The sequence below is a fragment of the Citrobacter sp. Cf088 genome (assembly GCF_030334295.1).
In the GTDB taxonomy this organism is placed as follows: domain Bacteria; phylum Pseudomonadota; class Gammaproteobacteria; order Enterobacterales; family Enterobacteriaceae; genus Citrobacter; species Citrobacter freundii.
Genome location: NZ_JAOWEE010000033.1, coordinates 57167 through 151695 on the forward strand (window position 1 = coordinate 57167; position 94529 = coordinate 151695).

Sequence of the window (94529 nt, forward strand, 5' to 3'; positions counted from 1 at the left end):
AAAGCGTCATGGGCGTATTATCACTATCGGTTCTGTGGTTGGTACCATGGGAAATGCGGGTCAGGCTAACTACGCTGCGGCGAAAGCGGGTCTGATCGGCTTCAGTAAATCACTGGCGCGCGAAGTTGCGTCTCGTGGCATTACTGTAAACGTTGTTGCTCCGGGCTTTATTGAAACGGACATGACGCGTGCGCTGTCTGATGATCAGCGTGCGGGTATTCTGGCGCAGGTTCCTGCGGGTCGCCTTGGCGGCGCTCAGGAAATCGCCAGTGCGGTTGCATTTTTAGCTTCTGACGAAGCAAGTTACATCACAGGTGAGACTTTGCACGTCAACGGCGGGATGTACATGGTTTAACCACGATTGAAAAATATTTGCGTTATTAGGGTGAATGGCCTCAAAATAGCGCAAAATCGTGGTAAGACCTGCCGGGATTTAGTTGCAAATTTTTCAACATTTTATACACTACGAAAACCATCGCGAAAGCGAGTTTTGATAGGAAATTTAAGAGTATGAGCACTATCGAAGAACGCGTTAAGAAAATTATCGGCGAACAGCTGGGCGTTAAGCAGGAAGAAGTAACCAACAATGCTTCCTTCGTTGAAGACCTGGGCGCAGATTCTCTTGACACCGTTGAGCTGGTAATGGCTCTGGAAGAAGAGTTTGATACTGAGATTCCGGACGAAGAAGCTGAGAAAATCACTACCGTTCAGGCTGCCATTGATTACATCAACGGCCACCAGGCGTAAGTGAACATCTCCAGGCGGTCATTCGACCGCCTGAGTTTTATCTTTTTATCCCACTTGAATTATTTTCCCTCCCTGGAGGACAACCGTGTCTAAGCGTCGTGTAGTTGTGACCGGACTGGGCATGTTGTCTCCTGTCGGCAATACCGTAGAGTCTACCTGGAAAGCTCTCCTTGCCGGTCAGAGTGGCATCAGCCTGATCGACCATTTCGATACTAGCGCCTATGCAACGAAATTTGCTGGCTTAGTAAAGGATTTTAACTGTGAAGACATTATCTCGCGCAAAGAACAGCGCAAGATGGATGCTTTCATTCAATATGGAATTGTCGCTGGCGTTCAGGCCATGCAGGATTCTGGCCTCGAAATAACGGAAGAGAACGCCCACCGTATTGGCGCCGCTATCGGCTCTGGTATTGGCGGTCTCGGTCTTATCGAAGAAAACCATACCTCTCTGGTCAATGGTGGACCGCGTAAGATCAGCCCGTTCTTCGTTCCGTCGACGATTGTTAACATGGTGGCAGGTCACCTGACCATCATGTACGGCCTGCAAGGGCCAAGCATCTCCATCGCGACCGCCTGTACTTCAGGCGTGCATAACATCGGTCATGCCGCACGTATCATTGCATACGGGGATGCGGACGCGATGGTTGCGGGTGGTGCAGAAAAAGCCAGTACGCCGCTGGGCGTGGGTGGTTTTGGCGCGGCACGTGCGCTGTCTACACGTAATGATAACCCGCAAGCGGCAAGCCGTCCGTGGGACAAAGAACGTGATGGCTTTGTGCTGGGCGACGGCGCAGGCATGGTTGTACTGGAAGAGTACGAACATGCGAAAGCGCGCGGTGCAAAAATCTATGCTGAAGTCGTTGGCTTCGGTATGAGCAGTGATGCTTACCACATGACGTCACCACCGGAAAACGGTGCAGGCGCTGCGCTGGCAATGGTCAACGCGCTGCGTGATGCGGCTATCGAAGCGGGTCAGATTGGCTATGTCAACGCGCATGGTACGTCTACGCCTGCAGGCGATAAAGCTGAAACCCAGGCAGTGAAATCTGTCTTTGGTGATGCGGCAAGCCGTGTAATGGTAAGCTCCACCAAATCTATGACCGGACACCTGTTGGGTGCGGCGGGCGCGGTAGAGTCTATTTTCTCTATCCTGGCGCTGCGCGATCAGGCTATTCCGCCAACCATCAACCTGGATAACCCGGATGAAGGTTGTGATCTGGACTTCGTACCTCACGAAGCGCGTCAGGTTAGTGGTCTGGAGTATGCGCTGTGTAACTCCTTTGGCTTCGGTGGTACCAACGGCTCTTTGATCTTTAAAAAGATTTAAGCCCGTTAGGTGATGCGCTAGCATCGATAGCAAATTGAAAAGGTCCGCTTGTCGGGCCTTTTTTTATTCGGTTTTCCGCCCTTGTCCTGTGTTACTCATCCTGCCAAACTAGCGGACCAGAAATAAGGAGCCACCATGTTCTTAATTAATGGCTGCGAGCAGAATATGCTGGCAGCAAGCGATCGAGCGACCCAATTTGGTGATGGCTGTTTTACCACTGCCTGTATTATCGACGGCGAAATCCCTCTCTTTGCAGCGCATCTTGAGCGTTTACAAGACGCTTGCCAAAAACTGCTGATCTCTTTTGAAAATTGGTCCGAGCTGCAAAATGAAATGAAAATGCTGGCGAAAGGGCACGTACGCGGGGTGTTGAAAGTGATTATCAGCCGTGGCAGTGGAGGCCGGGGCTACAGTGGCAAAAATTGTCACAGCGCCACACGCATCCTCTCCGTTTCAGCCAGGCCCGATCATTACGATCGTTGGCGGCAAGATGGCATTATGCTGGCGCTAAGCCCTGTGCGACTGGGGCGTAATCCACTGCTTGCCGGACTTAAGCATCTGAATCGACTGGAGCAGGTGTTGATTCGCTCTCATCTTGAACAGATGGACGCAGATGAAGCACTGGTTCTTGACAGCGAGGGATGGGTTACGGAATGCTGTGCGGCTAATTTGTTCTGGCGTAAAGGTGATGTGGTTTACACGCCTCGCCTGGATCAGGCCGGAGTTAACGGCATTATGCGACAATTCTGTATCCGGATGCTGGCACAATCACCGTTCAGTATTGTCGAAGTGTATGCCGGGTTGGAGGAGGTTATGCAGGCTGATGAAATCGTCGTCTGTAACGCGTTAATGCCCATTATTCCCGTGCGTACCTGTGGCGACACATTGCTGTCTTCACGTTTGTTATTCGATTTTTTAGCCCCACTTTGTGAGCACCCGAATTAGTCATGAAAAAACTGTTACTCGTTGTCCTGTTATTGCTGGTTGTGCTGGGCATTGCCGCGGGAGTGGGAATGTGGAAAGTTCGCCATCTGGCGGACAGTAAATTATTGATTAAAGAAGAGACGATTTTTACGCTGAAAGCGGGGACGGGCCGCCTGGCCCTGGGCGAACAGCTGTATGCGGACAAGGTTATTAACCGTCCGCGCGTGTTCCAATGGCTGCTGCGTGTGGAACCCGAACTGTCGCATTTTAAGGCCGGAACCTACCGTTTTACACCCGACATGACGGTTCGGGATATGCTGCAACTGCTGGAAAGCGGCAAAGAGGCGCAGTTCCCGTTACGTCTGGTTGAAGGGATGCGCCTAAGCGATTACCTGAAACAGCTGCGCGATGCCCCGTATATCAAACATACGTTAAGCGACGATAGCTATGAGACTGTGGCCCAGGCGCTGAAACTGGAAAACCCGCAATGGGTGGAAGGTTGGTTCTGGCCAGATACCTGGATGTATACCGCCAATACGACTGACGTAGCGTTGCTAAAACGCGCGCATCAGAAAATGGTTAAAGCGGTGGATACTGTCTGGGAAGGGCGCGCTGATGGCCTGCCTTATCAGGACAAAAATCAGCTGGTAACCATGGCTTCTATTATTGAAAAAGAGACTGCGGTTGCCAGCGAGCGTGACCAGGTGGCTTCGGTGTTTATTAACCGTTTACGTATCGGTATGCGTTTACAAACCGATCCGACGGTGATTTACGGTATGGGGTCACGGTATAATGGCAAATTGTCGCGCGTGGATTTAGACACCCCGACCGCTTATAACACCTATACCATTACAGGACTGCCACCTGGCCCGATTGCCATGCCGGGAGAGGCATCGTTGCAGGCCGCGGCACATCCGGCAAAAACGCCGTATCTTTATTTTGTGGCTGACGGTAAAGGTGGCCACACGTTTAACACCAATCTTGCCAGCCACAACCGGTCCGTGCAGGATTACCTGAAAGTGCTTAAGGAAAAAAATGGGCAGTAACTATATCGTCATCGAGGGCCTGGAAGGCGCCGGAAAGACCACCGCGCGTAACGTAGTGGTAGAGACACTTGAGCAACTCGGTATTCGTGACATGGTTTTCACCCGCGAACCTGGCGGCACGCAGCTGGCTGAGAAACTAAGAAGCCTGGTGCTGGACATTAAGTCGGTGGGTGACGAGGTTATCACTGACAAAGCCGAAGTTCTGATGTTTTACGCTGCGCGCGTACAGCTGGTCGAAACCGTTATTAAACCTGCGCTGGCGAAAGGCGCGTGGGTAATTGGCGATCGTCACGATCTGTCTACTCAGGCGTATCAGGGCGGTGGACGTGGTATCGATCAAAACATGCTGGCAACCCTGCGCGATGCAGTACTCGGCGATTTTCGCCCGGATCTGACTATCTATCTGGATGTGACGCCAGAAGTCGGGTTGAAGCGTGCCCGTGCACGCGGCGAGCTGGATCGTATTGAGCAGGAATCTTTCGATTTCTTTAATCGTACCCGCGCGCGCTATCTTGAGCTGGCTGCCAAAGACGCTAGCATTCGCACTATAGACGCTACGCAGCCGCTGGAGGCTGTGATGGCTGATATTCGCAATACCATCACCCAATGGGTGAAGGAGCAGGGTGCATGAAATGGTACCCATGGTTACGACCGGATTTTGAAAAACTGGTGGCCAGCTACCAGGCGGGTCGTGGTCACCATGCGTTACTGATTCAGGCGTTACCTGGAATGGGCGACGACGCGCTGATTTACGCCCTCAGCCGCTATTTAATGTGCCAGCAGCCGGAAGGACATAAAAGCTGCGGACAGTGCCGTGGCTGTCAGCTGATGCAGGCGGGGACACACCCTGACTACTATTCGCTGCTGCCAGAAAAAGGCAAAAGCACGCTGGGGGTTGATGCTGTACGCGAAGTCAGTGAAAAGCTGTACGAGCATTCGCGTCTCGGCGGTGCGAAGGTCGTATGGATCCCCGATGCCGCCCAGTTAACCGATGCCGCCGCCAATGCCCTGTTGAAAACGCTGGAAGAACCCCCGGCGCAGACCTGGTTTTTCCTCGCCAGCACAGAGCCAGCTCGTTTGCTGGCGACATTACGCAGCCGTTGTCGGTTACATCATCTTGCGCCACCTCCTGAGTCGTATGCTATCTCCTGGCTTGCTCGTGAAGTGACTGCGTCGTCAGAAGCGCTGCTTAGCGCGTTACGTCTAAGTGCCGGTTCGCCAGGCGCGGCACTCACGCTGTTACAGGCTGAAAGCTGGGCGCACCGTACAGATTTTTGTGCGGCACTGGTGAATACATTAAACGCCGGTGATTGGTATATCTTGCTCGCGGCGTTAAACCACGATCAGGCTGCCGCCCGTTTACACTGGCTGGCAACGTTGTTTACGGATGCGTTGAAACGCCCGTATGGGATTGCCCATTTAACCAATCCCGATGCCCTGGACCTGATATCTTCCATCGCAGAACGGTTATCCGTTGCCCAGATACAGGCGATACTCGGTGACGTTTGTCATTGCCGTCAGCAGTTGCTGAACGTGACGGGCGTAAACCGCGAGCTGGTATTAACCGATCTTATTCTTCGTATTGAGCATTACCTGCAACCAGGCACCATACTGCCTGTTCCCCATCTTTGAGAGAGACATTATGTTTTTAGTCGACTCACACTGCCATCTTGATGGCCTGGATTATCAATCTCTGCATAAGGACGTTGACGACGTGCTGGCGAAAGCGGCCGCACGCGATGTGAAATTCTGTCTTGCCGTTGCAACCACCTTGCCAGGATACTGCAGTATGCGTGAACTGGTTGGTGAGCGTGACAATGTGGTTTTTTCCTGCGGCGTGCATCCGTTAAATCAGGATGAAACCTATGATGTTGAGGAGCTGCGTCGTTTTGCCGCCGAAGAGGGGGTTGTGGCGATGGGAGAAACCGGGCTGGACTATTTTTACACGCCGGAAACAAAGGTGCGCCAGCAGGAATCTTTTATCCACCATATTCAGATTGGCCGTGAGTTACAGAAGCCAGTTATCGTGCATACCCGCGATGCGCGAGCCGACACGCTGTCTATTCTGCGCGAAGAAAAAGTGACGGATTGTGGCGGCGTACTACACTGTTTTACAGAGGACAGAGAAACGGCGGGCAAATTACTGGACCTTGGATTCTATATCTCGTTTTCCGGCATCGTCACGTTCCGAAATGCAGAGCAGCTCCGTGATGCCGCCCGCTATGTTCCTCTGGACCGGTTATTGGTCGAGACGGATTCTCCCTACCTTGCGCCTGTACCGCATCGTGGAAAAGAGAACCAGCCCGCCATGACTCGTGACGTTGCAGAGTACATGGCCGTAGTGAAAGGTGTTGCCGTTGAAGAACTGGCGCAGGCAACCACTGATAACTTTGCCCGCCTGTTTCACATCGACGCTTCTCGCCTGCAATCTGTTCGTTAACTGACTTTTTTTAAAGCTCGTAATTAATCACTAATGCGAGTAAAGTTCACCGCCACAAAATGGGCGGTGAATAACCAGCTTGACACATTCAGAAACGCATTTTATCGGAATGTGCGGATTTTGCGGCCATTCACGACTGAACTGTGATAGCCGTCAAACAAAAACAAACTGAATTATTTTACTCTGTGTAATAAATAAAGGGTACTTAGATGCCCTGTACACGGCGAGGTTCTCCCCCCTCGCTAATGCGTGAGAACGTAGAAAAGCACAAATACTCAGGAGCACTCCTAATTATGTTTAAGAATGCATTTGCTAACCTGCAAAAGGTCGGTAAATCGCTGATGCTGCCGGTATCCGTACTCCCAATTGCAGGTATCCTGCTGGGCGTCGGTTCCGCTAACTTCAGCTGGCTGCCAGCCGTTGTATCGCATGTAATGGCAGAAGCGGGCGGTTCTGTTTTTGCGAACATGCCGCTGATTTTTGCTATCGGTGTTGCGTTAGGCTTCACTAATAATGACGGTGTATCTGCACTGGCATCCGTTGTTGCTTACGGCATCATGGTTAAGACCATGGCTGTAGTTGCGCCGCTGGTTCTGCATTTACCTGCTGAAGAGATCGCAGCTAAACACCTTGCTGATACGGGTGTTCTCGGGGGGATTATCTCCGGTGCGATTGCAGCGTATATGTTCAACCGCTTCTACCGTATTAAATTGCCTGAGTATCTTGGCTTCTTTGCGGGTAAGCGCTTCGTTCCTATCATTTCTGGTCTGGCTGCTATCTTCACAGGTGTGGTTCTGTCCTTCATTTGGCCGCCAATCGGTACTGCTATTCAGACGTTCTCCCAGTGGGCTGCATACCAGAATCCGGTCGTGGCGTTCGGTATCTATGGCTTCATTGAACGCTGCCTGGTGCCGTTTGGTCTGCACCATATCTGGAACGTTCCATTCCAGATGCAGATCGGTGAATACACCAACGCTGCAGGTCAGGTGTTCCACGGCGACATCCCTCGCTATATGGCGGGTGACCCGACTGCGGGCAAACTGTCCGGTGGCTTCCTGTTCAAAATGTACGGTCTGCCGGCTGCTGCTATCGCTATCTGGCACTCTGCTAAACCAGAAAACCGCGCGAAAGTGGGCGGTATCATGATCTCCGCGGCGCTGACCTCGTTCCTGACCGGTATTACCGAGCCGATCGAGTTCTCCTTCATGTTCGTGGCGCCGATCCTGTACATCATCCACGCGATTCTGGCTGGTCTGGCATTCCCGATCTGTATCCTGCTGGGTATGCGTGACGGTACGTCGTTCTCCCACGGTCTGATCGACTTTATCGTTCTTTCCGGTAACAGCAGCAAACTGTGGCTGTTCCCGATTGTCGGTATCGGTTATGCGATTGTTTACTACACCATCTTCCGTGTGCTGATCAAAGCGCTGGACCTGAAAACTCCGGGTCGTGAAGATGCCACCGAAGACAGCAAAGCAGGTGCGTCAGGCGAAATGGCTCCGGCTCTGGTTGCGGCGTTCGGCGGTAAAGAAAACATCACTAACCTTGATGCGTGTATCACCCGTCTGCGTGTCAGCGTGGCTGACGTTGCCAAAGTGGATCAGGCTGGCCTGAAGAAACTTGGTGCGGCGGGCGTTGTGGTAGCTGGTTCCGGTGTTCAGGCGATTTTCGGTACTAAGTCCGATAACCTGAAAACTGAAATGGATGAGTACATCCGTAACAGCTAAGCAGTAAGACATTGGGGAGAACTAAGGCAGCCTACGGGCTGCCTTTTTTATTGCATTAATTAGCCTGAACGCGAATCGGCGCGGTGACGGCGAACAGCCACGGACGAGCCTCTGCATTCACGCGAGGGGATAACGTCTCTCTGACCTGCTGGTGGTAATTATCAATCCATTGCTTTTCAGCTTCACTCAACAGATGCAGTTCAACCAGATTCAAATCAATCGGCACCAGCGTCAGCGTTGAGAAACGACAGAAGCCAGGGCGGCTATTGATTATTTCCACTTGGTTCTCAATACGGATCCCATATTGCCCGGCCAGATAGTAACCCGGTTCGATAGTGATGATATTGCCCGCGACCAGAGGCCAGGGGTTTACTTTCTTGGCAATGCGATGGGGTTGTTCATGGATAAGCAACTGGTGGCCTACGCCGTGTCCTGTTCCATGATCAAAATCCAGGCCTAAATCCCACAACGCCCGACGGCTAAAGGCATCCAGTTGATGGCCCTGAGTGCCGCTGGGAAACTGCAGTGAAATAAGCGACAAAAAGCCTTTCAGCACGGCGGTGTAATGCAGACGACGTTGCGGATCCTGTGGACCAAACGCGAAGGTACGCGTCGTATCCGTCGTACCATTGTGGTACTGGCCGCCGGAATCATTCAGATACATGGCCTGCGAGGTAATTGGCGTATTGGTTTTTTCACTGGAGTGGTAATGACACATCGCCGCATTGCTGGCAGAGGCCGATATCGTGCTGAAGCTTTGCTCAATAAATCCCGGCTGCTGCTGGCGAAATTCCAGTTGCTTCGCCTGGGCTTCCAGTTCGGTGACCGGATTGCCAGCCGCTTCGCGCAAAGGGACTTCATGGGCCAGCCAGGCAAGGAAATTAACCCAGGCTGCGCCATCTTGTTCATGGCATTCCCGATAGCCCGCCAGTTCAACGTCATTTTTGTGGGCTTTCATCAAGGTGATGGGATCAGGGGCCCATAAGACGTTGCCACCGTGTTCTTCAATGGCAAAACGCAACGCAACCGGGGCGTAGTCTTTATCGACCAGGAAGCGTTTCCCACTGGCCAGTTGCTGGCAACGTACCAAGAAACTCTCTTGCGGGGCCAGCGTGAGCGTGTTCAGCAGTGATACGGGGAGTTGCTGCGTTTTGTTGCTATCCACAAACCATTCCAGCTCACCGCTGCGATGGAGCAGGGCAAACGAAAACGGTACTGGCACCATAGCCAGATCTGAACCGCGTACATTCAACAGCCAGGCAATGTTATCCGGCAGGGTAATTGCCAGTACGTCAGCCTCATGTTGAGCGAGTTGTTCCACGACGCGGGCACGCTTTTGCGTGCTGCTTTCCCCGCTGATTTCAATCGGCATTTCACGAATGATGCCGCAGGGGGCTGCCGGTCGGTCAAGCCACACCTGGTCAAAAGGATCTTGCTCAAGAGGTACCAGCTCGCAATGAGTTGCCGACAAGGCTTCAAACTGGCTGTTGACCATCAGCAGCGGTTCAAAGCCGATACGTGTACCCGCTGCAACGTGAGACTGCAAATAGTCGGCCAGCGGTTCATCGTGTAAATGATGAATTTCAAAATCATCCAGCGAGACTTCATTGCGTACCTGGACCTGATAGCGTCCATCGACAAACATTAACGCACGGTCCTGAAGGACCAACGCGAGGCCGGCAGAGCCGCTAAATCCGGTCAGCCAGGCCAGTTTATTGTCATGCGGCGTACAATCTTCGCTTTGATGAGCGTCGGCGCGCGGAACAATCATGCCATCCAGCCCCTGCGCTATCAGCAGGTTGCGCAGGGCGGAAAGAGGAGTTGAGTTGTGCATAGTTAACCTTCAGGTCTTAACGGAACGGCGGTTCGTTGAATGTACGTAATTTACGGGAGTGCAGTCGGTCGCCTTCAGCACGCAGACGATCGATAGCCCGGATACCTATTTGCAGATGCTCAGAAATAGCACCTTCATAAAAACGGTTGGCCTGACCAGGTAGTTTGATCTCACCGTGCAGCGGCTTGTCGGAAACGCACAGCAGCGTGCCGTACGGAACGCGGAAACGGTATCCCTGAGCGGCGATGGTGGCGCTTTCCATATCGATAGCCACCGCGCGACTGAGGTTGAAACGCAGCGCAGAAGCGGAATAGCGTAGCTCCCAGTTACGATCGTCGGTGGTGACGACAGTACCGGTACGCAAGCGCTGTTTAACTTCTTCACCGGGCATACCGCTGACTTCTTTGGTGGCGTCATACAGGGCGCGTTGTACTTCCGCAATGCTCGGAATCGGAATATCCGGCGGTAGTACGGCATCCAGAACGTGATCGTCACGCAGATAAGCGTGGGCCAGAACATAGTCGCCAATTGCCTGGCTTTCACGCAGACCACCGCAGTGACCAATCATCAGCCAGACGTCAGGACGCAGTACGGCCAGATGATCGCAAATGGTTTTGGCGTTAGACGGGCCAACGCCGATATTGACCAGCGTGATCCCCTGACCGTCAGCCGTGATTAAATGCCAGGCGGGCATCTGGTGTTTCTTCCAGGCGAGATCGGAGATGGCTTCTTCTGGCGCTTCGGTTTCGGCGGTGATCCAGATCCCGCCCGCACAAGAAAGCGCGATATATGGGCTGTCCGGGTCGAGGATCTGGCTGCAACCCCAACGCACAAACTCATCGACGTAGCGGGTGTAGTTGGTGAACAGCACAAAAGGTTGAAAATGTTCAACCGGCGTTCCCGTGTAATGACGTAGTCGCGCCAGCGAAAAATCCACGCGTCGGGCATCGAAGTGAGACAGCGGAGAAAATTCCGCCGGATGAAAAATCCCGTCTGCCGTTTCGTCACCAATCTGCGACAATTCAGTGGTGGGGAAATGGCGCGTTAATCCGGCGCTCATCGAGCGATCCAGCGTCAGTTCTGAACCGTCAATCACATAGGGATAGGGGATTTCATGCTGCGACGGCTCGACGGAGATATGCGCATCATAATCCTGATACAGCAGCGTGAGCTGTTCTTCAAGATACGGACGAAAAAGCGACGGGCGGGTAATCGTAGTGGTGTAGCTGCCCGCATGGGTAAAACGACCATAGGCTCGGGTTTTCGGGGGATTGGTGGCGATGCCATCCCAGGTGACACACAGTGATGGGTAAACAAAAAGACCGTTATGGCGGGCGATTACATCAGGGAGCGTCCCTGTTTCAATATACTTACCAATGGCGCTACGCAGTGCTTTAACCGACTGCTCGTACAGCGCGTCCAGTTTATCCAGTGCCTGAGCCGGGGTCAGGCTGGAGCCCTTATTGTTCATGTCTGTCTCCTTGTTCCACAGATGTACTGCTCTCCCGATAGTATGTCACAGGAATGTGAAACAAAAGTCAGACGTTGAGGAAGATTGCGCGAAGACCGGACGGCCTCCGCACCCTGGCTTAACCGTGCTGCTTATCCCGCATCAGCAATGCTGTAGTCGCGGAAATAAGACAACCCGCCATCAGATAAATGGCTACACTGTGCCAGTCTCCGCCGGAGAATGTTACCAGTGCAGCAGCAATGAAGGGGGTAAAACCGCCGCCAACTACGCTTGCTACCTGATAACCAACGCCTGCGCCGCTGTAGCGATAGCTTGCGCCAAACAAACCGGTAAACATAGGCTGCTGTACGCAGACCACCATATCGTGTGCAATGTTGGCCAACATAATCGCGAAGAACACGATCCAGAAAATGGATTGTGCTTCTAACGCCATAAAGAACGGGAATGCGCTAAGCGTCCCGACCAGTGCGCCAGTAATGTAAACGCGCCGGCTACCAAAGCGGTCGGCGAGCCAGGCAAAGCAGGGGATGGTCAGACAGCTCAGTCCACCAACTAACAAGCCGATATTCAGAAACAGTTCGCGAGGTAAGCCCAGATTCTGCGTGGAGTAATTAAGGGCAAACGCGGTGACGATATACATCGTCAGCAGTTCACACAGGCGCAGAGCGATAATTTTCAAAAACGCACCTGGATGACGGATTAATGCCTCGACTACCGGTAGTCTCTTTTTCTCTGTTTGCGGTGCCTGCTGCTGCTGTTCGAATTCGGCCGATTCATCCATTCGGTTACGCATCCACAATGCGCCCAATACCAGCACGATGCTGAACAGGAATGGAATACGCCAGCCCCAACTCAGGAACTGCTCATCGGAGGTTTGCGAGCTAATCAGCGAGACCAGACCGGTAGAAAGTAACAGTCCGACGCCGTAACCAACCTGGACGCCGCTGCTGTAGAAGGCTTTTTTATTTTTCGGCGCGCTTTCGACCGAGAGCAACGCTGCGCCACCCCATTCACCGCCAACGGCGAACCCCTGAACGGCGCGCAGCGTCACCAGCAGCACAGGAGCCCACCAGCCAATGGTGTCAAAAGAGGGAATAATCCCGATCAGCGCAGTGGCAATACCCATCATCCAGACGGTAAGCATCAGCATACGTTTACGGCCCAGACGATCGCCGAAGTGACCGAAGATCACCCCGCCTAACGGACGGAACAAAAATCCGACGCCAAAGGTAGCAAATGCGGCAAGTGTCCCCATCGCTGGGCTGACCTGCGGGAAGAACTCGCGGTTAAAGACCAGTGCGGCAGTAATGCCATAAAGCAGAAAATCATACCAGTCGACCACGGCACCCGCGAAGCTGCCAAGCGCAGCGCGTCGGGCGCGGTTAAGCGAAGAGGCGTCCTGTTGGGGACCCGTGGAGGTGAGGGTGGAATCCATAGTTATCCTGTCTGTACTGTTTTTTAGTTATTAGTATTTGAGTTGGGTTACACACATTGCAGTCGCAATATTAACGACCGTTATGAGATTACCGCGACAGACGGGAAGTGAAAACGATTATCTCCCTCATCTGATGGCAACATGAAAAATAAGATGAATGAAAAATCTGAATCTGGTGGAATCGTGGCCTGTCAGGAGTGTTCTGATTTCAGGCGGAGCATTAGGAATACTGTATTTGGGGAAGCTATAAACCCACTTTCATAATGGTATACGGAGATTCAGTGAAACCACATCGCTCATAAGCACGAATCGCACGCCCGTTATCTCCGTAGACATATAAGCGAAGCTCCAGTGCCTTTTGTTCAAAGTGCGTGCGGTAGCCCAGCGCATTAAGCAACATCGCGTCGGCCGGTGTGGCCACGGATTTGTAATGTCATGAATGATTCCCATCCTGGTAATAAATTGACGATTACTGAATTATATCAAAACTGTCAGTGATACAGTGGGATGCGAATATTTCAGAGGCTTTTCAGTATGAAGATTGTTTTTATCCCTGCGTTGATCGTGGTCCTGATTGATAAAGAACAGGACATAGGACGGGAATTGACCCGCGATGAGGTTGAGTCCATTCGCGATGGCGCTACAGCCATCCGCCTGCCGGCCGAAGCAGCCGAGGATATAATCAGAGAGCGTGGCTACCGCGATATTGATCCTGAGAATGTCTGGCGCGAGTGGCAGGCGTATAAAGCTGACTGAATGTCGATGGGAACACACTGCTTTAGTGCCATATGAAAATTGTGCACTTACACGGATGCTTTTGTTCAGCAGTTGGCGTGGAGCTGAGGGGCAACTTTGAGCGAATAGTAGACTTTTGTAATAAGAACTGTATGGATGTTGCTAGCAATGCCGTATGTTAATACGCTGGTAGTAGGTAAAATTATTTATCTTCGTCATAGTAAAACCCACTAAAAATGGAGATGAAATAGTCGTATAACTAAGTATAATAATTTTCATCTATTGAGATAAAAACTCAATAAATTTAACTTAGTTCAACTCGAGGTATTCATGGGGTTTTGGGATGCAGTTGGTAAATGTGCGAAGGTAGCAGGAAAAGGAGCTATGGCTGTAGGGAATAGCTTGTTAGAGACAACTCGCGAGGCCTCTGAATTAGCTGACGCCTGGGAGGGTAAAGACAAAGCATTTATTCATAATAAATATAAAAATGGTAATGTGGTAGAAAAAATGGCAGCCACTAAAGTTGCAAAACAAAATGGCTGGAAAAAATAGAATGTAATAATACTTGATGTGAGCTGTACCCTATAAAGTTAGTGACCAAATTTTATGATACAGCTCATTCTAGAGTGGGAAGGAAGACTGTTATTGGATACGTGCTTTAAGGCATATACTTTTTTAATGATTCTACCGCAACAATTATGAAATCTGTCGATATTGAGGGTCAGCTTTTGGCACTTAGCTACCATAAGACGGTCAAGCAACTCACCGGACATTTCTGTTTCGCAATGAAGGCACCTTTCTGCATTGCGTCGACAGATACGCCATTGCCTAGCTTCTTACAGCCAGTCCCCTAGGAGTAGTGTTATTCAACAAGGCCGTACGCTACCCCACTTTTAGCATTCGCTGAAGTTCATGATCCATATATTCATCTACAGCATTGACATTAATTCCGCCTGCTTTATACCAGACATGGAGTTCTTTAATCGCCAGAGTTCCAAACCTCGCCCAGCCGATGAGGTTCGTTCTCAGGAGGAACTGAATCATTTCGCCTCCTGAACGAAGTGCTGCATCTCCTGCATCCATCAGACACAAGGTTCCATGCGCCACAAGCAACATTCGCCTGAGTTCAGGGTTGTTTGCAGAAGGAATACATTCACCCCAAGCCTTCTTATGGTAGCAACGTTGTTTAACCGTCCAGGAGATCCGCACAAGCAACTCAGTAATCATGACGGGGATCGCCATCGCTAATCCATGCCGTAAGTCGTATCCTTTCTCAAAAACTTGGACGGCGACGGTAGCGAAAGACTGGCGATGCTGACCAAATTCACCCACGTTAATAAACTGAAGTAATGAAAAGAAAGGAATAGGGATACCAGAGCCTCTCCCTGCTGCACCGGAAGAGCCCGCCATATCAGAAAAAAGGTGACCAAGCCAGTTTACGAAACCACTGAATACCTTAGAGACAACGTTATTCCCTTTAAGCTCAAAAGTCTCGGTATCTACGGAAACCAGTTTTCCATCTGCAACAAAATGTGCTGTGCTGGTAAATTGGTCAAGGATCGAGAAAAATAAACCGACTAAATCCGGGGAGTGGGCGAGACTCTTAATATGGTGATTCTTCGTGTTCATCCTGAACAGACCGTCGACATCTCCTCCGTGCCGATGGTCATAGTTGACCTTGAATTTCCCCTCAAGAAAACCGATAGCGCTTTTTGTCGGATTTTGTGCGTTTTTACCTCCCTCCCACCCTAATGCTGAGGCGAATTTCTCGACGGCATTGTCCACTGCATTATCCGCAAGCCGGGTCAATTTCCCTTCACCTGGCGCACCTACGAGAAAAATATCGATGAGTCCGCCAATAACGCCACAGGTGCCAGCGATCATGTAATCATATTTGTCGCAGCGGGCAGTCTTTAAGGTGAAGTCTTCCTGAATGCGTTTTTCCAAGGCAATTCTCTGGGTTGGAGACATCAGTGCACTAAACGGATCGACCGTTAAATCGATTTTGTGCTTATGGGCATAGTGCGAGACAGACTGAGAATAGGTTTCCCAGTCCATATTACTGGTGAACGCTATTGTTTCTATCATCGACAGTTTACTTACGCTGGACGATGAAGGGTGCAAACCGGATTCAAGGTAATCGCTGAATTCGCTGGAAACCGTTGTGTGGATATTCTCATTAAACGTGATACCTGAGTGTTCCAGAACACCGTCCATAGCCAGAATCATTTCATCTAAAGCGGCATCAGTATCAGTTTGCAAAGCGTTAAGCGCTTCCAGAGCGGCATCAAGGTCAGCCAATTGATGCTCGCTTTGTTCAAGCTGGTGTTTTTGCACCAGCAAGGCCGATACCTGAGTATCCGGTTTTTTCATTATGAGAACAGCCCAGTCAGTTTGCCTTTGATAACATCCCCCGCTCTGAAATAGCCGATGCCTTCAAAGATGGTGACAAGTTTTTCTAATTGCTGAGTGGATGCGTCTTCTTTTATCTGAAGTTTTTTTACTTCAACGCTCTTACCATCGTGTTGCTCCTCAACAATACATTCTTCATAGAATGAAAGAACAATATCATGGAATTGTTTTTTGGTGGGTTCCCGTGTCAGTGAACTGAGTTTGGCCTCATCAAGATAGACAGGACACTTAAGTTTGAGAGCACTGTTTTGCATTTTATTAGATTTCTTGTTCAATTCATCCGCCGCGCCGGTCAATGCATTCATCATCTTCTGGAGCTTTTGAATTTTTTCTCCTTGCCGATTGTGCGCATCCAGGGCGTCGTTAAATTTTCGAGAAATATAATTGAGGTCATTGATCAGGGCAGACAATGTAGATTGTGTCTGCTTGATGACTTCATTAAGCATGAGTTCCCGGCGCTTGGTTTTATCCAGCTCATTGGCACCCGTAAGATGGCGGATCCCTTTATAGGCTCCCACCCCTATTAACACCGCGACGCCGATACCCGTTGCCATACTTGAAAAACCCAACACGCCGCCAAGTCCAAGTGTTGCAAGGCCAGAAGTGATCCCTGCCGCGGACATACCGATGACAGAGCCAGACAGATAGACAGCAGCGAGGGGCACACCTACCGCACCTGCTTTTGCCGTAAGTTCTTTCATACTGCGTTTCAGCGCATCGTCGGAAAAATCTTCCCGTAATAGCTTGAAGTCTTGCTGAATAGCCATCACTGCGAGCTCTATTTCTTCGTCAGTTACGTCCAGCAGGGGCTGTACTTGTTGAAGAAAGGGAAATTTTTTATATTCGCCGTCATTAACACTCATGTAGATGCTAATCAGGTCTTTAACAAGAGAGATTTTTATTGATTTGTTATGACTTGGGATGCATTCACGGTCAATGCTCGCAATTAATTCTACAACTGGTATCTGACTGGATTCTGCACCGATATAGCTACGTAGCGTAAATCGGGATTCGGTCATTAACTCAAGTCGGGTCATCAGCGAGAGAATTTCGGCAAACTCTTTTTTATCAACCAGATCATCATCGAAGAACGCCATGTTCACAATGATTTTGACATACGCCACTTTGAGCGCTTCTGACATTTCGGCAAGTGTGATGAGCTGATCTTCTTCTTTGAACTCGTCAAAGTGACTAATGATATGCTCCAGAACGTCGCTCAGCTTTTTATAGTCGCACTCCATCAAGCCTTTGAGTTGTTTTACCTCGCCACTTTTTAGTCTGAGGGAAACAGACTCAGTTCGCTTCTCCTTGCCTTTATCATTTACCGTGACATCTTCTATATATTCTACTGCTTCAATATTGTTGTAGAACACGTCATAAGGACTTTCAAACGTTTCTTTTACGACCAGCTTTTCACCAGTAAAAACGATGCCATCTTTTGCGCTGCCAAATACAGTGTTGTCATAAATGGCTAGCACAGCATTCAAGTTATCGGCAACATTGAATGCCTTAGCAACGTTATTCAGTTTTTTTTCAGGGATGCCAGGCGCAACAAAAATATTCTTACTCACCGAAGGTAAATTTTCCTTAAGGAAGGTATTAACGTTACTCACAAATTTCTCCTTATTCGTTGCAGTGGGTCGACGAATAATTGCCCCGATTTTTCAAAGCGTGATTATCTCCACCAGGAGTGTCACATCTTGTCATTAGCACATAGGTATATGATTGAATATAAAAAGGAGTATGCCATTTAGGCAAGTAAATCATTCACGAAATACTAAAAGGATACATGAGGCTGTTCTATCTCTTGAGCGAAATAAAATATAACCATCTATTAAATAAAGAACTTAAGTAAAACACCATCAAATCATAACGAGATGTCGCGTGCTGGAAGCTGTGAATTATGTGACGATTAACGCTTAAAAAGGAACTCAACGCATCGTCCGCTGTTGGCACGAAGCTGACGTTTACTATGCTCTGCAGGATGGCTCGACACCTGGATTATTATTTCAGAGATCAGCGCTGACTTTTTTCTCGCATCCAGGCAGCAGAATGAGGCAAATTTTTAACACCCGGCCATGGCTTGCACGGCCGGGTAATGGCTAAGAATGCGCGTAAATAAAAGGTTATGCCACTTATGTGCCTAAATGTTTATTAAAGAATGGAATAATCTCCGACAGCGCTTGTGCCGTCGCTTCCGGACGATCATACAGATCATAGTGAGATACCCCTTTCACAACCTGCAGTGTCTTCTCAACGGAGCGCGCACGCTGATAAAGTTCATAACCGTCGCGATAAGAACCGAAACCGCCAGGAACATCGCCGATAACAATATGTAATGGCTGTATCAGTAGCTTTTCCGTAAAGGCAAAAGCATCCCAGTTTAAGGCCGGTGCGGTGCTGGTAAGTCGCAATTTGTTAGGCGAGCCTGGCTTTTGCCCACGCGGGGTCGTGTAGTAATCAACTGCCTCAATGATGTCGATATCGTTGATGTGCGCATTCGCCAGTGCTTCTGCATTGTCAGGAATATAACCGACAACAAGAGCAGCGGCCCCCCGAGCTTCAGCAGTGCGCTGTTTACCCAGCGCGTCAATCGTTCTGAGCGCGGCATCCGGACTGGAATCCCCCTCACGCATAATGCGCCCATAATTGGCGGCAACCACGGTGGCAACGGCTTTGAAACGGTGATCAATGGTAGCGGCGCTGACGGCATATCCACCACCACCACACACGCCTAAAACCCCAATACGATCTTCATCCACGTAGGCTAAAGTCACCAGATAGTCTATCGCGCAGCGAAAGTCTTCCACGCGGGTGGATGGGTTTTCGCTAAAACGTGGTTCACCCCCGCTTTCACCCTGGGTAGATGCATCGAAAGCAAGAGTAATAAACCCCGCTTCAGTCAGTTTCTGGCCGTAGACTACGCCGGATGTCTGTTCTTTACAACTGCTAATAGGATGGGCACAAACAATCGCCGGGTATTTCTGGCTGGCATCAAATCCCTCAGGTAAGCGGAGAGTGGCGGCAACTTGCCAGCTGTTGTGCCGGAATGAAACGACTTGTTCATGAGACATAGCAGGAGTTCCTCAAGTTAATGGCGACGTTCTGAGCATTAATGCGGGACGTTAATGTAAGGATAAACGGGTGACTTAAGCATCAACTGGCGGTCGGCATTGACGATGCCTACCGTACTGTCGCTGTCAAACAGTTGCCATGTGTATTCCGCCAGCTTTTCCGCGGTAATAAATGAGTCCTCGGCAAACAATCCATCGCCACTGATGCCACCATGGTCTGAAGAATGAGCAACGAATTCACTCTGTGTTGGACCTGGCGCGATCACTTTTGCCCGCATTATTTTGCCCTGGTCACGCAGATTCTGCGCCAACCCCTCGGTAAATGCGGCGACAAAGAACTTAGTCGCGCAGTAGGTAACGGCGATATCAAAGAGTGAATAACCGCCGACGGATGACACATTAATCAACGTCGCCTCCCGATCGGCATAATCCCGGGTATACAGAAGGGAGAGCATGGTCAGGGCCTTAACATTTAAATCCAGCATCCGGGTCGCTTTCGCTAAATCGATATCCCAGGGCATGGAGAAATCGCCAAACCCTGCATTATTGATAAGCATGACAAGCTCGAAATCAGCCAACTGGCGATACAGGTGTTCCGCCTGGCCTTCCTGCGCCAGATCGCACGGTTTTGCGATGACCTGCACCGCATACCGGCTTTCAATATCCTGTTTAAGTTTCTGCAATTCGTCCTCGCGTCGGGCGGTGATAATCAGGTTGTAGCCGCGGGAAGCGAACTGATAGCTAAGGGCTTTGCCGATGCCTGAACTGGCGCCGGTGATAAGGGTATATTTCATGATGTCGTTCTCTGGTCAGTGGTAGCCCGGTGGGCAAGGCGTAGGTCTACAGGTTTTCTGCGAAGAAAGAGACAAATTTGCCTGTCGCTTCCGACACATATTCAGGCTGGTCATACATGGCGATATGGGTAGCACCATTAACGATATGCAGGTTTTTATTCTGGCTTGCGGCTCGCTGATAAATCTCTTCCGTCATCCAGCGCGTTCCCGCCTCGCTGCCCGCAATTACCAGCATGGGCTGAGTCAGAAAAATATCGGCGAGGTTGAAGGCATCGTAGGTAACCAGCTGCGCAAGGCTGCGGGTGGTGAGCCGACTCGGCGCATTGCGATGCATTGCCCGTGGCGTTCGGTAGTACTCATAAGCTTCTGCAAAATCTCTGTTTGGCGCCTCCGCCATGGAGTTTGGGGTGGTGGGCAGATAGCCAGTGGCTGCGCCTTTTGCCTCCGCAGTACGTTGTTCCGCAGCCATTTGCAGAAGTTCAAGGGATGATGCAGGCTGTTGATTGCCTTCCCATCCCTGGCGATACATGTCGCCATAGTTAACGGCGCTGACGGTACCAAGTGCTTTAATTCGGCGATCCAGCATAGTGGCGTGAATGGCATAGCCGCCGCCAGCGCAGATGCCAACGACACCGATTCGCTGCTCATCGACGCAGTGCTGAGCCACCAGATAGTCTATTGTTGCACTGATATCTTCCACCCGGTGATATGGGTTTTCAAGCTGACGAGGTTCCCCGCTGCTTTCACCCTGATAAGCGGCATCAAACGCCAGGGTAATGTAGCCATGACGCGCCAGTTCTTCAGCATACAGGCCTGACGTTTGTTCTTTGACGCCGCCGCTCGGGTGAACGACCACAATAGCTGGATAGCATGCGGATTCGTTAAAATTCTCGGGCAGGAACAGATTCCCCGCCATGGTGATTTCGGCATTGGTAAAGCGAATGGATTTCATCATTTTCTCCCCCCGGAGTCGACGTGTGTTGTGACGGTGAAATGATGATAGAACTGGACAGTTCATTTGATTAGCGTGGATAATTTGATGTCAGTTATTAGCGTGGCTTATTAATCAATGAAAGAGAATCTTAACGACCTGATCACCTTCCTGACGGTTGTTCAGGAGGGAAGCTTCACGCGGGCGGCAGTGAAATCAGGGACATCACAGTCGGCGGTGAGTCAGACTATCGGGAATCTTGAAGCGCGTCTTCAGCTAAAATTACTTAATCGCACGACGCGGAGCCTGACTCTGACGGAGGCGGGAGAGCGTCTGGCACAGTTGATTGGCCCGGCTATCGAAGAAATTTCTACCGGTCTTGATCAGCTTGCTGACTTGCGGGATAAACCCGCGGGAAAAATACGTATATCCGCCGATGAATACGCTATCCAGCAGGTTCTGTGGCCGAAACTGGCGCCGGTTTTGAAGAACTATCCTGATATTCACCTGGAACTGATCACGGATTATGGCCTGGTTGATATCGCCAAAGAGCGTTTTGATGCCGGCGTACGGCGAGGTGGCCTGATAGCCCAGGATATGGTGGCCATTCCGATTAGCGCGGAACACCGTATGGTGGTCGTAGCCTCGCCTCAGTGTCTGCAGGAACAGGATTTCCCGACAACTCCCGCACAATTGCTGACGCTGCACTGTATCAATTTACAGTTACCCACTCATGGTCAGAATTTGCCGTGGACGTTTTTAATTAACGGGCAAGAGCAAAAGTTGCGCGTTCAGGGGCAGGTTATCGTTAACGGCATCAATCAGGTTCATCAGGCCTGTCTTGACGGTTACGGGCTGGCTTATGTTCCGCAGGCATTAGTGCAGGATGATATCGCCTCTGGCCGACTGCTCACCGTTCTGGACGACTTCACTATCACTTTCCCGGGGTATTATCTGTATTACACCAGCCGGCTGAAATCCTCGGCTGCGTTTAATATCATTGTTGAAGCGCTGAGAATGCCCGCATTATAGCGACGTGTTATCACTCGTTAAATGCAAAAATTACCGAAGTTACGAGAACTTGCATTAGCCACGGATAATCAGCGTACCGAAACCTGCATTTCACGGGTTGCTATGGTGTTGAGAGTAATCCCTGAACACCGCCTGTCTGCAGTTTATGAACCGATAATTAACATGGTTTTGACTGGTCCTAAACGCATGATGATTGATGACAGAACGCTGCAATATTATTCAGCTCAGAACAGTTGAAATGTTACCTGGGCAGGGTGAAGTCATCACAGCGCAAGTGATATGACAGGCGACCTGTTGAGACCATGGTACCATTACAGCTTGTGTCATTTACCTCACTACACACATCGGCCTACCAGATACTGGTTCGGGGTGTATTTCCGTATCCACGTTGAATACGGTTCTCAGCAATCCAGGGTTCATCACCGCTTCTGGTGTGCCTTGCGCCATAATATGTCCGTTCGCCATTACCACCAGATGATCGCAGTACCGGCTGGCCTGATTAAGGTCGTGCAGCACTGCGACTACCGTTTTCCCCTGAGCCCGGAGTTCGCCCATCAACCGCATTAGTTCCACCTGGTGATTGATATCGAGATAGGTGGTTGGCTCATCGAGTAGTATGACGGGTGTATTCTGGGCCAGGACCATCGCCAGAAAGGCGCGCTGGCGCTGACCGCCGGAAAGATCGGTTAACCGTCGGTCGGCAAGATGTTGGATCCGGGTCTGGTGCATAGCATCTTGGACCCGCGCATTGTCTTCAACGGAGAGGCGCCCCCAGAGTGACAACCACGGGTTGCGACCGTACGAAACAAGCTCCTGGACGGCGATCCCCTCTGGCGTTAAATGGTGCTGGGGCAGCAGCGCCAGCCTGCGGGCTAGCTGGCGTGATGAGAGCGTGTTGATGGCATTATCGCCGAGAAACACGCGACCGGACTGCGGCGTTAACAGCCGTGAAAAACAGTTTAGCAACGTCGATTTCCCGCAGCCGTTTGGGCCGAGCAGGGCGGTTGTCTTTCCCGTTGGCAGGGCGAGTGAAACACCATCAAGGACCTTGTTTGTACCGTAACAGACCGTCAGATTTTCAGTTCGTAATGTCATTTATCGCATTCTCACAAGCAGCCAGACAAACCACGGCGCACCGATAATGGCGGTCAGTACGCCAGCCGGAAGCTCCAGCGGGGGATGAATAATTCGCGCCAGCAGATCGGCAACCACCAACAGCAACGCACCTGTCATGGCCGATATGGGCAGCAGCCAGCGGTGACGTCCACCGGTAATGCTGCGCACCATATGCGGTACCACGAGTCCAATAAAGCTAATCGGGCCGCAGACGGCCACGCCGGTTGACGTCATGGCGACCGCCAGTAGCAAAGCCAGGAGCCGGATACGCGGCACCGACACACCGAGCGTGGTGGCGCGCGCATCGCCCAGTGCCAGAAGGTCGAGATCGCGGCAAAAACCCAGGCTCAGCGGCAGAAACAACATCAGCAGCGGGACGGCAATCTTCACAAAGCTCCAGTCACGGCCCCATAAGCTGCCGGTTAGCCACAGCAGAGCGCTGTTCACATCCTGCGGGCGCGAAAGCATCAGCCAGTCCGTTAGACTGGCCCAGCAGGCAGACAGCGCGATACCCGTGAGTGCCAGCTTCATCGGCTGGCTGGTGTTCGCCAGCATTCTCAGCAGGATCAGGCCCACCATGCCACCGGCAAAGGCCAGCAGCGGCAGAGCAATCACCGGCAGTGACGGTACGAGAAGCAGTGCGCCCACAGAGGCAAGGCTGGCGGCATGGTTTACGCCGAGAATATCCGGCGACGCCAGAGGGTTACGAACGACCCCTTGTACCAGAACGCCTGCAACCGCGAGGGCTGCACCGACAAACAACGCCAGCAGCAGTCGCGGCAGGCGGTACGCCGTTAACACGTAATGATACTCACGCCCGGCCTGCCAGTCGGTCAGCAGGGCGCGCCAGGGAACGGCGATCACCCCCATTTGCAGAGACAGCAGCGAAAATCCTGCCAGTGCGAGGGCGATAAAAATGACTAACACAATTTTCAACCACGCCTCCTGATCAGCCAGACAAAGCAGGGCGCACCAATCAGAGCCACCACAGCCCCCGCGGGTAATTCGGCAGGGAAGGCCAGCGCGCGGGCCAGAACATCCGCCACTAGCATCAGTGTGGCGCCCATCAGTATGCTCATCGGCAGGACCTTGCGCTGGTCGAATCCTACCCAGAGGCGAGCCAGATGCGGCATCAACAGACCGATAAACGCCACCGGGCCGGCCACGCTGACGCAGGTACCGACCAGAAGCAGCACCAGAATGTTGATGATTAAACGCAGCTTCGGCAGATTCACCCCCAGCGTACGGGCGGTGCTGTCGCTGACGTTAAGCAGATTCAGTTGATTGGCCAGCAGCAACACCACCGGTATAGCAACTGCCACCACCGGGAAAAGCTGCCAGAACTCCTGCCAGCGTGCGTGGGATACGCCTCCCGCGAGCCAGTAAAAAATGCCGTAGGCGTGATCTTCCGTTAGCAGCAGGGTGATGCGGGTCAGGGCCATGCAAAACGCCGAGAACGCGATACCCGCGAGGATCAGTTTGTTTCTGTCCTGGGTATGGCGAAATCCGCCGCCTGCGGTCATCACCAGCAGCCAGCTTACGCCGCCGCCACAGGCGGCGATAAAGGCGATGGAGTAACCCGCGACGGGCACGGGGCTGAGCGCGCTGGTCAGTGCCATCGCCAGCGCCGCGCCGCTGTTAATACCGAGCAGCGAAGGAGATGCCATTGAATTATGCGTCAGGGTCTGCAGAAGCGTACCCGCGAGAGCCAGACTCGCGCCAATCAGAATGGCGACCAGGCTTCGCGGCAAACGAAGGTTTTGCACCAGCGTTTGTGGAAGCGTCGGCGCGTGGCCCGGCAGCAGGGCGCGAATGGCGTCAACGCCAGAAACAGGAATGGCCGAGTAGCAAAACAGACTCAGCCAGAAGAGAGTGATAAGCGCAGCAAGGGGAAGACCCCACTGCAGCGCTGGATGTCTAAGAACCGTCATTTCACATCGGATAAAGGCTGGTGATGGAAGATTTTTACCGTGTCGCTGGCAATACGTTCGGCCGCAAAAATACCGCGCATCCGCGCCCAGGCGTTACTGTCGACCGACGCCGTCTGCTGTTTTTGCGCAGCCGTTAACATCTGCCACAGCGGGTCTTGCTGCCAGCGTTTCACGATGCTCTCTTCGCGATAATGGGCGACCAGCAGCCATGCAGGATTGAGCGCCAGCAGCTGTTCCAGGCCGATGGACGGCATAGACGCACCCGCCATCGCCGCAGGTACCTTCAGCCCCAGAGAGGTCAGGACGCCCCCGGTCCAGGTCCCCTGCGTATGAAGGTTAAACTGCTGCTCCCGGGACGTACCAAATAACACCAGCGTGCCTTTTGGCAACTGGCTGGCCCACGCTGACATCTGTTGTTGGTGTTGCACCAGACGTGATTGCATCTGTGCCTTTTTTCCCACGACTTCGCCGATGATGGCCGCAGATTGTAGATTTTCAGCGTAGGTTTCATTGCGGGACTTAAGCAGCAGCACCGGTGCGATTTGCTGCAAGGCGCTGTAGATACCCGCATGACGGCTGCTGTCGGCAATGATCAGATCCGGTTTCAGCGCGCTAATGGCTTCTAAACTCGGCTGCGCACGCGTGCCGACAGACTGCCAGGGTTTCAGATGGGCGCGAACTTCGGGAAGAATGCGCGTGGCATCGTTATCGTCGGCAATGCCGACCGGACTGACATCGACGGCGGCCAGCGCGTCCGCGAACGACAGCTCCAGTACCACTATCCGCTGTGGCGTTTTATCAAGCGTAAAGGTGCCATGTTCGTCCTGAACCGTGGCGGCAAAAGCGTGGCTGGTGACCAGCAGCAGAGCGGCGAAAAGTGTGCGGATAAATGTGAACATCGGTGCTCCTGAAAGCCGGGTGGCGCTGCGCTTACCCGGCCAACGAAATCGGTGTGAATTAGAACTTCAACGACCCCTGCATATACAGCGTGCGCGGCTGGCCTGCGTAGATGCCTTTGTTGTTGTCGTCATAAGAGCGGGTGAAGTACGCCTGGTCGAAGATATTCTTCACGCCGAACGCCAGGTTCAGGTCTGCCATTTGCGGACCAAAATCATAAGCTACGCGTGCGCCCCAGAGCATAAAGCCAGGGATGCGACCAGTACTGCCGTCGGCGCTCTCTTTCACGGTGTTGGCGTTATCCGCAAACTGGCTGGACTGGAAATCGCTATTCAGGTTGAACGTCCAGCTACCCGGTTTATAGTCCACGCCCAATGTGCCTTTGTGTTTCGGCGAGAACGGCACCTGGTTGCCGTAGGTGTCGCCTTTCTCGCGGATCTCGGCGTTCACATACGCATAGCTTGCGTAGACCGAAACGTTGTCGAGCGTTGGCGTCAGCGTGCCGAGGTCATAGCGGGCCTGGGTTTCCAGCCCGGTATGGCGCGTTTTACCCCGTGCGGTTACGGTGTCGTTGGTCTGGTTGGAGTCGTACTGATTATTAAAGTTAATCAGGAACAGCCCCATTTCCGCGGTCAGCGCGCCACCGTCGTATCGGGTTCCGAGCTCCCAGGTTCGCGCTTTTTCCGGTTCCACATTGCCGCTTTGCACAGCCTTGCCAATTTGGCTGTACTGTACGGTGCCGAATGAGCCTTCAGTGTTTGCATAAAGATTCCAGCTATCAGTCAGGTGATAAAGCACGTTTAGCGCCGGAAGTGGGGCGTTGTAGCTCACTTCTTCATGTGTGCCTTTGATGGCGTTGTTCTGGTATGACTCGATATGTTCAAAGCGCATACCCGGTGTGATGGTCCAGTTGCCAATGTCGATTTTGTCATCCAGATACCAGGCGTGCGCTTCGGTACCGGAACGGGTGTCGCGATCGTAAGGGCTGGAGTTGGACGGCAACTGCCCGCTGCTGGTGGCGGTGTAGTAACGCATTTCATGCGTCGACTCGCTCACATAGCGGTATCCCACGCCCACTTCGTGCGCGGAAGGACCCACCATAAAGCTCTGACTGTAGCGCGGTTCAATGCCGCGTACCCAGTAGTTACGCGGTGACAGGGTGAGGCGTTTGCCCTGTTCCAGGTAGCCGCTACGTAGGGTTTCAGTGTAGAAGCCCTGAATATTGAATTTATGCTGGCTGTCCGGCTGGAACTGATAGCCGAGGCTTGCCAGCTTGCGGCGCCCCCAGAAGCGATCGTAAGGGCGCGTGGACTGCCAGCGGTCGGCGTTGTAATCCGCGCGCGACAGGCCGCCGGGCATGTCGGCTTCACCGTCGTAGTATTGCAGCAGGCTGTTGAAAGTATGCACGTCGTTCGGCGCATATTTGCTTTTCAGCATCAGATCGTCGATGCGCGTCGCGCTGTGCTCGCGCCAGTCGCTGCCGCGGGTGCCGGAGTAAAGCAGGGCGGTACCAAAACCGTTATCCGCCGTGCCGCCCACCATCAGATTGTGTGTCTCTTTTGGGTTATTTTGTGAGGACGTTGGGCTGAGCTGGCCTTCCATGCCGGCTTCGATCCCGAAGTCTTGCGGAATGGCGCGGGTGACAAAGTTCACCACGCCGCCCACGCTCTGCGGCCCGTAACGTACGGCACCGCCGCCGCGTACCACATCGATGGCGTCCATATTTCCGAGCGAAACAGGTGCCAGGGAAAGCTGCGGCTGGCCGTAAGGGGCAAACGGCACCGGAATACCGTCCATCAGTACCGTTGAACGGCTGGCCAGGCGCGGGTTCAGGCCGCGAATACCAAAGTTCATCGCCAGATCGTGGCTACCGGTACCGTTGTTCTCCGGGGCGGTAACGCCAGGAATGCGGTTCAGCACCTCGCGCATGGTCGTCGCGCCGGTTTTGGCGAAATCTTCACGGCGGATAACGTCACGCGCGCCGGCATGTTCGAATACGTCGTTTTCGCGCGCATCGCCCAGCCAGTCGCCCACAACCGTGAGCGCATCTTCCTGCGGCGCAGGAACGTGTTCGAGCGTCCAGCTGTTATTCCCTAACGGCTTCACCTGCAGGCCACTGCCCAGGAGCAACTGCTGCAAACCACTCTCAACATCGTAATCGCCGTGCAAACCGTTGCTGTGCTTGCCGCGCGTCAGGCTGGCATCAACAGACAGGGTAATTCCGCTGCGTGCGGCATATTGGTTTAGTGCTTTATCGAGTGAGCCTGGTGCAATATCAATCTGCGCTGCGAAAGCGGATAACGAGAGCCCAGCCAGCGGCAGCAGGCTCAGGCGAATGGCGTTAACCAAAGGTGTTGTTTTGCTTAAAACGCGTAAAGGCGTCATACCTTCTCCATCATCATTTTTGTTGTGTTCAGCTATGAGTCGAATGAGAAGGGGAAAAAGGACAATGAAAATGAGAATTATTTTTCTTACAGTGCCAAAATATTGACCCAGTATCGCGTAATAGTCTGAATTTTCACTGGAAGTGTCTGGGCAATAATATCCAGAATCGCATCGGTATTTTTCAGCGGGAAAGTGCCACTCAGGCGCAGCCCGGCCACCGCCGGATCGCAACGCAGCACGCCGTTGCGATAACGGCTCAGCGTGGCAATCACTTCACCCAGAGGTTTATCGCTAAAGCTCAGAATGCCCTGCGTCCAGGCGGCGCTTTCATCATCCGCTGAGGTAATTGCACTAAATTCAGACGCGCTAAACTGCAGGCTCTCGCCAGCGCTGACGATGCGTTTTTCCTGCGGACGGTTTGCCAGTAAGACTTCAACCGCGTGTTGTTGAACGGTAACGCGTGTGACGTTGTCCTGCTGGTAGACGGTAAATTCTGTGCCTAATGCGGTGAGCTGGCCCTGGCGGGTCACAACGTGGAAAGGTCTCTGCTGCGCGTCTTTTGCGGTAGTAATCGCAATTTCGCCGTACCAGAGATGGACAGCGCGTTGACGCGTATCAAAACGAACGTCCACGGCGCTTTGTGTGTTGAGCGTCAGCAGCGAGCCATCGTCCAGCCGCTGATGGCTGACAGCCCCTTTGGCGGTGCGGTAGTCCGCGCGCAGACCTTCTCCGGCTTCAGATTGCCAGAGCTGCCAGCCTCCGCCTACGCCGAGCAGCAGCAATAGCCCTTTCATGACATGACGACGGGTAAGACGCGTATCGTGCAGAGCCCGGCTGGCGACATCGCCCGGAACGCTGCTGAGCTGGCTGCGCAGGTTTTCAACCTGTTGCCAGGCCCACTGGTGATCTTTGTCCTCTTCATACCATTGTTGCCAGCGCGCTTCCTGCTGTGGGCTGACACGCTCGCCGCTCAATACGGCATACCAGTGTGATGCCGAGCGCAATGCCTGGCGGCGAGAATCGGTGATAGAGGCGTTCACAGACCGTGCTCCAGACGAAACAGCAGACAATGTTCGATAGCCTTTGCCATATATTTTTTCACTGAACTGACCGAAACACCGAGCTTTAGCGCTATTTTGCTGTAGGTCAGACCATCCAACTGCGAAAGGAGAAACGCTTCGCGTGTTTTTCCGCTCAGCCCGTCAAGCATGCTGTCGATGAGTTGCAGGGTTTCGAGCTGACTCTCGCGTTCCTCGGGCGAAGGCGCGAGCGCCTCCGGCATCAGCGCCAGCATCTCCAGATAGGCTTTTTCCAGCGCGTTTCGGCGAAACAGGTCGACCATCACCCGTTTGGCGAGAGTGCACAGAAAGGAACGCGGATCGCGGATCGTCGAGAGCGACCCGCTGCCCATTACCCGTAGAAAAGTGTCCTGGGCAATGTCATCTGCATCAAAGGCGGACTGGAGTTTGCGCGTCAGCCAGCTTTTCAGCCAGCCGTGATGTGCGCCATAAAGCGACTCGAGCGTAAAGGAAGCAGTGGTAGTGGCGTGGTCAGACATGCGGAATGTATCAAAAGTTAATTATCACGCGATTATATTAATATGAGAATGGTTATCATTACAATTGGAAATATAATTGTATTACGTTGAACGTATTAACGCATTGTTTTTTATAAAAAATCTTATGATGTGGATACTAGACGGGAAAAGGAGTCTGCTTTTGGCATGTGATGGTTGGAATGACATCTGACCATGTCTGTTGTGAGTGAGAATCGGACACCTCACTTCCTGTCACCAGTGGCGGAAACCTTGCTCATGCTGCTGGTGTTAGCGTTTATCTGGATGATGCGGGCACTAAAACGACGGGCGTTATTCGTCGTGGTCAGCCCAGAACTATTGATATGGAACCTCGGAACGGCAAGCGCCTGGAACAAATACCTGCGGTCATTATGAATGAAGTGTTGGCCAGACTGAGCTGGGGCTTTGATATGCGCAATGAGCAATAGCATAAAAGCAAAAAGCCTGCTTAGTTTCCTAAGCAGGCTTCTTAAATATGGCTCCTCTGACTGGACTCGAACCAGTGACATACGGATTAACAGTCCGCCGTTCTACCGACTGAACTACAGAGGAATCGTTTGAACGAGGCGCATATTAGCGAGGGTGGTGAGGCTTGTCAAAGGGGTAAATACATTTGTGTGTTCGTTTGCTGACAAAATCAGCAAAGCGGCGATCTTTCCGTCTTTTTATGCTTTTGCCCCATTCTGGTGCGTGTCTACCTCTTCCAGGGCAGCCTGAATGAGATATTTAGGTGTGCAGAATGATCTTCCTTCGCTTTTACTCCTGACTTTGTGCGGCTTTAACCATAAAACACCGTTTTAGACGAAAGTGGCAAGTATCTTGCAATCCTGAATTCAATGACTGCCAGCACGGGTTCTGGTATTCCGACAGGAGGCAAAATGAACTTTAGACGACTGAAATATTTCGTGAAAATCGTCGATATTGGTAGCCTGACCCAGGCAGCGGAAGTATTGCACATTGCGCAACCCGCGCTGAGCCAGCAGGTCGCTACGCTGGAAGGTGAGCTTGATCAGCAATTGCTGATTCGTACCAAGCGTGGCGTCACGCCGACGGAAGCAGGAAAAGTGTTATATACCCACGCCCGGACGATTTTACGTCAGTGTGAACAGGCGCAACTTGCGGTTAATAACGTGGGACAGACCTTGACAGGCCAGGTCTCTATCGGCCTTGCGCCGGGGACAGCAGCGTCATCCATTACCATGCCGTTATTACAGACGCTACGTGCCGAACTGCCCGATGTGCAGGTTTATCTGCATGAAAATAGTGGGGCAGTGCTGAATGACAAGCTGCTCAGCGGGCAATTAGATATGGCAGTGCTCTATGAGCGTTCACCCGTGGCGGGCATCAGCAGTCAACCGTTGCTTAAAGAGGATCTGTATCTGGTCGGCACGCGTGAGTGCCCGGGGCAAAGCGTCGATTTAGCCGCGGTGGCGCAGATGAATTTGTTCTTGCCACGGGATTACAGCGCGGTTCGCCTGCGCGTGGATGAAGCTTTTTCGCTACGTCGCTTAACGGCTAAAGTGATTGGCGAAATTGAATCTATCTCCACCCTGACGGCCGCCATTGCCAGTGGTATGGGCGTCACAGTGTTGCCCGAGTCGGCCGCCCGTTCATTATGCAATGCAGCGAACGGCTGGATGGCGCGCATCACAACCCCATCGATGAATCTGCCATTATCGTTGAACGTATCAGCCAGAGGGAGCTTGTCGCCCCAGGCACAGGCAGTGAAGGAGATCCTGTTGTCGTTGGTTAGCCGTCCGGCGCTGGAAAATCGCGAATTGCAGCTGGTCAGCTAAACCTTATTCCCACGAGGAATAAGATGCAGGTTTTTATTATTTGTTATGCCGGGCATCAGACTTTAACAATAGCGTAATGTCTGATGTGCCCGGAGTGAAACGTGAATTTCCAGCAGCTCAAAATAATCCGCGAGGCGGCCCGTCAGGATTACAACCTGACGGAGGTCGCGAATATACTGTACACCTCGCAGTCGGGCGTCAGCCGACACATTCGTGAACTTGAAGATGAACTTGGCATCGAAATTTTTATCCGTCGCGGTAAACGCCTGTTGGGCATGACTGAACCGGGTAAAGCCTTGCTGATCATTGCCGAGCGTATTCTGAATGAGGCCAGCAATGTTCGTCGACTGGCGGATCTGTTTACCAATGACACGTCCGGCGTTCTGACGATTGCCACCACGCATACCCAGGCACGCTATAGCTTGCCTGCGGTGATAAAAGCCTTTCGTGAGCTGTTCCCTGAGGTGCGTCTGGAACTTATTCAGGGCACACCACAGGAGATTGATGTCCTGCTACAAAATGGCGGGGCAGATATCGGAATTGCCAGTGAGCGGCTGAGCAGCGATCCATTGTTGGTGGCTTTTCCCTGGTTTCGTTGGCACCACAGCCTGCTTGTTCCTCAGGACCATCCATTAGTGAAGGCTTCTCCGCTAACGCTGGAGTCCATCGCTCACTGGCCGTTAATTACCTATCGTCAGGGGATTACAGGGCGTTCCCGCATCGATGAGGCGTTTGCTCGCAAGGGGCTGATACCTGATATTATTCTCAGTGCCCAGGACTCGGATGTGATTAAAACTTACGTGTCACTGGGATTGGGGATTGGGCTGGTGGCAGAGCAATCCAGCGGCGAGCAGGAAGAGGGGACGTTAACCCGTCTGGATACCCGGCATTTGTTTGATGCAAATACCGTTTGGCTAGGGCTTAAACGCGGACAACTGCAGCGCAACTACGTCTGGCGATTCATCGAGCTATGCAACGCAGGGTTATCCGTCGATGAAATTAAGCGTCAGGCGATGGAGCCAGATGAAGCGGTGATTGATTATCAGATTTAACAATAAAAGCCCGTGAGAAACGGGCTTCTCTCGTTGCCAGTATGGAAAAGCCTGGGTGTGAAGTGAAGCGCTCTACCTGGCTAATGGGATCGCAGAAAAGCAAAAAGCCTGCTTAGTTTCCTGAGCAGGCTTCTTAAATATGGCTCCTCTGACTGGACTCGAACCAGTGACATACGGATTAACAGTCCGCCGTTCTACCGACTGAACTACAGAGGAATCGTTTGAACGAGGCGAATATTAGCGATGCCGCTCAGCGTTGTCAAAGCCTGAATGGATAAATGCGATCGTTTGCTGAAATATTCCTCATTTCGCCGATTATTCAGACGCAACCGGTTGTTTTATGCACTTTTCGCGTTCGGGGCGTGGGTATTTCCACAACCAGCGGCCTGTGACCATACGCCAGTAAAATAACGCGGCGCGCACGGCCCAGTCGAAGAACATACCTAACCAAACGCCGACAACTCCCCATCCTAATACGATACCCAGAGTGTAGCCCGCGACTACGCGGCAGCCCCACATGCCCAGCATCGATACCCACATAGCAAAACGTGCATCTCGCGCACCTTTAAAGCCCGCTGGTAACACCCAGGAGGCTGCCCATATCGGCATAAATGCTGCGTTGAGCCAAATCAGGATGACTATGACCTCTTTTACATCCTGATCGTGGGTATAAAATGAGGCCATCACCCCGGCGAAAGGTGCGGTTAGCCAGGCAATTGCCGTTAGCCCAATCGTCGACAGCCAGAACACATGCCGTAGCTGGATTTCAGCCTGGGCAATCTGGCCATTTCCCAGACGCCTGCCGGTAATGATTGTCGACGCGGAACCTAAAGCATTCCCCGGTAAATTGATAAGCGCGGCGATAGAAAATGCAATAAAGTTCCCGGCGATAACGCTGGTTCCCATGCCTGAAACAAACATCTGCGTCAAAAGTTTACCGCCATTGAACAGCACTGACTCGATACTTGCCGGAATGCCGATCCCCATCACCTCCCATATAATGGCGAGATTGAGTGGCTTAAAATAGCTTTTGAAGGGAATTCGCAGCGCGGGGTTAAAACCAATCATCAGTACCCAGATGATGGCAATCGCCCCGATGTAGCGCGAAATGGTCAGTCCCAGGCCTGCTCCCACAAATCCCAGACCTTGCCAGGAAAAGATTCCGTAAATCAGGATGCTACTGATGATGATATTCAGGATGTTCATACCGCCGTTAATCAACAACGGTATTTTAGTATTTCCGGCCCCACGTAGTGCGCCACTGCCGATCAGCGCAATGGCTGCCGCCGGGTAGCTGAGCACCGTCAGCTCCAGATAGGTAAGTGCCAAAGCTTTAACGTCTGGCGTTGCTTCACCTGCGACAACGTCAATAATCTGTTGACCAAAATAGTGAATGACCGCTGCCAGCACGGTAGCAAAAATTGTCATGATCACCAGCGATTGTCTGGCTGCGGCTCTGGCCCGTCGACGATCTCGTTTCCCGAGGCTAAATGCTACAACTACGGTGGTACCCAGATCGATGGCGGCGAAAAATGCCATGATGACCATATTAAAACTGTCGGCGAGTCCGACACCGGCCATTGCTTCTTTTCCCAACCAACTTACCAGGAAGGTACTCAGAACACCCATCAATAGCACACAGGTGTTTTCCAGGAAAATGGGGACAGCCAGCGGAGTGATTTCGCGCCAAAAGAGAACCTTATAACTCTTGCGTTTGGCATACCAGGGCGTGCGGGAAGCGACCTGGCGTAAGGCAGCGGAGACGTTCAAAGTGGACCTTAACGAAGAAAGTTGAAACCTCATTTCAAATGATGAGGGAGAATCAAAAAAGCTGCAAAGTTTTTTCTATTTAAAATGTCTGTAAATGCAACAAACTGTCGAGAGAAGCATCAATTGATTCGCATTCGAAGAAATGAGGTTTGACAAAAATTTTTTCGCCGCTAAGATAAGCCTCCACAACGATTCCTCTGTAGTTCAGTCGGTAGAACGGCGGACTGTTAATCCGTATGTCACTGGTTCGAGTCCAGTCAGAGGAGCCATATTTAAGAAGCCTGCTCAGGAAACTAAGCAGGCTTTTTGCTTTTTGTTTCAAATCTGGTCGCGCGAAGCGACACCGGGTTCTTAAGCCGGGAAATCCCCATGCTGACGCGCAACCAACGTCAGAATGGAATACAGCGCCACCGCCTGCTGGTGCTGATTGAAAATCTCCACCGCCCATTCCACCACGCCAGTCGCTTTTTCTTCGGCATTGCGCTGAAGTTTCACCGTTTTGCGTTTGCAGGTTAAACGCACCTGGATAGTGTCGCCCGGCTTAACCGGCTCGATAAAGCGCAGATTTTCCATACCGTAGTTGGCGATAACCGGGCCAACGCCCGCGTCTACAAATAGACCGGCAGCGGCGGAAATCAGGAAGTAACCGTGCACCACGCGCTCGCCGAAAATAGACTCGGCAGCGGCGATTTTGTCCATATGGGCGTAGAAGTGGTCACCGCTGAGGCAGGCAAAGTTAACGATATCCGCTTCGGTCAGTGTACGACGTGGCGTCAGCAGGCTGTCGCCCGGCTGGATCTCTTCGAAGTATTTACGGAACGGATGAATACGATCTTCCGTGACCTGCGCGCCGCGTACCCACTGCTGGCTAACGGCGGCCAGCATGGTTGGACTGCCCTGAATGGCGGTGCGTTGCATGTAGTGCTTCACCGCGCGCAGGCCGCCCAGCTCTTCGCCGCCTCCCGCACGTCCCGGGCCGCCGTGGACCAGCTGTGGCAGCGGTGAGCCGTGGCCGGTGGACTCAGCGGAAGATTCTTCGTTCAGCACCTGAATACGCCCGTGGGCGCGGGCTGCACCGAGGATAAACTCTCGCGCCAGTTCGCTGCTCGCCGTCACCAACGTGCCGGCCAGGCTACCTTCACCGGCGCGCGCCAGCGTCAGGGCGTGTTCGCTGTTCTGATACGGCATCAGCGTTGCCACTGGGCCAAAGGCTTCAATCGCATGCACGGCGCTGATTTCATCCGGCTGCGGGCAGAACAGCAGCGTAGGCGGGAAGAAAGCTCCAGCGGTGCTCAGATCTGCTTTTCCGCCCAGCAGCACCTCACACCCGGCTTCAACCAGACGATTCACATTATCCTGCACGTCCTGACGCTGATCGTTATTCACCAGCGACCCCATCTTCACGCCTTCCTGCGCCGGATCGCCCACTACCACCTTTTGCAGGCGGGCAATCAGCGCTTCACTGACGACTTTCACCTGCGCCTGCGGCACGATAATGCGGCGAATGGCGGTACATTTCTGCCCGGCTTTGGTGGTCATTTCGCGCACCACTTCGCGAATAAACAGCGCAAACTCCGGCTGCTCCGGGGTGATATCGTCGCCCAGTACGCAGCAGTTCAGCGAATCCGCTTCCATGGTGAAGGGCACAGATTTCGCCACCAGATTCGGATGCACGCGCAATTGCTGCCCGGTATGCGCAGAGCCGGTAAAGGTCACTACGTCCTGGCTATCCAGATTATCCAGCAGATCGCCCGCGCCGCCGCAGATCAGGCTTATTGCGCCGTCCGGCACCAGCCCGCTGTCGACAATGGCTTTGACCATCGCCTGCGTCAGCTGCGCGGTGGCGGTCGCCGGTTTAACGATCGCGGGCATGCCGGCAAGCCAGGTCGGCGCCAGCTTTTCTAACATCCCCCAGCAGGGGAAGTTAAAGGCGTTGATATGTACCGCAACGCCGGATTTGGAGGTCAGCACGTGGCGTGCGGCAAAACCGCCCTGTTTGGACAACGGAATCAGCTCATCTTCCGGCCACAGCACATCATCCGGCAGCTCACGCCCGCCGAGGCTGGCATAGGTGAAAAGCGTGCCGATGCCGCCTTCGATATCGACCCAGCTGTCACCGCGTGTTGCTCCGGTTTGCGCGGATATGGCATAGAAATCGGCTTTCAGTTCCATTAAATGCTTCGCCACCGCTTTTAGCATCGCGCTGCGCTGAATAAAGCTCATTGCCTGTAACGCTTTGCCGCCGTGCTCGATGGCGAAGCGGCGCGCCTGCGCCATATCCAGTCCTTCGCTCGTCACTTCCCAAAGCGGCTCGCCGGTAATGGCGTGATGGATGGTGCGGGTGCGGCCCCGGCCGGTCTGCCAGGCGCCGGATAAATAGCTGGCTAACTGCTGCATCGTAAATCTCCAGATATGTTACGTAAGCATGCCTTTAATAGTTATTTTATGAATCATGAAAAGCAAGCTGATTTTAATAATTTATTAACAATGCGATCGCGAACACTTTATCTAAATTGATTATGATTCTGTTTTTACTCAATAAATTAAAAGGCTTTGCGTAGCGTGTCACAAAATCCACAAACAAAATTTGTGGTTTTATTTAACCGGGATGTAACTTTCATAAAACAAAATGATTCACAAAAATTGATTTGTTGAATTTATAAGAATCATAAGGTGATGACGTGACAACAGAAGAACAACGCTTTGACCAGCGCATCGCGCAGGATACAGCCATCGAACCGCAGGACTGGATGCCGGATGCCTACCGCAAAACGCTAATCCGCCAGATTGGCCAGCACGCGCACTCGGAAATCGTCGGCATGCTGCCGGAAGGTAACTGGATCACTCGCGCGCCGACCCTGCGCCGCAAAGCGATTCTGCTGGCGAAAGTGCAGGACGAAGCCGGACATGGTCTGTACCTCTACAGCGCCGCCGAAACCCTCGGCTGCGCCCGTGAAGACCTGTATCAGAAAATGCTCGACGGCAAGATGAAGTACTCATCCATTTTTAACTACCCAACCCTGACCTGGGCGGATATCGGCGTGATCGGCTGGCTGGTGGACGGCGCGGCGATCGTCAATCAGGTGGCGCTGTGCCGTACCTCTTACGGGCCGTACGCCCGGGCGATGGTCAAAATCTGCAAAGAAGAGAGCTTCCACCAGCGTCAGGGCTTTGAAGCCTGTATGGCGCTGGCGGCGGGCAGCGAAGAACAGCGCCAGATGCTCCAGGATGCGATCAATCGTTTCTGGTGGCCCGCGCTGATGATGTTCGGGCCGAGCGACGACAACTCGCCGAACAGCGCCCGCAGTATGGCGTGGAAAATCAAACTGCATTCCAACGACGAACTGCGCCAGCGCTTTGTGGATAACACCGTTCCGCAGGTTGAAATCCTCGGCATGACCGTGCCGGATGCCGATCTGCAGCTTGATGAAGCGACGGGGAAATACCGATTCGGTGAGATCGACTGGCAGGAATTTAATGAGGTCATCAACGGTCGTGGTGTCTGCAATCACGAACGTTTGGGCGCCAAGCGTAAGGCCTGGGAAGAGGGTGCATGGGTGCGCGAAGCCGCGCTGGCTCATGCCGAAAAACAACGCGCTCGCGATGCCGCCTGAGGAGAAAAAAGATGAGCAAAACATACTGGCCGTTATACGAAGTGTTTGTCCGCAGCAAACAGGGTTTGTCGCACCGCCACGTGGGCAGCCTGCACGCCGCCGATGACCAAATGGCACTGGAAAACGCGCGTGATGCCTACACCCGCCGCAGCGAAGGCTGCTCCATCTGGGTGGTGAAGGCGAGTGAAATTGTTGCCTCGCAGCCGGAGGATCGCGGTGAATTCTTCGACCCGGCAGAAAGCAAAGTCTACCGCCACCCGACGTTCTACACCGTGCCGGACGGCATGGAACATATGTGAGGCAACGATGACGACTCTCAATCCCGTTGCAACCTATGCCCTGCGTCTGGGCGATAACGGCCTGATCCTGGCACAGCGTTTAGGCGCATGGTGCGGCCACGCACCGGAGCTGGAAATCGATCTGGCGCTGGCCAATATCGGTCTCGATCTGTTGGGACAGGCGCGCAATTTTCTCAGCTACGCCGCCGAACTGAACGGTAACGGCGACGAAGACACGCTGGCCTTTGGCCGCGACGAACGCCAGTTCAGCAACGTACTGCTGGTCGAACAGCCGAACGGTAATTTCGCTGACACCATCGCCCGTCAGTTCTTTATGGATGCCTGGCACGTGGCGCTGTTCAGCCGTCTGGTTAACAGCCGCGACGCGCAGATTGCCGCCATCGCCGCTAAAGGGCTGAAAGAGGTGCGTTATCACCTGCGCTTTAGTCGCGGCTGGCTGGAGCGCCTGGGCAACGGTACCGCGCTCTCGACGCAGCGTATGCAGCAGGCAGTCGATAACCTGTGGCGCTATACCGGTGAACTGTTCGTTGCCGATGCGCTGGAAATTGACCTGAGCGAGCAGGGGATCGCCGTCGATCCGCGCACGCTCCAGGCGGAATGGCAGGCAACGGTTCACACCGCGCTGCTCGATTCCGGCCTGCAAACTCCCCAGGAGGCGGCGTTCCGCAGCGGCGGTAAGCAGGGGCTGCACAGTGAGCATCTCGGTCCGATGCTGGCAGAAATGCAGTATTTACAGCGTTCGTACCCTGGACAGCAGTGGTAACAGGAGGTGGCTATGCAACGTCTCGCCGCAATCGCACCCCCGGAGGTTCGTACCGTCTGGGGATTGTTAAGCGCCATTCCAGACCCGGAAGTGCCGGTGCTGACCATTACCGATTTGGGGATGGTACGCCGGGTTGAACGCCTCGGCGACGGCTGGGTGATTGGCTTTACGCCAACCTACTCGGGCTGCCCGGCTACCGAGCACCTGTTGGGTGAGATTCGTACGGTGATGACCACGCATGGCTACACGCCGGTACATATTGTGCTACAGCTCGATCCGCCATGGACCACCGACTGGATGAGCCCGGATGCCCGCGAACGCCTGCGCCAGTACGGTATCAGCCCGCCGCAGGCCCATGCCTGCCACGCCGGCGAGATGCCGAAAGACGTGGTTTGCCCGCGCTGCGGCAGCACCCACAGCTCGCTGATTAGTGAATTCGGTTCCACGGCCTGTAAAGCGCTGTATCGCTGCGACAGCTGCCGTGAACCCTTTGATTACTTTAAATGTATTTGAGGCTGCGATGACAACATTTCATTCGCTTACCGTGGCAAACGTTGAGCCGGAAACCCGTGATGCGGTGACCATCACTTTTGCTATTCCTGAGGCGCTGCGCAACGATTACGCCTTCCGCCCGGGCCAGCATCTGACGCTGAAAGCCCGCCTCGGCGGTGAAGAGCTGCGGCGCTGCTACTCCATCTGCCGTAGCCGCTCGCCGTCTGAAATCAGCGTGGCGGTGAAAGCCATCGACGGCGGCCGTTTTTCCCGCTATGCCCAGCGCGATATCCAGCAGGGTATGGCGCTGGAGGTGATGGTGCCGCAGGGGCACTTTGGCTACCAGCCGCAGGCCGAGCGTGAAGCGGAATACCTGGCGATTGCCGCCGGGTCCGGCATTACGCCGATGATGGCGATTATCGAAGCCACGCTGGCGACCGAAGCGGACAGCCGGTTTACGCTTATCTACGGTAACCGCAGCAGCCACAGCATGATGTTCCGCCAGGCGCTGGCTGACCTGAAAGATCGCTACCCGCAGCGTTTGCAGGTGGTGCATCTGTTCAGCCAGGAGTCGATGGACAGCGACCTGCTGCAAGGTCGCATTGACGGCGACAAGCTGCATGCGCTGGGTAAAACCCTGCTCGATTTTAGCCGTTTTGACGACGCGTTTATCTGCGGCCCATCGGCGATGATGGACGAAGCCGAAGTGGCCCTGCACGAGCTGGGTATGGCGGAGAAATCTATTCACCTTGAGCGTTTCAACACGCCTGGCACCAGCGTTAAGCGGGCCACAGGCGTACAGGCAGAAGGCCGCACGGTGACCATTCGCCAGGACGGTCGCGACCGCCTGATTGCACTCTCCGCCGAAGATGACAGCATTCTTGACGCCGCGCTGCGTCAGGGCGCAGACCTGCCGTTTGCCTGTAAAGGCGGCGTGTGCGCCACCTGTAAATGCAAAGTGGTGCAGGGCGAAGTGGCAATGGCCGCTAACTACAGTCTGGAAGCCGATGAAGTGGCTGCGGGCTATGTGCTGAGCTGCCAGGCGCTGCCCAAAAGCGCGGATGTGGTGGTCGACTTTGACGCACGGGGGACGGCATGAGCGAACTGCTGATTACCCGTCATGACCGCGTGCTGCAGCTGACGCTGAACCGCCCGCAGGCGCGTAATGCCCTGAACAATACGCTGCTATTGCTGCTTGCCGAAGCGCTGGAAAGCGCGGCGGCCGATCCGACGGTGAGCGTCTGCGTGATTAGCGGCAACCCGCGCTATTTCGCGGCCGGTGCCGATCTCAACGAAATGGCCGAAAAAGACCTGCCCGCCACCTTCGACGATATTCGTCCCCGTTTGTGGGCGCGCATCGACGCCTTCAACAAGCCGCTGATTGCGGTGGTGAACGGCTACGCGCTGGGCGCGGGCTGCGAGCTGGCGCTGCTGTGTGACCTGGTGATTGCCGGCGATAACGCCCGCTTTGGCCTGCCGGAAATTACCCTCGGCACCATGCCCGGCGCGGGTGGTACCCAGCGTCTGATTCGCAGCGTTGGCAAAGCACTGGCCAGCCGGATGGTGCTGAGCGGCGAAAGCATTGATGCCGAACGCGCGCAGCAGGCTGGGCTGGTGAGTGACATTCACCCGGCCAACCTCTCTGATGAATATGCCCTGAAGCTGGCGGCGACCATCGCCCGCCACTCGCCGCTGGCGCTGCGTGCGGCAAAGCAGTCGCTGCGTCTGGCGCACGAGGTGAGCCTTCAGGCCGGTCTTGTACAGGAACGCCAGCTGTTTACCGTGCTGAGCGGCACCGACGACCGCCGTGAAGGTATCGCCGCTTTTTTACAAAAACGTACCCCGGAATTTAAAGGACGCTAATCGTGGAAGCTTTCATTCTCAGCGAAGTGGAACAGGGCGTCATGACCATCACCCTGAACCGCCCGGACCGACTCAACAGCTTTAATGACGTGATGCACCAGCAGCTCGCCGACTGCCTGAAACAGGCCGAACGTGACGACACCATTCGCTGCCTGCTGATTACCGGTGCCGGTCGCGGTTTTTGCGCCGGACAGGATCTGAATGACCGTAACGTTGACCCAAGCGGCCCCGCGCCGGATCTGGGCATGTCGGTGGAACGCTTTTACAACCCGCTGGTGCGCCGTTTAGCCGCGCTGCCGAAGCCGGTTATCTGCGCCGTTAACGGCGTGGCCGCCGGGGCGGGTGCAACGTTAGCGCTGGGCTGCGATATCGTGCTGGCCGCGCGTTCGGCGAAGTTTGTGATGGCCTTCAGCAAGCTTGGCCTGGTGCCGGACTGCGGCGGTAGCTGGCTGCTGCCCCGTGTAACCACTCGCGCTCGCGCCGTAGGTTTACTGATGCTGGGCGATAACCTCAGCGCCGAACAGGCCGCGCAGTGGGGAATGATCTGGCAGGTGGTGGACGACGCTGAACTGAAAGACACTGCGTTAGCCATGGCGCGTCATTTTGCTACCCAGCCGACCTATGGGCTGGGGTTAATTAAGAAAGCGCTTCAGCTTTCTGAAACCAATACGCTGGAAAGCCAGCTCGATCTGGAGCGGGATTATCAGCGCATGGCCGGTCGCAGCGACGACTATCGCGAAGGCGTCAGCGCCTTCCTCGCCAAACGTCAGCCACAGTTCAGCGGGAAATAAGCCATGAGCCAGACTCTTCACACCGTCGCCGTGATTGGCGGCGGCACCATGGGGGCCGGGATCGTCGAAGTGGCGGCCGGTGCCGGACACGCGGTGCGGCTGTATGACATTTCGTCTGAGGCGATTACCCGCGCTATCGACGGCATTGCCGAGCGCCTCAACGCCCGCGTTAGCCGCGGCAAAGTCAGCGCCGGGCAGGCGCAGGCGCTGCTGGCACGCATTACGCCAGCAACCGAATTAACACAGCTAGCTGATGCGCAGTTAGTCATTGAAGCCGCTTCGGAACGCCTGGAGATTAAACAGGCGCTGTTCAGCGAGCTGGCGGAGATTTGTTCACCGTCGACGCTGCTGACCAGCAACACCTCGTCGATTTCCATTACCGCCATTGCGGCGGGCATCAAACATCCCGAACGCGTGGCGGGGCTGCACTTCTTTAACCCGGCACCGGTCATGAAACTGGTGGAAGTGGTGAGCGGCCTTGCCACCTCCACGGAAGTGGTCGAGCAGCTTTGCCAGTGCGTGAGCGCCTGGGGCAAACAGCCGGTACGCTGCCGCTCCACGCCGGGCTTTATTGTCAACCGCGTGGCGCGCCCGTATTACGCCGAAGCCTGGCGGGCGCTGGAGGAACAGGTCGCCGCGCCGGAAGTGATTGACGCGGCGCTGCGCGACGGCGGCGGTTTCCCGATGGGGCCGCTGGCGCTGACCGATCTGATTGGTCAGGACGTCAACTTTGCCGTCACCTGTTCGGTATTTAACGCCTTCTGGCAGGACCGCCGTTTTCTGCCGTCGCTGCTTCAGCAGGAGCTGGCGCTGGCCGGGCGTCTGGGCAAAAAGAGCGGCCACGGCGTCTATCGCTGGCCTGTTGAAGTATCGCCTGATCTGACTGTTGCAGCGGTAGTGCCTGAAAATGCAGCAAAAAACATTAAGTGTGACGTTGTCACTGAACTGGATGATGTGCTGCTCCTTGAAACCACCGGTGAAACCGCGCTGGCCTTAAGCGTGCAGCATCAGCGTCCGGTGGTGGTTTATGACCATGCGGCGGGCGACACGGTCGTACTGGCGAGCGCGCAAACCAACCCACAGTCGGCAACCGACAAAGCGGTGTACTACTTCCAGCAGCAGGGCAAAAAGGTTCTGCACATTGCTGATTATCCCGGCCTGCTGGTATGGCGTACGGTAGCGATGCTGGCGAACGAAGCGCTGGATGCGGTGCAAAAAGGCGTCGCCAGCGCGGATGATATCGATACCGCTATGCGTCTGGGGGTGAACTACCCACGCGGCCCGATTGCCTGGGGTGAATCGCTTGGCTGGGGGCGCGTGCTGCGCCTGCTGGAAAACCTACAACAGCACTACGGCGAAGAACGCTACCGCCCAAGTGCGCGACTGCGCCAGATGGCGCTGCTGGAGATGCGTCATGAGTAACCAGGCCTGGCGCAACGCCCGCGCCATGTACGAGAAAGATACCTGCGCCCGCGCGCTGGGCATCGAGATTATCGAAATGGATGAAGGCTATGCGCAGATGACGATGGCGGTGCTGCCATCGATGCTCAACGGCCACCAGACCTGTCACGGTGGGCAGCTGTTTTCGCTCGCGGACACCGCCTTTGCCTACGCCTGTAACAGCCAGGGGCTGGCGGCGGTGGCGTCGGCGGCGAGCATCGATTTCCTGCGCCCGGCCTTCACTGGCGATCTGCTGACCGCCACCGCGCGGGTGAAACAGCAGGGCAAGCTGACCGGCGTTTACGACATTGAGATTGTTAATCAACAGCAAAAAACCGTTGCCCTGTTTCGCGGAAAATCGCACCGCATCGGCGGCACAATCACAGGAGAAGCCTAATGCGTGACGCCTTTATTTGTGACGGAATTCGTACCCCGATTGGCCGCTACGGCGGCGCGCTGGCGGGGGTTCGCGCTGACGATCTGGCGGCGATCCCGCTGCGTGAATTACTCAACCGCAACCCACACCTGGATGCCAGCGCTATTGACGATGTGATCTTCGGTTGTGCCAACCAGGCGGGCGAGGATAACCGCAACGTGGCGCATATGGCGACCCTGCTGGCGGGTTATCCGTACGGCGTGTCCGGTACCACTATTAACCGCCTGTGCGGCTCTGGTCTGGACGCAATTGGCTTTGCCGCGCGGGCCATTAAAGCGGGTGATGCGGACCTGATGATTGCCGGTGGCGTGGAGTCCATGTCCCGCGCGCCGTTCGTCATGGGCAAGGCCACCGCGCCGTACCAGCGTCAGGCGGAAATGTTTGATACCACCATCGGCTGGCGTTTTGTGAACCCGCTCATGCAGCAACAATTTGGTACTGACAGCATGCCGGAAACGGCAGAGAATGTAGCCGAATTGTTAAATATAAGTCGAAGGGACCAGGACGCCTTTGCGTACCGCAGCCAGCAGCGTACGGCGAAAGCGCAGCGCGACGGCATTCTGGCGCAGGAAATTGTGCCGGTGCAGATTATTGGTAAGAAAGGTGCGGTCAGCGCGGTGCGTGAAGATGAACATCCGCGTGCAGAAACCACTTTGGAGCAACTGGCCTCGCTGAAAACCCCGTTTCGTAAGGGCGGCGTGGTGACGGCGGGTAACGCTTCCGGTGTCAATGACGGTGCTGCGGCGTTGATTATCGCAAACCAGCAGCAGGCCGCCGCGCAGGGCTTAACGACACGTGCGCGCATCGTCGCCATGGCGACCGCGGGCGTTGAGCCGAAGTACATGGGGCTTGGGCCGGTTCCGGCGGTGCGTAAAGTGCTGGAGCGCGCCGGGCTGAATATTAACGATATGGATGTAATTGAGCTGAATGAAGCCTTTGCCGCCCAGGCGTTGGGAGTGATGAGACAGCTTGGACTGGCAGATGATGCAGAACACGTAAATCCCAATGGGGGGGCTATCGCTTTAGGTCACCCGCTGGGGATGAGCGGTGTGCGGTTAGCGCTGGCGGCGACGCTGGAACTGGAACGACGCAATGGACGCTATGCGCTGTGTACGATGTGTATTGGCGTGGGTCAGGGCATTGCCATGATCCTTGAGCGAGTGTGAGCTAATTGACCTGCGAGTACCCTACAACATGACAACTACAACAAAATTAGATCCAATTGAAACCGCATCGCGTGACGAATTAGTCGCTCTGCAGACCGAGCGCCTGAAATGGACGTTAAAACACGCCTATGAAAATGTCCCGATGTACCGCCGTAAATTTGATGCGGCAGGGGTTCACCCGGATGATTTCCGTGAGCTGAGCGATCTGAGCAAGTTTCCCTGCACCACCAAGCAGGACCTGCGCGATAACTATCCGTTTGATACCTTCGCGGTACCGATGGAGCAGGTAGTGCGTATCCATGCGTCATCCGGTACCACGGGTAAACCGACGGTGGTGGGCTATACGCAAAATGATATCGATACCTGGGCTAACATCGTCGCCCGTTCGCTACGTGCCGCAGGCGGTACCGCGAAAGATAAAATCCACGTCGCTTATGGCTATGGCCTTTTCACAGGCGGACTGGGCGCGCACTACGGTGCCGAGCGTTTAGGGGCGACGGTGATCCCGATGTCCGGCGGCCAGACCGAGAAACAGGCGCAGCTGATCCGTGATTTTAAGCCCGACATGATCATGGTTACGCCATCCTACTGCCTGAACCTGATTGAAGAGCTGGAGCGCCAGATGGGCGGTGACGCGCGCGGCTGTTCGCTGCGTACCGGTGTCTTTGGCGCAGAGCCGTGGACAACGGGGATGCGCGCGGAGATCGAACGTCGCCTCGGTATTACGGCGCTCGATATTTATGGCCTGTCGGAAGTGATGGGACCGGGCGTGGCGATGGAGTGCATCGAAACGGGTGATGGTCCGACAATCTGGGAGGATCATTTCTTCCCGGAAGTGGTCAATCCGGATGACGGTACGCCACTGGCTGACGGTGAGCACGGCGAACTGCTGTTCACTACGCTGACGAAAGAAGCGCTGCCGGTCATTCGTTATCGTACCCGCGACCTGACGCGCCTGCTGCCGGGCACCGCCCGCACGATGCGCCGGATGGATCGCATTAGCGGGCGCAGCGACGACATGCTGATTATTCGCGGCGTCAACGTATTCCCGTCTCAGGTGGAAGAAGAGATCCTCAAGATTGATCATCTGGCCCCGCATTATCAGCTTGAAGTGGATCGCCGTGGCCATCTTGATTCACTTTCGGTACGCGTGGAGCTTAAAGAGAGTAGCCTGGTGCTAAGCCACGAGCAGCGCTGCCAGATTTGCCACCATCTGCGTCATCGCATTAAGTCGATGGTCGGCATTTCAACGGATGTCAGCATCGTCAATTGCGGCAGCATTCCACGCTCCGAAGGCAAGGCCTGCCGCGTATTTGACCTGCGTAAAGCCGCTGCCAACGGCTAACTCTCGTAGGCCTGATAAGCGTAGCGCCATCAGGCACAATGGCGCAACGCTGCCGGATGGCGGCGTTGCCTTATCCGGCCTACAAACTCCTGGCGTATCGCTGATCTATTCCTGTGCTATGATTCAAAAAGCACAAAAAAGACAACAGTATGAATCATATGGAAAAGCTCGATAGTTTTATTCAGCAGGCGGTAACCGCAATGCCGGTCAGCGGCACCTCGCTTATCGCCTCGCTTTACGGGGACTGTTTATCGCAACGCGGTGGAGAAGTCTGGTTGGGTAGTGTTGCCGCGCTGCTGGAAGGGCTTGGCTTCGGTGAGCGTTTTGTACGTACCGCACTGTTTCGCCTTAATAAAGAAGAATGGCTGGACGTGGTACGTATCGGCCGACGCAGTTTCTACCGCCTGAGCGATAAAGGGCTACGCTTGACGCGTCGCGCCGAGAGCAAAATCTACCGTGCCAGCGCCCCTGAGTGGGACGGTACCTGGCTGCTGCTGCTCTCCGAAGGGCTGGAAAAAAACACCCTCGCCGAAGTTAAAAAGCAGCTGTTATGGCAAGGTTTTGGCGTACTGGCGCCGAGTCTGCTGGCGTCACCATCGCAAAAGCTGGCGGACGTACAGTCGCTGCTCCATGAAGCTGGGGTGGCGGAAAACGTCATCGTTTTTGAGGCGCATTCGCCGTTGGCACTCTCCCGTGCCGCGCTGCGTGAGCGGGTAGAAGGGTGCTGGCACTTAACCGAACAAAATGCCATGTACGAGGCGTTTATCACTCTGTTCCGTCCGTTGTTACCGTTGCTGCGTGACGCCGGGCCGGACGAACTTACGCCAGAGCGCTGCTTCCAGATCCGCCTGTTGCTCATTCACCTTTATCGTCGGGTTGTGCTCAAAGATCCGCTGCTGCCGGAAGAATTGTTGCCTGCTCACTGGCTTGGGCAGACGGCGCGTCAGCTGTGTATTAATATTTATCAACGTGTTGCGCCCGGCGCCCAGGTTTTCGTCAGCGAAAAAGGCGAGAGCTCGGTGGGGGAACTACCCGCGCCAGGGCCGCTCTATTATCAACGCTTCGGCGGATTAGCCGAGGCGTAACAGGAGAAGCCATGCCGATTTACCAGATTGACGGGATGATCCCGGTAGTTCCTGCGGAAAGCTATGTTCACCCAACCGCAGTGCTGATTGGCGATGTCATTCTCGGCAAAGGTGTTTATGTTGGCCCCAATGCCAGCCTGCGCGGAGATTTTGGGCGTATCGTGGTTAAAGATGGGGCGAATATCCAGGATAACTGCGTGATGCACGGATTTCCCGGCCAGGATACGGTGGTGGAAGAGGACGGACATATCGGCCACGGAGCGATTCTGCACGGCTGTGTGATAGGGCGTAACGCGCTGGTCGGCATGAGCGCGGTGATTATCGATGGCGCGACAATCGGTGAGAACAGTATCGTTGGTGCTTCGGCGTTTGTGAAAGCGCGCGCCGAGATGCCTGCCAACCATCTGATTGTCGGCAGCCCGGCGAAAGCGATTCGCATGTTAACTGAGCAGGAGCTGGTGTGGAAAAAACAGGGCACTCGCGAATATCAGGTGCTGGTTGAGCGCTGCCAGAAGACGCTGGCAGAGGTGCAGCCGCTGACTGCGGTAGAACCCGACAGAAAGCGGCTGGAGTTTGATGAGAATTTGCAACCCAAGTCAGCGGGTTAGCAATTCTACGCAATACCTGGTGTCAGAACTGATAGCTGGCGGTGATGCTGACGTTGCGCGGCTCACCATAAACGATAGAACCGTCGATATTCGTGTCGTAGGTTTTATCGAACAGGTTATTGAGGTTACCCTGCACTGAGAAGTTTTTTGTTACCTGGTAACGGGTGAACAAATCTACCAGGGCGTAGCTTCCCTGTTCCGCGCGGAATGTGCCATATGGCGTGATCGTATCGCTGTAAACACGATTCTGCCAATTGACTCCGCCGCCTACGGTCAGTTCCGGAATGGCTGGCAGGCGATAACGGGTGAACAGTTTTACCGTGGTCCGTGGCAGGTTAGGGTTTACAGCATTGCCTTCGTTGTCTTCAGCAACATAGCGTGTCGCGCCAAACGTCATCTGCCAGTTATCGGTGATCGCTCCGTTAATTTCGAATTCGACCCCTTTGCTGACTGTACCATCCATCGCTTTAAAGGCCGTATCGCCATTGCTACCGACGATTGGCACGCCGGTTGATTGCGCTACGTTATCCTGTTCAATGCGGAACACCGCGAGCGTGGTGGTTAAACGGCTGTTCATCCAGTCGGACTTCAGGCCAAGCTCATAGTTGTTGCCGGTAATCGGAGAGAGATATTTACCGGAACTGTCGCGCTTGTTCTGCGGCTGGAAGATTGAGGTATAGCTGGCGTAGGTAGACCAGTTATCGTCAATGTCATACACCAGGCCCGCGTACGGGGTGGTGTGGTTTTGCTCCATGCTGTAGGTCAGGGTGTCGATACGCCAATTGGTATAACGCGCGCCGACAATCAAATGCAGTGGGTCGGCCAGCGAAATACGCGTTGCGGCGTACAGCGATTTCATGTGCGTGGTATCGTCCTGAGCCAATGACTGCGGTTTCCAGTTAGTTTCCGGGAAGTTACCATCGTAGGTATAGAAGCTGCCGATTTCGTTGGGGAAAACGTTCGCCCACGAGCTTTCATAACGGTTATTCTGTTTACTGTAGCTGCCGCCCAGCATCAGATTATGCTGACGACCAAACAGATCGTAACCGCCGTCGGCAAATAGATCGACAGCATCCACTTTACGTTTGCCGCTGTTCCAGCCGGTTCCTCCGACATAGTCATATCCCGGACCATAGTTGCCATATGGGCCAATCAGCGTGCCGTCGGCCTTATTAACATAGGCATCGACGTACATCATTTTACTGTCGAACTTGACCTCGGAGTGGATGGCGTTCATGGTCGCCTGCCAGGTATCGGCAAAACGTTGTTTGATGGTGACAAACACTTTGTTGAAGTCTTTATCGTTGTAAGCCCAGTCCGGCGCAGTGCTGCGCGAACGGTCATAGCTGTTTTTACTGCCATCGGTATTCCAGCGCGGTAATCCACCCCAGGTTGGGCTGTTGATATCAATGCGCTGGTATTCATAACCTGCAGACAGGCTGGTGGTGTCACCCAAATCGGCATCGACAATCCCGGAGAAGAACATTTTTTCGCTATTGTAGCGATCAAGCCAGGAGTCGTTATTCTGGTAACCCGCCACGATGCGACCGCGCACATTGCCGTCTGCCGTAAGCGGGCTTTGCAGATCGGTCACATAGCGTTGTTTGTTCCAACTGCCATATTCTGCAGAAACATTACCGGTGAACTCGCGGCTGGTGGCATGCTTACGGATCATGTTAATGGAGGCTGAAGGGTTACCCGTCCCGGTCATCAGTCCGTTTGCACCACGGACCACTTCGACACGCTCAAAAAGGGCGGTGTCGGAAAGGGCGTCACCGAGATTCCAGCGGGATTCAAAATAGGTCGGGATCCCATCGACCATATAGTTATCAATCTGAAATCCGCGCGAGTAATAGCTGCTGCGATCGGAATCCGCCTGGCTTTTGCTTATCCCCAACGTGTTGTCCATCACATCGCCCAGCGTTTGCAACTGCTGATCTTCCATGCGCTGCTGGCTGACAATGCTGACCGATTGCGGAATATCGCGCTGTGTCATCTGCATTTTTGTGCCCGCGGTCGTCGATTTAACGCTGTAATCCTGTTCGTCGCTGGATGCGGCTGGAGCAGAACCCTCCACGATCACTGTCTCTTCAGCAGGGGCTGCGAGGCTGGTGGAAGGTAAAAGCGCTAGCGTAATGCAGGCTGCCAGCGCAGAAGGGGCAAGCCCCGGTTGGCGTTGAATATTCCCGTTGAGTGTTGTGAAAGACATCGAAAAGTCCTTGATAATTATTAATATTAAGTTCGAATCACCGGTAGTTGTGATGAGCCCTTTGGTTGTAAATTATTAAATGCGCATGTAAATACAAATGCGAAATATACGCATTAGCACTTAATGTGTAAACGGATGCTACGACATAAATGAAATATTGTTTCAGTACTATGCTTGAGCAATAGCGCTGGGAAATGGTTATAAGAGCAGCATTGACTGGGGTTTTCGCTTAAAAAATCGAGGGTTAAAGTTGAAAGAGCGTGAGTAACTCGCTCATACTCTATACTCGCAGAGTTACCCGGCGTAGCATGGCAAAACGCTTGGGCTGTTAATGAAAAAGGAAAACGTCGTGGCAGAAGAAACTATATTCAGCAAAATTATCCGTCGTGAAATTCCGTCGGATATCGTATACCAGGATGAACTGGTCACTGCGTTTCGTGATATTTCCCCTCAGGCACCTACGCATATTCTGATCATTCCTAACATCCTGATCCCAACCGTCAACGATGTGACGGCTGAACATGAACAGGCATTGGGCCGCATGATCACCGTTGCAGCGAAAATTGCTGAGCAGGAAGGCATTGCTGCAGATGGGTACCGCTTAATCATGAACACCAACCGCCACGGGGGTCAGGAGGTGTATCACATTCATATGCATCTGCTGGGTGGCCGTGCGCTTGGCCCAATGCTCGCGCATAAAGGTCTGTAGGCATGATCAGAGGATGCATTGCACTTTCACTGGGCTTGCTGCTACTGGCGGGTTGTCGAACACACCCAGAAATTCCGGTAAGTGATGAACAGTCGCTGGTGATGGAGTCAACGATTCTGGCGGCAGGTATAACAGCAGAACAGCCCACGTTAACCACGTCTGATATTCAGGCCTCGGCATCCTCGCGACTCTATAACGAAAGACAAGAACCCGTCACCGTTCATTATCGGTTTTACTGGTATGACGCCAGAGGACTGGAAATGCATCCTCTGGAAGCGCCGCGCAGCGTGACTATCCCGGCTCATTCGTCGGTGACGCTGTACGGCAGCGCCAATTTTCTGGGGGCGCACAAGGTTAGACTTTATCTTTATTTGTAAGGGGTGAATCTTGATGATCAAAATGAATCGCTACGCACTGGTTGCCGCGCTGGCGATGTTTCTCTCTGGCTGTGTGGTGCAACGAGAGCCCGCACCGGTAGAGGAAGTCAAGCCGGTGCCGGAACAGCCTGTGCAACCGCAACAGCCGGTGCCGGTAGTGCCAACGGTGCCAACCATACCGCAGCAGCCGGGTCCGATTGAGCACGAGGACCAAACGGCGCAGCCGACGCCACGTCAACGTCATTATGACTGGAACGGGGCTATGCAGCCGATGGTCGGAAAAATGCTGCAGGCTGACGGCGTAAAAGCGGGCGGCGTTCTGCTGGTTGATAGCGTGAATAACCGCACCAACGGCTCGTTAAACGCGGGTGAAGCCACCGAAACCTTACGTAATGCTCTGGCGAATAACGGTAAGTTTACTCTGGTTTCCGCTCAGCAACTGGCAGTCGCCAAGCAGCAGTTAGGTCTGTCGCCGAACGATAGCCTGGGAACGCGCAGTAAAGCGATTGGTATCGCCCGTAACGTTGGCGCGCAGTATGTGCTTTATTCCAGTGCATCCGGCAACGTCAATTCGCCTGCGCTGCAAATGCAATTAATGCTGGTACAAACTGGCGAGATAATCTGGTCAGGTAAAGGTGCCGTTCAGCAACAATAACAGACTCACGCGCGGCGAAGTGTTGTCGCGCTATTTCCCGCAGTATCATCCCGTCGCAGCCAGCCAAACTGGCCTGAGCGGCGGGAGCTGCATCATTGAGCATCATTCTCACCGGCTGGTACTGCGTTGTCATCACGACCCTGATGCGCCGGAATCGCATTTCTTACGCCAATATCATGCGTTAAAACACCTGCCAGAAAACCTTGCACCACGTCCTCATTTTTATACGCGTGGGTGGATGGCCGTCGAGTTTTTTCACGGTAAGGTAGAATCCAGATTACCGGACGCCGACGAACTCGCAGGCTTACTGTATCATCTGCACCAGCAACCCAGATTGGGCTGGCGAATCAGCTTGCTGCCGCTACTTGAACAGTACTGGCAGTGTGGCGATCCGGCGCGTCGTACACCATGCTGGCTGCGCGCGCTGAAGCGGCTAAGGAAACGAGGTGAGCCTCGACCTTTGCGTCTGGGGCCGCTGCATATGGATGTTCACGGTGACAACATCGTACGCACAGCCTCAGGGCTGCGGCTGATTGACTGGGAATACGCCGGAGACGGTGATATTGCCCTGGAGCTGGCGGCGGTATGGGTCAGCGATGAATCCCAGCACCAACAGCTGGTTAGCACCTACGCTCAACGAGCGCACATTGAGCCAGACGTTTTGTGGCGACAAGTCAGACAATGGCAACCCTGGATAATGATGCTGAAGGCGGGGTGGTTTGAGTATCGCTGGCGGCAAACCGGCGATAGACAATTTATCAGGCTGGCCGATGAAACCTGGCGGCAGCTAACAATGAAAGGATAAGGAGAGCAGTGTGGGCCCAGTAATGTTGGATGTCGAAGGGTATGAGCTGGACGCAGAAGAGCGTGAGATTCTGGCGCATCCGCTGGTAGGTGGGTTGATCCTCTTTACCCGAAATTATCATGACCCGGAACAGCTGCGTGAATTAGTGCGACAAATCCGGACTGCGTCACGTAACCATCTGGTGGTGGCGGTAGATCAGGAAGGTGGACGCGTACAGCGCTTTCGAGAAGGCTTTACTCGCCTGCCTGCGGCTCAATCGTTTGCCGCGCTGCACGGTCTGGAAGAGGGCGGCAAACTGGCTCAGGACGCCGGATGGTTGATGGCCAGCGAAATGATCGCGATGGACATTGATATCAGCTTTGCACCGGTACTGGATGTGGGCCATATCAGCGCCGCAATCGGCGAGCGTTCTTACCACGCCGATCCGCTAAAAGCATTGGCGATGGCGACCCGCTTCATTGACGGTATGCATGCCGCAGGCATGAAAACGACCGGTAAACATTTCCCTGGTCATGGGGCCGTGACGGCGGATTCACACAAAGAAACCCCAACCGATCCTCGCTCAGAAGCCGAGATTCGTGCGAAAGATATGTCCGTGTTCCAGACGTTGATTACTGAGAACAAACTGGATGCCATTATGCCTGCGCACGTTATCTACAGTGATGTAGATCCGCGTCCGGCGAGTGGCTCATCTCACTGGCTGAAAACGGTGCTGCGCCAGGAGCTTGGCTTCGATGGTGTCATTTTCTCCGACGATTTGTCGATGGAAGGGGCGGCGATTATGGGAAGCTATGCCCAGCGTGGACAGGCATCGCTGGATGCAGGTTGCGATATGATCCTGGTCTGCAATAATCGTAAGGGAGCGGTCAGTGTGTTAGATAATCTGTCGCCGATCAATGCAGAACGTGTTACACGTTTGTATCATAAAGGTTCATTTTCACGTCAGGAACTGATGGATTCGGCACGCTGGAAGACGGTAAGCGCTCAGCTAAACCAGCTTCATGAGCGCTGGCAGGAAGAGAAAGCAGGTCATTAACGCAAGTTTGGCGAGGATGCGATGATTATCTATTTACACGGTTTTGACTCTAACAGCCCGGGCAACCATGAGAAGGTGTTGCAGCTGCAATTCATCGACCCGGATGTCAGGCTGATTAGCTACAGTACGCGGCATCCCAAACATGATATGCAGCATCTGCTAAAAGAAGTGGACAAAATGCTACAGCTGAATGTGGATGACCGTCCGCTGATTTGTGGTGTGGGGCTCGGGGGATATTGGGCTGAACGGATTGGTTTTCTGTGTGATATTCGTCAGGTAGTGTTTAATCCTAACCTGTTCCCGTATGAGAACATGGAAGGCAAAATTGACAGACCTGAGGAGTATGCAGACATCGCAACAAAATGCGTGACCAATTTCCGCGAAAAGAATCGCGATCGCTGTCTGGTTATCCTGTCGCGTCATGATGAAGCGCTCAATAGCCAGCGTTCGTCGGAAGAGCTGCATCACTTTTACGAGATAGTCTGGGACGAAGAGCAGACGCATAAGTTTAAGAATATCTCTCCGCATTTGCAGCGCATCAAAGCGTTCAAGACGTTAGGTTAATCCTTATTGAGTGCGTAAAAAACCAGCCATCGGGCTGGTTTTTTTGTTCTTAAAGTTCCGGTTGTCTATCTTTTCAGCATCAAAACTTGATACACATCAATTTTGGTATGACCAATGCACCGTTCGTGTTATTCTCACTCTCGAAGAACATTTTCATTACTGTAACTTGTTGTTAATTAAGAGCTATATTAATAACTTTTAATTAACAATTGGTTAATAAATTTGAGGGGGTCACGTTGACTACACCATTGAAAAGGATCGTGATTGTCGGCGGCGGTGCTGGCGGACTGGAAATGGCGACGCAGTTGGGTAAAAAACTCGGGCGTAAGAAAAAGGCCAAAATCACACTGGTAGACAGAAACCACAGTCATTTGTGGAAACCGTTACTGCATGAAGTGGCGACGGGTTCACTGGATGAAGGCGTGGATGCGCTGAGCTATCTGGCACATGCCCGTAACCATGGCTTCCAGTTTCAGTTAGGTTCGGTGATAGATATCGATCGTGAAGCGAAGACCATTACTCTCGCTGAGCTGCGCGATGAGAAGGGGGATCTGCTGGTTCCTGAGCGTAAAGTGCCGTATGACACGCTGGTGATGGCGTTGGGCAGTACCTCCAACGATTTCAACACTCCTGGCGTGAAAGAAAACTGCATTTTCCTCGATAACCCGCATCAGGCGCGTCGTTTCCACCAGGAGATGCTGAATCTGTTCCTGAAGTATTCCGCGAATCTGGGCGCTAACGGAAAAGTGAATATCGCCATTGTGGGCGGTGGTGCGACGGGGGTTGAGCTCTCCGCTGAGCTGCACAATGCGGTAAAACAGCTGCACAGCTATGGTTACAAAGGGCTGACCAACGATGCGCTGAACGTTACGCTGGTGGAAGCTGGCGAGCGCATTCTGCCTGCGTTGCCGCCGCGTATTTCCGGTGCTGCGCATAATGAGTTAACCAAACTGGGCGTACGCGTACTGACCCAGACGATGGTTACCAGCGCTGACGAAGGCGGACTGCACACCAAAGATGGCGAATACATTAAAGCCGACCTGATGGTGTGGGCGGCGGGTATCAAAGCGCCAGACTTTATGAAAGACATTGGCGGTCTGGAAACGAACCGTATTAACCAACTGGTGGTTGAGCCAACTCTGCAGAGCACGCGCGATCCTGACGTGTACGCGATTGGTGACTGCGCTTCCTGCGCTCGCCCGGAAGGGGGTTTTGTGCCTCCGCGCGCTCAGGCAGCACACCAGATGGCGACCTGTGCGATGAACAATATTCTGGCACAGATGAACGGCAAGCCACTGAAAGCGTATCAGTACAAAGATCACGGCTCTCTGGTCTCGCTCTCTAACTTTTCTACCGTGGGTAGCCTGATGGGCAACCTGACTCGTGGTTCGATGATGGTGGAAGGGCGTATTGCGCGCTTTGTATACATCTCACTGTACCGCATGCACCAGATTGCTTTGCACGGCTACTTCAAAACCGGCCTGATGATGCTGGTCGGCAGTATCAACCGGGTGATTCGCCCGCGTCTGAAACTGCATTAATATCGACTTGTGGCGCCGGATGATTTTACGCATCCGGCGCCTTCCTTCAGAGTTCTCCGAATCATCCTGCGTTCGTGCCTCATCCTGCTATTTTCATCCGTAATCTGATTGGCATTCCTTACCTTCTGTTGCAAAGTTGTTGCTAATAGCAAAAAAGGAGGAAGTCCCGTGAATAAATCAATGTTGGCGGGTATAGGGATTGGCGTAGCTGCTGCGCTGGGTGTTGCAGCAGTGGCCAGTCTGAACGTTTTCGAGCGTGGCCCACAGTATGCGCAAGTTGTCTCTGCAACACCGATTAAAGAGTCGGTAAAAACACCGCGTCAGGAGTGCCGGAACGTAACTGTCACGCACCGTAAGCCGGTACAAGATGAAAACCGTATTGCGGGTTCCGTATTGGGTGCGGTTGCGGGTGGCGTTATTGGCCACCAGTTTGGCGGCGGACGTGGTAAAGATATTGCCACCGTGGCCGGGGCTTTAGGCGGCGGCTATGCAGGTAATCAGATTCAGGGTTCGATGCAGGAAAACGATACTTACACCACCACGCAGCAGCGTTGTAAAACGGTGTATGACAAATCTGAAAAGATGCTGGGCTACGACGTGACGTACAAAATTGGCGATCAGCAGGGGAAAATCCGTATGGATAAGGACCCCGGCGCGCAAATTCCGTTGGATAACAACGGACAGTTGGTACTGAATAACAAAGCGTAAAATAGCATTATCCTGAACATTAGCCCCCCATTCGCTCAGGCTGGGGGGCTTTTTTTATCAGAAGGTTAAGGCATAGTTCAGACCAAAGGTGCGGCCCCGGCCCTTGTACTCATACAGTGACGGACTGCCGTAGGTTGGGCTGTACAGCAGTGGCGCACGTTGTCCCCACAGCGTGGTGTACTCTTCATTCAGCAGGTTTTCCACGCTAAAGGTCAGCTTACCCAACGGGAGCTGATAGCTGCCGATAAAGTCCATGGTGTTATAGCCATCCAGCTTATTGCCGCTGGCGTCGGTCAGATCAAATGTTTGCTGGCTCTGTACGCGCAAGGTCCACGGTTCTGGTGCCCAGCCGACCCATGCGGTTGCTTTCGACGGTGAGGCCAGAGTCACATCCCATTTTTGCCATTTACCGTTCTGTTTCACTTCCGATTTAATGACATTGAAGTTGCCGCCCAGGCTCCAGTCCGTATCCGCAATGAAATAATCCACCGCGCCTTCAATGCCATAAATGCGGCGATCGTCGGGTTGAACGTTAATGGTCATATCGCTGCGGTTGATAACGATCGATTTATCCGAAGTCGAGTAGTAAGCGGCCAGTTGCGTGCGCAGACTATCGCCGGTGTAGCGCCATCCCAGTTCGTACGAGTTAACTTTAATCCCTTCCAGACGTGAATCCGCCACGTTGACGCTGCGCTGGAGCTGGTAATGATCGCCAACCAGCGAATAGGTGCCGTTACCGTAATATTTCCCTGGATCCGGAAGCTCCACGCCCTGAGAGAAATTAAACCACGTTTGCTGACGGTCAGTCAGATGGGCGAGGATACCGGCGTTGAACAGGAAATTATCGTAATCGGTTTTGCCGCCCGGAATGGTATCGGCAGAGTTCGCAAGCCCGGTCGCTATTCCCTGCTGTTGAGCATAGCCAACGAAATCATCAACCCTGTTTTCGGTCCATTGATAGCGCACGCCGCCGCTGAGGGTAAAGATGTCGTTAATGTCATAGCTGTTTTGCAGGAAAGGCGCGAAGTTGGTGATGCTGTAACCGGGGTAACGCCCGGTGGTATAAGCGGTGCGGTTATCCATGCCGCCAGAGGGCAGGGACCAGGCCAGATCGAAGAATTTCTGATTGGAATCGAAGGTCTCGTGATCGGCATCGATACCCCACGTCAGCTCCCAGTTATCCATCAACTGGCTGTTGAGGGTAATTTTGGCGCCAAACTGGTCTGTGTCCTGCTGTGATGCGGAGAAACTGGTGACCTTACCTTTGCTGAGCGTCGGGAAAGGATAGAATTTCAGCGATTCGTCGCGGTAATAGATTTGGCTGACCAGGTTCTGGCCGAAAAAATCCGCATCTGAATATTGCAGGCTGATCAGATGACGTTCGGTGCCGGGAATACGATCGGAATTCAGTCCGCTGCTGGTATAAGCTTTACCGCTTCCGGTCACGGCGGACATGTTCTCGCCGAGATCCAGCCCGTAATCATCATCCCCCTGGCTCTTGTAATACTGTGTAACCAGTTGCAACTGACGGTTGTCGTCAAGTTCAATCGTCCCGGTGCCCATCACGTCCAGACGATCGGAGTGCTGTAGCCCGGTTTGGGTGTTATCCAGCAGCAGGGCATCGTGATTACCGTCATACCAGCCGCCAAATCGTTGATACGCGACGGACATACGCCCGGAAGCGCGATCTGTTCCTCCACTCACCGCCGCGGCAACGCGTTCATCATGATCATTACTGTTGTTGAAGCCGCTTTTGCTCCCCAGTTCGAGTTCTACTTCACGCTCCGGCTGGCCTTTTTTGGTGACGATGTTGATTAATCCGCCGGTACTGCCACCGCCATAAAGTGAGGTTGCGCCTGAAATGACTTCAATGTGCGCAATGTTAAACGGGTCAATGGAGTCAAGCTGACGGCTGTCGGTTCGCGAGGAGTTCAGACGGACACCGTCAATGAGCACGACAATGGCGCGACCACGCATGTTCATGCCGTAGTTTGTACGCCCCTGGCTACTGACATCGATTCCTGGGATTAACTGAGCAAGAACATCCTTGAACTCTTTCCCCCCCTGAACCTGTTGTTCAATCTCGCTTCCTTCAATAACCCAGGTCGTTTGCGCCATTTCTGCCACGGTGCGTTGGCTACGGTTGGCGCTGACGATAAGGTTCTCTTCCTCAGCCGCAATGGCCGGGAGGGTTAAAGACAACAGGAGAGGATTGAGCACCCAGAGACGCTTATTCATTTGTATTCCTTTTAAAAAGAGTCGATCTGTTTTTGTTATGGCGGTAGAGAAACCGATGGTTACATTGTGAAACAGGTATTAAAACAAATGCGAATATTGCTGATAACAATTGTCGTTATCAATACCCTTTACAAAAAATGATCGGATAACACGATGAAAACAATGAGAAATGTAGGGACAATGGAACGGGAATCTAACCGGGGGCTTTATCAGCTCCCGGGGGTGTTAGTACAGCGGGGGAATTGCGGGAAAGGGTTAAGCTTTGACGAGTTCGGGCCACAGCCGCAGGGTGGTACGTGCGATCTGCATCAGTTTTTCAAACGTTGCACCTTCACGGGCGCTGATCGACATACCTTGTAAAATACAGTTCAGGTATTCAGCCAGTTTTTGCACGTCACAGTAGGCGGGGATTTCACCACGTTGCTGACGTTGATGAAGAAACTGAGTAAGCGTCTGTTCCTGCATTGCATGGCGGGATTTCACCGTGTGCGCAATATCACGGGAAGAGGCTGCCAGCGTCGCAGAAGTGTTAATCATGAAACATCCCGCCGGGGTGTCCTTGCTGGTAAAGCAGGTCGCTATGGCGGTGAAATAGTCTTCCAGTGCGGACTCAAGGCTTTTTTCTTCACAAAACAGCTGGGCTTCGTGTTTCGCCGCAAAGCGGGTGATGTAGCGGTCCAGTACGGCACGGAACAACCCTTCTTTATTGGTGAACTCCGCATACAGCGTGGGCGCTTTTGCGCCGGTAGCTTCTACGAGATCGGCGAGCGAGGTCGCTTCATATCCGTGCTGCCAGAAGAGTGTCATGGCCTTATCAAGCGCGGCTTCCCTGTCGAACACTTTTGGTCGGCCACGGCTTTTTTTTGCACAACCTGTCGTTTCAGTTGTCATGGCGCCGATGTACCTTTGTTGGGTTTATTGAACAACCATTATAAAAATATTCGACTGCACACTCCAGCGGATTCACGATAAAAATAAAATATAGCTATTGGTATGAAAAATAAGACCTTTATATTTTATATAACGATCATTATAAAAAAGTATTGACGTGTGACCTGGATCACATCTATGATTTACCTATCGATCGTTAAGTTAATCTTTTCGACACCCATTCATCTGCTAAAGGTCACTATCATGAAAAACGTAAAAACCCTGTTTGTTGCTGCTGTTCTTAGCTCACTGTCATTTGCAAGCTTCGCCGCTGTTGAAGTTCAGTCCACACCTGCGGGTCAAGAGAAAGTCGGTACTATTTCTGCGAATGCGGGGACTAACTTAGGTTCACTGGAAGACCAACTGGCGCAGAAAGCCGATGAGATGGGTGCGAAGTCTTTCCGTATTACTTCCGTTACCGGCCCTAACACCCTTCATGGGACTGCTGTTATCTACAAATAAGATTTAACCCATCGCAATGCCACTGCGAGTTAAATAAAAAACCCCCGCGGAATAAAATCCAGCGGGGGTTTTTTATGTGCGGAGTTTACATCGGCTGTTGAGCAACGTCGTGATGACGGGTCACATCGACCGGCATGCCTGAGCGAATCTCCATCGCATGATCCATGACGGCGGTATCTGTTTGCGCCGCATTTTTAAATGTCTGCATGGACGCGTTCAGCACGATTGGCAACAGTTGCGGATCGTCATTGATTTTTTCGGACAGCGGCTGATGCACTTCTACCAGCCGCACGCCGTTAGGCTCAACGGATGCTTTGATCGGCGTATTGATAATATTGACCTTAGTTCCGGGCGTTACCTGACGGAACAGGGTTTCGATATCACCGTCGCGCAGACGAATACAGCCGGAACTGACGCGCATGCCAATGCCAAAGTCAGCATTGGTGCCGTGCAGCAGATAAACGCCGCCGTATGCCGCTAAGCGAATTGCATGATGGCCCATCGGGTTATCCGGACCGGCAGGTACAACGGCAGGCAGGTCAATTCCGTTTGCTTTGTATCGCGCGCGGATATTTGCCGTCGGCGTCCAGGTGGGGTTGGCGCGTTTATCAGAAATGGTGGTTACCATCGTAGGCGTCAGCGTGTCACCACCTAACTGGCCAATACCAATAGGATAAACGGTCACCGAATTGGTCCCCGGCTGGTAATAATAAAGACGCAGTTCGGCGAGGTTGATAACAATACCTTCGCGCGGGGCGTCAGGTAGCAGAGTTTGTAATGGAATAGTCAGCACGCTGCCCGGACGTGGTACGTAAGGATCAACGCCGGGGTTGGCCTGCAGCAGCGCTAAAAAGCCGACATTATATTTTTTCGCAATCGCCTCCAGAGAACCGCCATTGTCTTCAACAACGTGAACGGTATTCTGGCCCACCAGACGGCTTCCCGGCGGTGGCAGCGGCCAGGTGTTTGCCTGAGCCGGAAGTGCTAACGCGAAGGTCGCTGCCAGCGTAAAAAACGCGAGCCAGCGAGAGAGTCGTTTATTGTTTAACATCACCATAAATCCATTGTTTTTACGTGGTTTTTATTATGTAAAAGTAAACGAGAATTATGGCGGTTTGCTGTGTCTGGAAGTGCAGGGAAGTGCAAAGAGTTTGTAAATTCATCAGGCCGGGTGAGTGGTGTGCTCACCCGGCCTGTTCACTATGCTACGGCGTTTTCTTCAAGCTGACGCATAAACTGGCGGACCCAGTCGATCCGCGTTTTACGCTCGCCCAGATCCTGCATAAATTTCAGTCGGGTTGGGCCGTCCAGACGGAAGTGTTGCGGTTGTTTTTGCAGTAAACCAATCAGCCAGACCGGGTTAACGTGGTTTTTCTCGGCAAATTCAATGGTACCGCCTTTGTCATGACCTTCGAGCTTTCTGATCCCCAGTTTCTGCGCCTGCTGGCGTAAACGAGCGATATCCAGCAACGTACGAGCCGGGTCGGGCAGCAGGCCAAAACGATCTATCAGCTCGACCTTAATCTCTTCCAGTTCGTTTTCGCCTTTCGCGCTGGCAATGCGCTTGTAGAACGATAGTCGGGTGTTAACATCCGGTATATAGTCATCCGGCAGCAGAGACGGCATACGCAGTTCAACTTCGGTTTGCTGGCTGGTGAGATCTTCCAGTGACGGCTCACGCCCTTCTTTGAGCGCATCGACCGCATTTTCCAGCAACTCCATATACAGCGAGAAGCCGATGCTTTCCATGGAACCACTTTGATCTTCACCCAGCAGTTCCCCGGCGCCGCGAATTTCAAGGTCGTGGGTCGCCAGCGCAAATCCTGCACCTAAATCTTCCAGCGAGGCGATGGCTTCCAGACGCTTTTGCGCGTCGGTGGTCATTGCTTTTGGATGCGGCGTCAGCAGCCAGGCGTACGCCTGATGGTGTGAGCGTCCCACACGACCGCGTAGCTGGTGCAATTGCGCTAAACCAAAGTGATCGGCGCGTTCGATGATAATGGTGTTGGCGGTCGGAATGTCGATCCCGGTTTCGATAATGGTGGTACACACCAGCACGTTAAAACGCTGATGGTGGAAATCGTTCATCACGCGTTCCAGCTCGCGCTCGCGCATTTGCCCGTGGCCGATACCAATACGCGCTTCCGGCACCAGTTCTGCTAATCTGTCAGCGGTTTTCTGGATATTCTCGACGTCGTTAAACAGATAATAAACTTGTCCCCCGCGCAGAACTTCACGCAGGATCGCCTCGCGTACCACCAGGCTGTCGTATTCGCGCACGAAGGTTTTGACCGCCAGACGACGAGCGGGCGGCGTGGCGATGATCGACAGATCGCGCATGCCGCTCATCGCCATATTGAGCGTACGCGGAATAGGCGTTGCCGTCAGGGTCAGAATATCGACATCCGCGCGCATCGCCTTGATGCGTTCTTTGTGGCGAACGCCGAAACGGTGCTCTTCATCGACAATTAGCAGACCCAGATCTTTTAGCTTCACATCCGCTTGCAGCAGTTTGTGCGTACCGATGAGAATATCAATTTTCCCCTCGGCAACCTGCTCCAGAATATGCGCTTGCTCTTTGGCGCTACGGAAACGGGACAACATCTCAATGCGTACCGGCCAGTTGGCAAAACGATCGCGGAAGTTGTCGAAGTGCTGCTGTGCGAGCAGGGTAGTCGGAACCAGCACGGCAACCTGTTTGTGGTTCTCTACGGCAAGGAAGGCGGCGCGCATCGCGACTTCGGTTTTACCAAAACCGACGTCGCCGCACACCAGACGGTCCATGGCCAGCGGTTGACACATATCGCTGAGTACAGCGTTGATCGCCTGCGCCTGGTCAGGCGTGGTTTCAAACGGGAAGCTGTCGCAAAACAGCTGATACTGTTCACGGTCATGCTTAAAGGCAAAGCCTTCTTTCGCCGCGCGCTGGGCATAAATATCCAGCAGCTCTGCCGCGACATCGCGCACCTTCTCAGCGGCTTTCTGCCGGGCGCGTGACCAGGCATCGCCGCCCAGTTTATGCAGCGGCGCATTCTCTTCTGCACCGCCCGCATAGCGGCTGATCAGATGCAGTGACGACACCGGCACGTACAGTTTGGCGTCGTTGGCATAGGTGAGCATCAGATATTCACCGGTGATACCGCCCGCTTCCAGCGTGGTCATCCCGGCATAGCGACCCACGCCGTGTTCCAGATGCACTACCGGCTGACCGGGATGCAGCTCTGCAAGGTTACGAATTAAGGTATCCGGGTTGATGGTGCGACGCGAATCCTGGCGGCGACGCGCCACGCGTTCCCCAAGCAGATCGCTTTCACAAATCAGTGCCAGATTGCGTTTGCTATCGATGAAGCCGTGCTCAGCTGCGCCAATCATCAGATAACGACCGTTATCAACGGCTTCATCGAGTCGCAATATCCGCTTCGGTGCCACTTTGATACGAGCGAGCAGCTCGCCAAGCGCTTCACGTCGGCCTTCACTTTCGACCGAAAAAATCACCGGGCCGGTAAAGCCCTCAAGGAATTTACGTAACGCATCTAACGGTGATTTTTGCTGTGCCTGCACGGCGATGTCCGGCAGCTTCTGGAACCCGAGGTTGGTATTCGCAGCTTTGTTCGCCAGACTCTCGGTTTTCAGTTGAACGCGCGGCCAGCGTTTAAGTTCAGAAAACAGCTCATCAACCCGCAGCCACAGCGATTCCGGCGGCAGAAGAGGGCGCATCGGATCAACACCGCGATTTTCAAAGCGTGACAGGGTATCGGCCTGGAAGCGTTCTGCGCTGGTCTCGATATCACCGGTATTGACCAATAACGTATTGGCGGGGAAGTAGCTGAACAGCGGCGGCAGCGGCTCGCTGAAAAACAGCGGTTGCCAGTATTCAATACCCGCAGGTAACGTGCCTTTGCTGACCTGCTGGTAAATATGTTCGGCGTCGCGTTTAACCTCAAAGGTATCGCGCCACTGACTACGGAATAGCTCGATGGCCGTTTTGTCAGTCGGGAATTCGTGCGCGGGGAGCAAATTAATGGCATCGACTTCTTCCAGCGTGCGCTGGGTGTCGGTATCAAACAGACGCAGGCTGTCGATTTCGTCATCAAAGAAATCCAGACGATAAGGCAACTCGCTGCCCATCGGGAACAGATCCAACAACGCGCCGCGCGTGGCGTATTCGCCGTGTTCCATGACCTGATCAACATGGCGATAGCCAGCGCTATCCAACTGTTCGCGCAGGGCGTCGCGCGAAAGCCGCTGACCTTTTTTCATGACCAGCGCATGCCCGTGCAGATAGCTGTGCGGACAGACACGCTGCATCAGGGTATTTACCGGAACGATCAGTACGCCTCGCTGCATGGCAGGCAGTTGATACAGCGTAGAGAGACGCGAAGAGATAATCTCCTGATGGGGAGAAAAACTGTCATAGGGCAGCGTTTCCCAGTCGGCCAGGTTCATCACCATCTGGTCGGTAAACTGACGAATTTCATCATGCAGGCGCAAAGCATTTTGCATGTCCGGCGCGATCAGTACCACTGGACCGGCGTGATGTTCGGCGATTTCGGCGACCAGCGTTGCGCAGGCGGCACCGGTAAGCTCACCCAACTGGCGCTGATCGCCAGCTTTCGCTGGGAGCGTGTAACGATGTTGTTCAGGCATTCGGTTGTCAGGTTCTCGTTTAGATATACATCTGATAAGCAATGTTCTTTATTATCCGTGATCGTTTCTCATAAGCAAATTGATTCGCCCCCTGATGGGGGCAAAAAGCGCGTTGGGGTTAGCGCGAAACGACCGATAAAGAAGGCGGGGAAAAGAGCAGGTCGGCCACTGTTTTTTGTGAAATTTTACGCACCAACAGGCCAAACAAGGTGCACAGCAGCAGGCAGGCGAATGGATACACCAACAGCAGGGCCAGCTCTGCATATGCAGGCCAGGCTGCATGATTAATGTTGGGGATTAGCGTTAAGCTGAATAGCTCAACCAGAATTCGGTGGGTGGTGTAGATGGCGATGGTATTGGCACCAATCACGCTTAACGGGCCGGACTCACGCATACCAAAGCGCAGCTCAAATTGATAAAACAGCTTCATGATCAGCACAATGGAAAGAAGAGAAAGTAATAGTGAGACATTTGCCAGCCACGCGACGATGGCGGCGATTGCGCTAACCAGAACAATGAGCGCATGGCGGCGCAGGGGCACCTCCTTAATCCATACCATCAGCGTTGCGCCAAACCATGCACCGAGGCTGTACCAGGGCAGATTGCGAATCACGCTGTTCATTCCCCACCACGGCGTCGGGACAAAGTTGATCGCCACGCTCAGCGCCACAAATAACGCCAACAGCGGCACCGCCCAGCGGCTGAAAATTTTACACAGAACAAAATAGACAATCAGCGCGTACAGATACCACAAGCTGGTACTGGCGGTCAGCATCCCGTGGGTAAAACCTGCGATCGAACCAGCATAAGCGGCGTTGGCAGCATGGCTCAGATCGCGCTGTGGGGCCAGCCAGTTATTGAGCGTCACTAACGCCAGCCATTGCACCACACCCCAGAGTATCAGCACCCAGGCAATACTCCAGATCCGTTTTTCCACGCAGGTGGTCCACGGGACGCTATCAATGTAGCGACGGATCAGATATCCCGAAATAAAGAAAAAGACCGGCATGCGAAACGGCGCCAGGTACAAATTGAGGTAAATCCAGCATTTGCTCAGCAGCTCTGAAAGCGGATGCTGAAAAGTAGTGAGGTGCGGGTAAAATGTGATTACCGAGTGGTAAATCACCACCAGGCAGATACATAACCCTTTGATTTTATTAATCCATGGTTCTTTTTTATTCATCGAGACGGCGTATCCATATTGTTGATTATAGCCTGCCATCCTGCGCAATCCGCTGTGCGCTGTAATGCGTAACTGTCTGCATTTTGATTTTTTAAGATAAAGAGCAGGGACCAGGATGGAAGGGAAGACGGACAACTTTAGCGAATTGATTTATTTATACTTTTAGGAATAGTGCTGACGAACACTTACGGTTCAGTCATTTACCCATTCCGCTTTCGCTTATATACTCGTGACTTTGCTAACAGCAACCAGACGGATTTCATGTACCAACCTGTCGCTCTATTCATCGGCCTGCGTTATATGCGTGGGCGTGCAGCAGATCGCTTCGGTCGCTTCGTTTCCTGGCTCTCCACCATTGGCATTACCCTCGGGGTGATGGCGCTGGTCACGGTGTTGTCGGTGATGAACGGTTTTGAGCGCGAGCTGCAAAACAATATTCTTGGCCTGATGCCTCAGGCCGTTCTCTCGTCTGAACAGGGTTCCCTCAACCCGCAACAACTGCCGGAAAAAGCGGTGGTGTTGAACGGCGTCAACCGAGTTGCACCCATAACTACGGGAGATGTGGTGCTGCAAAGCGCGCGTAGCGTGGCGGTCGGCGTGATGCTCGGTATCGATCCGGCGCAAAAAGATCCGTTAACGCCGTATCTGGTCAATGTGAAGCAAACAGATCTGCAGCCGGGTAAGTATAATGTCATCCTCGGCGAGCAGCTTGCCGGGCAGTTGGGCGTGAACCGTGGCGATCAAATTCGCGTGATGGTGCCTTCGGCCAGCCAGTTTACGCCGATGGGACGTTTGCCGAGCCAGCGTCTGTTTACGGTGATTGGCACCTTCGCCGCCAACAGCGAAGTAGACGGCTACCAGATGCTGGCCAACATTCAGGATGCTTCCCGCCTGATGCGCTATCCGGTGGGCAATATTACCGGCTGGCGTCTGTGGCTGAACGAACCGTTAAAAGTTGATACGCTGAGCCAGCAAACGCTGCCGCAGGGCACCAAATGGCAGGACTGGCGCGAGCGCAAAGGGGAACTGTTCCAGGCCGTGCGCATGGAGAAGAACATGATGGGGCTACTGCTTAGCCTGATCGTGGCTGTGGCGGCTTTTAATATTATTACCTCGCTGGGTCTGATGGTAATGGAGAAGCAAGGGGAAGTGGCGATTCTACAAACGCAGGGGCTAACGCCGCGTCAGATAATGATGGTGTTTATGGTTCAGGGGGCCAGTGCCGGGATTATCGGCGCGCTGCTTGGCGCGGTGCTGGGCGCATTGCTCGCCAGTCAACTGAACAATTTAATACCAATTATTGGTGTGCTGCTGGATGGCGCGGCGCTGCCGGTCGCTATCGAGCCGCTGCAGGTTATCGTCATTGCGCTGGTGGCGATGGCCATCGCGCTGCTGTCTACGCTTTATCCTTCCTGGCGCGCTGCCGCCACTCAACCCGCTGAGGCTTTACGTTATGAATAAGATCCTGTTGCAATGCGACAACCTGTGCAAACGCTATCAGGAAGGCACTGTGCAGACCGATGTCCTGCACGATGTCAGTTTTAGCGTCGGCGAAGGTGAGATGATGGCGATTGTCGGCAGCTCTGGCTCCGGAAAGAGTACGCTGCTGCATCTGCTGGGCGGATTGGATACGCCGACTTCCGGCGACGTGATTTTTAGCGGTCAGCCGATGAGCAAGCTCTCGTCGGCGGCGAAAGCGGAACTGCGCAATCAGAAGCTGGGCTTTATTTACCAGTTCCACCATTTACTGCCGGACTTTACCGCGCTGGAAAACGTAGCGATGCCGCTGCTGATCGGCAAGAAAAAACCGGCTGAAATAACCGAGCGCGCACGGGATATGCTGAAAGCCGTAGGACTGGATCATCGTGCCAGTCATCGCCCGTCTGAACTGTCTGGCGGCGAACGCCAGCGTGTGGCCATCGCTCGTGCGCTGGTGAATAACCCGCGTCTGGTCCTGGCGGATGAGCCAACGGGTAACCTGGATGCGCGTAACGCGGATAGCATTTTCGAGCTTCTGGGCGAGCTGAACCGCTCTCAGGGCACGGCATTTCTGGTGGTGACGCACGATCTGCAACTGGCGAAGCGGATGAGCCGCCAGCTTGAAATGCGCGATGGTCGCCTGACGGCTGAACTGAGCCTGATGGGAGCTGAGTAATGGCTTCGCCTTTATCGTTATTGATTGGTCTGCGCTTTAGCCGTGGTCGGCGGCGCGGCGGTATGGTTTCGCTGATATCTGTGATTTCCACCGTTGGCATCGCGTTGGGTGTGGCGGTGTTGATCGTTGGTTTAAGTGCCATGAACGGATTTGAGCGTGAGCTGAACAACCGTATTCTGGCCGTAGTCCCACACGGAGAGATTGAAGCCGTAAATCAGCCGTGGAATAACTGGCAGGAAGCGCTCGACAAAGTACAAAAAGTGCCGGGTATTGTCGCCGCGGCGCCTTATATCAACTTTACCGGACTGGTAGAGAGCGGGGCGAACTTACGCGCGGTGCAGGTGAAGGGCGTTGACCCAAAACAGGAACAGCGTTTAAGCGCACTGCCATCCTTCGTGCAAAACCACGCCTGGGATAATTTTAAAGCCGGTGAACAACAAATCATCATTGGTAAGGGTATTGCCGATGCGCTGAAAGTGAAGCAGGGCGACTGGGTGTCGATTATGATCCCTAACGCCAGCGCGGATCATAAATTACAGCAGCCTAAACGCGTGCGTTTACACGTTACTGGGATCCTGCAACTGAGCGGCCAACTCGATCACAGCTTTGCCATGATCCCAATGGAAGATGCGCAGCAATATCTGGATATGGGAACCAGCGTTTCCGGGATTGCGCTGAAGGTTAACGACGTGTTTAACGCCAATAAGCTGGTGCGGGACGCGGGCGAAGTGACCAATAACTATGTTTATATTAAGAGCTGGATCGGTACTTATGGCTATATGTATCGCGATATCCAGATGATTCGCGCCATTATGTATCTGGCGATGGTGCTGGTGATTGGTGTGGCCTGCTTTAATATCGTTTCCACGTTAGTGATGGCGGTAAAAGACAAAAGCGGCGATATTGCGGTATTAAGAACCCTTGGGGCAAAAGATGGGTTGATCCGTGCCATTTTTGTCTGGTACGGCCTGCTGGCGGGTCTGTTTGGTAGCCTGATAGGCGTCGTCATCGGGGTGGTCGTCTCGTTGCAACTGACGCCGATCATCAACGGAATCGAGGCGCTTATCGGTCATCAGTTCCTGTCCGGCGATATCTATTTCATTGACTTCCTGCCATCGGAATTACACTGGCTGGATGTGATTTACGTGCTGGTGACAGCACTCGTGCTGAGTCTTTTGGCAAGTTGGTATCCGGCGCGTCGCGCCAGCAATATTGATCCTGCGAGAGTACTTAGCGGCCAATAACAACAATAATACACGACAGCATTCATGCTGCATCAAGGCGTAGCCAACGCAGAGGCATCTTGAAGGATGACGTGTATCAAGGAGCGGTGATGTATTACGGATTTGACATCGGCGGGACCAAAATTGCGCTGGGCGTGTTTGATAAGCAACGTCGTCTGCAATGGGAAACTCGCGTCCCTACACCTCGCGACAGCTACGACGCTTTCCTTGATGCGGTCTGCAATCTGGTGACGGAAGCTGACCAGCGTTTTGGTATCAAAGGTTCGGTCGGTATCGGGATTCCTGGCATGCCGGAAACGGAAGACGGCACGTTGTACGCGGCCAACGTTCCTGCCGCCAGTGGCAAACCGCTCCGCGCCGATCTTAGCGCTCGCCTTGACCGCGATGTGCGTCTGGATAACGATGCGAACTGTTTTGCTCTCTCCGAAGCCTGGGATGACGAGTTTACCCAATATCCGCTGGTGATGGGGTTGATCCTCGGTACGGGCGTTGGCGGCGGCCTGGTGCTTAACGGGAAATCCATCACCGGACGCAGCTATATCACCGGCGAGTTTGGTCATATTCGTTTGCCGGTTGATGCGCTGACGCTGATGGGCTTTGATTTCCCGCTGCGCCGCTGCGGATGCGGCCAACTGGGATGCATCGAAAGCTATCTTTCCGGCGGTGGATTTGCGTGGTTGTATCAGCATTACTACCATCAACCGCTGGATGCCCGTGAAATTATCGCGTTGTGGGAGCAGGGCGATGAACATGCGCGTGCACACGTTGAACGCTATCTGGATTTGCTGGCGGTGTGTCTTGGGAATATCCTGACTATCGTCGATCCTGATTTGGTGGTGATTGGCGGAGGCTTGTCGAATTTTACCGCTATTACGACGCAACTGACGGACCGACTGCCACGTCATCTGTTGCCAGTTGCCCGGGTACCGCGTATTGAGCAGGCACGGCACGGTGATGCCGGCGGGATGCGCGGGGCTGCTTTCCTACATCTTACCGATTAATACAAAGAGGTTGTTATGCTGTCGCGTCGGGGTCATCGGTTAAGCCGCTTTCGTAAAAATAAACGCCATTTGCGCGATCGCCTGCGTCAACGAATCTTTTTCAGAGACAGAGTGGTGCCTGAATTGATGGAAAAACCAAGAGTGCTGGTACTGACGGGAGCGGGAATCTCTGCTGAGTCAGGAATTCGAACCTTCCGCGCGGCGGATGGTCTCTGGGAAGAACATCGGGTTGAGGACGTTGCGACTCCGGAAGGATTTAGTCGAAACCCGGAGCTGGTTCAGTCGTTTTATAACGCCCGTCGCCATCAATTGCAACAGCCAGAAATCCAGCCCAACGCGGCGCATATCGCACTGGCAAAACTCGAAGCCGAACTGGGCGACCGTTTTTTACTGGTGACGCAGAACATTGATAACCTGCATGAGCGTGCGGGCAGCCAGAACGTTATCCATATGCACGGCGAACTGCTCAAGGTTCGCTGCTCGCAAAGCGGGCAGATTCTGGAATGGAAGGACGATGTGACCCCGGAAGATAAATGTCACTGCTGTCAATTTCCGGCACCGCTGCGACCACACGTGGTGTGGTTTGGTGAAATGCCGCTGGGCATGGATGAAATTTACATGGCGCTGGCAATGGCGGATGTATTCATTGCGATTGGCACATCGGGACATGTTTATCCGGCTGCGGGTTTTGTGCATGAGGCGCGGCTGCATGGGGCACATACGGTAGAACTAAATCTCGAACCGAGCCAGGTTGGCAGCGAGTTTGAAGAGAAGTATTACGGTCCGGCAAGCCAGGTGGTGCCAGAGTTTGTTGAGAAGTTATTGAAAGGTCTGTGAGAACGGATGGCGTAGGCCCGATAAGCGTAGCGCCATCGGGCAGTGATGATGCGCCGGATGCGACGCTGACGCGTCTTATCCGGCCGATGAGGAGGGCAATTAACGTCCTGCTTTTAGCTTCTGATAATACTCTTCATAGATAGCGCTGGCGGAACCGACATCGTTCTGCCATTCCCCTTTGTTGATTGTTTCTGCGTCAGGATACAGGGTTTTATCATTTGCGACTTCAGGGCTTAACAGCTTACGTGCTGCCAGGTTTGGCGTCGGATAACCAATAGTTTCCGCAACTTCTTTCGCTACGTCCGGGCGCAGCAGGAAGTTAATCAGCTTCAGCGCACCTTCTTTGTTTTTCGCGTTAGCCGGAATAGACAGGCTATCCATCCAGAAAATGCCACCTTCTTTAGGCCATACCACTTCCAGCGGTGTACCTGCCTGACGCGCAACATATGCGGAGCCGTTCCACACCATCCCCAGATTGACTTCACCTTCCATATACGGGTTGGCCGGGTTGTCAGAGTTAAACGCCGCGACGTTAGGCATCAGTTTCTTCAGCTCGTTATAGGCGGCTTCAATCTCTTTCGGGTCGGTGGTATTGCCGGAGTATCCCAGCTTGCGCAGCGCCATCTGGAACACTTCACGCGCATCATCCGTTAACAGCAGACTGCCTTTGTACTCCGGTTTCCATAGATCGGCCCAACTGGTGACGGTTTTCGGATCGATAGCATCGCTGTTTACGCCAATGGCCGTCGCACCCCAGATATACGGGATGGAGTAGTCATTGTTCGGGTCAAACGGCTTGTTGAGCATTTCCGGATCGAGGTTGTGGAAGTTGGTCAACGTCGACTTGTCGATCTTCTGGATCATGCCTTCTTTACGCATTTTATCGACGTAATAGGTGGACGGAACCACCAGATCATATGCGCCGTCTTTATAGGTTTTGAGCTTGGCGTACATGGTTTCGTTCGACTCGTAGGTCGAATAGATAACCTTAATGCCGGTCTCTTTGGTGAACTGTTCCAGCAGCCCTGGCGGGACATACTCGGTCCAGTTATAGAAATAGAGCGTGTTGTTGTCATTCGCGTGAGCGGCGCTCATGCCCAGTGCCAGAGCACCCGCCGCGAGCAGGTGGCGTGACCATTTTTTCATCATTTAACGTCCCCTGAATTAAGGGCCTCAGCGGCCCTTGGTTTTATCACGTGCAATAAGCTGGCTGGCGATCACCATAACCAGCGACAGAACCAACAAAATGGTCGCCAGCGCGTTCACCTCTGGTGATACACCGACTTTGACCATTGAGTAGATTTTTAATGGCAGAATTTCATAACCCGGTCCGGTAACGAAGGACGAAACGACGACATCATCCATCGACAGCGTAAAGCTCAGCAACCAACCTGCAGCCACCGCAGGCATAGCCAGTGGCAGTATAATCTTGCGCAGAATAGTTACTTCGCTGGCACCCAAATCTTTAGCAGCCTCAAGCATGCGTACATCAAAACCTTTCAGGCGTGAGTAAACTGTCACCACCACAAAAGGCAGACAAAAAGTGATATGTGAGAACAACAGCGACCAGAAACCCAGTTGAATGCCGATCAGCATAAACAGCACCAGCAGAGATATTGCCATCACAATATCTGGCGACATCATCACCACGAACAGCATGCCACTGACGAACGGTTTACCGCGAAAACGGTAGCGGTACAGCGCAACCGCAGTGAGTGAGCCGATCAAGGTGGCAAACGTGGCGGATAGCACCGCCATCGTCAGCGAGTGCTGCGCCGCCTGCAACAGGCTGTCGTTATTCATCAGCAGGCCGTACCATTTGGTAGTAAAACCCTGCCAGTTGATGCCGAAGCGCGAGCTGTTAAAGGAGTTCACAATCAGAATGATGATTGGAATATACAGGTACGCGTAGATAGCGGTCATAAAACCGCCGCGGAGCAGTCGACCGATCATTCGAGTTCCACCCTCTTGTTCAGCAAGCGCGAGGCACGCCAGTAGATCAGCAGCATCAGACCCATCACGATGGTCAGCGTAATGCTGGTGGCTGCACCAAATGGCCAGTCACGGATGTTCAGGAACTGAACTTTAATCACGTTGCCAATCAGCAGGTTTTTCGCGCCGCCCATTAAGTCGGAAACGTAAAACAGCCCCATTGCGGGCAGCATGACCAGCAGGCATCCGGCGATAATCCCCGGCATCGTCAACGGAATAATGATGCGGGTGAAGGTCTGAAGTTTACTGGCACCTAAATCGCGTGCGGCTTCCAGCAGCGGTTTATCGAGTTTTTCAATGCTGGAATAGAGCGGCATCACCATAAACGGTAGCAGGATGTATACCAGCCCGATAATCACCGCGCTGGGGGTAAACATGATGCGAATGGGTGTATCGATAACCCCGAGCCATAACAGAAACTCGTTGAGATAGCCTTTGGTACTGAGGAAAATTTTGAGTCCGTAGATGCGGATAAGTGAATTGGTCCAGAACGGAACAATCAGCAGGAACAGCAACAGCGGGCGCACTTTTTCCGGCAGTTTCACCAAAAACCAGGCAAACGGGTAGCCGAGTACCAGACAGGCGAGCGTGGCAATCAGCGCCATATTGAGGGAGTGAACCAGCACCTCAAAATAGAGCGGATCGAGCAGGCGCGTATAGTTCTCCAGCGTAAAGACCATTTTGACGAAATTGGCGTCGTCGCGGGTCAAAAAGCTGGTACCGATGATCATCAGGTTGGGCAGAAAGACAAATAACACAAGCCAACCGACAATGGTGACGATCACCACACTCTGGAATTTACTTGTGTTCTTCATCAGCCAGTACGACCTCCCAGCTTTCTACCCAGTTAATCGCCATTTTCTGGTCGAGAGAGTGGTCAAAGTCAGGATCGTCTTCATTGAAGAATTCGCTGACCATCACCATCTTGCCATTTTCCAGTTCCACAACCGACTCCAGCGTCATGCCTTTGTAGTTGCGTTCGCGCACGTAGCCGATCAGGCCTTCGATATGATTATCATCGTTGATTTCATCTACGCGCAAATCTTCAGGGCGTAACAGGACGTGCAGCTTTTGTCCGGGAACCACCGCGAAGTTGACATAAATATTGCACTCGCGGCCTTCAACGTTAGCACGAACTCGCTGTTCATCCAGACGTTCAATCACCGTGGCGTTAAACATATTGATCTCGCCGATAAACCCGGCGACGAACAGATTCTTGGGCTCTTCGTAGATTTCGCGCGGAGTACCGTCCTGCTCAATCTTACCATCGCGCATCACCACGATGCGGTCGGACATAGTCAGCGCTTCTTCCTGATCGTGTGTGACAAAGACAAAAGTGATACCAAGCTTACGCTGCAGCGCTTTCAGTTCATTCTGCATCTGCTTACGCAGTTTGTAGTCCAGCGCAGAGAGGGATTCATCTAACAAGAGTAAGCGGGGTTTGTTGACCACAGCTCGGGCAATCGCTACGCGCTGCTGCTGGCCGCCGGAAAGTTGATGCGGTTTTCGCTGGGCGAACTCTTCCAGTTGCACCATGCGCAGGGCTTCGGTAACGCGGGGAGAAATGTCGGCTGCGGGCGTTTTTTGCATGCGTAAACCAAAGGCCACATTCTCAAATACGGTCATGTGGGGGAATAACGCATAGCTTTGGAAGACGGTATTCACGTAGCGGTTTTCCGCTGGAACGTGAGTAATGTCCTCGTTGTCCAACATAATATGACCGGAATCAACCGTTTCCAGACCGGCAATCAGGCGAAGAACGGTTGTTTTACCGCAGCCAGAGGGGCCAAGCAGCGTAAGAAACTCGCCATTATTGATGGTCAAATCCAGGCTGGAAATCACCTCTTTGCCATCGAAACTTTTGCGAATTCCCGCTAATTGCACCAGTGGAGAAAGCGAACGCGGTTGTTTATTCAATTTTTTACTCTGTCCCATGTAAACGCAACGGATGGCTGACCGATGCGGGGTTTGTGGTTAACCACCTTGATGACTCTTAATGAGGGCCGTTATTCTACGGCAAACCATTGTAATCGCCAATCCTTGTTGCGAATTACTGACTTAGCCCTATAGTCAGAGGGGATGTCAGGGCGAAATATTCTCACTTGCGGGGATAAAAGTGACCTGACGCAATATTTGTCTTTTGTTGCTTATTGATAATGTTGTCACAAAAAGTGAGGGTGACTGCATGGATAAACTACTTGAGCGTTTTTTACACTACGTGTCGCTGGACACCCAATCAAAATCGGGCGTGCGGCAGGTACCCAGCACCGAAGGACAGTGGAAATTATTACAACTGCTCAAACAACAGCTCGAAGAGATGGGACTGGTTAATATTTCACTGAGCGAAAAAGGCACGCTGATGGCAACGTTACCCGCTAACGTTGCTGGCAATATTCCTGCGATCGGCTTTATTTCCCATGTGGATACCTCACCGGATTTCAGTGGTAAAAATGTCAATCCGCAAATTGTTGAAAACTATCGCGGTGGCGATATTGCGTTAGGCATTGGTGATGAAGTTTTATCGCCAGTGATGTTCCCGGTGCTGCATCAACTTCTGGGTCAGACGCTGATCACTACAGATGGTAAAACGTTGCTGGGCGCGGATGATAAAGCAGGCGTGGCGGAAATCATGACCGCACTGCCTGTGCTTATCCAAAAAGATATTCCGCATGGCGATATCCGCGTGGCCTTTACACCGGACGAAGAGGTGGGTAAAGGGGCGAAGCATTTTGACGTTGCGGCATTCGATGCGCAGTGGGCCTATACCGTTGACGGTGGTGGCGTAGGTGAGTTGGAGTTTGAAAACTTCAACGCTGCGTCGGTTAATATTAAAATTGTTGGCAACAATGTGCATCCCGGCACCGCAAAAGGGGTGATGGTGAATGCGCTGTCGCTGGCGGCGCGTATTCATGCAGAGGTTCCGGCAGATGAAAGCCCGGAAAAGACGGAAGGTTACGAAGGCTTTTATCATCTGGCGAGCATGAAAGGGACGGTCGATCGGGCGGATATGCACTACATTATTCGTGATTTTGACCGTAAGCAGTTTGAAGCGCGTAAACGCAAGATCATGGATATCGCCAAGAAGGTCGGTAAAGGGTTACACCCCGACTGCTATATCGAACTGGTGATTGAAGACAGTTACTACAATATGCGCGAAAAAGTGATTGAGCATCCGCACGTACTGGATATCGCCCAGCAGGCGATGCGCGATTGCGATATTGAGCCGGTGCTGAAACCGATCCGTGGCGGCACTGACGGCGCGCAGCTGTCGTTTATGGGATTACCGTGTCCGAATCTGTTCACCGGTGGCTACAACTATCATGGTAAACATGAGTTTGTAACCCTGGAAGGAATGGAAAAAGCGGTACAGGTGATTGTGCGTATTGCTGAACTGGCCGCGCAACAAAAATAAAGTATGTGTAGTTGCCGGATGGCGCTTCGCTTATCCGGCCTACATTATTACACTCCAGTCGGCCTGATAAGACGCGTAGCGTCGCATCAGGCACTCTTTGCATTACCCTTCGAAGAACCAGTACCCGCTGTTGACCAGCGCGGCAAGCATGGCAAGGAAAGAAGGATCTTCCAGCGCATCCTCAAAGTTCTCAGCCGTCAGCACAATATGACTGGCCAGCGCTTCCAGGGCAGGACGATGCGGCGAATCAATTTTCTCACCGTTAGCGTAGACGTCGTCGCCAATACGCAATACACGCAATCCGCCCAGACGCACTAACACATCACCTTGCTTCAGGGCATCGTAAATTTCGTCTGGCTGATACGGTGGCTCCGGCGGGGCAATATCCAGTTCATGACGAGACTGAGAAATAAACTCGCCAAACCACTGCTGGAAATGTTCTGGTTGATTAATCAGCCCGAGCATCATTTCGCGCAGCTTATCCATCTCCTGCGGCAGAACGTCGGCCGGATGATCGCGCGGCGGCAGGTCCGGATCGCTGTAATAGGTGCTACCCAGTTCGCGTTGCAAAACGTAATCGGCGAACCCGCTGATCAGCTCGCGAGTGTTTGGCGCACGGAAACCGACCGAATAGTTCATCGCGTTTTCCAGCGCATAACCTTCGTGCGGGAATCCCGGTGGAATGTACAGGATATCGCCGGGCTCCAGCTCTTCATCGATGATAGCTTCAAACGGGTCGACCTGAAGGAGATCCGGGTGAGGGCAGTGCTGTTTCAGCTGCAGTTTTTCACCTACGCGCCAGCGACGACGACCGGTACCCTGAATGATAAATACATCGTACTGATCCAGGTGCGGGCCAACGCCGCCGCCGGGGACAGAGAAAGAAATCATCAGATCGTCGATGCGCCAGTCCGGTAATTCACGGAACGGGCGCATCAGCGCGGCAGTTGGCTCGTGCCAGTGGTTGACCGCCTGCACCAGCAAAGACCAGTTGTTCTCGCCAAGATGGTCGTAGCTTTCGAAGGGACCGTGGCTAACCTGCCATTTTCCGTCCTGGTGGCTGACGAGTCGGCTGTCGACTTCGCTTTCCATTGCCAGTCCAGCCAGTTCGTCAGGAGAGAGAGGATCAATAAAATTGTTAAACCCGCGTTTTAAGACCACCGGGCGTTTCTGCCAGTGGCGTTCAAGAAAATCGGGCCAGTTAAGTGTGAGTTGGTATTCCATAATGAGCATCCCGCAGGCTGGTATCTGCAACCGATTATAACGGATACTTAACCTCAAGCGTGAAGTCAGTACATATTTATTACATGCGACGATTACTCGTCTTTCTGGCCCGGCTGCTGGCGGCCAAAAATAACTTCCATGCGCGCGCCACCCAGCAGGCTATCGCCGGCAATAATCTGCCCGTCATACTGTTCGGTGATTTCTCGCGCCACCGCCAGACCGACGCCTTGTCCTGGACGTAGCGTATCTACGCGCTGTCCACGGTCAAACACCACTTCCCGTTTGCTTTGCGGAATACCAGGACCATCATCTTCAACCAGAATATGCAACTGATCCTCAGACAGTTGCGCTGAAATCTCGACAAACTCCAGACAATATTTACAGGCGTTATCCAGTACGTTGCCCAACACTTCGACAAAATCATTCTGTTCGCCCACAAAGCTGATTTCAGGTGAGATATCGAGATTAATGTTGACGCCTTTACGCTGATACACCTTATTCAGTGCCGAGGTCAGTTTATCCAGCAACGGCGCGATCGGGTGCAGTTCGCGGCTGAGTAGGGCACTGCTGCCACGCATGCTGGCGCGATGCAGGTAATAGCCTATCTGTTGGGAAATACGGCTGATTTGTTCCAGCATGATAGGCTCTGCGTCGCTGACGCTCATCTTTTCATTACGCATTGAGCGCAGAGTACTCTGCAATACCGCCAGTGGTGTTTTCAGACTATGGGTGAGGTCTGTTAACGTGGTGCGGTATTTGTCATAACGCTCACGTTCGCTTTTTAACAGCCGATTGAGATTACGAACCAGGCTGGTCAATTCGCGTGTGGTGGCGGGGTTTAGCATCTCACGATGATGTTCCTCAAGCTCACGGACTTCACGCGCCAGCGATTCAATCGGCCGCAGGCTCCACCACGCGGCCACCCATAACAGCGGAATGACCAGCAACAGATTGGCGACCAGGACATAAATAAACCAGCTCCAGACCATATACGAGCGCTTTAGCTCTATTGGAATGGTATCGACAACCACAATGGTCAGTTGCGGCATTCTGGCAGTAGCAGGGTAGACGTTTACCGCCACGGAGTGGGTCATTTCGGCGTCGTCGTCATCTTCTCTGACTTCTTTTAACTGTTGCTGAGCGGAGTGATCTTCGCCCAGTAAGGTGCTGGTGGCGTCTACATTGGCTTCAATTTCATGAAAACCGTTCGTTTTTAGCCAGTCCGGTTGGATACTTTGCGTCAACCAGGGAACATTGCGCTGCGCCCACAACAACTCACCGCTTTCGTTATAGATCAGCGACATTGTTGGGCTTTGCATATCGAGATTTTCAGGCAACTCGACGTTTATCTTGCCGTTTTCCCACTTTGCCAGGGTATAGAATAGATTACTTTCACCCCGCAGCAGGCGGAACGTTGTCTTATCAAAGCTGACACTGTAACCCACAAGGGCAACCATGCCGTAGGCCAGCGACAGCACCAACACCACGCCTGCAGTTGCCAGTAAAAAGCGTAACCGCAGCGATAACGGGAAAAAATGACGCAATAGTTTATTCATTAGCGCAGTTCAAAAAGATATCCCTGGCCACGCACGGTAGTGATCACCTCATGCGGATATTGCGCCTGAATTTTTTTACGTAGACGCCCCATCAGAACATCAATAGTGTGACTTTCGCGCAGCTCGGCATCCGGATAAAGCTGCAGCATGAGCGAATCTTTACTGACCACTTTGCCATTATTACGGATGAGTGTTTCCATAATGGTATATTCAAACGCTGTGAGCTTGATAACTTCATCATTGACGGATAACTCGCGTCGGGAGAGGTCCACCTGAAAAGGCGGAAGGGAGATAATTTGCGATGCCAGACCGCTGTTTCGACGCATCAGTGCCTGCATGCGTGCAGCCACTTCTTCGATGTGAAACGGTTTGGTGACATAATCATCAGCGCCTGCACTGAGGACTTCCACTTTGTCCTGCCAGCCTTCGCGCGCGGTTAATACCAGAATTGGCAGCGAAACCTCATTACTGCGCCAGCGGCGGATTAGCGACAAACCATCTTCATCGGGGAGCCCTAAATCAACGATCGCGATATCCGGCAGATGCTCATTCAGATAATAGTCCGCTTCCTTCGCATCTTCTGCATCATCCACCTGATGCCCTAAATCCTGTAACTGAACCTTGAGGTGGTGGCGTAATAAAGCATTATCCTCGACAACCAGTACGCGCATCATCGTTTCTCCCTAAAATAATGGTATGAATAGTTTAACGCTGATTATGTGGATTGAAAGCAGCGCTATGAAATTAAATAACTTTTCTCATGCTCCCCTGCCCGTGGGGGCGTCCTGGGGGCAGTGCTGTTGGCATCTGATTGTTCAGCATGTTGACCTGATCCTGGTTCATGTCGCCAATCCACTTGGAGTAAACCTCGTACACCATGCGCGCATCTTCATGTCCCATCTGACTCGCTATGAATGACGGGTTCGCTCCGGCCATCAACGTCCAGCATGCGTAGGTATGCCGTGACTGATAAGGATTCCTTTCGCGGATATTGGCAAGTTTAGTGCCTCGTTTCCAGCCATAGGCAATCGAGTTCTTGGAGAAGTAACTGCCTTTTTTTGACGAATATGCTGTCGGTGAAAAAACGAAGCGAAGAGATTGCTGCTCAGTTTTTCCGATCTCCCGATGGTGAAATCGAATTTCTTGCTTCGGATTAGCGCCGGTGACTTCGTATTGTTCCTTCAGTGCATCCAGAGCAGGTTTAAGCAACGTTATCGTCCTTATTCCGGCATCTGTCTTAGGGGGTACAAATACTCGCTTATTCGTCAAACTTCTGGATACGTGGATTTCACCTTTTACCAAATCAATATCTTCCCATGCCAGGGCGCATATCTCGCCCGGCCTCATCCCCGTATGAACGGCAACAATGATGATTAATGCCTGGCTACGGGGAAGGACGGCTATCAGTGCCTGGTACTCATGAAGTAATAGTGGGTCGGGATCATTTTTAGATAACTTGAGTCGCGACACTCCTTCATAAGGAGCATGCAATATAAACTGGCTTCGGTTTGCGAGCTTAAGCATTTCTGATAAAACTGCCATCTGTTTATTGACTGTTGAGGGCGCGCGGCCCTGCCTGGCCAGATTCGGCATTGCCGGGTTAATAATTGTCCCGGTCAATAACTCCTTTCGGTAATGCAAAATGTCGGCATGCTCAATATCTACCAGACGGGTATTTTCTCCGATTACACGCAGTAACGTATTTACGACCGAAGTCATCGATAGCAGTGTTGCACCAGATACCTCTAAGGCTTTGGTGTCTGTAAAAAAATCACTCAGTTCTTTAAACGTGGTGATTTTTTTGGTTGTGATGAACTTCTTAAGCGCTTTGGATTCCGGGAAACGTTCCGCATAGTCGAACTTACCGAGCTGTATTTCGCTTGTTATGAACGCGCGAAGATTGCCTGAATACACCCTAAAACCATACGGGATGGGTATGGGGGGACTGAAATGCCCTTATGATCATTACCGAGTAAATCATCACGGAGAGTTCGCCAATTGAGGAAAGGTGACATGGATTTACAGATCAACAACCCCTGGCGTGATAACAACGCAGGGGTTGAATATTTTACTGAATACTTTCCAGGTCTTTTGCTATATCGCGATGGCGTCCCTGGTCGGCAATCTCACGCCCCTGGCGAGCCGGTGCTTTAAGAGCCTTTTCCAGATAGCGTTTCCCTTCGCCAGTCTTTTTCTCTTTCAGCAAAAAGTCACCATAAAAATAGTTTGGGTCGATGCCATCAGGATTTATCGCCAGTGCTTTTTTCAGCATTTCTTCGGCTTTGTTTTTATCACCAAACCCAATCGGCCAGCCGGGAACCTGATAATATAGCGCCCCAAGGCTGGTCCAGGCTGATCCTTGTAAAGCATTGGGGTCGATGCTGATCGCTTTTTCCAGATCGCTACGGGCCTGTTTGACCAGACTCAATGCACCCAGCCCTCCTTTAGCCCCCGCCCAGCTACTGTCGATAATCGCCGACCAAATAAGCAATGCTGCGTCAGCATTATTTTTCGCCTGACTCGCACTATGGGCCCGTTGACTCAGTGTGGTAAAGCAGCTCTCTTTTTTTGCTTCAAGGGTCTGATACTGACAAACGGACCAGTCGTGCTGGAGGTTTTCCAGCGTGGTAGTCGCCATGGCAGAGGCGGGAAAAGCTGCTGTCAGGAGCAACGTTTTCATAATTTTCATTTGTCTTCACCTTTGAATGTGCCCTGGGTATAGGACTGGATCACGGGTAATTTTTTACCCAGCGCTTTGTCTACCATACCGGGAAACCAGGCATTGATTTTAACGAACAGACGTTCCATCGCGCCGAAGCGGTAGCGTTTCTGCTCTGTCTCAAGGAGATGTACCAGACGTACGGCGACAAATTGTGGGGAATCACTGCTGTTGCCCAGTTTGCGGTTAAGCGCGTAAACCTCGTCACTGTTGAGCGCCGTTTCGGTAGCACGCGGCGCGGCATACAGTACGCTGATACCATTCCCCTTTAATTCGCGCCCCAGCGCTTCCGATAAACGGTGCGTGGCCGCTTTGGTGGCGCTATACACGCTCCAGGCAGGGTGGCCAATCTCACCAAATATCGAACCAATGTTTAGGATGATGCCCTGAGGATTAAACTTATCCAGCATGGCACGGGTCAACAGAGTGGGGATTTCGATATTGGTTCTAATCTGTTCCCGAATATCGTCAAAAGACTGTTGTTCAAACAGTGCAAAACGACTGGTTCCGGCATTGTTGATCAGGATATCCAGTTTGTTCTCATCTTTGAATCTGCTGGCCAGCGCGACGATTTCGTCATCAGTATAACTGCTCATTAGCACAATATGATGCCGTTCCGGATAGGGAAGCATCTCTTTCAGAAGCGTCATCGCCTGTGCATTTCGTCCAACCAGGCAGAGTCTGGCTCCTTTGTGCGCCAGCCTTTGCGCCAGCTCTTGTCCGATACCACCGCTGGCGCCAGTCAGCAGAACGGTTTTATCATGCAGGTTCATACGTGGTCTGCCCCAGTTGGTTAAGCATCTCTGTGTACAGGTGATAGACGCGACGAGCGGCATAGATAATGGCTGCCTGATCGGCCTCGTCAGCCACGGTATCCATAAGTGAGGCGAAAAATTTAAGATGTCCTTGATCAAGTTCACCGTGTGAACGCAGGTAGGTTGTCGCCTGTTCTGGCAACCCCAGTGTCCGTTCCACCTGGGCTGCAATCGCGGTAGCAATAGACACGCTGGTTCCCTCCAGAACCTGTACCATGCCAAAAATACTCATAGGGTTGACCCGTTCAATGCGGTAGTAGAGCCAGGCCACCATCATTTCTATCGGTATCCCTGGGGTGCCATTGCGAACGCTTTCCGCATCACCGCCGCAAGCCTGAATATCGTTCAGGATCCATTCCTGATGCCCGTACTCTTCGTCAATATATTCAGCAATTGCGCCCCGAATGGCTTCATGTGAGGCTGGCAAACGGCTGCCAGCACTCATCAACAAGGGGACGGTATGGCTGACGTGATAGTAAGCCTGTGTCAGAAAAGCGATATACAGGTCGCGCGAGATGTCACCAGTCTGGCAGCGTGCGATGACAGGCGAGGAGAGTAAACCTCGGCGTTCGGCCTCAGTCTGTTGTTGTAATTTGTTATAAAAGCTCATGATGACTCCTCTTCACTACAGGTGAGAATGTGTTGCCAGAGGGATTGCCGGATGAGTTCCCGGCGTGGGCGGCCATTTGCAGTGAGCATGCCAGGCTCTGATATAGCTGAAGTGAATAACAGGCGATGGAACTGCGCATAATCAGGCAGGCGAGCTGAAAGGGCCAGCAACTGCTCGCGGGCCTGCATCTGTTGCCCCTCGAAGACATCGACGAGTGCAACGTTATGCCTTAAGCCTTCTCCAAAAATCACTATCCGGCGTACAGCTGGACAGGTCATGGCCTCTGCCTCAGGCCATTCAGGTGAAAAATTACGACCAAAAGCGTTTATCTGGACATTCTTCAGGCGACCCTGAATACGAACAAACCCGTGTTCATCAACACTGCCAAGATCGCCGGTAGCAACTGTTGGGGAGGCTGGTGCGGATCCCAGATATCCCAAAGCGTTGGCTGGGCTGGTGACACACAATTGTTGCTGGTCATCAACATTGATCTGGATACCTGGCAATGGCCGACCGACGCTGTTCTCTTTTATAGCGTCGGGCAGATTGAGGGCAACGACAGAGCCACATTCGGAGAGACCGTATCCTTCATATACAGGTAAGCCACTCGTTATCGCCATCGTCAGCAATGAAGCCGGAACCTTGCCACCGCCTGCGGCGACAAACCGTAAAGATTGCGTACTGCCCGGTACCTGCTTGTGCAGATGCAGTAACACACGTAGCAACTCTGGTACCAGCACCAGACTTTGTGGGCACCAGGTGGCCAGCGCCTGAAGAAACTGGGCTGGATTAAAGCGGCTGGAACCTTCAAACCCAATCCGGGAGGGTGGGAGAATCACCGTCTCAGCGCCAAGTAGCAGAGGGATGTAAACGCCGCACAGATTCTCCAGCAGAATACTGAGGGGCAGTGTCACCAGGTGTTTTTCCAATTTCAGGGAGTGCAATACGGTCGCTAACGTTTGAGCCATCCATACCATACCATCCAGACTCAGACAGACGCCTTTTGGCTCTCCGGTTGTACCGGAGGTATACGTTATCTTTGCCGTTCCTGCCGGCAGAGTCACGGGGTCCTCTACTGCACGGATTTGCAGTCTTCCGAGCACAAAATCGTGTTCCTGCCAATCCGCCAGGATTTCCCCACCGATTTGTGCATCCACTGAGGCTGATGATCGTACCCAAGTTTTCTGTTGCCCGCTGAAAAAGGAGGGGACAGGGATGATCACCACTCCACTTATCAGACATGCGAGATCGATGATGGCCCATTCAGGGCTGTTATCCATTTCAAGTGCCAGCCGTTTTACCTTGAGGGCAGATAATTGTTCGGCCACTGCCTTAACGGCATCATGGTATTGCTGCCAGCTCCACGAGCGAGAATCGCCCTGCAGGGCGATGGCATTTGGTTGAAGCGCAGCCTGTTTCTCAAGCGTGTTCAGAAGCATAAGATCCTCCGGAAGGGGTTATCCAGGGAGCAGAAGGCGGATCAGCAAACATTCCCAGCAACAGGCTGTTCTGACTTAGTGTGGTTTGCCCACCATGTAACTCCCCCGCCATAATTTGCGGGTCATGTTCGTAATAGCTCCCCCATTCACGCGCAGCTTCGCCAAGCCTTGTCGAGTCAGCAGGCATCAATGTGATTGGTTGCAGATTCAGGCGGAAAAAGGTATTGCGTATTTTTTTAGTTCCGGTAAAGACAATCCACGAATAGCAGTATTGATTGAGAAGCAGGCATAGAGCCGCATACATTATTCGGGCGCTTGCCCCATCGCTCGCGGCAAAATTACCAATTTCAACAATCGAGTCGCGTGAAACGGGATGTGACAATCGTGCAAACAGCACGGCTTCAACCGGGACATCAAGATAGTGTTCGAGATATATCTTACCCATTGAGGCCGGCTGGACGCCACAGGCTGCTTTTAATTCTCCGTTAGCATCGAACATTCCAAGCAACCATGGCATGCAGCGCGGAAGAGAAGCATGATAAAACTGAGAATAACTTTCACGAATAAACTCTGAAATATCATTTTGCTCACGTTCACCTGGAAGCCAGCGCAACGTATAAGGAGATAATATTCGCATAGGAAGACCTCTTTTAGCGTCTTACCAGTATGGCGAGTCAACATTATGTTAACATTAAGTTGAGCATGAGCCTGGTAATTTAAATCCAATGTCGCGGCAAGAATGTGTAGGACTCGAAAAAACGGAATGTCTGATGTGTAAATACATTACGTAAAAAAATTAATAATTTGTGCTCTTAAATCGTTGATCATTTCTGCTTACAGGGGGGGGGCTGTATAAAAAAACAGTATATGTATCGGAGGTAATTATGAGAGTTGAATTAGCCATTGATCGCACTAAAGAACTACCAAAAGGCGCGATACCAATTCTCCAGGATTACAGCAGGCATTCACTGAGTGCCTGCTGTAATGTTAAACATTAAAATTTGTATTTATTTCTTATCGTTACAGTCAGGGATCATTCTCAAAAGAGTGTTATCTTTCTGGACGTAGTGATGAAATAACGCTGCACCTGCATGCGCTGCAATTAAAAAGTATCCGACGTTTGCCAGTGTTTCGTGAATATCTTTAATAAGTGATTTTGTTTCCCCGTCAGGAGTAACGAAAGGTGCAATGTTAAAACTTAAGAAACTCCAGTCCTTCCCACCGTAAGCCATAATTGCAATACCTAATAATGGCAGAGTCAAAAAAGAAATGTATAGCAGGATATGCATTATTTTAGCAGCCATCATCTGCCAGGTCGGTGGGGGCGGAGTGATGGCTGGGTCATGATACTTATGTTTAATAATTAATCGTATTATCATTAAAAACCAGACAAATACCCCGGCATTGTAATGTGTTTCTTTCATGAGCAGGTAGGTGTTGCTGCCTTTAGGAAACCAGCCGCGTAGCTCCATAGCTGCATAGGTTATCGCTATTAACATCAGAGTCAGCCAGTGTAAGCGAATCTGAAGTTTTGAGAATTTCATCATTATTGTTTCCTCAAAGGGTGTGTTGCATCGACCATAAAGTATGAAGCTTAACAAATCCTTATTTTCGTTGAGAGATTAAGAAATTGTTATTCCAATGACCTTACGTGAATGTTTTGATGCTTATTATCACTTACGGGGCCTTTCCGGCAATCCGGGCTGTTTCTTGTCGCCTTCCTTTTTCCATTCGTACCAGCCATTAGCAAAGAAAATTGCACGGCCATGCTGCCAGAGTGGTTTAAACATTCTGCGGGTGGCTGCAGTTTCAGATCGTGCATAAATTAGTAGCAGCTTAGACCACCATAGATTGTTACTTATTTGGGGGCAAATGTGGTGGGGGGGAAGGGATAATGTAGCGGGCGATAAAAAGCCGGAATCGCTTACGCTTATCCGGCTTCTGTTCAGCATCTGGGGAGTTGCTGATTACTTCAGTTCATCAACCATGGCGATGGCGCGACCAATATAATTGGCAGGCGTCATTGCTTTCAGGCGAGTTTTCTCTTCTTCCGGCAGTGCCAGACCATCGATAAACTGCTTCATACCTTCGGCGTCAACGCGCTTGCCACGGGTCAGTTCTTTCAACTTCTCGTACGGCTTCTCAATACCGTAGCGACGCATCACGGTCTGAATCGGCTCTGCCAGAACTTCCCAGTTATGATCCAGTTCATCCAGCAGATGATCGCGGTTCACTTCCAGTTTGCTCACGCCCTTCAGCGTGGACTGATAGGCGATCAGCGCATAGCCAATACCTACGCCCAGGTTACGCAGAACGGTAGAATCAGTCAGGTCACGCTGCCAGCGGGAGACCGGCAGTTTGCTCGCCAGGTGCTGCAGAACCGCGTTAGACAGGCCCAGGTTACCCTCAGAGTTTTCGAAATCGATAGGGTTCACTTTGTGTGGCATGGTCGAAGAACCGATTTCGCCCGCGACAGTTTTCTGCTTGAAGTGACCCAACGCAATGTAACCCCAGACGTCGCGATCGAAATCGATCAGAATGGTATTAAAGCGGGCGATGCAATCAAACAGCTCAGCGATGTAATCGTGCGGCTCGATTTGTGTGGTGTATGGATTCCACTGGATCCCAAGCGAAGTGACGAACTCTTCGCTAAACTGATGCCAGTCAACTTCCGGGTAAGCGGCGATGTGGGCGTTATAGTTACCCACAGCACCGTTGATTTTTCCGAGGATTTCAACCTGGTTGAGTTGGCGGTACTGACGCTCCATGCGATACGCCACGTTTGCCATTTCTTTGCCCATCGTTGATGGGGTGGCCGGTTGCCCGTGAGTACGGGAGAGCAGGGGAATATCGCGATATTCAACAGAAAGTGCTGTGACGCCGTCAATCAGTTGACGCCAGTACGGCAGGACTACTTCGTCGCGTGCGGTTTTCAGCATCAGCGCGTGAGACAGGTTGTTGATGTCTTCTGAGGTGCACGCAAAGTGGATAAATTCGGAAACGGAGTGCAGTTCCGGGATATCCGCTACTTTCTCTTTCAGGAAATACTCAACTGCCTTCACATCATGGTTGGTCGTACGTTCAATGGTTTTGATACGCGCAGCATCTTCTTCATTGAAGTTAGCGACGATCGCATCAAGGAAACCGATTGCGTCGGCAGCAAAAGCAGGAACTTCCTTGATCGCTGCGTGCGCGGCCAGTTTTTGCAGCCAGCGTACTTCAACCTGTACGCGGAATTTCAGCAAACCGTATTCGCTGAAAATCCCGCGCAGCGCGCTGACTTTATCGCCGTAGCGTCCATCGACAGGGGAAACGGCGGTCAGTGAGGATAATTCCATAGATCACAACTCCGGGGTTAAATGAGCAAGAATTTGTTTTGCCTGAGTCGTCAGGCGATTACGAGAAAACATGAGTTGCAGACGGCCTCCACCAACCTGATGCCAGAGCACGGCAGCACGGATGCCAGCCAGCAGCGAAGCGCGTACTTTAGCCTGAACCTGCGGGCTCTGGAGGATGGCCGGGGAACCCGTGACCTGAATACGCGGGCCGAGTGGGCTGATGACGTCAACATAAATGCCAGCCATCGCACTCATCAACGTTTCTGACTGCAAATCAAAATGATCCAGCTGGCGCTGCAAGCCGCTGATACGGTCTCCCAGCGTGTCCATAGCGCCCTTGGCCGCTGACAGCTTACGCTCCAGCACCATCAGGCTTAGCGTGTAACGAGTGAGTTCAGCGTTCAGTCCCTGGCGACTGCTGGCGTTCAGTACGCCGAGCATTGTTTCCAGCCCCAAACGCAGGTTGGCCTCGCTGCCGCCAAACACGCCCAGCGTAGAGCTGGGATTCATGTCGATGACACTGTTCAGTGAAACGTGTAATGCATCGGCATCACAATGCCCCTGGTGCGCCAGTTCCTGCACCAGGCGTGCCGACTGGCAAATGCCTGCCAGGGCGAGGGTGATGTCATAATAATTCTTTGCCACGTTCACTGCTTCCTTGTATCAAATGTGTAAGTAATTATACCGGCAGAGGCAATCGTTGTTCGATAATGCCGCCGCCGAGGCACACTTCGCCATTGTAAAAGACAGCCGACTGACCCGGCGTAACCGCCGCGACTGGCTCGTCGAAAATGACTTCAATACGCTCAGCATCCAGTGCCTTAACGGTGCACGGAATGTCGGTCTGACGATAGCGGGTTTTCACCGTACAGCGCATGGTGCCAGTGAACGGTTCGCGATCGACCCAATGCAGCTGTTGCGCCACCAGGCCAACAGACATCAGACGTGGATGTTCATGACCCTGAGCGACAACCAGAATGTTGTTCTCAACGTCTTTATCCACCACATACCATGGATCTTCTGTCCCTTCTTTCGTTCCGCCAATACCCAGACCTTTACGCTGACCCAGAGTGTGGTACATCAGCCCCTGATGCTGGCCAATCTCTTCACCATCAACGGTGATGATTTTGCCTGGCTGAGCCGGCAGGTAGCGACCAAGAAATTCGCGGAACTTACGTTCACCAATGAAGCAGATGCCGGTGGAGTCTTTTTTCTTGGCCGTAATCAGACCAAGGTCTTCGGCAATTTTACGCACCTGCGGTTTTTCCAGTTCACCGACCGGAAACAGGCTTTGCGCGATTTGCTCATGGCCGAGCGTATAGAGGAAATAACTTTGGTCTTTATTACCATCGAGCCCACGCAGCAGGCGACTTTTGCCGTCGACATCTGCGCGACGCACGTAGTGACCGGTGGCGATGTAATCGGCACCTAAATCTTCGGCGGCAAACTCAAGGAAAGCTTTAAACTTAATTTCTTTATTGCACAGAATATCCGGGTTCGGCGTACGACCCGCTTTGTACTCTTCAAGGAACAGTTCAAAGACGTTGTCCCAGTATTCTGCGGCAAAGTTGACGGTATGCAGTTCAATGCCGAGTTTGTCACAGACAGCCTGTGCATCCGCAAGGTCGGCGGCCGCTGTGCAGTATTCCTCGCCATCGTCCTCTTCCCAGTTCTTCATGAACAGGCCTTCTACCTGATAGCCCTGTTGTTGTAACAGCCAGGCAGAAACGGAGGAATCGACACCGCCGGACATGCCGACGATCACTTTTTTTGGGCTTTCAGACATAGGAATACTCACAACATTGAACTTCAAGGCGGCATATTCTAGCACGCAGCCCTTTACTTGACACCCTCTGTAAATGGCCAGTTAAATTCACCGATCATGGACAGCGGGTAGTGCTGGCCGCTCTGATAACAGCGAATACTCTCTGCAACCAACGGCGAACGCAGGTTTGGCGCAGAGAAAATCTCTTCTGCGCTGACCCAACGACAGCAATCAATATCGCTGTCATGGGGCTCAGTAGCGCACATATTGGCAAGCTCGATAGCGAAAAGAAAACGCAAAAAGGGCGTTCTGTCCGGTGCAATCCATTGATGCATACGAACAAAATGCTGTGGCTGTGCTTTAATGCCCGTTTCTTCCCATAGTTCGCGTGCTGCGGCTTGCACCAGCGTTTCGTCGGCTTCCAGGTGTCCTGCGGGTTGATTCCACAAGGCCTTGCCATTGATCGTTTCTTCAACGACTAAGAATTTATCTTCTGCATGCACAATGCAGGCGACCGTGACGTGCGGTTTGAACATGTTTCCCCCTTATTCCTCAGCAAAACCTTCGGCAACATCTGGCCAGCTAATTTCACCGCTGGTCTTGTCGATACTGATATAAGCCACAGGAGGCGACGTTTGTGGGTCGGCCCCTCCGCGACACAATGCAGTTTGATGATCCTCGCGTACGATAATCTCAATGGCCTTTTTAGCATTCCAGCTTTCATAAAAAATACATTGATAGTCGTGACGTAGCCCAAGGGTGGCGACTCTCGTTGCCTTGTCTGTCGACAGCGGGTTGATGTCGTCGCGATAGCGGTCACCGCTGTTTAAAGCCTGTAACTGCGACTTTTTTAACCAGCCGCGTACGATATGGTGATCGGTGGTGTAGTAGACCGCTTCCATAAAATCATCGTTGGATTGTTCTTGTACAGAGACGAGATCGCCGGGCACTAAAAATACGGATGGGCTGCGACACTGTTCGGTTGGCATCACATAGAACCATGCGCGGGCGTCTCCCATTACCTGATAGTGGTTTGCGAAGGAGTAGGGCAAGTACCCACGCTGTGACATCTCTTTATTTGCCCATGCCTGGCAAGACGCGCTTGCTGCAAGCGGACTGGATAACAGTGTTAATCCATCAGCCGAGACCCACCCGGTGGCAAAGGTTCCTTTAGCGTCCCGATAACGTACGTAACGATAAGGCTCATCTTTGGAAAGCATGCCCGTGCTTTTGTAGCGCTGTGAACTCCTGAGCACCTCAACAGTGTCGCCATTGACCATGAACGCGGGGAGTTGACACTCTGTTGCTGGTGCAGAATAGAAATGCAGACGTGAGTCGGTTTTTACTTTGGCAGACTCATAAAGGTAGTTTGCCTCTCCTGCTGCAATTCCGGCAATCGCCTCACAGTCCAGTTTTGCTGAACAAAACGGTGACACGCCGAGCAGGATGAATGCTGCAAAAAGCTGTTTATCCATATTTTTCATTCTTCCCTGTTAACACTCACGTTAAACCGTACGGTTATGATTTCAGTTCCCGCCACTCGCCGTTAGCGAGATTTTCCAGCGTGTAATCACCCATGGCATAGCGGATGAGGCGCAGCGTAGGAAATCCAACATGCGCGGTCATACGACGTACCTGACGGTTGCGGCCTTCATATAAGGTGACTTTCAGCCAAGTGGTGGGGATATTTTTCCGCTCCCGAATCGGCGGATTTCTCGGCCACAGCCATACGGGTTCCTCTACTACCTCAATGCCTGCGGGTAGCGTGGGGCCATCATTGAGCGTTACTCCGGTACGCAGGGCGTCCAACGCTTCTGCCGTCGGCTCGCCTTCAACCTGGACGTAATAAATTTTCCCGGTACGCTTACCGGGTTGCGTTAACCGCGCCTGCAGCGCGCCGTCATTGGTCAGCACCAAAAGCCCTTCGCTGTCCCGGTCGAGTCGGCCCGCCGCATAAATTCCCGGCAAGGGAATAAAATCTTTTAACGTGCTTCTGCCAGCCTCGTCAGTAAATTGTGGCAAAACATCGTAGGGTTTATTGAACAAAACCACGCGTTTTGGCTGGTTTTCTTTACGCTGCTTAGTGACTTGTCGTGAGCTGAATCGCTCAACCCGGTGATTTCTAAAAGAAGTTTTTTGCATGGTATTTTCAGATTATATCAATTGCCGCATTATAGCCTAAGAACGAGTGTCTTTCATGGCGACGAACATTAGGGTAGTATTGACATGCTCATTACAAAACATTAACAAAAAATTGCTCTAACGCATTCGTGCAGCAGGACGCAAACGCACATGCAGCGCGATGACAGACGAGCAGAACCAGAAGCGCTCGAAGGAGAGGTGAATGGAAAGCAAAGTAGTTGTTCCGGCGGAAGGTAAGAAGATCACCCTGCAAAACGGCAAACTCAACGTTCCTGAAAATCCGATTATCCCGTTCATTGAAGGCGACGGTATCGGCGTTGATGTAACCCCACCGATGATCAAAGTTGTCGATGCTGCTGTCGAGAAAGCCTATAAAGGCGAGCGTAAAATCTCCTGGATGGAAATCTACACCGGCGAGAAATCCACTCAGGTTTATGGCCAGGACGTCTGGCTGCCTGCTGAAACCTTAGATCTGATTCGTGAATATCGTGTTGCCATTAAAGGCCCTCTGACCACCCCTGTTGGCGGCGGTATTCGCTCTCTGAACGTAGCTCTGCGTCAGGAACTTGACCTGTATGTCTGCCTGCGTCCGGTGCGTTATTATCAGGGTACACCAAGCCCGGTTAAACACCCTGAACTGACCGATATGGTCATCTTCCGTGAAAACTCCGAAGATATCTACGCGGGTATCGAGTGGAAAGCTGACTCTGCCGATGCTGAGAAAGTGATTAAATTCCTGCGCGAAGAGATGGGTGTGAAGAAAATACGCTTCCCGGAACATTGCGGTATTGGTATCAAACCGTGTTCTGAAGAAGGGACTAAACGTCTGGTACGTGCAGCGATTGAATACGCCATCGCCAACGATCGTGATTCAGTTACCCTGGTACACAAAGGCAACATCATGAAGTTCACCGAAGGCGCGTTCAAAGACTGGGGTTACCAGTTAGCGCGTGAAGAATTTGGTGGCGAACTGATCGATGGCGGTCCATGGGTGAAAATCAAGAACCCGAAAACCGGTAAAGAGATCGTGGTTAAGGACGTCATTGCCGATGCGTTCCTGCAACAGATCCTGCTGCGCCCGGCTGAGTATGACGTGATTGCCTGTATGAACCTGAACGGTGACTACATCTCCGATGCGTTGGCCGCACAGGTTGGTGGTATTGGTATCGCGCCGGGTGCAAACATCGGTGACGAATGCGCACTGTTCGAAGCAACCCACGGTACTGCACCGAAGTATGCAGGTCAGGATAAAGTGAACCCAGGTTCTATCATTCTGTCTGCAGAAATGATGCTGCGCCACATGGGTTGGGTTGAAGCGGCTGACCTGATCGTTAAAGGTATGGAAGGCGCGATTAACGCCAAGACCGTAACTTACGATTTCGAACGTCTGATGGACGGCGCTAAGCTGCTGAAATGTTCAGAGTTTGGTGACGCGATCATCGAAAACATGTAATACAGATTCTGGGTTGTATGAGAACGGGAGCCAAGTGGTTCCCGTTTTTTGTGCCTGCAAAATTCTTCCCCCAAAACTCTCCCCAAAACGTTTCCCCAAAAACCAGGCGTGTTCACCCTGTTTTTACTTCGACAACTATCCAATCCTTACCTCTGTCATCGTTATATTTGTCTGTCATTTTTCTTGATTTGTGTCCCAATAATTTCTGTGTATCAATTCCCTGTTCTCTATATATTCTTTCAGAAAGTGATCGTTGCTCATGAAAGGTTGGGGCGGTTCCTGCCTCCCATTCAATGCCGCATTTATCTCTGGCTTTCTTAAATGTTGTAGGTAATGACTCCAACTTATTGATAGTGTTTTATGTTCAGATAATGCCCGATGACTTTGTCATGCAGCTCCACCGATTTTG

At 52.9% G+C, this 94529-nt stretch carries 88 protein-coding genes, 3 tRNA genes and 3 pseudogenes (1 of these 94 cut by a window edge); 46 read left to right on the forward strand and 48 right to left on the reverse strand.

Annotated elements, in window-relative coordinates; translation table 11 throughout:
- The 9 genes from fabG to ptsG form a co-directional block, all read left to right on the forward strand.
- A protein-coding gene (gene fabG, locus OGV71_RS03570; protein ID WP_003036255.1) for a 3-oxoacyl-ACP reductase FabG crosses the window boundary here: on the forward strand, positions 1 to 355 show its end. Its footprint begins 380 nt before the window's first position; 355 of the gene's 735 nt are visible here — the last part of the coding sequence; its start codon lies off the left edge, out of view; its stop codon occupies positions 353 to 355.
- A gap of 155 nt (positions 356 to 510) precedes the next feature.
- Positions 511 to 747: an acyl carrier protein gene (acpP, locus tag OGV71_RS03575; RefSeq protein WP_000103754.1), complete on the forward strand. Its 237-nt coding sequence runs from the start codon at positions 511 to 513 to the stop codon at positions 745 to 747.
- Between the two features lie 85 nt (positions 748 to 832).
- Complete coding sequence (gene fabF, locus OGV71_RS03580; protein ID WP_003036260.1) at positions 833 to 2074, forward strand: beta-ketoacyl-ACP synthase II; 1242 nt, start codon at positions 833 to 835, stop codon at positions 2072 to 2074.
- 135 nt (positions 2075 to 2209) lie between these two features.
- Entirely contained in the window at positions 2210 to 3019 is an 810-nt protein-coding gene (gene pabC, locus OGV71_RS03585) for an aminodeoxychorismate lyase (RefSeq protein ID WP_204583734.1), read from the forward strand.
- 2 nt (positions 3020 to 3021) lie between these two features.
- Positions 3022 to 4044 (forward strand): cell division protein YceG, encoded by a 1023-nt coding sequence (gene yceG, locus OGV71_RS03590; protein ID WP_003036266.1) that lies wholly within the window; start codon positions 3022 to 3024, stop codon positions 4042 to 4044.
- Positions 4034 to 4675, forward strand: coding sequence for a dTMP kinase (gene tmk, locus OGV71_RS03595; RefSeq protein WP_003036268.1), 642 nt, complete (start codon positions 4034 to 4036; stop codon positions 4673 to 4675). The genes yceG and tmk overlap by 11 nt, the downstream gene beginning before the upstream one ends.
- Entirely contained in the window at positions 4672 to 5676 is a 1005-nt protein-coding gene (gene holB, locus OGV71_RS03600) for a DNA polymerase III subunit delta' (RefSeq protein ID WP_137348247.1), read from the forward strand. Before tmk ends, holB begins: the two co-directional genes overlap by 4 nt.
- Positions 5677 to 5686: 10 nt before the next feature.
- A complete protein-coding gene (locus OGV71_RS03605; RefSeq protein ID WP_204583732.1) occupies positions 5687 to 6484 on the forward strand; it encodes a metal-dependent hydrolase in 798 nt (265 codons plus the stop codon).
- A 293-nt stretch (positions 6485 to 6777) separates the two neighbouring features.
- Entirely contained in the window at positions 6778 to 8211 is a 1434-nt protein-coding gene (ptsG, locus tag OGV71_RS03610) for a PTS glucose transporter subunit IIBC (protein WP_003036277.1), read from the forward strand.
- 55 nt (positions 8212 to 8266) lie between these two features.
- Here ptsG and OGV71_RS03615 read toward each other — a convergent pair whose 3' ends face one another.
- The 3 genes from OGV71_RS03615 to shiA form a co-directional block, all read right to left on the reverse strand.
- Positions 8267 to 10045 (reverse strand): aminopeptidase P family protein, encoded by a 1779-nt coding sequence (locus OGV71_RS03615; RefSeq protein ID WP_204583730.1) that lies wholly within the window; start codon positions 10043 to 10045, stop codon positions 8267 to 8269.
- A gap of 16 nt (positions 10046 to 10061) precedes the next feature.
- Complete coding sequence (locus OGV71_RS03620; protein WP_016149940.1) at positions 10062 to 11516, reverse strand: AMP nucleosidase; 1455 nt, start codon at positions 11514 to 11516, stop codon at positions 10062 to 10064.
- 118 nt (positions 11517 to 11634) lie between these two features.
- On the reverse strand, positions 11635 to 12951 hold the full coding sequence (gene shiA, locus OGV71_RS03625; RefSeq protein WP_204583728.1) for a shikimate transporter: 1317 nt from the start codon (positions 12949 to 12951) through the stop codon (positions 11635 to 11637).
- Between the two features lie 534 nt (positions 12952 to 13485).
- Here shiA and OGV71_RS03630 point away from each other — a divergent pair.
- Together OGV71_RS03630 and OGV71_RS03635 are read left to right on the forward strand one after the other, a co-directional pair.
- A complete protein-coding gene (locus OGV71_RS03630; protein WP_003036289.1) occupies positions 13486 to 13707 on the forward strand; it encodes a hypothetical protein in 222 nt (73 codons plus the stop codon).
- Positions 13708 to 14016: 309 nt separating this feature from the next.
- Positions 14017 to 14238, forward strand: coding sequence for a hypothetical protein (locus OGV71_RS03635; protein WP_128298903.1), 222 nt, complete (start codon positions 14017 to 14019; stop codon positions 14236 to 14238).
- A 330-nt stretch (positions 14239 to 14568) separates the two neighbouring features.
- Here the strand turns inward: OGV71_RS03635 and OGV71_RS03640 are convergent, their stop codons facing one another.
- From OGV71_RS03640 to OGV71_RS03660, 5 genes are all read right to left on the reverse strand, one after another.
- Positions 14569 to 16059: a hypothetical protein gene (locus OGV71_RS03640; RefSeq protein ID WP_268043866.1), complete on the reverse strand. Its 1491-nt coding sequence runs from the start codon at positions 16057 to 16059 to the stop codon at positions 14569 to 14571.
- Positions 16059 to 17711 (reverse strand): hypothetical protein, encoded by a 1653-nt coding sequence (locus OGV71_RS03645; RefSeq protein ID WP_268043868.1) that lies wholly within the window; start codon positions 17709 to 17711, stop codon positions 16059 to 16061. The genes OGV71_RS03640 and OGV71_RS03645 overlap by 1 nt, the downstream gene beginning before the upstream one ends.
- A gap of 522 nt (positions 17712 to 18233) precedes the next feature.
- Entirely contained in the window at positions 18234 to 19172 is a 939-nt protein-coding gene (locus OGV71_RS03650; RefSeq protein WP_286532607.1) for an alpha/beta hydrolase, read from the reverse strand.
- 38 nt (positions 19173 to 19210) lie between these two features.
- The gene (locus OGV71_RS03655) at positions 19211 to 19966 is read right to left on the reverse strand and encodes an SDR family NAD(P)-dependent oxidoreductase (RefSeq protein ID WP_257651385.1); all 756 of its coding nucleotides are present in this window, start codon (positions 19964 to 19966) and stop codon (positions 19211 to 19213) included.
- Between the two features lie 46 nt (positions 19967 to 20012).
- Entirely contained in the window at positions 20013 to 20921 is a 909-nt protein-coding gene (locus OGV71_RS03660) for an alpha/beta hydrolase (RefSeq protein WP_286532610.1), read from the reverse strand.
- Positions 20922 to 21035: 114 nt separating this feature from the next.
- On the opposite strand from OGV71_RS03660, the gene OGV71_RS03665 reads away from it, so the two are divergent.
- The gene (locus tag OGV71_RS03665; protein WP_286532612.1) at positions 21036 to 21929 is read left to right on the forward strand and encodes a LysR family transcriptional regulator; all 894 of its coding nucleotides are present in this window, start codon (positions 21036 to 21038) and stop codon (positions 21927 to 21929) included.
- Positions 21930 to 22031: 102 nt separating this feature from the next.
- A complete protein-coding gene (locus OGV71_RS03670; RefSeq protein ID WP_233597867.1) occupies positions 22032 to 22166 on the forward strand; it encodes an AraC family transcriptional regulator N-terminal domain-containing protein in 135 nt (44 codons plus the stop codon).
- A 90-nt stretch (positions 22167 to 22256) separates the two neighbouring features.
- On the opposite strand, the gene fecE is transcribed toward OGV71_RS03670, so the two are convergent.
- The 7 genes from fecE to fecI all read right to left on the reverse strand — a co-directional run bounded on the left by fecE (position 22257) and on the right by fecI (position 29816).
- Entirely contained in the window at positions 22257 to 23024 is a 768-nt protein-coding gene (gene fecE, locus OGV71_RS03675; RefSeq protein WP_204583724.1) for a Fe(3+) dicitrate ABC transporter ATP-binding protein FecE, read from the reverse strand.
- Entirely contained in the window at positions 23025 to 23981 is a 957-nt protein-coding gene (fecD, locus tag OGV71_RS03680; protein WP_204583722.1) for a Fe(3+) dicitrate ABC transporter permease subunit FecD, read from the reverse strand.
- A complete protein-coding gene (gene fecC, locus OGV71_RS03685) occupies positions 23978 to 24976 on the reverse strand; it encodes an iron-dicitrate ABC transporter permease FecC (protein WP_204583720.1) in 999 nt (332 codons plus the stop codon). Before fecC ends, fecD begins: the two co-directional genes overlap by 4 nt.
- Positions 24973 to 25875 (reverse strand): Fe(3+) dicitrate ABC transporter substrate-binding protein FecB, encoded by a 903-nt coding sequence (locus OGV71_RS03690; protein WP_204583718.1) that lies wholly within the window; start codon positions 25873 to 25875, stop codon positions 24973 to 24975. The genes fecC and OGV71_RS03690 overlap by 4 nt, the downstream gene beginning before the upstream one ends.
- A gap of 58 nt (positions 25876 to 25933) precedes the next feature.
- The gene (gene fecA / locus OGV71_RS03695; RefSeq protein ID WP_286532619.1) at positions 25934 to 28258 is read right to left on the reverse strand and encodes a TonB-dependent Fe(3+) dicitrate receptor FecA; all 2325 of its coding nucleotides are present in this window, start codon (positions 28256 to 28258) and stop codon (positions 25934 to 25936) included.
- Between the two features lie 86 nt (positions 28259 to 28344).
- Positions 28345 to 29298, reverse strand: coding sequence for a ferric citrate uptake sigma factor regulator FecR (gene fecR, locus OGV71_RS03700; RefSeq protein ID WP_071697110.1), 954 nt, complete (start codon positions 29296 to 29298; stop codon positions 28345 to 28347).
- A complete protein-coding gene (gene fecI, locus OGV71_RS03705; RefSeq protein WP_071697111.1) occupies positions 29295 to 29816 on the reverse strand; it encodes a ferric citrate uptake sigma factor FecI in 522 nt (173 codons plus the stop codon). The genes fecR and fecI overlap by 4 nt, the downstream gene beginning before the upstream one ends.
- A 224-nt stretch (positions 29817 to 30040) precedes the next feature.
- Between fecI and OGV71_RS03710 the strand changes: the two are divergent.
- Positions 30041 to 30262 (forward strand): annotated as a pseudogene (locus OGV71_RS03710) (type II toxin-antitoxin system PemK/MazF family toxin); the annotation flags it as partial.
- Between the two features lie 48 nt (positions 30263 to 30310).
- Here OGV71_RS03710 and OGV71_RS03715 read toward each other — a convergent pair.
- Positions 30311 to 30386 (reverse strand) — tRNA-Asn (locus OGV71_RS03715).
- 326 nt (positions 30387 to 30712) lie between these two features.
- Between OGV71_RS03715 and nac the strand changes: the two genes are divergently transcribed.
- Positions 30713 to 31630, forward strand: coding sequence for a nitrogen assimilation transcriptional regulator NAC (gene nac, locus OGV71_RS03720; RefSeq protein ID WP_003030855.1), 918 nt, complete (start codon positions 30713 to 30715; stop codon positions 31628 to 31630).
- Positions 31631 to 31731: 101 nt separating this feature from the next.
- Complete coding sequence (cbl, locus tag OGV71_RS03725; protein WP_003846751.1) at positions 31732 to 32682, forward strand: HTH-type transcriptional regulator Cbl; 951 nt, start codon at positions 31732 to 31734, stop codon at positions 32680 to 32682.
- A gap of 140 nt (positions 32683 to 32822) precedes the next feature.
- Here the strand turns inward: cbl and OGV71_RS03730 are convergent.
- Both OGV71_RS03730 and OGV71_RS03735 read right to left on the reverse strand, forming a co-directional pair.
- Positions 32823 to 32898: transfer RNA gene (locus OGV71_RS03730), tRNA-Asn, on the reverse strand.
- A 99-nt stretch (positions 32899 to 32997) separates the two neighbouring features.
- The gene (locus tag OGV71_RS03735; RefSeq protein ID WP_003846749.1) at positions 32998 to 34485 is read right to left on the reverse strand and encodes an EmmdR/YeeO family multidrug/toxin efflux MATE transporter; all 1488 of its coding nucleotides are present in this window, start codon (positions 34483 to 34485) and stop codon (positions 32998 to 33000) included.
- 160 nt (positions 34486 to 34645) lie between these two features.
- Here OGV71_RS03735 and OGV71_RS03740 point away from each other — a divergent pair.
- Positions 34646 to 34721, forward strand: a tRNA-Asn gene (locus OGV71_RS03740).
- Positions 34722 to 34803: 82 nt separating this feature from the next.
- Here the strand turns inward: OGV71_RS03740 and paaZ are convergent.
- Positions 34804 to 36849, reverse strand: a complete 2046-nt coding sequence (gene paaZ / locus OGV71_RS03745) for a phenylacetic acid degradation bifunctional protein PaaZ (protein WP_286532622.1) — start codon at positions 36847 to 36849, stop codon at positions 34804 to 34806.
- A 284-nt stretch (positions 36850 to 37133) separates the two neighbouring features.
- On the opposite strand from paaZ, the gene paaA reads away from it, so the two are divergent.
- From paaA to paaY, 13 genes are all read left to right on the forward strand, one after another.
- Positions 37134 to 38066, forward strand: a complete 933-nt coding sequence (gene paaA / locus OGV71_RS03750) for a 1,2-phenylacetyl-CoA epoxidase subunit PaaA (RefSeq protein WP_200055209.1) — start codon at positions 37134 to 37136, stop codon at positions 38064 to 38066.
- A gap of 11 nt (positions 38067 to 38077) precedes the next feature.
- Positions 38078 to 38365: a 1,2-phenylacetyl-CoA epoxidase subunit PaaB gene (paaB, locus tag OGV71_RS03755; RefSeq protein ID WP_003030843.1), complete on the forward strand. Its 288-nt coding sequence runs from the start codon at positions 38078 to 38080 to the stop codon at positions 38363 to 38365.
- A gap of 7 nt (positions 38366 to 38372) precedes the next feature.
- Positions 38373 to 39128 (forward strand): 1,2-phenylacetyl-CoA epoxidase subunit PaaC, encoded by a 756-nt coding sequence (gene paaC / locus OGV71_RS03760; protein ID WP_286532625.1) that lies wholly within the window; start codon positions 38373 to 38375, stop codon positions 39126 to 39128.
- Positions 39129 to 39140: 12 nt separating this feature from the next.
- Entirely contained in the window at positions 39141 to 39641 is a 501-nt protein-coding gene (paaD, locus tag OGV71_RS03765) for a 1,2-phenylacetyl-CoA epoxidase subunit PaaD (protein ID WP_286532628.1), read from the forward strand.
- Between the two features lie 7 nt (positions 39642 to 39648).
- A complete protein-coding gene (paaE, locus tag OGV71_RS03770; RefSeq protein ID WP_286532631.1) occupies positions 39649 to 40719 on the forward strand; it encodes a 1,2-phenylacetyl-CoA epoxidase subunit PaaE in 1071 nt (356 codons plus the stop codon).
- The gene (paaF, locus tag OGV71_RS03775; protein ID WP_286532635.1) at positions 40716 to 41483 is read left to right on the forward strand and encodes a 2,3-dehydroadipyl-CoA hydratase PaaF; all 768 of its coding nucleotides are present in this window, start codon (positions 40716 to 40718) and stop codon (positions 41481 to 41483) included. Before paaE ends, paaF begins: the two co-directional genes overlap by 4 nt.
- 2 nt (positions 41484 to 41485) lie before the next feature.
- Positions 41486 to 42274 carry a 2-(1,2-epoxy-1,2-dihydrophenyl)acetyl-CoA isomerase PaaG gene (gene paaG / locus OGV71_RS03780; RefSeq protein WP_174329373.1) on the forward strand — a complete coding sequence of 263 codons (789 nt, stop codon included), beginning with the start codon at positions 41486 to 41488 and terminating at the stop codon, positions 42272 to 42274.
- Between the two features lie 3 nt (positions 42275 to 42277).
- Positions 42278 to 43696: a 3-hydroxyacyl-CoA dehydrogenase gene (locus OGV71_RS03785; RefSeq protein WP_286532640.1), complete on the forward strand. Its 1419-nt coding sequence runs from the start codon at positions 42278 to 42280 to the stop codon at positions 43694 to 43696.
- A complete protein-coding gene (gene paaI, locus OGV71_RS03790) occupies positions 43689 to 44111 on the forward strand; it encodes a hydroxyphenylacetyl-CoA thioesterase PaaI (RefSeq protein ID WP_071696746.1) in 423 nt (140 codons plus the stop codon). The genes OGV71_RS03785 and paaI overlap by 8 nt, the downstream gene beginning before the upstream one ends.
- Positions 44111 to 45316 (forward strand): 3-oxoadipyl-CoA thiolase, encoded by a 1206-nt coding sequence (pcaF, locus tag OGV71_RS03795; protein WP_286532643.1) that lies wholly within the window; start codon positions 44111 to 44113, stop codon positions 45314 to 45316. Before paaI ends, pcaF begins: the two co-directional genes overlap by 1 nt.
- A 28-nt stretch (positions 45317 to 45344) precedes the next feature.
- A complete protein-coding gene (paaK, locus tag OGV71_RS03800) occupies positions 45345 to 46661 on the forward strand; it encodes a phenylacetate--CoA ligase PaaK (RefSeq protein WP_071667342.1) in 1317 nt (438 codons plus the stop codon).
- 158 nt (positions 46662 to 46819) lie between these two features.
- Positions 46820 to 47746, forward strand: coding sequence for a phenylacetic acid degradation operon negative regulatory protein PaaX (paaX, locus tag OGV71_RS03805; RefSeq protein ID WP_164880753.1), 927 nt, complete (start codon positions 46820 to 46822; stop codon positions 47744 to 47746).
- A gap of 11 nt (positions 47747 to 47757) precedes the next feature.
- Entirely contained in the window at positions 47758 to 48354 is a 597-nt protein-coding gene (paaY, locus tag OGV71_RS03810) for a phenylacetic acid degradation protein PaaY (protein WP_044711783.1), read from the forward strand.
- 22 nt (positions 48355 to 48376) lie between these two features.
- Here the strand turns inward: paaY and fhuE are convergent, their stop codons facing one another.
- Positions 48377 to 50563, reverse strand: coding sequence for a ferric-rhodotorulic acid/ferric-coprogen receptor FhuE (gene fhuE / locus OGV71_RS03815; RefSeq protein ID WP_286532646.1), 2187 nt, complete (start codon positions 50561 to 50563; stop codon positions 48377 to 48379).
- A 349-nt stretch (positions 50564 to 50912) separates the two neighbouring features.
- Between fhuE and hinT the strand changes: the two genes are divergently transcribed.
- The 8 genes from hinT to OGV71_RS03855 all read left to right on the forward strand — a co-directional run bounded on the left by hinT (position 50913) and on the right by OGV71_RS03855 (position 56958).
- Complete coding sequence (gene hinT, locus OGV71_RS03820) at positions 50913 to 51272, forward strand: purine nucleoside phosphoramidase (protein WP_003030826.1); 360 nt, start codon at positions 50913 to 50915, stop codon at positions 51270 to 51272.
- A 2-nt stretch (positions 51273 to 51274) separates the two neighbouring features.
- Positions 51275 to 51649 carry a YcfL family putative periplasmic lipoprotein gene (locus tag OGV71_RS03825; protein WP_003030823.1) on the forward strand — a complete coding sequence of 125 codons (375 nt, stop codon included), beginning with the start codon at positions 51275 to 51277 and terminating at the stop codon, positions 51647 to 51649.
- Between the two features lie 13 nt (positions 51650 to 51662).
- Positions 51663 to 52304, forward strand: a complete 642-nt coding sequence (gene lpoB, locus OGV71_RS03830) for a penicillin-binding protein activator LpoB (RefSeq protein WP_003030820.1) — start codon at positions 51663 to 51665, stop codon at positions 52302 to 52304.
- Positions 52285 to 53109 (forward strand): thiamine kinase, encoded by an 825-nt coding sequence (gene thiK / locus OGV71_RS03835; protein ID WP_003841846.1) that lies wholly within the window; start codon positions 52285 to 52287, stop codon positions 53107 to 53109. The genes lpoB and thiK overlap by 20 nt, the downstream gene beginning before the upstream one ends.
- Before the next feature lie 10 nt (positions 53110 to 53119).
- Entirely contained in the window at positions 53120 to 54145 is a 1026-nt protein-coding gene (gene nagZ, locus OGV71_RS03840; RefSeq protein ID WP_003846728.1) for a beta-N-acetylhexosaminidase, read from the forward strand.
- A 21-nt stretch (positions 54146 to 54166) separates the two neighbouring features.
- Positions 54167 to 54709: an alpha/beta hydrolase YcfP gene (gene ycfP / locus OGV71_RS03845; RefSeq protein WP_003030817.1), complete on the forward strand. Its 543-nt coding sequence runs from the start codon at positions 54167 to 54169 to the stop codon at positions 54707 to 54709.
- Between the two features lie 236 nt (positions 54710 to 54945).
- Positions 54946 to 56250 (forward strand): NADH-quinone dehydrogenase, encoded by a 1305-nt coding sequence (gene ndh / locus OGV71_RS03850; RefSeq protein ID WP_003030815.1) that lies wholly within the window; start codon positions 54946 to 54948, stop codon positions 56248 to 56250.
- A 168-nt stretch (positions 56251 to 56418) separates the two neighbouring features.
- Positions 56419 to 56958: a glycine zipper 2TM domain-containing protein gene (locus OGV71_RS03855; RefSeq protein WP_003030814.1), complete on the forward strand. Its 540-nt coding sequence runs from the start codon at positions 56419 to 56421 to the stop codon at positions 56956 to 56958.
- A gap of 57 nt (positions 56959 to 57015) precedes the next feature.
- Here OGV71_RS03855 and OGV71_RS03860 read toward each other — a convergent pair whose 3' ends face one another.
- Both OGV71_RS03860 and comR read right to left on the reverse strand, forming a co-directional pair.
- A complete protein-coding gene (locus tag OGV71_RS03860) occupies positions 57016 to 59196 on the reverse strand; it encodes a TonB-dependent siderophore receptor (RefSeq protein ID WP_204583716.1) in 2181 nt (726 codons plus the stop codon).
- Positions 59197 to 59451: 255 nt separating this feature from the next.
- On the reverse strand, positions 59452 to 60087 hold the full coding sequence (gene comR, locus OGV71_RS03865) for a TetR family copper-responsive transcriptional repressor ComR (RefSeq protein ID WP_003030812.1): 636 nt from the start codon (positions 60085 to 60087) through the stop codon (positions 59452 to 59454).
- 243 nt (positions 60088 to 60330) lie between these two features.
- Here comR and bhsA point away from each other — a divergent pair, with 243 nt between their 5' ends.
- The gene (gene bhsA / locus OGV71_RS03870; protein ID WP_003030810.1) at positions 60331 to 60588 is read left to right on the forward strand and encodes a multiple stress resistance protein BhsA; all 258 of its coding nucleotides are present in this window, start codon (positions 60331 to 60333) and stop codon (positions 60586 to 60588) included.
- A gap of 85 nt (positions 60589 to 60673) precedes the next feature.
- On the opposite strand, the gene ldtC is transcribed toward bhsA, so the two are convergent.
- From ldtC to OGV71_RS03885, 3 genes are all read right to left on the reverse strand, one after another.
- Positions 60674 to 61639, reverse strand: a complete 966-nt coding sequence (gene ldtC / locus OGV71_RS03875) for a L,D-transpeptidase LdtC (RefSeq protein ID WP_003846722.1) — start codon at positions 61637 to 61639, stop codon at positions 60674 to 60676.
- 149 nt (positions 61640 to 61788) lie between these two features.
- Positions 61789 to 65235, reverse strand: coding sequence for a transcription-repair coupling factor (gene mfd, locus OGV71_RS03880; RefSeq protein WP_061547876.1), 3447 nt, complete (start codon positions 65233 to 65235; stop codon positions 61789 to 61791).
- Positions 65236 to 65353: 118 nt separating this feature from the next.
- A complete protein-coding gene (locus tag OGV71_RS03885) occupies positions 65354 to 66418 on the reverse strand; it encodes an acyltransferase family protein (protein ID WP_204583714.1) in 1065 nt (354 codons plus the stop codon).
- A 261-nt stretch (positions 66419 to 66679) separates the two neighbouring features.
- Here OGV71_RS03885 and lolC point away from each other — a divergent pair, with 261 nt between their 5' ends.
- The 5 genes from lolC to cobB all read left to right on the forward strand — a co-directional run bounded on the left by lolC (position 66680) and on the right by cobB (position 71655).
- Positions 66680 to 67879 carry a lipoprotein-releasing ABC transporter permease subunit LolC gene (gene lolC, locus OGV71_RS03890; protein WP_204583712.1) on the forward strand — a complete coding sequence of 400 codons (1200 nt, stop codon included), beginning with the start codon at positions 66680 to 66682 and terminating at the stop codon, positions 67877 to 67879.
- Positions 67872 to 68573 (forward strand): lipoprotein-releasing ABC transporter ATP-binding protein LolD, encoded by a 702-nt coding sequence (gene lolD / locus OGV71_RS03895; protein ID WP_003030805.1) that lies wholly within the window; start codon positions 67872 to 67874, stop codon positions 68571 to 68573. Before lolC ends, lolD begins: the two co-directional genes overlap by 8 nt.
- The gene (gene lolE, locus OGV71_RS03900; protein WP_003030804.1) at positions 68573 to 69817 is read left to right on the forward strand and encodes a lipoprotein-releasing ABC transporter permease subunit LolE; all 1245 of its coding nucleotides are present in this window, start codon (positions 68573 to 68575) and stop codon (positions 69815 to 69817) included. The genes lolD and lolE overlap by 1 nt, the downstream gene beginning before the upstream one ends.
- 89 nt (positions 69818 to 69906) lie before the next feature.
- Positions 69907 to 70818 carry an N-acetylglucosamine kinase gene (gene nagK, locus OGV71_RS03905; protein ID WP_003030802.1) on the forward strand — a complete coding sequence of 304 codons (912 nt, stop codon included), beginning with the start codon at positions 69907 to 69909 and terminating at the stop codon, positions 70816 to 70818.
- Between the two features lie 15 nt (positions 70819 to 70833).
- Positions 70834 to 71655 (forward strand): Sir2 family NAD+-dependent deacetylase, encoded by an 822-nt coding sequence (cobB, locus tag OGV71_RS03910; protein WP_003030799.1) that lies wholly within the window; start codon positions 70834 to 70836, stop codon positions 71653 to 71655.
- Positions 71656 to 71754: 99 nt separating this feature from the next.
- On the opposite strand, the gene potD is transcribed toward cobB, so the two are convergent.
- Genes potD through potA form a run of 4 tightly spaced genes read right to left on the reverse strand, consistent with a single transcriptional unit; the run spans position 71755 to position 75582 of the window.
- Positions 71755 to 72801, reverse strand: a complete 1047-nt coding sequence (potD, locus tag OGV71_RS03915; protein WP_003030797.1) for a spermidine/putrescine ABC transporter substrate-binding protein PotD — start codon at positions 72799 to 72801, stop codon at positions 71755 to 71757.
- A gap of 27 nt (positions 72802 to 72828) precedes the next feature.
- Positions 72829 to 73608: a spermidine/putrescine ABC transporter permease PotC gene (potC, locus tag OGV71_RS03920; protein ID WP_003030794.1), complete on the reverse strand. Its 780-nt coding sequence runs from the start codon at positions 73606 to 73608 to the stop codon at positions 72829 to 72831.
- Positions 73605 to 74462 carry a spermidine/putrescine ABC transporter permease PotB gene (gene potB / locus OGV71_RS03925; RefSeq protein ID WP_046670510.1) on the reverse strand — a complete coding sequence of 286 codons (858 nt, stop codon included), beginning with the start codon at positions 74460 to 74462 and terminating at the stop codon, positions 73605 to 73607. The genes potC and potB overlap by 4 nt, the downstream gene beginning before the upstream one ends.
- Positions 74446 to 75582: a spermidine/putrescine ABC transporter ATP-binding protein PotA gene (potA, locus tag OGV71_RS03930; RefSeq protein WP_003030791.1), complete on the reverse strand. Its 1137-nt coding sequence runs from the start codon at positions 75580 to 75582 to the stop codon at positions 74446 to 74448. Before potA ends, potB begins: the two co-directional genes overlap by 17 nt.
- A gap of 250 nt (positions 75583 to 75832) precedes the next feature.
- Here potA and pepT point away from each other — a divergent pair, with 250 nt between their 5' ends.
- Entirely contained in the window at positions 75833 to 77059 is a 1227-nt protein-coding gene (gene pepT / locus OGV71_RS03935; protein ID WP_286532652.1) for a peptidase T, read from the forward strand.
- 102 nt (positions 77060 to 77161) lie between these two features.
- Here the strand turns inward: pepT and roxA are convergent, their stop codons facing one another.
- The 17 genes and pseudogenes from roxA to rluE form a co-directional block, all read right to left on the reverse strand.
- On the reverse strand, positions 77162 to 78283 hold the full coding sequence (roxA, locus tag OGV71_RS03940) for a [50S ribosomal protein L16]-arginine 3-hydroxylase (protein WP_003030786.1): 1122 nt from the start codon (positions 78281 to 78283) through the stop codon (positions 77162 to 77164).
- A 92-nt stretch (positions 78284 to 78375) separates the two neighbouring features.
- The gene (gene phoQ / locus OGV71_RS03945; protein ID WP_003030784.1) at positions 78376 to 79839 is read right to left on the reverse strand and encodes a two-component system sensor histidine kinase PhoQ; all 1464 of its coding nucleotides are present in this window, start codon (positions 79837 to 79839) and stop codon (positions 78376 to 78378) included.
- Entirely contained in the window at positions 79839 to 80510 is a 672-nt protein-coding gene (phoP, locus tag OGV71_RS03950; protein WP_003030783.1) for a two-component system response regulator PhoP, read from the reverse strand. The genes phoQ and phoP overlap by 1 nt, the downstream gene beginning before the upstream one ends.
- A gap of 73 nt (positions 80511 to 80583) precedes the next feature.
- Positions 80584 to 81753: a tyrosine-type recombinase/integrase gene (locus tag OGV71_RS03955; RefSeq protein ID WP_286532655.1), complete on the reverse strand. Its 1170-nt coding sequence runs from the start codon at positions 81751 to 81753 to the stop codon at positions 80584 to 80586.
- A gap of 154 nt (positions 81754 to 81907) precedes the next feature.
- Positions 81908 to 82528 carry a hypothetical protein gene (locus OGV71_RS03960; protein ID WP_103856767.1) on the reverse strand — a complete coding sequence of 207 codons (621 nt, stop codon included), beginning with the start codon at positions 82526 to 82528 and terminating at the stop codon, positions 81908 to 81910.
- The gene (locus tag OGV71_RS03965; protein ID WP_071696756.1) at positions 82525 to 83331 is read right to left on the reverse strand and encodes an SDR family oxidoreductase; all 807 of its coding nucleotides are present in this window, start codon (positions 83329 to 83331) and stop codon (positions 82525 to 82527) included. Before OGV71_RS03965 ends, OGV71_RS03960 begins: the two co-directional genes overlap by 4 nt.
- On the reverse strand, positions 83318 to 83983 hold the full coding sequence (locus OGV71_RS03970) for an iron-containing redox enzyme family protein (protein ID WP_204583710.1): 666 nt from the start codon (positions 83981 to 83983) through the stop codon (positions 83318 to 83320). Before OGV71_RS03970 ends, OGV71_RS03965 begins: the two co-directional genes overlap by 14 nt.
- The gene (locus OGV71_RS03975) at positions 83980 to 85422 is read right to left on the reverse strand and encodes an AMP-dependent synthetase/ligase (RefSeq protein ID WP_071696758.1); all 1443 of its coding nucleotides are present in this window, start codon (positions 85420 to 85422) and stop codon (positions 83980 to 83982) included. Before OGV71_RS03975 ends, OGV71_RS03970 begins: the two co-directional genes overlap by 4 nt.
- The gene (locus OGV71_RS03980; protein WP_071696759.1) at positions 85403 to 86059 is read right to left on the reverse strand and encodes a thermostable hemolysin; all 657 of its coding nucleotides are present in this window, start codon (positions 86057 to 86059) and stop codon (positions 85403 to 85405) included. The genes OGV71_RS03975 and OGV71_RS03980 overlap by 20 nt, the downstream gene beginning before the upstream one ends.
- 370 nt (positions 86060 to 86429) lie before the next feature.
- Positions 86430 to 86969 carry a cytochrome b gene (locus OGV71_RS03985; protein WP_071696760.1) on the reverse strand — a complete coding sequence of 180 codons (540 nt, stop codon included), beginning with the start codon at positions 86967 to 86969 and terminating at the stop codon, positions 86430 to 86432.
- Between the two features lie 153 nt (positions 86970 to 87122).
- Positions 87123 to 87374, reverse strand: a pseudogene (locus OGV71_RS25465) (SOS response-associated peptidase family protein); the annotation flags it as partial.
- A 15-nt stretch (positions 87375 to 87389) separates the two neighbouring features.
- Positions 87390 to 88760, reverse strand: coding sequence for an adenylosuccinate lyase (gene purB, locus OGV71_RS03995; protein WP_071696761.1), 1371 nt, complete (start codon positions 88758 to 88760; stop codon positions 87390 to 87392).
- 3 nt (positions 88761 to 88763) lie between these two features.
- Entirely contained in the window at positions 88764 to 89405 is a 642-nt protein-coding gene (hflD, locus tag OGV71_RS04000; RefSeq protein WP_003841885.1) for a high frequency lysogenization protein HflD, read from the reverse strand.
- A 34-nt stretch (positions 89406 to 89439) separates the two neighbouring features.
- The gene (gene mnmA / locus OGV71_RS04005) at positions 89440 to 90546 is read right to left on the reverse strand and encodes a tRNA 2-thiouridine(34) synthase MnmA (RefSeq protein WP_003832402.1); all 1107 of its coding nucleotides are present in this window, start codon (positions 90544 to 90546) and stop codon (positions 89440 to 89442) included.
- Positions 90547 to 90599: 53 nt separating this feature from the next.
- On the reverse strand, positions 90600 to 91061 hold the full coding sequence (locus tag OGV71_RS04010; RefSeq protein ID WP_061547879.1) for an NUDIX hydrolase: 462 nt from the start codon (positions 91059 to 91061) through the stop codon (positions 90600 to 90602).
- Between the two features lie 9 nt (positions 91062 to 91070).
- Positions 91071 to 92009 carry a hypothetical protein gene (locus OGV71_RS04015; protein WP_286532663.1) on the reverse strand — a complete coding sequence of 313 codons (939 nt, stop codon included), beginning with the start codon at positions 92007 to 92009 and terminating at the stop codon, positions 91071 to 91073.
- Positions 92010 to 92043: 34 nt separating this feature from the next.
- Positions 92044 to 92667, reverse strand: a complete 624-nt coding sequence (gene rluE / locus OGV71_RS04020; RefSeq protein ID WP_286532667.1) for a 23S rRNA pseudouridine(2457) synthase RluE — start codon at positions 92665 to 92667, stop codon at positions 92044 to 92046.
- Between the two features lie 202 nt (positions 92668 to 92869).
- On the opposite strand from rluE, the gene icd reads away from it, so the two are divergent.
- Entirely contained in the window at positions 92870 to 94120 is a 1251-nt protein-coding gene (icd, locus tag OGV71_RS04025; RefSeq protein ID WP_003030769.1) for an NADP-dependent isocitrate dehydrogenase, read from the forward strand.
- A gap of 112 nt (positions 94121 to 94232) precedes the next feature.
- Here the strand turns inward: icd and OGV71_RS04030 are convergent.
- Together OGV71_RS04030 and OGV71_RS04035 are read right to left on the reverse strand one after the other, a co-directional pair.
- Positions 94233 to 94457, reverse strand: a pseudogene (locus OGV71_RS04030) (tyrosine-type recombinase/integrase); the annotation flags it as partial.
- A 7-nt stretch (positions 94458 to 94464) separates the two neighbouring features.
- A partial coding sequence (locus OGV71_RS04035) for an IS1 family transposase (protein WP_071603212.1) occupies positions 94465 to 94529 on the reverse strand: 65 nt, incomplete at its 5' end.

Coding starts and splice junctions, on each gene's coding strand:
- OGV71_RS03660 (WP_286532610.1), bottom strand. CDS start 20,921: ATGATGAAATCCATTCGCTTTACCAATGCCGAAATCACCATGGCGGGG.
- paaD (WP_286532628.1), top strand. CDS start 39,141: ATGCAACGTCTCGCCGCAATCGCACCCCCGGAGGTTCGTACCGTCTGG.
- mfd (WP_061547876.1), bottom strand. CDS start 65,235: ATGCCTGAACAACATCGTTACACGCTCCCAGCGAAAGCTGGCGATCAG.
- bhsA (WP_003030810.1), top strand. CDS start 60,331: ATGAAAAACGTAAAAACCCTGTTTGTTGCTGCTGTTCTTAGCTCACTG.
- potB (WP_046670510.1), bottom strand. CDS start 74,462: ATGAAGAACACAAGTAAATTCCAGAGTGTGGTGATCGTCACCATTGTC.
- rluE (WP_286532667.1), bottom strand. CDS start 92,667: ATGCAAAAAACTTCTTTTAGAAATCACCGGGTTGAGCGATTCAGCTCA.
- ycfP (WP_003030817.1), top strand. CDS start 54,167: ATGATTATCTATTTACACGGTTTTGACTCTAACAGCCCGGGCAACCAT.
- OGV71_RS03975 (WP_071696758.1), bottom strand. CDS start 85,422: ATGCTTCTGAACACGCTTGAGAAACAGGCTGCGCTTCAACCAAATGCC.
- fhuE (WP_286532646.1), bottom strand. CDS start 50,563: ATGTCTTTCACAACACTCAACGGGAATATTCAACGCCAACCGGGGCTT.
- shiA (WP_204583728.1), bottom strand. CDS start 12,951: ATGGATTCCACCCTCACCTCCACGGGTCCCCAACAGGACGCCTCTTCG.
- paaK (WP_071667342.1), top strand. CDS start 45,345: ATGACAACTACAACAAAATTAGATCCAATTGAAACCGCATCGCGTGAC.
- paaB (WP_003030843.1), top strand. CDS start 38,078: ATGAGCAAAACATACTGGCCGTTATACGAAGTGTTTGTCCGCAGCAAA.
- lolD (WP_003030805.1), top strand. CDS start 67,872: ATGAATAAGATCCTGTTGCAATGCGACAACCTGTGCAAACGCTATCAG.
- acpP (WP_000103754.1), top strand. CDS start 511: ATGAGCACTATCGAAGAACGCGTTAAGAAAATTATCGGCGAACAGCTG.
- OGV71_RS03650 (WP_286532607.1), bottom strand. CDS start 19,172: ATGTCTCATGAACAAGTCGTTTCATTCCGGCACAACAGCTGGCAAGTT.
- phoP (WP_003030783.1), bottom strand. CDS start 80,510: ATGCGCGTACTGGTTGTCGAGGATAATGCTTTATTACGCCACCACCTC.
- OGV71_RS03605 (WP_204583732.1), top strand. CDS start 5,687: ATGTTTTTAGTCGACTCACACTGCCATCTTGATGGCCTGGATTATCAA.
- fecC (WP_204583720.1), bottom strand. CDS start 24,976: ATGACGGTTCTTAGACATCCAGCGCTGCAGTGGGGTCTTCCCCTTGCT.
- paaZ (WP_286532622.1), bottom strand. CDS start 36,849: ATGCAGCAGTTAGCCAGCTATTTATCCGGCGCCTGGCAGACCGGCCGG.
- ldtC (WP_003846722.1), bottom strand. CDS start 61,639: ATGTTAAACAATAAACGACTCTCTCGCTGGCTCGCGTTTTTTACGCTG.
- OGV71_RS03670 (WP_233597867.1), top strand. CDS start 22,032: ATGGTGTTGAGAGTAATCCCTGAACACCGCCTGTCTGCAGTTTATGAA.
- cobB (WP_003030799.1), top strand. CDS start 70,834: ATGCTGTCGCGTCGGGGTCATCGGTTAAGCCGCTTTCGTAAAAATAAA.
- OGV71_RS03970 (WP_204583710.1), bottom strand. CDS start 83,983: ATGAGCTTTTATAACAAATTACAACAACAGACTGAGGCCGAACGCCGA.
- holB (WP_137348247.1), top strand. CDS start 4,672: ATGAAATGGTACCCATGGTTACGACCGGATTTTGAAAAACTGGTGGCC.
- pabC (WP_204583734.1), top strand. CDS start 2,210: ATGTTCTTAATTAATGGCTGCGAGCAGAATATGCTGGCAGCAAGCGAT.
- purB (WP_071696761.1), bottom strand. CDS start 88,760: ATGGAATTATCCTCACTGACCGCCGTTTCCCCTGTCGATGGACGCTAC.
- OGV71_RS03640 (WP_268043866.1), bottom strand. CDS start 16,059: ATGAAAAAACCGGATACTCAGGTATCGGCCTTGCTGGTGCAAAAACAC.
- lpoB (WP_003030820.1), top strand. CDS start 51,663: ATGATCAAAATGAATCGCTACGCACTGGTTGCCGCGCTGGCGATGTTT.
- OGV71_RS03960 (WP_103856767.1), bottom strand. CDS start 82,528: ATGAAAATTATGAAAACGTTGCTCCTGACAGCAGCTTTTCCCGCCTCT.
- roxA (WP_003030786.1), bottom strand. CDS start 78,283: ATGGAATACCAACTCACACTTAACTGGCCCGATTTTCTTGAACGCCAC.
- nac (WP_003030855.1), top strand. CDS start 30,713: ATGAACTTTAGACGACTGAAATATTTCGTGAAAATCGTCGATATTGGT.
- fecA (WP_286532619.1), bottom strand. CDS start 28,258: ATGACGCCTTTACGCGTTTTAAGCAAAACAACACCTTTGGTTAACGCC.
- nagK (WP_003030802.1), top strand. CDS start 69,907: ATGTATTACGGATTTGACATCGGCGGGACCAAAATTGCGCTGGGCGTG.
- OGV71_RS03785 (WP_286532640.1), top strand. CDS start 42,278: ATGAGCCAGACTCTTCACACCGTCGCCGTGATTGGCGGCGGCACCATG.
- OGV71_RS03665 (WP_286532612.1), top strand. CDS start 21,036: ATGAAAGAGAATCTTAACGACCTGATCACCTTCCTGACGGTTGTTCAG.
- comR (WP_003030812.1), bottom strand. CDS start 60,087: ATGACAACTGAAACGACAGGTTGTGCAAAAAAAAGCCGTGGCCGACCA.
- mnmA (WP_003832402.1), bottom strand. CDS start 90,546: ATGTCTGAAAGCCCAAAAAAAGTGATCGTCGGCATGTCCGGCGGTGTC.
- ptsG (WP_003036277.1), top strand. CDS start 6,778: ATGTTTAAGAATGCATTTGCTAACCTGCAAAAGGTCGGTAAATCGCTG.
- yceG (WP_003036266.1), top strand. CDS start 3,022: ATGAAAAAACTGTTACTCGTTGTCCTGTTATTGCTGGTTGTGCTGGGC.
- icd (WP_003030769.1), top strand. CDS start 92,870: ATGGAAAGCAAAGTAGTTGTTCCGGCGGAAGGTAAGAAGATCACCCTG.
- tmk (WP_003036268.1), top strand. CDS start 4,034: ATGGGCAGTAACTATATCGTCATCGAGGGCCTGGAAGGCGCCGGAAAG.
- lolE (WP_003030804.1), top strand. CDS start 68,573: ATGGCTTCGCCTTTATCGTTATTGATTGGTCTGCGCTTTAGCCGTGGT.
- paaI (WP_071696746.1), top strand. CDS start 43,689: ATGAGTAACCAGGCCTGGCGCAACGCCCGCGCCATGTACGAGAAAGAT.
- OGV71_RS03615 (WP_204583730.1), bottom strand. CDS start 10,045: ATGCACAACTCAACTCCTCTTTCCGCCCTGCGCAACCTGCTGATAGCG.
- fecE (WP_204583724.1), bottom strand. CDS start 23,024: ATGACATTACGAACTGAAAATCTGACGGTCTGTTACGGTACAAACAAG.
- paaE (WP_286532631.1), top strand. CDS start 39,649: ATGACAACATTTCATTCGCTTACCGTGGCAAACGTTGAGCCGGAAACC.
- potD (WP_003030797.1), bottom strand. CDS start 72,801: ATGAAAAAATGGTCACGCCACCTGCTCGCGGCGGGTGCTCTGGCACTG.
- lolC (WP_204583712.1), top strand. CDS start 66,680: ATGTACCAACCTGTCGCTCTATTCATCGGCCTGCGTTATATGCGTGGG.
- OGV71_RS03825 (WP_003030823.1), top strand. CDS start 51,275: ATGATCAGAGGATGCATTGCACTTTCACTGGGCTTGCTGCTACTGGCG.
- OGV71_RS03735 (WP_003846749.1), bottom strand. CDS start 34,485: ATGAGGTTTCAACTTTCTTCGTTAAGGTCCACTTTGAACGTCTCCGCT.
- OGV71_RS03690 (WP_204583718.1), bottom strand. CDS start 25,875: ATGTTCACATTTATCCGCACACTTTTCGCCGCTCTGCTGCTGGTCACC.
- OGV71_RS04015 (WP_286532663.1), bottom strand. CDS start 92,009: ATGAAAAATATGGATAAACAGCTTTTTGCAGCATTCATCCTGCTCGGC.
- fecI (WP_071697111.1), bottom strand. CDS start 29,816: ATGTCTGACCACGCCACTACCACTGCTTCCTTTACGCTCGAGTCGCTT.
- OGV71_RS03620 (WP_016149940.1), bottom strand. CDS start 11,516: ATGAACAATAAGGGCTCCAGCCTGACCCCGGCTCAGGCACTGGATAAA.
- OGV71_RS03635 (WP_128298903.1), top strand. CDS start 14,017: ATGGGGTTTTGGGATGCAGTTGGTAAATGTGCGAAGGTAGCAGGAAAA.
- pepT (WP_286532652.1), top strand. CDS start 75,833: ATGGATAAACTACTTGAGCGTTTTTTACACTACGTGTCGCTGGACACC.
- pcaF (WP_286532643.1), top strand. CDS start 44,111: ATGCGTGACGCCTTTATTTGTGACGGAATTCGTACCCCGATTGGCCGC.
- OGV71_RS03980 (WP_071696759.1), bottom strand. CDS start 86,059: ATGCGAATATTATCTCCTTATACGTTGCGCTGGCTTCCAGGTGAACGT.
- OGV71_RS04010 (WP_061547879.1), bottom strand. CDS start 91,061: ATGTTCAAACCGCACGTCACGGTCGCCTGCATTGTGCATGCAGAAGAT.
- potC (WP_003030794.1), bottom strand. CDS start 73,608: ATGATCGGTCGACTGCTCCGCGGCGGTTTTATGACCGCTATCTACGCG.
- potA (WP_003030791.1), bottom strand. CDS start 75,582: ATGGGACAGAGTAAAAAATTGAATAAACAACCGCGTTCGCTTTCTCCA.
- OGV71_RS03860 (WP_204583716.1), bottom strand. CDS start 59,196: ATGAATAAGCGTCTCTGGGTGCTCAATCCTCTCCTGTTGTCTTTAACC.
- OGV71_RS03885 (WP_204583714.1), bottom strand. CDS start 66,418: ATGAATAAAAAAGAACCATGGATTAATAAAATCAAAGGGTTATGTATC.
- OGV71_RS03655 (WP_257651385.1), bottom strand. CDS start 19,966: ATGAAATATACCCTTATCACCGGCGCCAGTTCAGGCATCGGCAAAGCC.
- phoQ (WP_003030784.1), bottom strand. CDS start 79,839: ATGAATAAACTATTGCGTCATTTTTTCCCGTTATCGCTGCGGTTACGC.
- OGV71_RS03985 (WP_071696760.1), bottom strand. CDS start 86,969: ATGATGAAATTCTCAAAACTTCAGATTCGCTTACACTGGCTGACTCTG.
- OGV71_RS03965 (WP_071696756.1), bottom strand. CDS start 83,331: ATGAACCTGCATGATAAAACCGTTCTGCTGACTGGCGCCAGCGGTGGT.
- paaX (WP_164880753.1), top strand. CDS start 46,820: ATGGAAAAGCTCGATAGTTTTATTCAGCAGGCGGTAACCGCAATGCCG.
- paaC (WP_286532625.1), top strand. CDS start 38,373: ATGACGACTCTCAATCCCGTTGCAACCTATGCCCTGCGTCTGGGCGAT.
- OGV71_RS03630 (WP_003036289.1), top strand. CDS start 13,486: ATGAAGATTGTTTTTATCCCTGCGTTGATCGTGGTCCTGATTGATAAA.
- paaY (WP_044711783.1), top strand. CDS start 47,758: ATGCCGATTTACCAGATTGACGGGATGATCCCGGTAGTTCCTGCGGAA.
- paaF (WP_286532635.1), top strand. CDS start 40,716: ATGAGCGAACTGCTGATTACCCGTCATGACCGCGTGCTGCAGCTGACG.